Origin of the sequence: Ochrobactrum sp. BTU1, assembly GCA_018798825.1 — a bacterium.
Taxonomy (GTDB): domain Bacteria; phylum Pseudomonadota; class Alphaproteobacteria; order Rhizobiales; family Rhizobiaceae; genus Brucella.
The window spans coordinates 1,510,514-1,625,856 of the sequence record CP076355.1; the positions used below are offsets into that span (position 1 = coordinate 1,510,514).

A 115,343-nucleotide genomic window follows, 5' to 3' on the forward strand; every position below is an offset into this window, starting at 1 on the left:
AACAAACAAACTTCGAAAGATGAATTATAATTTGTAAAGAAAGAAATATTTAAATTGATTACGACGAAAGAATACATTGATGATTTAAAATTCCTCGGAAATATGGCTAACAAATTTGGTTTAGATATTGAGTTGGATTTCATTATTGATGCTTATGAAAAGGCCAATAAGGAGATCAATCGAATACCGTGGGAGAATTAATTTTCTATATTAGTATATGTTTACAGATAAGGCCATTTTTACAAAATGGGGAGAAAGAAATTAAAAATTGAGTTTTTATTATAGGCGTCATTCGAGCGTATCAATTAACGTTCGAAGTGCATTATATCTATTGCGATCTATAGATTATGCAAAACACGATGGAAGAAGTTTAAATTATTTTGTTACGATAAATTTTGATCTAAGACATACTGATTTAACTGCTCAACAAATATTTAGTAAGATTAATAGAGCTAAAAACAGATGGTTACAATCATATTATAAGAAAAATGGATTGGATCATAAACCGCCATGTGCAGCATGGGTTTTCGAAATGCCTCAATTAAATGAGCATGTGCACTGGTTGATAAATCTCGAACCAAATTTGATTGAAATATTTGAAAAAAAGCTCGTTCGATGGTTACAGCGCTATCAAAGATTTGTTGGACCAAGAACCATCAAAATTGAAGACGTAAACCCGCACACCGTCAAAAACATTGGGAATTACATGGTTAAAGGCGTCGATCCACGCTTTGCCAGTTTTCTTCACCTACAAAATCGTATTTGTCATCAGGGAATTGTACGCGGACAGCGATGTCGCTCGTCTCAAAGTATTGGTGTCACAGCAAGGAAAAGAGCGGGTTTCAATGCTTCATTACAGCGGAATGAGTCGGGAAGAAAAATTCCCTGAACTTGCTGCCAGCTACCCAAAGCCTAAAAACTGGTCAAAAGCAGAAGTGATCCCGCAAGTTCTAACAGATCGAGCGTTTCCGAAAATGTCCACATATCTTCGTTTAATGCGACAAAAGCATAAAAGACGTGCGCAAAGATCAACGAACCAACGCAGATCGTATTCATCTAGAAAGTCTTTGATTGCTCGCCAATTGGGCTACGGCTTCAATTCGGTTTCCAACCGCCTTTGACAACACAGTAAAAATGCTCCGGGATAATTTCCCGGCGCACTTTCTTTAGGCTGCAATAAAAATTACGATTATAAATCTGTTTAGCAGACTTATTTCAATAATTTTACTACATAATTAGTCAACTGGGAATTCTTCTTCAATCCATTTAAATATACATTCGAAAGATTTCTCAGTTTCCTCAAATACTTTTTTGTCATTCAATCTTAATTGCTCCATGAAGAAAATTGGATAATCTCTTTTGTCAATATTTCCCTTTTGAAGCCAAGACTTGATTGAATCATTTACGTCACTCTCATAAATGCTTTCGAAAGATTTACCTATGAAATTTTCCGATATATCTCCTAGAGTTACAATTTCTTGATCAGATAGAAAGTAATCTCGTATATATCTCTTTTTTGCGTCTACGCCCGCCTTATCACCATCTAGCAAAATACGGAAATCTACGCCCCATCCTCTGAAGAGACTAATCAAAGGCGCGATGCTATCTGCACCGTTGGCCGGAAAAATCTTTGGTATCTTTTTACTCGGGTAACGACTCCTAAAGTAGACTAGTGGATAAAAGTCATTTTTGCCCTCTACTATTAGTGCCCTAGAAGAAGCCACTAAAGGACTGAATGAAACCTCTAGCGCATCTAAAACCGGTTGAAAATATGTTGTTTGAGATGGTCGCTTTCCTACGAAAGTACGATAATGTGTGGCTTTGATGTCCGTTTTTTTTATATCAAACGCATCTAACTCAACATCACTTTCATAGTTCGTAGCCTTATTCTCAATAATATATGCCTTCTCCAACCAAAGCGGGTTAATCATGTAATGAGAGTGTGTAGAATATATTATTCCGGTGTTTTCATTAGCTATACGTGCGAAGCTTTCCAAAAGCTTTATTTGAGCTTTTGAATGCAAGTTGGCTGCTGGCTCATCGAATAGAAACAGAGTGGCGCTGGCTTCTTTTCTGTTTCTTCTGAATTCGGTAAATAATAGAAAAGAGAAGAACCATCGAAATCCAAGTGATCTTTCCGATAAACTGAATTTCGATTGCCCGTCTAAAATTGAAAGTTCCAAGTATGGTGAAAAATCCTTATTTGCGTCTAACTGAAAGTCTATCTGAACTCGCTTATTTGCAATATTATGCCCCAGAATTTGATTCCAAGAACCGAATATTACGCGTCCAATTTCATGAGATGCTTTTTGAAGCACGGCTTCTATTTGCTTTCTTTCATCGCGCTGGAAAAAAGCGGTTAAAAACCCATTAGTAATTGGGTTCTCATCGCGTATTTTGTCAATGCGATCGAGAATGTGCTTCTGTATGTCTAACCCTTCCCCTTGGCTATCCAGAACGTCTTGAATAACCTGCTTGTAGTAAGCATTAAGTTCCGCGTCATCACCTCTGAGATAGATTCGATCAGGAAAATCAAATAGAAACGTTGGGAAGTAAACAATTTTTGGCATCCTTCTTTTTAAATATTCTATGCAGGCCTGCCAGACAACTCTTTCTTCTACAGGTGTATCATCAAGAGCGTTATATGTTTTAAACTTTTTTGCTTTCGGAGTTTTCAAATTAAACTTAATAGACCAGAGAGCGGTTGAGCTAACGTAGTTTGAGTCTTCAAATTTATTGCTGCGTTCAACAGTAAAATTTCTAGATATTGTATTTTTATCCAATACTAAATTTTGTTTTTCTAGAATTTCCAATGCTAAGCGATCAATATCGTTATCATCTATTTCTACAGATGCCTTAACTACAACATTTCCAGTAAAGGCAGCTTTCCTGTCTTTCGGTATAAAATCTTTTGGATCAGACCTTTTACTAACAGTACCAACTAGGCCTGTTATTCCCTTATCTTCCGTGACAAAATTAGAAATAGCTTCCAGTATCGTAGTCTTTCCACTCTCATTTAAACCTACAAGAGTAACGATGCTTCCCGGCACGTCATCTTGAAGACGAATGGTCGTGTTAGAAATTCCCTTGAAATTTTCGATAGTGAATTTGGTAATTTTCATTTCATGCCCCATATGAATTGATTTCAAAAATGGCACATAACTACTCTCTGAAATAGAGTAACAATTACATTTCACACGTTAAAAGCGCTTTCCTTGATCCGATTTAGTTTATCTAAATGACAAAAGCCCACTAGCGGTGCTTGAGTTTTGAAAGTGTCGAACGGCTACAGCCTGTGGCCAATATAATGCTGCTCCAACTTTGGCCACTCTCGAGCATTTTCCGCAGCGCTGCATTCCGAGCAGTATTTTCCGGTCTGCCTTTATACTTTCCGTCAGCCTTCGCTTTAGCGATACCTTGTTTCTGCCGCCGTCTACGATCATCATAATCTTTTCGTGCGATAGCGGCGATCATGTCCAAAAGCATACTGTTTATCGCCTCAAACATCCGAAGCGTAAACTCATCCGTATCATCGGAAGCCATTGACCATGAAGTAGGAAGATCGAGCGCCACAACCCGGATTTGTTTTATTCTAATCTCTGCCTTCAGCTTTTCCCAATCGGCTGAGTTTAAGCGGCTCAACCGATCAACCTGTTCAATAAGTAGGATATCGCCGGGCTGACTGTCAGAAAGTAGACGGAACAGTTCCGGTCGATCAAGCGAAGCTCCACTTTCATTTTCCACATAGAAAGCCGCGATCTTCAAACCACGCTCTTTGCCAAACTCAATCAGATCGTCTTTCGCGCGACTAGCATCTTGATCCTTGGTAGAAGCTCTTAGATAGGCACGTAAAAACATAGAACCACTCAAAAGTTCGTTTTAAGTGGTTCTTTTATATTCAGTTCTTTTTGGGTTGTAAATTGAATTTATCGAACCAGCATTAGACGGGTTCGCTTGAGGTATACCTAAAGCTTGCAGCAAATTTCTTATCCCCGATCACCGCGATCTTGTGAAAAAGCTTATCTCCACAACATTTTTCCTAAAATCGCTATTCTTCGAGCCTCACGGGGCTATAGTATTAAATAAACTCCATCAATGCTCGGCGATATCGAATTGAGTTCGTACCTTGAAATAGCAGCTTACGTGTTAAGGTCTGAAAAAAGGCCTTTGTCGGCGCGTGCAATTTTGCGGGAAGCTTATGCGAGCGGCATCGTTCCTCACCATCTCTTTGGACCAACACAGCATAAAACGCTTCAGGCGCGTCTTAGCGAAGACATACTGCGCTTCAGAGAGAGCAGCTTGTTCTTTAGAACAAAGCCCGGAGTTTTTTTTCTTCGTGAGTTTATTGTTGACGATACTGTACCGAATGAATTCAAACGTTCCATCGTTGCGCGAAGGCGTACCCGCGATTTATTCAGGGGGCCAGCATTAACGATCAGTCGAAGGGATATACCTGAGACACTGTTTTCATCCAAGTATGTATCGGGAGATTTGTTAAATGATATTTTTTTGAAAGGCCAATATAGATACGTTGATCGAAAAAAGTTAGATGATGACGATATATTAATCTGGGCAGCATCGTCGCTAACAAAGCCCGGGAAAATACTCTCCTATCGTACCGGACGCTATAGGGATGATCGCGACGACTTTGCAAACAAGCGCTCAGTCACGTTCTCGACACTTGTATCCGATTCAGATCGGACTTTCTTCGATTATGATCATTTTGGGATCACAGATCGCGCCTTTTACTCAGCTGCTATAGACTTAGATTTCGTACGTACCCTAACCACCGATATAGATGAAAAGTTTGCTCGTAAAATACGATTCTTGTCGTTCGACAAGCACCAAAAACGTGCAAGTTTATTGGCTTATGTCGAAATAGAAGCACCGAATTGGTTTGAGCCGTCAGCTTCGAAACTATCATTAACCGACTTACGTTGGCTTGATCTAAATATCGCTCCCAACAATTGGGAAGATTTTGATCCTTGGTCTCAAATGATATTAGGCTATGGTCTCGGACAATCGAGTTTACATGGCTACTAAACGCCGTGGTACGATACACGAAAGGCAAGCAAGTTATCTCAGTGCCGAAATAGCGCTGGGCTCTCTTGAACGCAAAAGACGTGCATTGCAGATGATTTGCAAGTTTTATAGAAATGGCAGTGTATTTAGAACAGATGATAGAGGTTTAATAGAGAACACCATATTAGGTATTTTGAATTCATCATCGTCAGACGAAAAAGTGCGTCGTTGGGCACTCGCTGCATTAACCCATGTCGGCAATCCTCAGGTTAGCCGTACTGCGGTATTTCGGGCCTTGCTTGATTACCCCGACGAACCGCAAGTATTATCTGCTGCAATTGCGAACCTGTTTAAATTTGATGGTCATGCAGCCTATGATTTAATAACATCGAAAGCGATATGTTCACCAGAAATAATCGCGCTATCTGCATTGCAAACAATCGATCCCCGTAAAGTAGACCTGAGCAAGGTAAATATTAATTTTGAGAATTCTGAGCCAACGCTACTAAAGCTTGGGTTGGTTGCAATTGGACTTGAGCGCGCGCCTGAATTTCTCTTCCACCCAAAATACTCTAACTCTTCGGTAGTTAAGCTATTGGGCGCTCACGATGAACCGCTTGTTTCGCAATATTCCGTTTGGGCAGCGGCGGAAAATTCAAAGCTTGGCGCGAAGGACATCGGAATAGATTTTAAGGACTTAGAACGACAGCCGCCCAATATTCGATCATATGTCTATCGGCTTATGGCAGAAGAACCAGACGAGTCAACGCTCAGAACAGAGTTAATTGAATGCGGAAGCAAAGATCGCGAAGTTGAAGCCAGAATCGGTTTATCAATTGGTCTTCGCGATATTTATTTTGATTCTTTGCCTAATTTAACAGATAACTGGTTTCATGATGAGCATGACGATGACGTACAGTCTTATCTTCTTGATCATTTTGCAGTTAACTCTCACAAATCGCTCAGATACAAAGAAATTTGCATTGATCATTACAGGGAAGCACGTAATAACGAAAAGAAACGTTTTCGACTTGCAGCAGCGGCTGGCGGGACTGCGCTTTACACAGAACTCCGGCAGATTGATATAAAGGAAGAATCTGGATTCTTAGATGCAAACAGGAGTACTTATAACGTGACAAACAACAGTTTCGTAAACAATGGAAAAATGGTCGGGGCGTTCTCTCAAGCTGGAGACGTATCCAGTAGTGATAATATATCAATTACTGAATATAACTACAATAATGTATTACAAATACTCGAAGATGTATCAAGAGAAACACACGAGATGCCCGTCTCGCAATCCGCACGAGCTGAACTTGACCATGCAGTGCAGGTAGCAAAATCAAACCCTAATAAAGATAGCATTGGAAAAGTTGTTTCTACGTTACAGAAAATCGAAAATGGGTTCAATGCTGTTGACGGTATGGTGCAGCATGCAAAGAATATCACACCTCTTATTCTTAGTTTGGGTGCTTATTTTTCCTAACCATCGACGTCGTGAAAATTGATATCGAGCAAAGCGAAATCCCGCTCGGCGCCTTTCTCTAAATCTGTAGCCTTGAGAAACCATTGATCTTCAGGGTGCCATTCCGTACTTCCAAACCAAATTTGGATAGGGATAACGGCTCTAATTGAACTTTCACCTCGCCAATTCATATATCGAAAGCGTATTTCTTTCACAGGGGTATCTACCGTTTTGGTTCCGATAAACTTAAGCATATGACCACGCAATTCGGCAAGATTGATGTGACAATTGGCTTCGCGGTTTCGTTGAGCCTTTATAAAATTTTGCCAAAGTTTGGTTACCAATTGGTAAACTGATATCAGAGTGGCTTGGCCTGTGATACGCAAAATTATGATTGCTATCGCTTCGAAAAAACTCTTGATATAACTTTTTGAGTCACTCCAGATCATAAAATCTGGAGTAGTAGGTGTTCCAATTAGATTCAAGAGGAAGAGATTAGAAGGGCAATTACGTGCGTCTGGGTCAGCAGGTAAGATTGCTGTCAAGAAAACCGAATTTTTACCTCATCCAGTACCTGATGAATTTTCTTGGCCGTTGATTTACGTTCTTTTGCCATCGCCACGAAAAGCATCGCAAGCAGTAGTCCACAAAACCAGTATTCAACGGGATCAGCAATCAGGCCAAGAATGCTCCCGATGATCAGTGCAAGCACGGCATATGCCATAGGAGCCATTGTTGCCCTTCCCCAGAGTTTTACGATCTGAGCGTCATCTGTTGATGATTGAACTGTTGAAACAGCCTTGAAACCATAGGGACGCACGATTGAGCCACCACGATAAGCAACACTGTTTTCACCTTTCGATTTGGCTGTGGATTTCGAGAAAACGGCTGCAAATCTTTCCCGGATGAATTCATCGACGGCCTGTTTATCCGTATTGCGTACCTTCACCAGCGCGTTGACTGTTTCCACCATGGTACCCTCACCCTTTATAAAATTGGAAAAAATCCATCTTCGTTATGCTCTGTTAAAAGACGTCTTTTAACACCACGTTTTTTATAACGTGGTGATTAGAAATCAAAGGTGTTTTTGTGCGCCAATGGATATTCAGGAACAAATCGCAATCAATCTGAGACGTATCCGCGTGGCTCGTGGAATCTCACAGGATGAACTGGCGCTAACTTCAGGTGTTGAGCGCGCCTATGTCGGCCATCTTGAGCGTGGCGCAAAAAACCCGACAGTAAAGACCTTGGAAAAAATATCCATTGGCCTGCAATGTCGGGTTCGTGATTTTTTCGAAGATGTGGAAGGAATGAATTACGACAGAAGCACGCTCCCGCCCGGTCGAAAGGGATTCCGGGAGCGGGAGCAGTCTTAAAAGTCCTTTTCAATTCCCGAGAGGGTATTGCCACCGCTCTCAGCCAGATAGCTGTCGATTCCTCCTGCCAGAATTCCGGTTACCTGCTCGCAACCATTTGAAAACTTCATACGGCTTTCGGTATCGGAAGCGCCTTGTATGCTTGCATGAGCTGGTAGTTTGCACTCTTCTGAAAAGAATTTGTCGCCTTCTGCCAAAGCATCTCGACGTTGATTTTCTGAATCTTTGCGACATCATCTAATTGCTTCAACTTGGATTTCAGCGATGCAATCTTTCTTTCTCCCGCATTGTGATACTCGCACAAAAATTTTGAAAGCATGTATGCTTCATAAGCTTCTGTAATAGCTTTCTCAGCGTCTTTTGGGGTTTTGACTAACTTCGATTTGGGTGTGATTTCAGTTTTGTTTGCCGTTATCTCAGGATTAATGACTTGCTTCAACGAAGCTTCATTTGGTGTATGGTCACGTCTGGTAGCATTAGTCGAAGCAGCGTTACACGCCCCATTCCATATAGTTTTTGAAAGGGCTATGAGTTTTTCGTCTTTTATGTTCGAATTTAAATCGTGCTCAACAGCGTCATTTGCGCCGATCAAAAGTTTTTGACCCTTCCAATAAACGGTCCCGCTGTCTTCATCACAATGACTATAGGCTGTGTCGAAAAGCTTCTTTTTTCCGACATAAGCATCCACCTTCACCATATTCGACAGATTTTTTGAATAATCTAGCGCCTGATAATGCAAAGAATAAGGAGTTCCGTTAAACTCTGGTTCTGTCATTATATCGACCATTGCGAGATTTTCCTGAAGAGGTGGTCTCTTCGAAATTCTGGCAAATTCCTTATTGCAAACAGCGTGCCAGAGCTCCCATATTGTTTGTTCTGCGCTGCTAGGGTCGTTCTTTATATCAATCGGATGACTTTCATCATCACTATCCAAGACCTGAGGCATATAAGGATTGCAATTAACAACGTATTCTCTGATCTCTTGTTGCGCACGATTATTGTATGAGATTACCTTTGCAATATGATTGTCTTCTAATCCTGTACTCTCAATTTTTTGAAGAAAGAATTCGGACTCAAGACCCGAACGACCGCTGCTTGAAAAAAACTGAGCATGCGCCGCACCTGAGACCACGCTACCATATAACATCAATCCAAACGACCAAAGAAGCTTACTTGCAGCGTTCATATTGACCTGCCCCTGCAATGGAGATTCTATCAGCATTTAGGACAGTGACCTTCATATCACCGCGAACTGTCTCCCCCTCTGTCTCGCATAGGAATTTAAGCGAGTGGGTTTTTGCTTCTCGAGAATACTTCGTAATTACGCATTTACCTTCATGCCGTTCGAAGCCTTTTTTTCCGAAAATAATATAATCATCTGCCGTTTGATCACGTAAAGCTTGGCAACTCTCAACATGAGGCCCCTTCCAAGTTCCGCGAATAGCTTTGTCTAATTCTGCTGAAAATGCTGGGCCTGAAACTGAACTCGCAACTATTGCCCCTAAAACCGTAACGCCAAATCGCTTCATTTGCCCCTCCGAATTAAAAATGAAAGAAACTCATTTATATTAAACGTGGTTTTATATAACCATCTTTATTAATTTTGAACAGCGCGATCTCACCAAAAAACTCAATACAAATCCTGCTACAAAACACCCAATTCAATCGAAAGCAATCCATTGTTTTTATTATATTTTTTGACAAACATCCCCCTATATTGCAGCCACCCTCTCCGCCACTTGGCTTTCCAGACAAATCCACAGCTATGCAAAACCCTTGCAATACAAGGGTTAACGCGTCATTCCTTCGTCTATCGTCGGCTATATGTGTATGCGGTAAGCTGGTCACTTTGCGTATATTTTGTGTGTAGCGTACTGCAAGGATGTGTATATCGCGACTACCCGCGATAAACGACTCGCCGGTAAGTCAAATTCATGGGTAAAGCCCTCAGCTTTCATTTGCGGAAAGTCTGTTGCTGGCAGCAAGGGCAGCTGCAAATGCGACCTTCCGGCTCTGATATTTATGACAGCTTCGTCGCCTTCAAAGCCAATCTCGCAGCCGTCAGGTGCCTTATTGATGGCGCTATACAGCAATGCGGAAGAAACTGTATAATCGGGGAAATCCTCAATTCCGGCCTGTCGCGCTGTGGCTTTCAGAGCCGGATATTGTCACTGAACGAAAACCTGTGGTCGCAGATCTGGGTGAGCTTAGTAAAAGGCCATCGCGTAGCAAGACGGTTTGGACTTGGGCCGGGGTTGCCATCATGTCAGCGGTTAGCGGTATAGGTTCTTTCCTTGGCGGTTTGGATTGGCGCGTGCAGATCTTTTTCAGTGTGGCGATTGTCGGCTTTGCGATCTACGGCATCAAGCGCCGTTCGGATCTGTTCAAGGCTGTCAAAGAACTCCAGTCGGAATTCAGCTGATGGGGCTGGTATGGGCAAAATTCCCAACATGGCTGAAATATCTTCTTGCCGCCGTAGTTGCGGCGAGCTTGGCCGCTGGCGGTGGCTATCTGATTGGTAAGCGGGAAGGCAGACAGCAAGCGATTACTGAGCGACTGCGAGACGATATAAAAGCATAGCGTGAAAGGACAAAGGACGATGCAAAGCTTCGCCGCCTATCGGACTATATTTTTTGCAGGCTTGCCCTTCCTCGTCGTGGCTTGCCAGTCGAGCAATGCGACGAGCTGCGCGGGGTTTCGTCAGAATAATCTTTCTCCAGCTGGGCTAGTCGCCTTAATCAAGGCAGACCGGGCCGGGGCAGAGAGCGTTGAAGGGAATGACGAAAACTGCAAGAGGCGGGGTTGCTGGAAATGAGAGATCAGGTTGCAGATCGAGTAAAGGCGGCGGTCGCAACGGTTGCCGCCGCTAATCCATGTGGCTTCCGCACCTCGAAAAAGCTTCATCTCTCGGGTTATCCAGCCTTGGCATCATCTGGCTTCTTGTCCAGATCTACTACAAGATCAAAAATGGCAAATAAAGAAAGGCTCTGGTGTGAACCAGAGCCTTTTTTTTATGCTGCGCCGCGAATTTTGTTTCTGGCAGCATCAGCAATATACGCAGACCGACTTTGATTGTGTGCCTTTGCATCTTTGTCGATCGCTGATAGCAGGTGCTCATCTATTGTAATATTTATGCGAAGGATTTTCCCCGGCATCTCGAAACTAACCAAAGTTAGTATGCCGTCTTCTAATTCCTCGGCAAGCTCCGGATCTGCGCGAAGCTCCTTCGCATTGCGCAGCATCGGAATAGCGTCACCATCCTCAATCATGCCCTCGACGTGAAAATTAAGGGCTTCTGTTCCTCGGCGAATTGCTTCTTCTTCGTTTTTGCCACCCGAAATGCATCCGGGGAAGTCAGGAAACGAAATCCCGAACTGGCCGTTTTCTTGATGGATTAATGCGTATGTAACGGGCACGTCATGCGCTCCTTTTGTAAGGCGGGTGGGACTTACCAGCCCCACCCAGCGATTTTGTAAATGTTCTTTAAAGTCTTAGGCGGGAATTCGGTTGTGCCCATGTCGACTGTAACTTTGCCGCTTTTGCTCGGGTGGGTGTATTGAACATGATCTCCCGGCCCCTTTCTTTTGATTGTCCAGCCATCGGCATTTAGCATCTGAACAATTTCTCTCGGCTTCATTGGTCTGCGTTTTGGTGCCATCCTTTTCCCTTCTTTGTAGCACACTTATACACACCAAACGATAGTGTGTAAAGGTGTGTAGTAAAATAATGTGTAAAAATACACACGACATAGAATAGTTGTTGTAATGAACTTGGCAGATTGTGAAGCTGTGGCGCAGGGAAAGTTAGGCATAATGATACGGAACAAAGAGAAAATGGCGAATTGGCTAACCTAGAAATTAATTAATGAAATCAATAGTTGATGCAGTCCCTCCGGGACAGCCGGGACTTCGATCCCATGATGCGAACTTCACTGTCTGCGACCTCGACACGCTGTGCGAGCGCGCTCAGATGGTCGCGGCGATAGCCGCCGCTTTCCAGCCGGATACGCTCGCAGGTGGCTGCGGCGAACTTGCGCAGCATCTGCGGCGTCACCGCCTTTTGCACCTAATTTTGAAGCATGGCCTGGCCCGGTCGGCATCGGTCTTGGCCTGATCGCGGATGGCTTTGAGGCCGCCAATACGGTCTTTCAGCGCCGGATCGTCCAGATCGGCAACGCCCGCCTCGATGGCGTCATAAAGCCGTTTGAGGCGCAATTGCGATTCGGCTGAGCGCTTGTTCAACTCGGCGATATGCTCGGCGGCGCTCAGCATGTTCTTCGGCTGCGGTGGAGCGCGGAGGCAAGCACGGTTTCCAGCCGCTCGGGCGTAAGAAGCTGTTTCTTAAGGTGATTGACGACAAGATCGTCCAACGTTTCCATCGGCACGGCCATGCCTTCGCAGGCGGTCGTCCCCTGCCGTGCCTTCATTGAGCAAGCATAATAGCGATACCGCCTGCCCTTGCCGGTGCGGATGGTCATGGCCCGTCGCACTTGGCGTAATGGATTAGGCCGGTCAGCATGGTTGGGCCGCGGATGACGCGGGTGGGCATGACCTTGGGATTAGGAGTCTTGAGCAGCTTCTGAACCACCTCAAACGTATCTTTGTCGATAATGGAGGGGGGACCGGAACCGTTACGATCTCGCTGACCGGCTTCAACTCCTCGGTTTTGGAGCGCTTGTTGAACTCATGCTCGGCCTGCCGCGCCGTCGAAACACGCAAATAGAGGTCGGCGCGTAGCGGCACGGTAGAAGCGGTCATAGTCTGCTTCCTTTCAAAGCCCGTTGTGTTCCGAACGGGTTCGCTACTCTGCTGCCTCCCTGATGGTCCCGACGATCCATTCATTCAGGCTCTTGCCCGATGCTGCTGCGGCAATGACTGCGGCGGCATGATCGTCAGGCGTGAGGCGGACATTGAACTTTCCGGAGAACTTCCGGCGCGGCTCAATATCCTTCTCCCGGCACATTTCGAGATAGACGGCCAACGACTTGCGGCCTTCCTCGATCAGATCGTGGACGCTTTCGGCATAGAAGTCGGCTCCGCCATTGAGGCCGACAAACTCGCCGCGCAGCATCTGAATCTCGGGATCGAAAGCGATAACTGCCTTCTCGCCATTGATTTCAACGACATTATTCATGGCTTTACTCCGTGTCCGTCCAGCCATTTTCGGATGCTGGCAACCGCACCTTTGTCCGTATCCGGCGACGGAAGCGGACAATGAAAGACGCGCACTTCACCGAACAGGAACACGCCAACGCGCGAACCGTCCCGCTCACTGACTTCCGCCCCGAGACTTGCAAACAGCGCCTCTAGATCGGCCCAGCGGATCGAACCGTTGACGGGGCGGGCGAAGATCAGTTCCAGCGTGGCTCTGTGACGCTTTTTCATGGAGTATCCAGTATCATTATTTAGTACCGTTTTCAAGATCAATCTCAGCTCCGGCGTCAGGCAATTCACTGTCGAGGCCGAATAGTTCATCGAACAAATCGCCGAACCATCGCTCGAACACCTCTATCTCGGCTTGTGTAACCGGAACGGGTCGGGCCAGTCGTCGGTCACGGTCCATGTGGTGAGGTCATGCTTGGGCGGCCTGCCGGGGGAACGGCTGGCGATCCAGCCATTGATGTCGGATTCTTTCCAGCCAGCGCCGTTGGTGCTGATCTTGATATGGTTGGGGAAAGTGCCTTCGGCGATCTTGCTATAGATGGCGGACCAGGACAGCCCGGTGCGGGAGAGAACGGTCTTCAAACGGACGATACGGTCTGGTTGACGCATGGCTGCGTTGCCCCATGCTGGTTGTTTCTGACGATTGCAGAGACCAGACAGAACAATGATTTTTCGTTGTACAACTGATATTTAGGCAGCGTAGGGCTGTGGCGGTAAAAACGGCGGCAAATAGGAAAGTTCTTCGCTCTAAAATGCGATGCCTCGGCCTCTGCCAAGGCCATGACTGAGGGAAGTTGCCGCCCCAACCTCAGCCTGAGTCGAAATCCATGTCGATGCCGAGTTGTTTCTTGCGATCTTCGAGCAGGGATTCCATCTGGGGATCGCGCTCAAGGCTTTTTGCCATGTTGCCCATTTCTGCCCGCGCGGCCTTGTAGCCGGAATAGTTGCCTCACTTGCCTTTAGTCGGTCAAACTCCTGTCGGCTGGTAATTTGGAAAGTCATCCTATCCATGAATTGCGGATAGTGCCGCTGAAGTATGCGAAAGAGATTCACCACATCTCCAGAGCAGTCGCTTATGAACTCTGCTCATGGCGCGGAGGTACGTCTGAAGAACACACCGCCCATGCCGACCAAAGGCTCTGCAAAATTGAGTGGGTACCTTCGCTATTTGATCGAATAGCGACTCGCGCTCGCCGTCGCGCGTGGCGATCGCGGAAAGAATGGCGGCTTCGTCTGCTGCCTCCGCGAGACCAAAAATGTGGCATCACACTAAAATCGATCAATGGATGTCACCGGATTTGCAACACTTACACGCCATTCAATGCGCGGCGTGTAAGTGATCTATTAAATCCCGATTATGGGGTTACGTCGAAGCCAAACCACTTTTCGGAAAGCTTCTTGATCGTACCATCAGCCTTGGCAGCCTCAATGGCTTCATTGAACATCTTCTGCAGTTCAGGCTCATTCTTGCGGATACCAACAGCAACGCCGCGACCCAGAATGCCACCCTTGAAGTACGGGCCGGTCATGACGATGTCTTCATTGCCTGGCTTCTTGGCGGCATCGGAGAGGTAAGCCAATGAGGCAACGACCAGATCGACACGGCCCGACTTGAGGTCGAGGTCATGCTGATCAGTGGTCTTGTATTCACGGATATCGGTTGAATCCTTGAAGTACTTGTCCAGCAACGAAAGGCCGAGTGAAGCAGTCTGAACGCCAACCGTGCGACCTTTGATTTCGGCCGCGACCTCATCGATTGCCTTCTGGTTCGCTTCTTCATCCTTGGCGAGATAAAGCGTTTCGCCGGTGTGGGGCAGCTTAGCAAAAGGACTGTCCTTAAGCGTGGCGAAAGTCTGCGGCGTCAACCCGTAGGAAACGGTAAAGTCGATGGTTTCTTCGCGTTTTGGCGTAGCAGTCAGACCAGCCATGATAGCGTCAAATTTTCCAGCATTCAGTGCCGGAATGATACCGTCGAAAGGTTGCGCTACCATCGTGCATTCAACCTTCATGCGAGCACAAAGGTCTTTGTAGAGATCAACTTCATACCCGTCCAGCGTGCCGTCCGGCTTGGTGAAGTTATACGGACGGAAAGCGCCCTCCGTAGCAATAGTGATCTTGTCCCATTTTTTTCCCTCTGCATTTGCAGACGCGGTTGTGAGAACTAGCGCTGAAACGAACAGGGCTTTGAACAATCCCGTGGTCTTCATTTGACTTAAACCTTACGCAGTTAGTTGCTGACGCGCCTTTTGGCATAAATCAGCGTAGTTTGAAATAATCAGGCAGCATTTTCGTGGCTGATAAACTTGCGGAAACGTTCGGATTTGGAGTTTCCGAATACCTCTTCAGGCGCACCATCTTCTTCGACCAAGCCCTGGTGAACGAAGACCACGCGATTGGATACATCGCGGGCAAAACCCATTTCGTGCGTAACAACCAGCATGGTGCGGCCTTCTTCCGCAAGACCGCGCATAACGCGCAGCACTTCGCCAACGAGTTCTGGATCGAGCGCCGATGTTGGCTCGTCGAACAGCATGACCTTTGGCTTCATGGCGAGCGCACGGGCAATTGCTGCTCGCTGCTGCTGGCCGCCGGAAAGATGAGCCGGATAAAAATCGCGCTTATCAGCGATCCCAACCTTGGCGAGAAGTGCTTCCGCCTCTTCCACGCATTCAGCGCGCGAACGGCCCTGAACATAGATCGGCGCCTCAATGATATTCTCGAGAATGGTCTTATGAGACCAGAGATTGAAGCTCTGGAAAACCATACCAAGCTCGGAACGGATGCGCGAAACCTGTCTCTTGTCAGCCGGATAGGCTTCACCTTTGGAGTTCTTCGCCATGCGAATAGTCTCGCCGGAAACGGTGACTTTCCCCGAAGTTGGGATTTCCAGCAGATTGATACAGCGCAGGAAGGTGGATTTCCCCGAACCCGAAGAGCCGAGGATTGAAATTACTTCGCCCTCGCGCGCTTCCAAAGAAATGCCCTTGAGCACTTCATTGGCGCCGAAGCTCTTGCGCAGATTTTCAACTTTCAAGGCCAGATTTGTCGCCACCGGGGCTGTTTGAGACTCAACTTTACTCACGATGTTTTTCCTTCGGTGGTGATCTTAACGACGGGCTGACGCAGATAAGGCGTAAGCTTGTATTCCGCGAACATGAGCACGCGTGTCAGAACGAAGTTGATTGCAAGATAGATGGCGCCCGCAATAACGAACACTTCAATCGCGCGATAGGATTCAGCGATCAGCTTGGCGGCGATGCCTGTCACTTCCATCAAGGTGATGATAGAAGCCAGCGACGTCGCCTTGACCATGGAGATCATTTCATTGCCATAGCCGGGCAGTGCCTGGCGGATTGCCAGCGGCATGACGACACGGCGGAAGCAGGTGAAGCGTGACATACCACAGGCTTTTGCAGCTTCGATCTGTCCATTTGGAACCGAGAGAAGACCGCCGCGGATGATTTCACTGGCATAGGCTGCATTGTTCAGCGTCAGAGCAATAATCGCACACCAGTAAGGTTCACGCAGGACCGGCCAGAGGAATGAGTAGCGGATGACCGGAAACTGGCTGAGGCCGTAATAGATGATGAAGATCTGCACCAGGAGCGGCGTGCCGCGAAATACGAATACGTAAAGCCGAGCAATCCAGTCAAGAACAGCGATGCCCGACAGACGCATCATAGCAAAAAGCAAGGCCAGAATAGCGCCAAAGACAATCGAGCTTGCTGCAAGCTGAAGGGTCAGCGGCACGCCGCTGATCATCTGAAAGAAGGCTTCAGAATAAAATTGAAGATTCATTTTGCCCTCCGGACGCCACGCGAAAAGTGGCGTTCAGCTGCTTGCAGTATGGTGCCGGAAACCGACGAGATCAGCAGATACAGCGCACCAGCGATGAGGAAGAAGTTGAACGGCAGGCCAGTTGAGCCGGCGCCAATCTGTGCCTGACGTAGAATGTCGACAACGCCGACAACAGAGATCAGAGCGGATTCTTTAAGGGCAACCTGCCAGACATTGCCAAGGCCAGGCAACGCATGGCGAAGTGCCAGCGGCGCGATGATGCGACGAAACTTGAGCGTCTGTCCCATGCCACAGGCAGAGGCCGCTTCAAGCTCGCCCTTGGAAACCGCACGGAATGCACCGCGGAGAACTTCCGTGTGATGCGCCCCGCAGGAAATGCCGATTGCAAGCACACCAGCGAGGAATGCGGGAAAGCCGATAAAGCCCTGCGCACCAAAAAAGCGACCGATCGCCGTTACCGCAGCACTGCCGCCGAAATAGAACAGATAGATCACAAGAAGGTCGGGAATGCCGCGAATGATGGTTGTGTAACCATCCGCAATTCCGCGCAACGCAAGACCACCGGAAATCTTCGCCCAGGCAGCAAAAACGCCGATGATTGCTCCAAGAAGAAAGCCGAGGACTGCGAGCGAAACGCTCACCAAGGCGGCCATCATCAGCACATAGCCCCAGCCGTCCGGCCCGAAGCTCAGAATATCGAGAAACGCCTTCATGATGCGTCAGACCATGTGGGGGATTGCGAAATCAATGTCATATTGCTTTCCGGGTATTTCTTTAGATCGCCCAACTGGATGCACAAACGTCGATCTAAATTATTGAATATAAGCTTCTTGCTTCAGGCTTACGACTTCACTTTTCAGACGCAGGCAAAGCTGGTTGAACACTGTCCGGGATCGGATTCACAAAAATTGCCCCATTGAGCTTCTTCTCATGATCTTCTTTGGCTCTCGCGATCTGCTCCGGATTGCGGAACAGCTCTATAGCCGTACTTCCCATAATCTTCGCCGCATGAGCCATGCCTTTGTGCGCTGCAGGCAGTTTACCCTGCGCGACCATCTGCCATGAATGAAGCGGCGTGCCGATTGCACAGGTTGCACCGCGCATCTGCACAGTTGGAACAACCCAGCTTACGCTACCCACATCCGTGGAGCCAACGAGCGAGTTATCGCCCTTATAAGGCTCATAGTTGTCTGCGCAAAGCGCAATTTCAGCGTTTGGTTGGACACCGAAGCGGCGGAAGGCATCGGAGATGTCTTCTTTGGTCAGTGTTGCCTGAAAACGCTTTGCAGTTTCGCGGTCCTGTTCATCAAAAACCGGCGGACCAAGGCGATCGAGTTCGCGTTGCATCAGCTGTTCCAGCGCCGGATTGCCAATCAGATTGGCATCACCACTGACGATATTGCTCTTGACCGTTGTTTCGGTCATCAGAGCCGCACCATCGGCAATCTTCTTGACCCGTTCCAGCAGAACCTGCATTTGCGGCAAGTCCAGCGCGCGGATCAAATAGCGCACGCTCGCCTTTGCCTGCACTACATTTGGGGCAAAACCACCCGTATCGGTGACTGCATAGTGGATGCGTGCCGATGACGGCATGTGCTCGCGCATATAATTCACGCCGACATTCATCAGCTCGACGGCATCAAGCGCACTGCGCCCAAGATGCGGCGCGGATGCTGCATGAGCTGCGCGGCCGGTGAAGTTGAAATTGATTTCGTTGCAAGCCAGGGAAACCGGATCGTTTACGCCAGAAAAAGGCGCCGGATGCCAGCAGAACGCAATATCAACATCGTCAAACAAGCCTTCACGTACCATGAAGCCCTTGGCTGATCCGCCCTCTTCGGCAGGGCAGCCATAATAACGGACACGCCCTTTGATGCCATTGGCCTCAAGATATTCCTTCACAGCGGCAGCAGCCAGAAGTGAACCGGAACCGAGCAGGTTGTGGCCACAGCCATGCCCGTTGCCGCCCGCTTCAATCGGCTGCTCTTCCGCTACACCGGCGAGCTGGCTCAACCCGGGAAGCGCATCGAACTCGCCCAGAATGGCTATGATCGGACCTTCTTCACCAGCCTCGCCCATCACAGCGGTTGGCAGACCTGCAATACCACGTTGCACGCGGAAGCCTTCGGCTTCCAGCTGCGCTGCATGAGCGTCGCTCGACTTGTATTCTTCGTAATTGGTTTCTGGGTTATCCCAAACCGTATCGCTCAGTTCGAAATAGGCCGCGCTCTTTGCGTCAACAATATCCCAGATGTCGTGATGGTTCTTCAACTTGAGGTCCACGCTCTCGGCTCAATTTTCAACATTTCAGTCGGAAGAAGCAGGTCTAGGACAATCGAGAAGACCAAGGCCTCGGCTTCTTTTTTATCGGCTTTTGTGGCCGAAACAGTTCGATCTGACTGCTGCCACAGAAGAGAACGCTCCTCCCGAGCGGTACCTAGAGGTACTCTAAACTGGTGGCAACAGATATAAGTGAAATTGCTCAAAAGACATATCAGAAGTGACATTATGGCCAGCAAGAGTTTCCGGTTTGATAAGCCATTATGCGGATAGGTAACGATACGCTTTAGAACACGAAGGCCATTCAGGCCGCAGCGGAGGCTGCATCGATTAAGGCCGATGCAGCCTCCAACTGGCTTATGAGCGTTTGAGCTCATCTTCATCCATGTCTACTGCAAGACAGCTCAAACATTGAATTGAAAGCCATCGACCGTGAAAGCCTGCCCAGTGATGAAGCACGGCTCCGATGTCGCAAGGAAAGTTACCAAGCGTGCCACATCGTCGGCACAACCTAGCCGTCCCAATGCAATTCCCTTGATAACTTCATCCGCGCGTTCAGTGACATTCGTGTCGATCTCAGTGCGAATGACACCAGGACAGATGGCGTTGACCGCAATGTTTGGACCCAGTTCCTTGGCAAGGGAACGAGTCATGCCAAGGATACCGGCTTTTGCTGCCGCATAAGCGAACTTGCTGACCGCCGCCGTTACACCGCCCGAATAGGCGTTGAGCGACGACATTGAAACAATCCGGCCGCCACCCTGCTTCAGCATATGTGGTGCAGTATGCTGAATGTAATTGAAGCAGCTTTTCAGATTGATCGCGATTGCACGGTCAAACTCGTCTTCAGTTATCTCAAGAATGCCGACAGGAGCGGAACGCCCGGCATTGTTGAGCAGGAAGTCGACGCGCCCAAAGGTTTCAATTGCCTGGGCGACAATTTCACCTGCCCGCTTATGGCTAGAGACATCAGCAACACATTGAAGCGCACGCACGCCCAGAGCTTCGATCTCAGCTGCCGTATCAGCGAGCTCCGCCTCGAGTAGATCGACCAGTGTCACATGATAACCAGCTCGCGCCAGATCGAGAGCACATGCCTTGCCAATTCCTCGCGCGCCCCCCGTGACGATGGCAACTCTATCTTCAGTCTTCATTTCAAAACGTGCTCCTTTTGTGTTGCCTTGTGATCGTATGTCTGTCACATTATTCCACAATAGGAATTTGGTTCACATATATGAACATTGAAAACAACGGCGAAGTTAAATCGGCAGTCAGGGTTCTCGAAATTCTCGAATTCCTTGCTCGCGCTCACAAACCGGTCACATTGAAAGCGATTGTTACCGAACTGGGCTATCCAAAGAGCAGCACTTTCAATCTGCTCGCAACCTTGGTTGCGCGGGCTTATGTCGTCCGCGACGACACCGAGTCCTATAAGATTCATGATGCTTTCCGGAACGGCCCCGGCTGGTGCAGCGGTAGCGACGCCTATCTGATCGCAACAGCACAACCGATCATGGATGCCATGCGCGATACCGAAGGCGAGACGGTATTTCTCGGCGCGCGCCGTAAGGATGGTCGCGTCAAGCTTCTGGCCAAGAGTGCGAGCCATCAGGTGGTGCGCTTCGATTCTGATCTCACAGGCTCGGACCCCGCCTACTGCACTGCAATGGGCCGTATCCTTCTCGCGCATTGGCAACCTGAAAAGACAGCAAGCTACCTCGCCAAAGAACGCATCATACCGCTCACCGACAAAACAGTAATTGACCGCGTGCAGATCCGCCGCATCATCGATGCTGCCCGAGAAAACGGCTACGCGATTTGTGACGAAGAAGCGGTCATCGGCGGTTCAGGTGTTGCTGCACCGGTTTTTGATGCCAGCGGAGAGGTAATTGCCACGTTGAATATGGCAACGATTTCATCGCGGTTCACTGCTTGCCGGCAACGTATGATCGACGCAGTGATCAAGCATGCAGCCGAGTTGAGCGCTCGCCTTGGACATAAACCAGCACCAGCCACAACAGTTAAGCAGTAAAATGGATATACATTTCAAAGAGAAGCGAGTCCTGGTCACCGGAGCCGCGAGGGGAATTGGGCGTGCCATATGTGAGGCGTTCGCCGAAGATGGTGCATCGGTTACTGCAACGGATGTTCTTGATGAGGAACTGGCGAAACTCGTTAGTGAAGCACGTCCGGCACGCGGTGGGTCAATCCGTACCGCCCATCTTGATGTCACTGACGAAGCAGCAATTGCCGAATTGACAGCGGAAGCTGAAAAAGACGGCGGTTTCGATATTTTCGTGCATGTGGCAGGTGGGGTTCTTGGGCAGAAAAAACGCCCCCTTGAGGAAGTACCGGCTGACGACTGGGATCGTATTTACGATATTAATGTGCGTGGCGCATTTCTTGTCGGCAAAGCGGTCGTTTCCTCTATGAAAGCCCGTGGCACGGGCAAAATGGTATTCATTTCAAGTGGTGCGGGGCTTGGCGTTAGCCTGACCGGCATTCAAGCATATGCCAGTGCAAAAGCCGCCCTTATAAGCCTCGCACGCCAGCTTGGTCACGAACTCGGCCCATTCGGGATCAATGTCAATGCGGTGGCTCCCGGCTTCCTGCGCACAAGTCCCGATTATGAGCGACAGTGGGCGTCTTATGGCGACGATGGCCAGGCTGCGATGATCAATGAAATTCCGCTGCGTCGTATCGGACTACCAGAAGATATTTCCAATGCCGTGCTCTTTCTCGCTTCGCCCTATGCAAGCTGGATCACAGGCCAGACCTTATCGGTCAGTGGAGGACCGACAACATGACAACTGATACACCCGTTCCAACATGGACCTGGCCAGAAGAGCGGCTGCAGACCATCATGAACCGTGCTCGTGCTGGTCGTAGCTTCAAGCCGGCGGCTTGGGCCAATGGTGCTAAGTGTGCAGTTGGCCTGTCGTTCGATTCCGACCATGACACTTTCGAATTGCGTGATGGCGGCAAATCGATTTCTGCTCTTTCACAAGGACAATTCGGTCCAAGGCAAGGCATTCCGCGCATTCGTGCATTGCTGCGCAACAACAACATCCCCGCGACATTCTTTGTGCCAGCAGTTTCGGCGATCCATTATCCTGACGAGCAGCGCGCCTTAATTGATGAGGGCCATGAAATTGCCCTTCACGGCTGGATTCACGAACGAAATACTTTGCTTGATGGAGATACCGAGCGCGACCTGCAACATCGTTCTGCTGATGCGCTAGAAAAGATCACGGGAATTCGACCCGTGGGCATCAGAACGCCATCATGGGATTTTAGTGACAATACTCTGCACATTACCGCCGAAATGGGCCTACTTTACGATTCTTCGCTCATGGCAGACGTCGATTGTTATGAGCTTTTGCTGAATGGCGAGCCGAGCGGCGTGACTGAACTGCCGGTCGAGTGGATTCGTGATGATGCTGCCTATCTGGTTATGGATCGTTGGGGCGGTTTGCGTCCACAGATTGCGCCACATGATATTCTCCAGATTTTCATTCGCGAATTTGATGCTGCTTATGACGAGGGCGGGATTTTCCAGCTGACGATGCACCCGGATATCATTGGTCATCGGTCACGGATCTGGATTTTGAAAGAACTGATCGGCCACATAAAGCAACATCAGGATATTTGGTTTGCCACGCATGCGGACATCGCGCGCTTTGCAAAGCTAAACGGCTGAAAATATTAAACTTTTTTCGATAATTTTTCGAGCCCGACCTGAGTTTCAGGTCGGGATTTTCCGCTTTTTGATCAACGCATGTTGCCTTTCAGTATTCAGAACAAAATTCATATATATGAACCAAATTCCGCTTTTCATCCCTCGCAAGTGGGTACACACTTGATTTTGAAGAAGGGCGTGGAAACTCAATCCTAACAAGACTCCATCCCGAAACAATCATAAGAACGAGGGAACTATGTTCAAGAAAATCGCCGCTATAAGTCTATGCACCCTCTCCGTCCTCTACAGCGGAAGCGTGCTTGCGAAAGACTGGAAGACAGTCACAGTTGGCGTGGAAGGTGCCTTTCCGCCATTCAACCTCACCACTCCTGGTGGTGAGCTTCAGGGGCTTGATCTGGATGTTATCAAGGAAGTCTGCAAGCGTGCTGAACTTGATTGCAAGATCGTAGCGCAGGATTGGGACAGCCAGATTCCGTCACTTCTCGCTGGCAAGTTTGATGTGGTCCTGACGATGGGCCCCAACCCTGAGCGTCGCAAAGCAATCGACTTCTCCGCCCCATATGTAATCACACCCAATACTTTCCTGGTTCCGGCCGAAGGACCATTGGCCAATCTGCCTCACACAGGTGAAAGCCTCTCTACTGATACCGAAGAAGGTAAAAAGGCTATTGCTGATATCAAAGAAGCGCTAAAAGGCAAGACGATCGGCGCTTCACTTTCCACCAGCCAGTTGCAGTTTGTAGAAGAAAACTTCGGCGATGCGGTCCAAGTCCGAACCTATAAGGGATCGGAACAAATCAAGCTCGACCTGCAGTCGGGCCGCATCGATGGTCAGTATGACAATGTTGTTTTCGCACGTGATCGCGCGGAAAAAAGCAATGGTGTGCTGAAGATTACCGGACCACTTCTCGTCGGCGGCATTCAGGCAACGAACGTCTGCCTCGGACTAAGAAAAGACGAACCGGAATTGAAAGCCAAGCTCGATAAGGCCATTGGCGAAATGCAGGCCGATGGGACACTCTCGAAAATGTCCGAGAAGTGGTTCTCTATGGATTTGAGCCCGAAGAGTTAAGCGGGACACAAACAAAAAGCAAAAGCGCGCTGTTCTCACAGCGCGCTTTTTTTATCAGAAGTCCCAGTCTTCGTCTTCCGTCGCGACTGCTTTGCCGATCACATAAGAGGAACCGGAGCCGGAGAAGAAGTCGTGGTTCTCGTCGGCATTCGGCGAAAGCGCCGAGAGGATAGCCGGGTTTACCTTGCAGGCTTCTGCAGGGAACAGAGATTCATAGCCGAGATTCATCAATGCTTTGTTTGCATTGTAGTGGAGGAACTTTTTGACATCTTCGGTGAGACCAACGCCATCATATAGCGCTTCGGTATAACGCACCTCATTGTCGTAAAGCTCCAGCATTAGGTCGAAGGCAAAATCCTTGATCTCCTGCTTTTTGACTTCATCAAGCTTCTCAAGCGCGCGCTGATATTTGTAGCCGATATAATAGCCGTGAACAGCCTCATCGCGGATAATAAGGCGGATGAGGTCGGCCGTGTTGGTAAGCTTGGCGCGGCTCGACCAGTACATTGGCAGATAAAAGCCGGAATAGAACAGGAAGCTTTCCAGAAACACGCTGGCAATCTTCTTCTTGAGCGGATCTTCAGCATTGTAATTGTCGAGGATCAGCTGCGACTTCTTTTGCAGGAATTCGTTTTCTTCCGACCACCGATAGGCATCGTCCACGTCAGGCGTCAAGCATAGCGTCGAGAAGATCGACGAATAAGAACGCGCATGAACCGCTTCCATGAAGGAAATGTTAGACAGAACCGCTTCTTCATGTGGGGTCGAGGCGTCATCCATCAGTTTGACAGCGCCAACAGCACTCTGGATCGTATCCAGAAGCGTCAGGCCTGTGAACACGCGGATGGTGAGCTGCTTCTCTTCAGCTTTCAGCGTTTCCCACGACTGAATGTCATTGGAAAGCGGCACCTTTTCCGGCAGCCAGAAATTGCCGGTCAAACGGTTCCAGACTTCAAGGTCTTTGTCGTCTTCGACCCTATTCCAGTTGATGGCCCGCACGACAGCCGGCTTTTTCGCATTGTTGTTTTTAAACTGCATATTCATTTGTCTCTACCTTGATTTGGATCGGCGTGAGATTCTGGCTAAGACGTACAGTAAATGGTGGGGTTCGAGAGCCGGAGCGCAGCGTACATAAAAGTACCCGGAGCACCGGCTCGCAGAACAATGCCATTTGCAGTTCGCCAGAGCCTGAATATCCGCGATCCTAGAGGGCGCAGGAAACGCAGCCTTCTACCTGCGTGCCTTCAAGCGCCATCTGGCGCAGTCGGATGTAATAAATCGTCTTGATGCCCTTCTTCCAGGCGTAGATCTGCGCCTTATTGATATCGCGCGTGGTGGCGGTATCGCGGAAGAAAAGTGTAAGCGACAGCCCCTGATCGACATGCTGCGTTGCCGCTGCATAAGTGTCGATGATCTTCTCCGGGCCAATCTCGTAAGCATCCTGATAATATTCAAGATTATCATTCGTCATGAAGGCGGCCGGGTAATAGACGCGGCCAATCTTGCCCTCTTTACGGATCTCGATCTTGGAAACAATCGGATGGATCGAAGAGGTCGAATGATTGATGTAGGAGATCGAGCCTGTTGGCGGCACGGCCTGCAAGTTCTGATTATAAAGTCCGCCTTCCATGACGGCCTTTCTCAGTTCCTGCCAGTCTTGCTGCGTCGGGATCGCAATTCCGGCATTCTCGAAAATCTCGCGAACCTTCTCCGTTGCAGGCTGCCAGGCCTGATCGGTATACTTGTCGAAATATTCACCCGTCGCATATTTCGATTTCTCAAAGCCCTTGAACGAACTTTTCTGTTCAACAGCGATAAGATTGGACGCGCGAACTGCGTGATAGGCCACCGTGTAGAAATAGATATTGGTGAAATCGACGCCTTCTTCCGAACCGTAGAAAATTCGTTCGCGAGCGAGATAGCCGTGCAGGTTCATCTGACCGAGGCCGATAGCATGGCTTTCATCATTGCCACGCGCAACCGAAGGAACGGAGCCGATATGGCTCATGTCTGCAACGGCCGTCAGCGCTCGAATGGAGGTTTCGATGGTCTTTCCGAAATCCGGGCTATCCATGGCTGCTGCAATGTTGAGCGAGCCGAGATTACAGGAAATATCTTTGCCAAGATATTCATAAGACAGATCATCATTGAAGATGCTGGCTTCACTCACCTGCAGAATTTCAGAACAGAGATTGCTCATGGTGATGCGGCCATCAATCGGATTGGCGCGGTTCACCGTGTCCTCAAACATGATGTAAGGATAGCCGGATTCAAACTGAATTTCCGCCAGCACCTGGAAGAAGTCACGTGCGTTGATCTTCTTCTTACGGATACGGCCGTCATCAACCAATTCGCGGTATTTTTCGGTGACCGAAATCTCGGTCATCGGCACGCCATAGACGCGCTCGACGTCATAAGGCGAGAAGAGATACATATCCTCGTCGTTTTTAGCGAGTTCGAACGTGATGTCCGGGATCACAACGCCAAGCGACAGCGTCTTGATACGGATTTTTTCGTCCGCATTTTCGCGTTTGGTATCGAGGAAGCGCATGATATCGGGGTGATGGGCATGCAGATAAACCGCGCCCGCCCCCTGACGCGCACCAAGCTGGTTGGCATAGGAGAACGAATCCTCAAGCAGCTTCATCACCGGAATGATGCCGGAAGACTGGTTCTGGATCTGTTTGATCGGTGCACCGGATTCACGAATATTGGTCAGGCTCAGTGCCACACCACCGCCGCGCTTTGAAAGCTGCAAGGCGGAATTGATGGAGCGACCAATCGATTCCATGTTGTCTTCAACGCGCAACAGGAAACACGAGACCAGTTCGCCACGCTGCTTTTTGCCTGCATTGAGGAAGGTTGGTGTTGCCGGTTGATAACGGCCCGCAATGATTTCATCGACCATTTCGCGTGCGTGCTGTTCATTACCACGCGCAAGCGCAAGCGCCACCATGCAAACACGGTCTTCGTAGCGTTCGAGATAGCGCTTACCGTCGAAGGTTTTCAGCGTATAGCTGGTGTAATATTTGAACGCGCCGAGGAAGGTCGGAAAACGGAATTTCTTATCATAGGCATGATCGAAAAGATCGCGCACGAAATTGAAGGAATACTGATCCAGTACTTCCTGTTCGTAATAGCCTTCATCGACCAGATAATCGAGCTTCTCACGCAGATTGTGGAAGAAAACCGTGTTCTGGTTGACGTGCTGCAGGAAATATTGCTGTGCCGCCTGCCGATCGCGATGCAGCTGAATCTTTCCCTCGTCATCATACAGGTTCAGCATCGCATTGAGCGCGTGATAATCAAGCGAGGTCTCAGCAAGCTTCTGTGGCTTGCTACCCGATGCAGCACCCGTTGCCGCAGATGGCTCCTGCTTTTCCGATGAGGCGACCGTCTCGCGCTCACGGGTCAAGGTTGTGTCTGCCGTGTCCAAAATCGTTCCATCCCGTCTTTAACATTGCCAAGATCTTCGTCGGTTCCCAGCAACTCGAAACGATAGAGATAGGGAACCTGACACTTGGCAGAAATGATGTTGCCTGCGAGGCCAAAGGCCTCTCCGAAATTGCTGTTTCCAGCGGCAATGACGCCGCGAATGAGGGATCGGTTATCCGCATCATTGAGAAAGCGGATGACCGGTTTGGGAACAGCGCCTTTCGCGCCGCCGCCGCCATAGGTTGGCGTTACGAGCACAAAAGGCTCGTTGACCCGCAACAGGCCAGCATTGTCTTCGTAGCTTTCCAACGGAATACGCTTTGAACGCATTCCCAAACGCAGCACAAAGCGATGCGTGTTTTCCGATCGGCTGGAAAAATAGACGATCTGGCCCATCACAAACCCCGGCAGTAGACCGGCATTACGCCAGCGAGCTGATCATATCCGGACGGAAACCCGCCCAATGGGATTCACCCGCAACAACAACCGGCACCTGACGGTATCCGAGGCCCTGAACGAGATCATAAGCATCAGCATCGGCAGAAATGTCGATGACATCATATTCAATGCCCTGACGGTCGAGCGCGCGGGTGGTTGCGGTACACTGGACGCAGGCGGGCTTGCTATAGACGGTAACGTTCATTTTTTCCTCACTGGGGATGGAGCATTTCCAGCACTTTCGCAAAAGCATCTGGCGTTGGAGAATGCGTATAGACAGATGTTTTTATCCACTGCGCCTCAGGCAAATGAAGACGCAACAAGGCATTCGCACATGGCAAAATGTGCGTGAAAAGCAACGAAAACTGAGAGGCTCAACGCGCTTTCAGAGCGCGAATCCTTCAAACTAACCCGTAAAGGGCGGACCTGAACTGTTTGGTCTTGAATTACTCGACATGCTTGTCACCCCGAAGCTTATGAGAGGGATATACGGGGCACCAAAAAGACATGGCATTACAATGCCACAACTTATCGCGCGCCAACCGGACACCCCGCCCGTGGACGTTCTTGTTCAAGGCAGGTCTCCTGGCTCACGACTCAACGCCCGCATCCGTCTTCCCGGCCTGCGCCAGTGACATCTGGATATGAGCTCGCCGCTTACAGTTGCGGGGACAGCTACGGCTTAACAACATCCATCATGGATACCGCGCACCGTATTCCCATCTTCGCTTTTGATCCTCACGAATCGTAAGAACCTTGAACACAAGATATAGTAGCTGAAGTTAAAAAGTCGTCAATGGATAGACAGATCAAAAAAACTAAATCTAACCTTTGTTTCGTCCAGCCTGTGAATAGCAGGGATATGTAGCCGACTATTCCACAGGCGTAATCGCTTTGGGACGAAACTCGGGCTTTATGGCTTTTAAAGCCATGCGGTCCACTATATGTGGTGCCAAAAGTTTCAACCAGCGCCCCAAACGCATTTGACGCGTCAACAAAACTTCGCGTTTGCGATTGGCGATTCCATTCAGCATCAGCTCGACTGCCCGCTGAACAGACATCATATCGTCTTCGCGCACACCGCTTGTGCCAAGCACGCCACCGCTCGCGCTGTAACCCCTGGTGCGAATGTCAGTTTTGACGACACCCGGATAAACGATCGTCACCGAAATTCCGCTCGCCTCAAGCTCCGATCGTAGTGCCTCGCAGAACCCTGAAAGCGCAAATTTGGTGCCACTGTAGGCGGTGCGTCCCGGCACACCTATAAGTCCCGCAACAGATGAAACCGCTACAATGCGGCCTTTGGTTTTGGCGAGATGCGGAAGTGCTGCATGGATCGGCCAGACGCTGCCCCAGTAGTTAAGCTCCATCAGATCATGCATCCATTGCAAATCTTCCGGTTTTATCTCGGCAAAATTGGCATGGGCCGACATCCCCGCATTCACGATCAGCGTATCGATCCGCCCAAACGCAGTAGCCGTCTTTTCAATAAGCTCAATACAGGCATTGTGGTCCGTAACATCCGTTGGAACGACCAGTACTTGACTGCCTAAATGTTCAAGCTCCACAGCAAGTCCCTGCAACTTCTCGACATTGCGTGAAGCCAGAACCAGTGCTGCCCGCACCCCATCCCGCGCACTGAGCTGCCGCGCGGTTTCAGCGCCGATACCATCGGATGCACCTGTGATGATCGTTACTTCCATGAAGCCCTCCCTTGCTCCCATGAATGAACGTGTTCCTAAGCTTACGTTCCAGCGCACGTGGCCGTCCACTACAAGGATTTTGGGTATAGTCGCACCCTAGGTTCACAATGCCGTGTGGACCGAGCGTCAAAGAGTTTAAGGAAATCAATAAGCTGAAGAACGGTCTCCTCCAGGAAGCTATTGAATCGATTAAAATCCTTCGTCTTGGTCGAAGGGATAATTTGACAGCTGGGCTAAATATCCTGTATCGATCTACTAAATCCTGAACATTGTTCAATATATTGAACAATTAAGAAGAGGTCCTCCCAAGCATCTCTTCGGACAACCGGTGCAACGGCTGCATCGGAAAACTGTCGATCCGGCTTTCCTATACGTGAAAGCTGGATCGTTTGAAACCCAGCGCCTCTGTGCCGGCGAGGAATGAGAGACCTCGGCTCTGGGAAAAATTTGAATAAGGGTGGAAATAATGACTGTAGGTATCAAGCCATTTTCGTTCGACACGGTTGGCTCAATGCTTGTGGAATGGGGGGCTGCAAAGCGTCTCGGCGAAGTTCTGGGAGAACGTTTCTCAGAACGCAAAATCCTCATCGTGACCGACAAAGGCTTGCACAAGGCTGGCGCCCTGGACGAAGCGCTTGTTTCGCTTGAGAAGGCTGGCTTCGGCATCAGCATTTTTGATTCCGTCGTTGCTGATCCACCGGAATCAGTGCTGTTTGAATGTGTCGATCAAGCCAAGAAAGCGGGTTGCGATATCGTGTTGGGCCTCGGCGGAGGTTCCTCGATGGACATTGCAAAGCTTGCTGCAGTGCTAATCGTCTCCGAACAGGAACTGTCCGAGCTTTATGGTATAGGTAAAGTGCAGGGTACGCGGCTGCCGCTGATCCAGATCCCAACCACTGCTGGCACCGGATCGGAAGTGACCAACATCACGATTCTAACCACGGGTGAAACCACCAAGATGGGCGTCGTTTCCCGTCAGCTTTATGCAGATTTCGTCATTCTGGATGCCGAACTGACATGCGGTCTGCCGGCGCTTCACACGGCAGCCACCGGCATCGACGCCATGGTTCACGCCATTGAAGCCTATACCAGCCGTATCAAGAAAAATCCTCTTTCTGACGCATTCGCGCGCGAAGCGCTAAAGCTCTTGTCAGCCAATCTGGTTGCTGCCTGCGAAAGCGGCAATGATCGCCATGCACGCGAAGCCATGTTGCTTGGAGCAAACTATGCCGGTCAAGCCTTCTCCAACTCGCCGGTTGGCGCCGTTCACGCATTGGCTTACCCGCTCGGTGGTCACTATCATGTGCCCCATGGCCTTTCCAACGCCCTGATGCTGGGACCAGTCCTGCGCTTCAACATGGCGGGCGCAGCTCAACTTTATGCAGAGCTTGCAGACCTGTTGCTCGACAAGTCGGAGGGCACGACGGAGCAACGTTCGGCAGCTTTCGTTGATTATATGGAAGACCTGATGAACCGCTCTGGAGCACCACGCCGCCTGCGGGACGTTGGTGTCACCGAAGAAAGCCTCGAAACGCTTGCTCGCGATGCAATGCTTCAGACACGTCTTCTGGGGAACAACCCAGTTGAAGTAACAGAAGCTGACGCCTTGGCGCTTTATCGCGAAGCATTCTGATCCAACACTGACAATTCAAACAGCATCCCGGAAGGCGTGGCTATCATCGCCGCTCTTCGGGAGCGCTGTTTCGTTCCTTCGGAGTAAAACCTTGAGCACTGAACGCATCGACGGTCAGGAGCAGCCATATTGGCCTGCCGGACCGTTCAAAATCCGTCTGCCTTTCGTTCACTATAAATTCGAGTGGCCTGATTATTGTCAGGGCCTTTTGATGTGTGCAGTCGACCTCTCGGCCATTCCATTGATGGCCGAATTGCTCGGAATGCCATTTGAAGTGGCGCTGGCCGTCGTCGTTCTCAACGGCCTGTTCTACCTCACCCATCACCTGCTCGGCGACCCGGTCGTTCCGGGTTGGATCACCCCTGCCGTACCGCTCATTATGGCGTATTGCGCGACCTTTCCCGAAGGTCCGGAGCGGATCCATGCTCTTGTATCCTTCCAGATGACATTGGGGCTATTATCGATATTCATCGGCGCGACTGGCATCGCAAATCGCGTGATTGCCGCTATTCCGCAGGCGATCAAATCCGGTATTATCATTGGTGCTGGCTTTGCAGCGGTGATTTCGGTCTTTAAGGTCGGCGGCAACTTCGACATTTTCCCGTTCACCATCGCGATCTCGATCGGCCTGTGCTTCTATTTGATGTTCTCGCCGCAGTTCGCACGCCTTTCGCGCAATGGTGGCTTTTTCGGTTTGATCGGAAAGCTCGGCGTTCTGCCGTGCATCCTGCTCGCCGTGATTGTCGCTCCACTATTTGGCGAAGCAAAATGGCCCGAATTCCAGTGGACGATCTCATCGCCGGATTTCACGACGCTCTGGCGCGAATACACGATCTTTGGTCTCGGCCTGCCGCCCCTCTCGATGTTCCTGACGGCTCTGCCGACGGTTCTCGCTACCTATATCGTTCTTTTCGGTGACGTTCTGAAAACCAAGTCGATCCTCGGCGAAGCACAGCTTCAGCGCCCGGATGAAAAGATCGATTACAGCGCCGACCGCGCCCACCTTGTTTTCGGTATCCGTAACACCGGCATGTCGGTTCTCGGTCCCGATGTGACAATGTGCGGACCCGTATGGGCTGCGATGCAGGTCGTCATCTGCGAACGCTTCTCAAAGGGCAAGAAGTCGATGCACTCGCTCTTCGGCGGTGCGGGTTCGTTCCGCTGGGGCACCAATACAGGCTTGTTCCTGATGCCAATCGTGACGCTCGTTCAGCCGATCCTGGGTGTGGCGCTAACCCTGACACTGCTCATCCAGGGCTACGTTTCCGTTCGCATCGGCGTGATGGAAGCCCGCTCGCAACGTGATCTTGGCATCGCTGGTGTCACGGGTGCCGTTCTGGCGACGCGCGGTGCTGGATGGGCGTTTGCCACCGGCGTTGTACTCTGCTTGATTATCTATGGCCGAGACTTCTTCAAGGGCGAGACCGATCGCACCTTCGTCAAGGATCAGCAATCGCAGTAATCTGACCAACAAGTCTCCCGGAGAACCGCCGGGAGACTTCCAAGGCGAATAAGTTACCACAAGGAAGATTTGCCTCTTCAAGAATATTCCTATAGATTTCAGCCGCAGTCCGGCAATCGCATTTCTCCTCCCAACGTCTATTGCCGCGCGCTGCGTGTCAATTCGGAGTAAAAATTGCGTAGTGAACAATCTATTCTTCAAATATCCATAGCAGTTACTATTTTTGTTGCAGGCTTTGGTGTCGTTTTCGGCCTTTTGTCTGGATCATTTTCTATTGTCTTTGACGGTGTTTACATGTTTGCGGACGCTGCGATGAGCGGGCTTGCACTTGTTGTTGCCCGGCTCATCGCATTGTCTGCGCTACCAGAACCTCCAAGCGGGAAATTGCGTGATCGCTTCACCATGGGTTTCTGGCATCTTGAACCGATGGTTCTAGGCCTCAATGGCATCATGTTGACGGGGGTAGCGATATACGCACTCATCAATGCCATCGGCAGTCTGATGCATGGTGGCCGCGACCTCGAATTCAGTTACGCGATCTTCTATGCAGTTGTTGCTCTGATTGCATGCCTTGGCATGGCGTGGCTCGAAACCCGTGCCAACCGCAGATTGAAATCCGACTTCATTGCGCTTGATGCCAAGGCGTGGATCATGTCAGGTGGCATAACCGCTGCACTCCTGATCGCGTTTGTAGTCGGCTATTTCATTCAGGGTACCCGGTTCGACTGGGTGACACCTTATATCGATCCCGCTGTTCTCGCCCTAGTCTGTATCGCAATCATTCCGATGCCGATCGGGACCATCAAGCAGGCCCTTGCAGACATGCTGCTTGTGACACCTCTCGATCTCAAGCACCATGTGGATCAGGTTGCAAAAGAAGTCGTTGAGCGCAATGGCTTCAAGTCTTATCGCGCCTATGTCGCCAAGGTTGGGCGCGGAAAGCAGATCGAACTCTACTTCATCGTGCCCCCCGATCAGCCCGCAAGAAAGCTCGAAGAATGGGATGCATTACGCGATGAAATCGGCGATGCGCTTGGCGGCGAAGGTCCAGATCGCTGGCTGACGATTGCCTTCACCACGGATGTTGAATGGGCCGTTTAACGGCCCATTCAACATCCATTATTCAGTACGCTGACGACGTTTCGTCATCAGCATGGGCGCATATTCCAATACATACAGACCAAAGGCCAGCATCCAGAAAAGCGCCGAGGCCGCCAGCAATGTATGAAAGAAATTTGGCATCATTTCCGCGAATGGTCGGATTATCGCTGACAGTATCAGGCACAGATAGGCGATTTGGGTTGTGGGCGACGCGACAAGTTCACGTCCCGTGTGCCCGCGGGTGGCTCGCGTCATCACTGCCAACATCATGCAGCCAATAACGCCCACAGTCATAACGTGAAGAGCTGAAAATGGATTGAGCTGTTCGATTGCCGCCGCCGCTATGGCAACGAAACCGACAGGCACAAAGAAATAGGCAACGTGTAGGACAAGAACGAGCTTGTCTTTTGCCACGCTCCATCCACGCCAACGATAAAGCCGCACAAGATGCAGACAAGCTGCAATGATTGCGATGACCGCCGTCAGCGAATGTTCCGGTGCCACAGTCCAACTCACGCAGGCGATGGCACCAACAACAATAGCAAGACCATCATAGCGATTGAACGGCTTCGGAAAGCGATTGGCGCCCATACGATTAAGCCAATTACGGGTGAAGCTTGGGATGATACGTCCACCGATTAACATAACCAGCAGCACATAAGCACTAACTCCGGCGCGATTGGCAATGGCTATGTCTCCGTTTGTTATAGCCAGATAATGGAAGCAGATATTGGCAAGCATAACGATTGCCACGCCGATCAAAACCTTGAGGTTCTTCCATTGATGACCGGCAATGATTTCGCGCGAAGCGATAAACAAAAGCAACGGCAGAAAGAGGCTTTCAATGCCGATTGCGATATAGAGATCAACGAGATCGGGAACCAGAAAAACCAATCGTCCTAAGAGCCACACACTGAACAGCAGGGCAAGGGATTGTCCTGAAACTGGCAAGCGGCCAGTCCAGTTCGGAACGGCTGTCAAAAGAAATCCAGCAAGAATGGCCGACGAAAAGCCAAACACCATCTCATGCGCGTGCCAATTGAGCGCGCCATACGCGCCGCCAACCGTCAAACCGAATGTGAGAGAGAGTATCCAGAGCAGCATGGCCAGAACGGCCCATATTGCACCACCCAGAAAAAATGGGCGAAACCCATAGCTGAAGATCGCCGGGCCCGTCTTTTTATTGCCGCGAGCGATGGCTCCACGACGTTCGGAGGGCATTGCGAAGGGGGGTGTTTGAGCAGTTGAGGCTGCGGGGGTGGCCAGCAGGCCTTCCTTTATCGTCATGACGTCCTCATCATGGAACCGCAGCCAGAGCGCATCGTATCTGTCTCGAATTGACCTGCGCTCTAGCATCATAGAGTTATGCAGCAACGCTGCACATTTGAAACCCATTATTTCGCGCTGGCAATTGCCTTTTCGAGGCGCGCTTGAACGGGTTTGGGCTTCTTGGTAGCAACGATTTCTTCAAGATTGGCCGGATTATCACCGACAACGATCAGAGCAACCATGCCCATCGCATAGTGCGGCGTGCACTTGACAAAATATGCGCCGGGTTCGGAGACGGAAAGAACGTAATTCTCGTTAATCTTACTTTTGAATTTTTCCGCAGCGGGCGGGATCATGTCCTTGATCGACTCGACATTGTGTCCTTTGTCGACCGGAATGAATGTAATCGTGTCGCCGGGATTTGCCTTGATGTAGGCAGGCTCAAAAACCATTGCACCTTCAGCGCCCTTATTGAGCATATGAACCTCAATATTTTCGGCCAAGGCGGGAGCAGCCATCGCAAAGCAAAGTCCGAATGCTGCGAAGGGAATCGCAAACTTACGCATCTAATTTCATCTCCATGGGCCGGCCTCTGCAGCATCATGATGGTGCCCGAAGAACCGCGCTGTTGGAGATTTAGACCGACTCCGTTTCATTCTCTTTGATTGGGATCAAACACATTCAATATTGTTGATTATGACAGTCAGATATCTCGGACAATCTGCTGAAGCGCCCCTTGGTCGATCGAGAAACGATGGTGATTTGCATCACACAGCGAAAAGCTGCTTCGGCAAGAAGTCGAGACTGCACGCCAAAATAAGCGTGACTTGCATGCCACATATCCCGTTAATCACAGATTACACAAAAATTGTAGGTTGCGATTAGCGCAACGATTTCATGTCTTTGCGATGTGTTTCAAAACGTACCCACAAATGTGATCGCCGTTTGTGTTGACTATTAACACTTCGTTAACCACAGTTTGTTGCAATCTGTTACACTGCGTTACAATCGCAATAGCAGGCTATTTTGATACGAGGTGCATATTGGAAAAAATACGGCAGATAAAACAGCAGTCCTTACAGGTAAGGAATAGCTCTGCCGTGTCCCAGATGACATCCTTCTGGGGCCTTATGCGCGCTTACTGGGTATCCGATCGCTGGAAAGAAGCCTGGGCCCTTACATTTGCTATCTTCGTTTTCACCGCCTTCATCAGCAAAACCACCGTATGGGTTGCAGAAGCTTCCGGGCTTCTGATGAACTCGATCGTCAATGTGAAAAGCGCCCCTGTTCAGAACCCGCTTATGGCAATTGCTATGAATGCTGGCGTACTGATCCTCCTGATGTTGGCCAAGGATGTGCTTCTGGTCGGCTTACGACATCTTCTGTCGACGACATTGCACCGCAAATGGCGTAAATGGCTAAACGATAGCTTCTCTGATGCAATGCTGGATCGAAATCACACCCATTTTCATCTGCAGCAGGGCAAGGGTTCAAACCTTCCCGACAACGTTGACCAGCGCCTGCAGGAATCCATCAAGGGTATGACGGGCGGTGCAATCGGTCTTGTGATGGGTGTTGTCGGCGTCGTGCTTTCGGCTTTCTTCGTCGGCCAGAAACTATTGGAGATTTCGACCGAAGTAACCGGCCTCGAGTTCCTCGGCTCTTATGGTGGTGCAGTTCTGGCTTTCACCGCGATCATTATCTATGTGCCGATTGGCACACTGATTGCGATCAAGATTGGCCGCCAGCTGGAGCGTCTTAATCTCGGTATGCAGAAAGCTGAAGGTTCCTATCGTGGAGAGTGGACCACGCTTCTGCGCCGCAGTTTTCAGATATCAGCCTCAGATGGCGAATCCGTCCAGCGATCCGTGAACAAGCGTCTTTACAAAGAAGTTGATGGCACCTGGAACAAACTTAACCGCTTTGATGCTGCCTATCTGGCCTTTTCGCAAGCCTATGGATTCATGTCCAACCGCATCATTGCTTATATTCCGGGCCTTGTTCCCTATATGAGCGGCGCTGTCAGCTTCCGCAATTATGTGACGGGCGCTGAACTGGTTGCAGCCATGATTAATGATTGCTCCTGGTTCATTCAGGTCATGCCAGCCATTGCCAATCTAAGGGCAAATGCCGGGCGCGTGACGGGTCTCGCCCAGGCAATCGACAATGTTCAGGAACCAGCTGCGTTCTATGCAGCGTCGGGGATCAACCGCTTCAAATTCTCAACCCAACATTCTCGCTTCGGTCTTTCCGTTCGTGATCTCACGCTTATGCAGGGGCCAGACACTCAAGCACCGTTCCTGCGTTCGGGCGTGATAAACATCCGCAGTGGTGACTGGGTCTACATGCGAGGAGAGTCCGGTTCCGGGAAAACCTCTTTCATCAAAGCACTGAACGGACTTTGGCCCTATGGCACCGGTGACATTATCTATCCGCAAAATGCGAAGTCAATTTATGCAACACAGGAAGCAAAGTTTCCTTCGGTCTCACTGAAACAGCTCGTCTGCCTTCCTGATGATGAAGCTGAGTTCAACGACCTCTCTATTGCTGTCGTGCTGCATGAAGCTGGTCTCGGTGAATTTATCGAACGTATGAACGACGCAGATGCCGACGGCTCGCCGTGGGATATGGTGCTTTCGGGTGGACAAAAGCAGAAATTGGTGCTGGCACGCATTCTACTTCACAAGCCGGCTGTCATCTTCCTTGATGAAGCTACAGGCGCGCTTGATCCTGTATCAAAGCTTCGCTTTCATACAGCGCTCAAGACGCGCTGCCCTGATGCGATTGTCATCAGCATCATGCATGAAGAGAAACTTCCAACGCTGGAAAATGGCGAAAGCGTCTATTCGCATGTTCTTGAAATTCGCAACGGATATGTCTCGTTGCGTCCAACCCACTACACAATCGATACCGGCGTAGCCATGGTGGCAGCTGAATAGAGAAAAGAAAGCTAAAAACGGTTCGCCTTTGAGAAGTGGATTTCTTGTTCAGCTCAATCAGCAGGGGCATCATGGTCGGATGGATTACACAAGCTATGTCTATATCGTGATAGCCTTGCTGCCCTTCATTGCCTGGGCATCAATCATCATCGCCCTTTCCAATAGCTGCGAAACCATACAGCAAAAAAAATCGAGAACGAACGGAACGACAGACCACGAACCGGCGGTTGAAGTATCAATGATCCCTTATGGACTGATATTTCCACTTTATTACAGTTATCCATCTGACCGTCGTAATCTGGGCTGACGGCCGATCCGGCCAAATGCAAACATTTGACCGGACGCTTATTTTCAGGCCGCAGCTAAATCTGCAAAATCCCCCTGGCGCGTAAACGCGATGCCCTTGCTGTCGAACAAATGGCAGGACTGTGGGTTGATACCAACCTTGATTTCGGCATCACCGCTGATCGGTGCTGTACCAGGCGTGATGATGCAGAAGGTTTCACTCATGCCTTCCGGCACGCTGTAGACGATGGTCTGCTGTCCAAGGCGTTCAATCACGGAAGAACGCACGGTAATTGAGGTCGAGCCCTCGCCAATCGTGACATGCTCGGGACGAATGCCTAGTGTCAGCGGCTGGCCCACTTCTGGACGAGCGGCTTCTTCACAAAGAACCGGGAGAACCAGTTCATCGTCTGCGAGCTTCAAACGGGCATAACCATTGCTCTCAAAGCCAGCAAACGTCACCGGCAGCATATTCATGCGCGGGTTGCCGATGAAACCAGCAACGAAGCTGTTGCGTGGACGATGATAGAGTTCGAGTGGCGTACCAACCTGTGAGATGTTGCCTCCTTCAAGCACCACGATACGATCGGCCATGGTCATGGCTTCAACCTGATCATGCGTCACATAGATCATGGTTGCTCCAAGCTGCTTGTGCAGTTTTGTCAGTTCGATACGCATATCGGCGCGAAGCGCTGCATCGAGATTGGAAAGCGGCTCATCAAACAAGAAGATCTTAGGTTCACGTACAATCGCACGGCCAATGGCTACGCGCTGACGCTGCCCGCCGGACAACATGCCAGGCTTCTGTTCAAGACGCTGATCCAGATGTAGGATCGAAGCCGCATGTTCCACTTTGCGCTTAATGGTAGCGTTGTCCGCACCTTCTACGCGCAGTGGGAAGGCAATATTTTCGTAAACGCTCATATGCGGATAAAGCGCATAGCTCTGGAACACCATCGCGATGCCACGCTTGACCGGAGGCAGGTCGTTGACGCGCTTTTCATCGATGACGATATCGCCCGATGTCGTATCCTCAAGGCCCGCGATCATGCGCAGAAGTGTGGACTTGCCGCAGCCCGATGGTCCGACAAAGACCATAAACTCGCCTTCTCTCACTTCAAGGGATACGTTCTTGACGACGTCAAATTGGCCGAAGCTCTTGACAATATTCTTGAGGGATAATTTTCCCACGCTGCTCTCCTGCGGCCGCAAATTCGTGTTCGATACACCGCCCTGCCGTTAATCCCAGCAGGGCGGATCATTTATCGATTTAGTTCAGCTTCTTCAGCTCTTCATCTGCCTTCTTCAGTGCATCTTCAGGCTTTGCATCGCCTGTAATGACGGACTGAACCATGGCAATCATGACGTTCTGGAAACCGCGCCAGTCTGTGAAGAGTGGCTCTGCGCCACCATACTGAATGCCTTCGATCAGAGGGCGCCAGTAAGGAATGTCCACCATCACTTTATCAACTGCTGGCGACGGACGCATTGGCGTCAGGCCTTCGTCGGTTGCCAGTTCATACTCTTCCTGAACGGCAGGCGAAGTGATGTACTTGGCGAACTCGGCAGCCTTTTCTTCAACGCCCGAATCCTTGAAGATTGCAAGAGAGTCGGTCACGACCAGCGTACCCGGACCCTTGGCATCTGGACCAAGCGGAAGCGTTGCGATACCCCAGCCGAACTTCACGTCCTGAAGGCGAACAGCGGCACCCGATCCGCCCTGGATCATGCCAACCTTGCCGTCGAGGAAGATTGCGCGAACTTCGTTCTGTTCGTAAGCCGTCGGGCCTTCCTGCGCATATGCCTTGATGTCGTTATAGGCATTGAGTGCAGCAAGAACCTGCGGGTTGTTGATGACGACTTCACCCTTGTCGTTCATGATCTTGCCGTCATTGGTGTAAACCCAATGCAGGAACTGGTGAACAGTGTTGTCGAAGGTCTTGGCCGACAGGCCATAGCCTGGAATGCCGGTCTTTTCCTTGATGATCTTGGCAAATTCGATTTCTTCAGCCCAGGTCCGTGGTGGCTTTTCAGGGTCAAGACCGGCCTGCTTGAACAAATCCTTGTTCCAGTAAAGAACCTTGGTCGAAAGCGCGATCGGAACGCCCCACTGGGTGCCGTCATAGGTGACGGTTTCAACGACGTGTGGGAAATAGGTTGCCTTTTCCTCATCCGTCATCGGAACGGACACGATCATGTCGTTGTCTGCGAATTCCTTGAGGGTGCGTGAACCAACATAAGCGATAGCTGGCGGTGTGCCCGCAGCAGCAAGTGTGGTTGCCTTATCCTGGCACTGTGCCCAGCCGACCACTTCTACAGCGATCTTCCAATCCGGGTTCTTTTCTTCCCAGGCCTTGATGTATTTATCATGCGTCTTGTCGAGCTTGTCGCCGCAATAGATCCATGAGATTTCCTGCGCTGCAGCTGATGCACCAAGCGTGCTGAGCATCGTACTGCCTGCAAAAACAAGCGCCGCAGCCCCCATTTTGAATATCGTCGTCACCTCTGGAAACTCCCTTATGTTGGTAGATTGTGTAGACGGATTGTTATTGCTTCACCGCGCCCGCAGTCAGACCCCCGACCAGATAACGCTGTAAAAGGAAAATAATGATCATCGCCGGTGCGATGCCGATGAACGATGCCGCCATCAACTCATTCCAAACGACTTCCTGCTTGCCGAAGAAGGCAAAGAGGCCAACCGGCAGCGGCATGTATTCCGCCTTGGAATTGAACGTCAGCGCGAAGATGAACTGCTGTGCATAAGCACCAATGAAGGTGGTGATGGCCACAACGATGATACCCGGCATAGCAATTGGCAGAATGACACGGCGCAGCGTGTAGAACTGGCTCGCGCCATCCATGTAGGCGGCCTCATTCAGCTCACGTGGAATACGCATCATGTAAGTGCGCAGTAGCCAGATCGCCGCCGGAATGAGGAATGCCACACCTGGCACGATCATCGCCGCATAGGTATTTAGCAGCTGGAAGCTGCGCATTAGACGAAACAGCGGAATCAGCAGAACCGCACCAGAAAACATGTTGATCGCCAGAAAGCCACCAAGGATCAGCCCTGCGCCGCGAAACTCGAAACGCGAGAAAGCGTAAGCGGCGGGTACCACCAGAATGAGAACGATGATCGTAACCACCGAGGAAATAAAGAACGAGTTGAAGATATAGCGTCCGAACTCAGGCACGCTCTTCCACATTGAGAAATAGGCATTGAAACTGCCATTCTCGGGCCAGAACGTATAAGGCGACGAGAACAGCTGATTGAGCGGCTTCAGCGAAACTAGAAAGCCCTCGATGAACGGCGCCAGCAGAAAAAACAGGAACGCTGCAATGCCCACATAGGCAGCGATTTTTTCATACCATGTATAGCGGTCGATAAGCGGCGTATTTTGCGGTTGGCTCATTATCTTTCCCCTTACGCAAGTTTTTCCGGGCTGATGCGCCGCGTGACACGGAAATAGGCAAGGCAGAATAACGAGAGAAATATGCAGATGGTTACAGCACGTGCAGCCCCCTCACCATAACGCTTCGAGCCGATAGCCGTCTGATAGGTGTCGATAATCATCGTCGTGGTCGAGCCGTTCGGGCCGCCCTGCGTAAGGATCCAGATGATGTCGAACGAGTTGAATGTCGCAATGGTTGAAAGCATCGACATGGTGATGATGGCAGGCAGCATCAGCGGCAACGTCACACGGCGGAAACGGTACATACGGCCTGCACCATCCGTCCACGCAGCTTCATAGAGATCCTTTGGGATCGCCTGAAGGGCCGCAAGGAAATAGAGCGTCACCATCGGCACACCAATCCAGACGTCCGTGACAATCGTTGCCCAGAAAGCCGTACTGCCATAAGCGAGGAACGCAATCGGTCCATCGACCAGTCCGGCGCGCTGAAGCATACCGGAAATCATGCCAAACTGGCCATTATACATCCAGCTCCACATGAAGATGCCGATAGCCATCGGCACGATCCACGGCGGCATAATCATCAGGCGGAACAATGCACGCCCCGGCAAAGCCATGTTGAGAAGCACCGCTCCAAACATGCCGATCGATATCTTCATCATTACCGAAAAAAACGTCCAGATGAATGTCCGACCAATGACAGCCAGAAACTGCGCATTGGCGATCTTTTCATAATTGGCCCAGCCAACCCAATTGGTCGTGCGACGCAGCGATGCATCGGTAAAGGACAGGATGAAAGTGTCGATCAGCGGATAGGCCACGATGGCCAGCACATAGATCAGTGCTGGCGCAAGCATGACCCACGCAAAGATGACTTTGGAGCGTTGCATTCCCATTTATCAGATCAAACTTTCTGAAGTGCTGTGTCAAAGCGGTCCCAGACGGGACGCAGATCGATGACCGTGCGCTTTTCGCGCGCTTCATCCATTGCCATGGCAAGAATGCCTGCTTCCATTGCATCAAGCGGCGAAACAGGAAGCGGTCCGGCATGCATGACATGCGCGATCACTTCTTCCGCCATCTTTTCGTCTGCGCCATAGTGCTGTGAAAGCGTCGTGCGGGTCGCATATTCCTTGTGAATAGTGCGCTTTTCATTCAGCACTTCATGCACATCGAAATAACCGCGGATAAAGTCGCCCTCAGCCTGACCACGCGTTCCGAAAATCGCAAAGCGGCGGAACTGGTCCGGCGCATTCAGATTCGTATGGAAGTTCATGCCGACGCCGTTGGCATATTCAATGATCGCCACCTGATAATCGATGATGTCACCGTCGGAATCGAAAACCTTGTCCGAGCCTTCCCAGCCCGTCGGCTTGCGATGGAACAGCGACATATCGTTGATACCTTCACGACGCGGATCATTTTCCGGAATGAATGTCTTGCGGCCGCCAAAGCTTGCAACGCGTTCAGGGCGCGAGCCGATCACACTGTTGTAAAGATCGAGATCGTGACAGCACTTCTCTAGAAGAAAGCTACCCGACCACTTCGAATAGCGGCGCCAGTCGCGCATGAAGAATGCGCCATGGTATGGATAAATATGCTCTGCGGCTTCGACCGAAACGATATTGCCCAGCATACCGTCACTCTTGGCCTGCATCAGATCACGATACATCGGCGCATAACGCAGCACCAGGCCAACAAGCAAACGCTCCTGACCATGCTTGGCAAGGAGCTCAGCCAGCGCATAGGTCTGCTCGATAGACGACACAATCGGCTTTTCCGTGAAAACAGTAAGACCCGCTTCAAGACCCACGCGAATATGATCGAGATGCATGTGGTTTGGCGAGCCGATCATCAGCAGATCGAACTTCTCGTTGGCGATCAGCTCTTCCGGCGTTGCATATTGCTTGCCAGCCGAAATGCCATGCTCATCCAATTCTGCCATGCCCGCTGGAGCAGGATCGACATAGCCGACAATCTGGAAATCGGGATCAAGCGCATTGAAGACAAAACCCAAATAACCCAGACGATAGCCCAGTCCTACAATGCCGACTTTCACGATAAACTCCCATGCGGTTTTTAGTAAGATGAAAATCTACACCACAAAATGTCAAGAAAAAACACACAGAATTTAGCAAAACAAAAACTTTTCACACAGACTTGAAGCGGTTCAGAAACAGCATTCCTGAACGCCTGCCTGAAAAGAAACCATATTGCTCGAAATCGGATCAATCTGTTCAAATTCCAATCGACGAAGGCGCGAGTTGAAATTTTTTCGAATTAGAACAATTGCTTATACCAAATCGAGCTTCCTGTACCAGTGCCACAGCGCGCTGAACCGCGATGTTGACGCGATAAAACCTCACTCCATCGGGCGCATGAAGTCATGCTAAATTCGCAGCAAAAGAATTTAATAACCATTAAATCATGAGTGGGTGAATTTTAGGATGGACAAAATTCATTGAAGGCGATGATATAGTTACTAACAAGGCCAAACACTCAATACCGCACGATTGGAAGCCTATGCGGCCGAGACTCAGCGGAATTGCATATATCTAAAATCCGCATCTATCCGAAAGCAGTTTAGACCTTTTGGGATGCGCTTACATTTGCTGGTGGAGAATTGCATGCCTAGCCTATTCCGACTTGAAAATTCGTGGGTCGCGACGCCTGCACCAGCCGGAACAATGACAATCGAAGTGTTTAACCTGTCGGATGAAACCCTGACTGATTTCTCGCTTTGCTACACCAGCATTACCCGTATTGTTGGAGAACCGCAGATCACGAACGGACACTTCGTCCTGCATGATGGCAGCTTCAACGAAGTAGCTGCACCCAAAGGCTTCACATTGAAGCCGGGTGGAACATGGACGGTGAGCGTCGCACCACTTAATCGCTCACCGTTTCATGTTAATGACGGAGCGAAGACGGCTTATCTCAAATGTGCCGATGGCCGTTTGATCCACATTGAGACCGGCGAACTCGCACTTTCGGGACAGAATCTCCCTCTACCCGGCCCGCGTCTGCCGGAGGGTCGTCTTACGCTTCCGTTTGCCCTGCTGCCATGGCCTGTAAAGTTTAGTGCTGAGGCAGGCAGCACACCAATTGCTTTGCATCCCGCAGAAGGTACCGATCTTGCGGGCCTGCGTGCACTGTCGCTGGTTGAATCGCTTCATGCACGGCTATTCCCGCAAGCACGTCAGGTCTTTTCACTCAAGTCGGTCGAAGGCGGACGCGCCGTTTCTATAAAGACCGACGCGGGCATCAAAAAGTGCGGCTTCACCATCGATTTCACCGCTGAGCTGATCACGGTTACGAGCGCCGATGTCGACGGCACACGCCATGGTCTTGTCGCGCTCGCACACATTCTTGATGGCGCAAAGCAGGATGCAGAACGCTTCAAATTCCCGCTCTCGGGCCGCATTGAAGATGCCCCACGCCATGATTGGCGTGGCTGCCTTCTCGATGTTTCGCGTCATTTCTGGACGCATCATGAAGTCACGCGGTTCCTTGACATCATGGCCTGGTATCGCCTCAACACCTTTCATTGGCATCTGACCGACGACGAAGCCTGGCGCATTGAAATACCTGAACTACCCGAACTGACGGGGATCGGCTCAACCCGCGCTCCGAACAGTGTTATGCTGCCGCAATTGGGCGATACGCTTGAACCATCGCACGGCTTCTATACGCAAGCGCAAATACGCTTAGTTGTCGAACACGCGCAATCGCTGGGCATCGAAGTGGTTCCGGAAGTCGATATGCCTGGCCATTGCAAGGCGGTGCTGACCGCGTTGCCGTATCTTCAGGACCGAAATGAAGCAAATGAGTCCTACAAAACAGTGCAGGGCTTCACGAACAATGCGCTCAACCCGGCCATGCCAGCGACATGGGAGTTTGTGAAGACGATCCTGGACAATATCATTGCGCTTTTTCCAGGCCGCTATATCCATATCGGCGGCGACGAAGTGGCCGACAATTCCTGGATCGGCTCGCCACTTGCGCGCGAATTGATGGAGCGCGAAGGCCTTGAAGGCACGTTTGAACTGCAATCCTGGTTCATGCGCAAACTCAAGATCATGCTGGAACAGCGCGGCCGCGTTCTCGCTGGCTGGAATGAAGTAGCCCATGGCGGCGGTGTGCAGCCGGAAGGCACTCTGCTGATGGCATGGCAGGCACCCGAGATTGGAATTGCGCTTGCAAAGCAGGGTTATGACGTCGTCATGACGCCGGGTCAGGCCTATTATCTTGATATGGCGCATTCGCATAACTGGTGGGAACCAGGCGCTGGCTGGGCTGGCGCTTCTACGCCGGAAGAAAGCTATGCTTACGAGGCTGCGGGCGATTTCCCGCCGGAACTGGCGCAGCATCTTAAGGGTGTTCAGGCATGTATCTGGTGTGAACATTTCACTACGCACGCCTATTTCAACGACCTCACCTTCCCACGCCTGCTGGCGGTCGCCGAAGCAGCATGGACACCAGCATCGGAAAAGGATTGGCTGCGCTTTGCTGTGCAGGCACGCCGTCATCCGCTATTTTGATCCTTGTGTCCTGTGCGGTTTTAGCTGTGCAGGACAAAGACTATTTTGGATATAGTGGCGCACTGAATGTCGACCTCGAGCCTTGATCTTGTCCGGCAATATCCGATCGTGCGTGCCAGCACGATCGCGATCCTGTTTTTTGGTTTTGCGGGGGCGGCCACAACACCTTATCAGCCGATTGTCGGCATCCGGGTCATCGGCTTAAGCGATTTCACCTATTCGGTCGTGGCCTTCTGTGCCGTCGTCGCCAATCTCGCGGCCAGCATCGCCATCGGACTGGTATCAGACCGCATCGGGCGTTATCGCGCGCCGATGGTTATCGTTACAGCCCTAGGCGTTGCAGGCTTCGGCCTGATCTGGCTGTTTCCGTCGCCATGGGTCTTTGCACTGGCAACAATTGGTCCGATTGCACTTTTCAACGTCATCAGCACGCTGCTCTTCGCCAATATCCGCAATCACTCGGCGGGAATGACAACGATTGAACTCGGAGATTCGATCACCATCGTTCGTATGGCGATTTCGATCGCGTGGATTCTTGTCCCCGGCCTCGTCGGTGCCGTGCTTGCCGGAACTGGCTCGCCTCTCACTGCATATTCCTTTGCAACGCTGCTTTCGCTTGGTTGCTTTGTGTCGATCATGACGCTGATGCCCCATGATCATAAGCCGGAAGTAAACGTACAAAGCACAAAGCCATCAAGCGTTGCCGATCTTCAGCGCCTGATTTCACCCGGCGTTCTCATTCGGTTGATCGGAACCGCGCTCATTACCTCGGTTTTACATGTGAACGCCATCGCTTTGCCGCTAATCATTACCGGGCGTGGTGGTGGTACGGTCGAAGATGTCGGCATGGTAATGGGCTTCGTGGCAGGACTTGAAGCAATCCTCATGCTCGTCTGGGCCCGCATAGGACGCCGCAAAAGCCAGATTAGTATTTTCTGTGTCGCATCATTGCTTTACGCAATCTATCTTGTCTGGCTTGCATTCCTAACCACACGGTGGGAGATTTACGCCGCATCAGCGATTGGGGGGATCGGCGCTGCTGCGATCGTGAGCCAGCCAATAAGCTATCTGCTTGGTATCATTCACGATCGGCCCGGCTTGTCTGCTTCCCTGATCGCAATAAACATGTTTGTCGGCGGTGGCATCGGCACAGCGCTTTTTGCGATTGGCACAAGCTTTGCTGGCTATGGAACCGTCACCATCATGGGGGCTATCGCAGGATTGGCCGGTGTCGCGATACTTGCAAAGGTAGAGTACAAGAAAAACTGAGGGGGAATATTTTGAGCCGGATACTATTGGAAGTCTGCGTTGATGATGCTGAAGGGCTCGACGCCGCGATCAAAGGCGGTGCAGATCGGATTGAGCTTTGCGCGGCACTCGCAATCGGCGGGCTGACGCCCTCCATCGGCCTCATGCAACTTTCAGCCAAGGCACCAATTCCTATCATGGTGATGATACGGCCCCGCGCTGGCAGCTTCGTCTGGACCGAAGATGAATTGCAGATCATGGAAGCCGAAATTGCAGCAACACGCGCGCTTGGCCTTGCAGGTGTTGTGATCGGTGCCAATCTGCCCGATGGAAGGCTTGATAAGCATGCATTGCAGCGCTTGGTCAAAGCAGCCGATGGCCTTGAGATCGCACTGCATCGCTCAATTGATCTTACTCCGGATGCAGCGCAGTCAGTGCACATGGCTGTTGAACTTGGGATGAACCGGATTTTGAGTTCAGGCGGCGCCTTGAAAGCCATATCTGGCCTCGATCGCCTGAATGTCATGCAGCACGCAGCGAATGGCAAAATCATCATCATGCCGGGTTCAGGCGTGAATATAAGCACACTTCCGGCAATCGCAGCAGCATTGCCTCATCTCACTGAAATTCATGCATCCTGCAGTGCGCCAATCGATGCAGATGAGATTTTGCAAAATTTCGGCTTCGCCGTGCCGGGTGCCACAAGAACCACAGTAGCAAAGGTTGCCGAGCTTCGAACGGCCCTCAAAGCAATTGCCGACGGCAGACAGCCACCTTCCTGATTTGAGCAGCCATCCCGTGCTCAGGAATGGCTGATATGCAAACGGAGCAAAACAAAATTTGTGTTAAAATAAACAACTGACATAAGAAATTTGTGTTGAAGTAAAATTTTCTTTTCAATAGAAAATTACAACACAAGGAAAGGGCCGGAGTTGCAACCGACAGAAGACCTCTATCAGACTGTGCAAGCAGCGGTGCCGGAGCTTACTCCGAAGCTGCGTGGCATATGCCTGTTGATCGAAAACGATCCGGTAGGCTTCATTCGCTCGACTGCACGCGAATTGTGCAATCAGCTTGGTACTTCAGAACCAACTCTCATCCGCTTCTGCCAGCGCTTTGGCTATGCGGGCCTTGCCGATTTCCGCATCGACCTCGCTTTATCGCTTGCCCAACGCCCCGGCCTCGTGCCCGCTGGCGTGGAAGCCAACCCCGTTGATCGTCGCGCCGTCAATTTCGACGCCAAGGATGCAATCGGACGCAAGGCAGTCCAACTGCTTGAAGGCGATACAGCGGTGCTGTTTGATAACGGCTCCAGCATAGAACGCTTCGCAGCGCATCTAGGCGACCTTGCGCCGCTTATCGTCATGACACGAAGTCTTGACGTTGCACAGACCGTGCTTCGTCACAAGCAGCATCAGGTGATGCTGACTGGTGGTAGCATTCGTCGTGAGACCATGTCCGTCTCCGGGCGACTGGTGGATACGGCTCTTTCCCAGATGCGTTTCGATACTTTCGTCATGGGTGCAGACAGCATTGAGCCCGAAACAGGCGTCAGCACTTTTCTGGAAGACGAGGCCCATGAAAACCGTGCGATGATCGAGGCTTCTGGCCGTGTCATCGTACTGGCCGACAAGACCAAATTCAGCAAACCACGGCTGCATCGTATCTGCGCAATGGATCGGATTACGGCGATCATAACCGATCTTGAACCCAATCACGAAATAGCCAATCGCATCCGCGAACGCGGTGTGCGTGTCATCAGTACTCAAGAGGACGGCGTTAATGACTAAACTGGAAACGAGCCACACCTGGCAGGAAATTCATGCGCAGCCGGGCATCTGGCAGGCATGGGCAGCACCTCTTGCCACCCAGTCGGCTGAAATCCGAGAATGGATCTCCGCCAAGGGCATCAAGCGTATCGTTTTCAGTGGCGCCGGAACCTCGGCTTTCATCGGTCAGGCTCTTGCATCGGTCAAGGCAGGCGCGATTTCACTTACCGCCATTCCAACCACCGACATCGTTTCCAATCCATCCGAAACGCTGTCCGATAATGCGGAACTGCTCGTGGTCCAATTTGGCCGCAGTGGCAATAGCTCGGAAACCATCGCAACACTCGACCTGCTGGACGAGCATTTCCCGAAGGCGCACCGGCTCAACATTACCTGTAATGGTGAAAGCGCACTGGCAGTTCGTGCAGCTAAAGGCCCAGGCGAGCAGCGCGTGATCGTCCTGCCTGAAGCAACACATGACCGCGCCTTTGCCATGACCTCCAGCTATACCACGATGCTTCTGTCGGCACTCGCCTGCATTGATGGCACGGTTGACGTCGCCGACAAGCTCAACAAGCTCTCGGCTTCGGGCGCCAAGGCAATTGCACAGCTCGACGCAACGCCTGCCCCGCATCCAGACCGAGCAATATTCCTGGGCTCCGGCGCACTGACCGGCGTTTCTCGCGAAAGCGCACTCAAGGTTCTAGAGCTGACCGCAGGTCAGGTCATGACCAACTGGGACAGCACGCTCGGCTTCCGTCATGGACCAAAAGCTTCGGTTGTCGGCAACACTCGCGTGGTGGTCTTCATTCACCCGGATCAGCACACCGCGCGTTATGATCGCGACATCGCAGCTGAAATTGCTCAGCAGTTCCCGACAGCGACTGTTACGACTGTTGGCGGCGAAGGCTGTGATCTTGCGCTTGATCTTACCGGCGACAGCCGCTGGGACGCCGTACTTTACGTGCTTCTGGCGCAAATCTGGTCTGCCCGTTGGTCAGCAGAGCTCGATCTCAACATCGACAATCCATTTATTGATCAGGGCAACCTGACACGCGTTGTTTCCGGGGTTAAGATTTACCCCTTTGCAGCATGAAACACGAGGTCAGCATGATCTGCGGCGCCATTGATCTGGGCGGCACCAAAATTGAGGGCCGCCTGTTCGACGCAAATATGGAAACGGTTCTGACAAGGCGTATTCCAACGCCTGTCAGCGACTTCGAGGCCTTTATCGATGGGCTTTCGGCGCAGATTGAATGGCTGACCGAGACGGCGGGCAATCCAAATCTGCCCGTTGGCATCAGCCTGCCGGGCTGGATTGATCCAGCCACCGGCCACGGCTTTGCATCCAATATCCCCATCACCGGTCGCGATGTGGGTACAGCATTGGTCAAACGTTTCGGGCGCAGCTTTCCGCTGATGAACGACTGTATGGCTTTCGCCTATTCGGAAGCGCATGGCGGTGCAGCAGAAGGCAGCGAAGCGATGATCGGCCTGATTGTCGGCACCGGCATGGGCGCTGGTGTGGTCATCAATGGCGAAATTCCGCCGCGCTATAATGGTCTTGCACTGGAAATCGGTCACACGGGTATGCCTGCACGCGTTCTGAGCGAGCAGAACCTGCCATTGATCCCTTGCGGCTGCGGCAAGACGGGTTGCATGGAACGCTATGTTTCTGGCACGGGCCTCGCCGATATTTCCAAGATCAAGCTCAATGAGACAATCTCCAATCAGGAACTGACATTGCGGGCGTCCAATGGCGATGCGAGCGCAGAAAAAGTTCTCGATAACTGGGCTGATCTGATGGCGGAATCGCTTCTGACGATGCAGCTTGTTGTCGATCCGGATTGTTTCGTTCTTGGCGGCGGCCTTTCCAATATGGATGGAGTTGCCGAACGCGTCTCGAAAGCATTCGAAATGCGCAAGCTCGGCCCCACACGCATACCCGCCATCAGAACTGCACGTTTCGGTGATAGTTCAGGTGCCCGTGGCGTTGCGCTATATGCACTTAATCATTCTGGAGAAAGCCAATGACCCGTCTTGTCGCCCCCGATTATGTATTTCTGAATGGGCGACTTCAGACTGGCCTCGTGGCCGAGATCGGCCAGCATGGCGTCGATCGTCTTCGCCCGCGCAAATCGGATGAAACGCCGGACCTCACGCCGCATGTGTTGATGCCAGCCTGCATCGACCTGCAGGTCAATGGTGCTGGTGGCGTCATGCTAAACTCGGAAACCAGTGCAAAAGGTATCGCGCACATCGTCGCGACACTGCGCAAACTCGGCACTGCTTGGGTTCTACCGACGCTCATTACCTGCGAGCCGGAGCGCATCATTCAGGCAGCCCATGCAGCCGTAGAATGCAAGGGCATGGATGGTTTCTTCGGCCTGCACATCGAAGGCCCACATCTCAACCCTGCCCGCAAAGGCACACATCGCGTTGAATTCATCCGCCCGATGGATGTTTCCACGCTTGAAGCGCTCAGAGTTTTGCGCAGGGCGGATGTGCCTGTCATGCTGACGCTGGCACCGGAAATGGTGCCAGGCGACACGATCCGCGAGATCGCCGATATGGGTGTCGTGGTTTCCGCTGGTCACACTAATGGCACAACGGAACAGGCGCGCGCCGGACTTGAAGCCGGTGTCAGCTGCTTCACCCATCTTTACAACGCCATGCCGCCAATGACATCGCGTGAGCCGGGAGTGGTCGGCACTGCAATTGGCAGCGATGCTTTCGTCGGCATCATTGTTGATGGGCATCATGTCACCTGGGAAATGGTCGGCGTCGCATGGCGTGCGCGACCAAAGCGCGAGCGCATGTTCCTTGTATCCGACGCCATGTCGACCATTGGTGGCCCGGATCATTTTGAGCTTTACGGCGAGCGGATCGAAGTGCGCGATGGTGCACTCGTCAATGCTGCCGGTTCGCTTGCTGGCGCCCATATCGATATGGTCGGCTGCCTTGCCAATCTCGTTCAGCATGTCGGCGTGCCGCTTGAAGAAGCCATTCGCGCGGCCTGTGTCGTGCCTGCCGATGTAATGGGCGTAGCTAGCCCAAACCTTGGTGCCGGTACGCCACTGCCAGAGGTTCTTGCTCTGGATAGTCATCTTCAGCGCATTTCTCTCTGAAATTTACCTTATAAATGGAGTCCCGTTATGAGCAGCACTCAGACCTTGAGCAAACTTCCCGCCCGTTATGCGAGCGGTGTGCGGGGCGGCATCACCTCGATCTGCTCGGCACATCCTCTGGTTATCGAAGCAGCCCTTCTTGAAGGCATTGCAACCAACACCGACGTTCTGATCGAAGCCACCTGCAATCAGGTCAATCAGGATGGCGGCTATACCGGCATGACAGCTGCAGATTTCCGCCGTTTTGTCGAAGACATTGCTGCACGTCTCGGTTTTGATACAAGCCGCCTTATTCTGGGTGGTGACCACCTCGGCCCCAATCCGTGGAAGCACCTTAGCGCTGAAGAAGCCATGGCCAAGTCCGAAGTGATGATGGACAGCTTTGTGCGCGCAGGCTTTACCAAAATCCATCTCGATACCTCCATGGGCTGCAAAGGGGAACCGGTTGCACTGCCTGATGCGGTAACCGCTGAACGTGCGGCCCGTCTTGCCAAGGTTGCGGAAAAAGCGGCAGCTGAATCTGGCTTTGATCTGCCTGTCTATATTGTCGGCACGGAAGTTCCGATCCCTGGCGGCGCGATGGAGGAAATCGAAGATCTGGAACTAACCAAGCCAGAGGCAGCACTCGAAACCATCGCCATTCATCGCAAGGCTTTCGCAGCCCTTGGATTAGAGGATGCATTTTCTCGCGCCATCGGCGTTGTTGTGCAGCCGGGTGTGGAGTTCGGCAATGAAAACGTTGTCTATTACGACAGCGACAAAGCGACCGCTTTAAGCGGCGTTCTCAACGAAACTCCGCAATTCGTCTTTGAAGCACATTCGACCGACTACCAGCCGGTTGAGGCGCTGTCGGCTCTGGTTCATGATGGCTTTGCCATTCTGAAAGTCGGACCGGGCCTGACGTTTGCGCTGCGTGAAGCACTCTACGGCCTTGATCAGATAGCAGCATTCTTAGACAAACTGCCCGAAGAAGAGACCGTTCGTGGCAAGCTTGAGAAGTTGCTTCTAAACGAGCCCAAGAACTGGGAGAAATATTATCATGGCGACGCAGAAGAGCTGCGTCTCCAACGCCATTTCTCCTATAGCGACCGCATTCGCTATTACTGGCCGCATCCAGAAGCCACAGCTGCCGTCAATTCGCTGCTTGAGCGCCTTAAGGGCCGCAAAATTCCAGAAACGCTGATCAGCCAGTATCTGGGCACGCTCTACCCGGCCGTCGCAGCTGGCAAGGTTGAAGCCACGCCACATGCACTGATGGTCGAAGCCGTCAGAAATGTCATCCGTGTCTATGGCAAAGCCGTCGGAACACATTGAGTATGGGATGTGAGAGGCGCGGGAAACTCCGCGCCTCTCACCGAATAACTCAAACTTTGAGGCTGTCCTTAGCCAGATTATGGAAAAAGGACACACCGCGTTCCAATATTTCATCGTTGAAATTATAGGTCGAGGTGTGAAGACCAGAGCTTTCGCCATTTCCGATCAGGAGATACGCACCAGCCGACTTCTCCAACATGAAGGAAAAGTCTTCGCTTCCCATAAATGGCAGGTCAAGCTCTTCAAAAGCATCTTCGCCATAATGCTGCGTCACTGTCGCTTTCGCCTGCTCGAATGCAGCCGCATCGTTAATGGTTGCCGGATAACCGGTCATCCAGTCAAAGCTCACATCCGCGCCGTAGCTCGCTGCCTGCATCTTTGCAACCTGTTCGACCTTGTCACGCAATGTCTTGCGGATGACCGGATCGGTGGCACGCATCGAGATTTCAAGCTTGGCCGTATCAGGAATGACATTACAAACCGCACCCGAATTAAACGCACCTACAGTAATCACGCTGGCCTGATGTGGCGAGACAGTGCGAGAGACGATTGTCTGCAGGGCCATCACAATGCTTGACGCTACCACGATCGGATCAATGGTCTTTTCAGGCTCGGCGCCATGTCCGCCACTGCCCTTAACCGTCAGTGTCAGTGCATCTATGGAAGCGGCAATAGGGCCTGCCTTGGATGCAAACTTGCCGGCTTCCAAACCTGGCCAATTATGGAGCGCAAAGACCTGATCGCAAGGGAAGCGTTCAAAAAGCCCTTCCTCGATCATGATCTGTGCACCGCCATAATTTTCCTCGGCGGGCTGGAAAATGAAATGAACAGTTCCCGAAAAGTCCTCATCCTGTGCGAGCGACCATGCCGCGCCAAGCAGCATTGCTGTATGACCGTCATGGCCACAAGCATGCATCTTGCCTGCATTCTTGCTTGCATAAGGCAAACCAGTTTCTTCCAGGATTGGTAGGGCATCAAAATCAGCGCGGAAGCCTATGGAGCGGTTTGAATTACCCCGGCGCAGAGAGGCGACAATGCCAGTCCTGGCAAGCCCACGGCTTAGTTCATAGCCCCATTCCTGCAAGCGGGATGCAATATAGTCGGACGTCTCAACCTCCTCTAATCCCAGCTCAGGAATACTATGCAGATGCCTGCGGATAGATTTAAGCTCATCCTCAAATGCACCCAATTTTTTGTTGGCCATGATCTCCCCCTTAATTTATGTGCAAGAATTGACGCAGGCGCTGCGAATGCGGATTACGCATCACGACATCAGGCGAACCGCGCTCTTCAACCACGCCTTTGTGCAGGAAGATGACTTCGCTTGAAATTTCGCGTGCAAGCGCCATTTCATGTGTCACCATCACCATTGTGCGGCCTTCTTCGGCGAGTTTTTTGATAACCTGCAGCACTTCCGTCACCAGTTCAGGATCCAGTGCAGACGTCGGCTCATCAAACAGCATGACTTCAGGTTTCATAGCAAGCGCACGAGCAATTGCAGCGCGTTGCTGCTGTCCACCGGAAAGCTGAGTAGGATACTGATCGCGTTTGGGCGTAATCCCCACCTTTTCCATCAACACTTCTGCTTCGGCCAATGCTTCCGCCTTTGACATGCCCAGAACATGGATCGGTCCTTCGATGATGTTCTCAAGGATCGTGCGATGCGACCAAAGATTAAAGCTCTGAAACACCATGCCCAGGCGTGTGCGCACATGTTCAAGTTGACGAGGATCGGCAGCATGGGATTTTCCATCGCGTCCGACCTTGGTGCGGATCACTTCACCCGCAACTGCAATCTCGCCTTCATCTGGAGTCTCCAGATAGTTGATGCAGCGCAGCAAAGTGCTTTTGCCCGAACCACTGCTGCCAATCAGCGATATAACGTCGCCTTTCTTGGCTTCAAAAGAGATGCCCTTTAGAACCTCGACACCAGCGAAGCTCTTGTGAATATTTTTGACAGTGAGTGCCATGGACGTCATTTAAATTGCTCCTGAAACAGATCAGACCATCGACGCGCGTGAGCTGCTCATGCGCCGTTCGATCCAGTTCATGATCCGGGTAAGGATGAACACGACGGTGAAATAGAGAATGCCTGCCGCAATCAACGGCTCGAATATCGATAAGGAACTGCGTTGCAACGCGCGTGCGGTTCCCATCACTTCCATGATTGTAATTGTGGATGCAAGCGAAGTGGATTTAAGCAGGATGATGAGATCACTTGTCAGAACCGGCATACAATGACGGAAGGCCAGAGGAAGGGTCACGCGGCGCAAAATCTTGAACCGGCTCATACCGATGGAAAGTGCTGCTTCGATCTGCCCGCGTGGGATCGACTTGATAGCACCGCGAATTACCTCGGCATTGTAAGCACCCTGATTGAGGCTCAGCGCAAAGACCGCATACCACAGGCCATCACGCATATATGGCCACAGGAAACTATGTCTGACCCATGTGCCTGGCAGGATTTGCCCGAGCCCGTAATAGATCAGATAAAGCTGCACTAGGAGTGGCGTGCCCCGGAAAATGAAGGTGTAGACAAAGGCCGGCCATTTCAGAATGCGGCTCTTTGAAAGCAGCGCCAACGCACTCAGTGTACCAAAGGTGAGGCCAATAATGCCTGCTGTTGCCGTCAACAGCAGTGTCAGCGGCATCGCCTTAATCAGCGGCGGAAGGAACTCAACGATTTTAGTGATCGATTCCATTATCCGTGCCCCCGGCTCAGGCGTTTTTCAAGCCGTGCGATTATCAGAACTGAAACCAGTGTGATGCCCAGGAACAGAAGTGCCGTGAGGCCGTAAAAGAACACATATTGCTTGGTGGAGGCCGCCGCGCGATAGCCCGTATAAAGCAATTCATGGAAGGAACCGAGAACCGAAATGATTGCGCTTTCCTTGGTTATCGAAAGCCAGAGATTGCCGATGCCCGGTACGGCATGACGCATCATTTGCGGAAAGATGACGCGGGTAAATATCTGGCGGCGACGCATCCCGATGGATAGTGCCGCTTCGATCTGCCCCCGCGGAATTGCCAGATAAGACGCGCGCAAAACTTCTGTCATGAAAGCGCCGTTGACAAAAGCCAGCGCAATGATTGCAGCCCAAAAAGCGCTAAACTGGAAATCATTGCCGACAAGGCCCGTCGCCTTGAGAAGCCGTTCCGCACCTGTTGCGACAGAGAAATAGAGCAGCAGAATAACAAGCAGCTCCGGTAGAGCGCGAACCACCGTTGTGTAGAAATCTGCAATCGCTTTCGTGAAACGGTTTCGCGAAAGCTTGCCCGATGCGGCGGTGAGCCCAAAGAGGAATGAGACTGCAAACGCCACGGCCGAGACCTGCAAGGTCATTAAAAGTCCGTGTGCGAATTCGTCTCCCCAGCCCTCGCTTCCCCAGGCTAACAGTTGCCAATAAGAATCCATGCAGATTAATCCGATCAAAAAGCCAGACGCTTCGCATGGAGCGCCACGCGTCGCTATCAACGCAAGAGGGGCGCTCCAGCTTACTGAATTTCCGCATCCTGCATTTCAAAGTCGATCTGGACTTTGGGCGGATGCTATAAGCGAAGGCCGAACGCCTTACCGGCGTTCGTTTCCAAAATGGATTACTTCTTTTCGAAAATCCACTTGTCTACCAGCGCCTTCAAAGCGCCTTCCTTGTCGAGTTCTGCAAGTGCTGCATCGACCTTTTCAAGCGTTGCTGTGTCGCCCTTGCGGACGGCATAGGCGACGCCTTCACCCAGCACTACGCTCTTTGGCGCGACAAGCTTGACTTCGTAATCTTCGCCCTGCGGGGTCTTCAGGAAATTCTGCACGAACAGATCCGGTGCAAGCACATAGTCAACGCGTCCCGCAACAAGATCAGCAACTGAGTTGTCAGCCGTGTCGTAGCTCTTGATCGAGACATCCGGCAGATACTTGGTCATGTAAGCCGACTGAACGCTCGAAGTCTGAACGCCGACGATCTTACCCGACAGAGCAGCCTGATCGACGACTTCACCCGAGCCGTCGCTCGCCGCAACAGTGCCGACCTTGTCCGTATCGGACTTTGAACCGACAACGACAGTGCCTTCGGTATAGTAAGGCGTACTGAAATCAACAACCTTGCGGCGTTCCTCAGTCACCGAAAAAGCGCCGATTATGAAATCGACCTTGTTTTCGGTCAGCGATGGAATAAGGCCATCCCATGCCATCGACTTGAATTCACACTTGTCTGCAAGCTTCTCGCAGAGTGCGCGCGAAAGGTCCGCTTCCAGCCCTTCCCATTCACCTGCAGAATTGACCTGCGTGAACGGCATATATGGCTCAGGCGTCATGCCTAGACGAAGTTTACCTTCTGCCTGTGCTGCGCCGCTAGCCAATAAGGCAAGCGCGATCGCCCCTGCAATTTTCCCTTTAAAACTCACCATGTTCCCGTTCTCCTTATATTTTTGTAGCGGCTCACCTTTTTAATGACGGCAAGCGCGGGGAATGTAGATAAAAAATGGCTCAGAAGCGGACGCTCCTGAGCCGTCAGACTTACTTGCGATACCAACGCAGCGACATGCAGGAAAGGCCCGCATCGATCTTGCCGATCTGCGTGGTTTTCAGGGGAACCACGTTGTAACCGCTCTTTTCCAGCAGCTCGATGGTGCGTGGGAAGTCGGAGCCGACCATCACAACATCATTGACACGCAATGCGTTGGCAGCAGCTTCCTCCCCTTCCGGAACGATCAGTTGGCGAAGACCGGAGAACACGCCGGACCTTGCGAGGCGGCTCGTGGATAGGACAGTTTCTTCATCGACCAGTGAGCAGTCGGTTTTGAAATGCAAAACGCCTTCCGGTGTCGAAACTACTTCGCCCTTGCGACCAATCTTATCAAGGCTTGCGATAAGCGCTGCTGCGCCTGCCTTATCGGTACGGGCGGAAAGACCGATCATCACGCTCTTCTGTGTCGTCAGAACGTCGCCACCGTCAGCAAAGCCTGGCTCTGGAAGTTCAACAACGGTGTCGAACATCTGGCGGAGCGTCGGTTCAATAACAGCCGTTTCACCAACGCGCGTTACTGCGCCCGGACGGAGCAGAATAGCGCCTTCCGTGAAAACGAGTGCTGGATCTTCAACGAAGATGGAATCAGGGAAATCTTCGAGCGGAGGAAGGATCGTAACCTCAACGCCTGCAGCCTGCATGGCAGCGATATAGGCGTCATGTTCGGCCTTAACGCCTTCATAGGTTGGGTTGCCGGTATCCAGCGCACGAAGACCATTCACCACAGAGCGCGATGGCTCACGGACGATGATCGAGTTGAACTCATAAACGGGTCTGTTAGAAGACATGGAAGGGTACCCTCAATTTAGCTGGAGCCTATCTACCCGGCTCTTGTTGTTGCGTAAAGCAAATGTGTGCCGTTTGTTGTGCGGCGCGAAAGATGAATGCCGGCCAACATGCAGCGGACCGAACCGCCAGCCAGCTCAATTGTCGGAACGGCGAAAGGCAGCAGCTTTGCGGTCTGTTCGATTGTCTTGATCTGATCACTGCTCAAAGCAGCAAGAGCACGGGCTGAAAGCGCCAAAACGCGCCCATCCTGGCCTTCCAGTTCAATTGCATTGCCGGCAAACTCACCGATCTGTTCTGCCGAAAGATGAATGACCGTGCGTCCGGTTTCCTGCAGACGATCCACGATTTCCTGGCGGCGAGCCGGATCAGTAATCATATCGGTTCCGATCAATGCATAATCCGCACCAATGCACATCAGCACATTGGTGTGATAAATTGGCCTGCCTGACGAATCGACCGCGTCAAACACCATCGGCTCGAAGTTGAAATGGGTACAGAAACGCTCGAGCGCCACTTCATTGGTGCGGTTTGAACGAGCTGCATAGGCCACGCGGCCAATATGGTCGAGAACCATGGCGCCCGTGCCTTCAAGATAGAAGTGATCGCGCTCCAGACCCGAATAATCGATGACGTCCTGAACGCGATAGTCACGCTTCAGCATTTCGATTACGTCAGGGCGGCGTTCTTTTTGGCGGCTTTCCGAAAACATTGGATAGATGGCAACATGGCCGCCCGAATGGGTCGAGAACCAGTTATTCGGGAAAACTGAATCGGGCAAAGCGTGGGTTTCGTCTTCGAAAAGATGAACCGTTACGCCCGCATCAGCCAATCCCTCAGCCATGAGCGTTACCTCATCGAAAGCAGCTTTCGCGAGCACTTCAGCCGTGCGACGCTCGTCGACGGACTGAAATGCATTATCCTTTGCGGTTTGCGCATTGGGGGTAAAATGATGCGGTCGGATCATAACAACCGATTTCGGACTCTGGACAGACGGTCTGCTCATTCTCAGACTATTCTCACTGATAAAGCATGTCGCAAAAGGCATGCATAAAAACAAAGACTTAAAGCGCTTATCGCTGCGCCAACGGAAGCGAGTTTGGCATGGGCTAAGCCATGAACTTTGGTAGCCCAATCAGGTGGCTTTTCCTGCTCTCAAACATACTCCCACGCTCCTCCATCAACACTCCGACAAGCAAAGTAGGATGGCATAAAGTCAGTTAAAATTGTAAAAGTGTCGCGTCATTTGCAAAAAATCTAGCAATTTGCACAGTCGAACTATAAAAAGTGTCATGCATATTTTTGATGATCTAGATCATAAACTCATTGCCATTTTGCGGGAGGACGGACGTGCGCCGCTCTCGAAGCTGGCGACTATTCTCGGTGTTTCCCGCGGTACGGTTCAAGCACGCCTCGATCGGCTGTTGGAAACAGGTGCAGCATTAGGTTTCACGATCCGCGTTCGGCAAGATTACGATGATGGGGTTGTGCACGCGATCATGCTGATCGAGGTGCAAGGCCGATCAACGACCAAAGTGATCAAGCTTTTACGGGGATTGCCGCAAATACGCACGTTGCATACGACAAACGGCTCATGGGATCTTGTCGCGGAGATCCATGCAGAAAGCCTGCACGAGTTCGATCGCGTCTTGCGTGAAGTGCGAACGATCGAAGGTGTCCTGAACAGCGAGACCAGCATTCTGCTAAGTAGCGTATAATGCAAAAGGCCGGCGGTTTTCACCGCCGGCCCTGTTTTTGCTATCAAGCTGCCTGCTTCAGCGCCATTTCACATCGGATGAGCATTCCATAAAGGTCGCGTGGCTCGTCGGGATCAGCAAGCATATCCAGCTCGACAAAGAGGCCAGTTTGCTCCAACTTGCTGCGGACATATCGCAGCGCCGAGAAATCTTCGATTGCGAAGCCAACACTGTCAAACAGGGTGATGGCTCGGTCGGAAGCACGACCGGAGATCGCACCCGTGATGACTTCCCAGAGCTCCTTGACCGGATAGTCGGCATCAAGCTGCTGAATTTCACCTTCGATACGGGTCTGCGGTGGGTATTCGACAAAAATGTCGGAACGCAGCAGAATGTCTTTGTTTAACTCGGTTTTGCCAGGGCAATCGCCGCCGACTGCATTGATATGCACGCCAGGGCCGACCATGTTGTCACTGAGAATAGTGGCATATTGTTTGTCAGCCGTAACAGTCGTGATGATGTCGGCACCTTCAACGGCTTCCTGCGACGTGTTGTGAATCGAAACAGAAAAGCCCTTGTCGCTCAGATTACGCGCACAGCGCTCGCTGGCAGAGCGATCAATGTCAAACAGGCGCAGATTTTCGATCCCCACGATGGCTTTGAACGCCAAAGCCTGAAACTCGCTTTGCGCACCATTACCGATGATCGTCATGGTCTTTGAATCAGACCGCGCAAGATGTTTGGCTGCAACGGCCGACATTGCGGCTGTACGAAGCGCTGTGAGAATGGTCATCTCGGTTAGCAGCATCGGATAACCATTGCCGACATCGGACAGCACGCCAAATGCGGTTACGGTCTGGCGACCTTCCTTTGTGTTCTTCGGGTGGCCATTTACGTACTTAAATCCATAGAGCGTGCCGTCACTTGTCGGCATCAGCTCGATCACACCTTCGTCGGAGTGCGACGCGATACGCGGCGTCTTGTCGAACTGTTCCCAACGGCGGAAATCTTCCTCGATCACCTCCGCCAGCTCCTTGAGGAAGGTTTCAACCCCCACCGTGAGCACAAGCTTCATCATGTGATCGACACTGACAAATGGAACAATATTCAGCTTTTCATTGGTCATTGATTTGAACCTTTATCCAACATGTTTGGGCAAAGCACTGCTGGCTCAGGCCTTGGTTGCGAGAAAATTTTCCGCGATCATCGAAACGATCTGCGGCAGGATTTCAAAGGCATAAGGTGCGTGTACGCGCTCAAGCTTCTGGTGAAACTCACGCCCCCATGGGCCGATATTGACCACCGGAAACTCTAGAGCGTCACCCGCCGGATGATCGACTAGACGCGCGACCGGCGTGTTGTTTGAAACAATATCCTGCCCAAGCGTCGCCTGCCCCAGAAAGCTCATATCGGAAATGCCCTGGAAATACGGCTTCCAGACGAGTGACTGATCCGGGAAAGCTGCAAATGTCTGCATCGTTGTGTCGATAGCCTGTTTGAACGCACGATCATTGGCCTGCGTATGATCAAGATGGCCCGCTGGGTAATGAAGACCGGCAAAACCCACAACAACTGCCGGACCTGACAGATGAGCAACGCCGACGAGCCATTCGGTCAGTTGACGGCTGACTGATAACGGATTGTCAATATTGGCAAGGCGCTTTTCCTGCTCGCTGTAAAGAGCTTCAAACTGCTCGCCGGCAACCTCTGCAGCCATCACACGCAACTGCTCGAACGTGATGAGCTTCGGTGCTGCAGGAATTGCGCCCGCACGTTTTCCAATCAACTCCCCGAACGCTTCTGATTGACCGGCGAAGCGCTCAACCGCCTCTGTCGCACCGGCCAGAACCTCGCTCTTGAAGCGATTGAACAGCTCTTCCGCCGTCATGGCATGATAAAGCCAGTTAAGCGCGATCCAGAAACGCTCAGGTGTCGTCACTTCATATCCGTCACGCAGGTCTTTTGCCTCAAGGCAGATTGGTGGCGGCGAAATATCATTCTCATCGCGGTCAGCAAGCGCTGCATTACCTTCAAAACGTGCGAGAATGCTGGCGGCCATTGCCTGCGCGCTCACACCTTCATAAGGATAGCTCGCATGTGAACTCAGTCCTATAACCAGTGCGAAGGGCAGCAGCTTTCCAATGGTTCCCGCATAGACCGCACGGCCTTCTTTTCCGTCGCCCTGATCAGATGTCACATCGAGATTGATTGCAGCCGAAATTTCAATATCGAAGTCGCGCGCGATCGCCGGCAGCGCATTACGCATCGAACGCATACCACGGCTTTCGCGTTCTTCATCCGGGGTGAAAACCAGCAAGAGATTACCGCTGCGATCCGGATCAGCCGCAAATTTTTCAGCACAGGCTATACCCACGGCAAGGCCGCTCTTCATATCGAGCAGGCCACGTCCGGGAAGAAATTCGCCGCTCAGCAAATCGTCTAGCGCGCGCTCTTCCTGCGCAGAGCGTGAACGATGAGACAAGTCCTTGATGAGAGCATCCTTGAGTTTGAGACTCTCACAAGCGAGCGACTTAAGCTCGTGGTAGTTGTCCGTTGCAACCGTGTCGAAATGACCTGCAAGCGCAAGTGTGCGCTTGCCCTTTCCGCGCACCAGCGCGACCACATTATGGGTCAGCGGATCGCCATGACTGGCTACGGTGCGAATATTATCCGGGTTCTGCTTGAAGTAAGGAATTTCCTTTAGTACGGCTACGAGATGATCGGAAAACTCCGCCTCTCCACGTGTGCCTGTTTCACTGCCCCAACCCACAAGGCGCAATGCCAGATCTTCGACATACTGGCCATTAATATGGTTGTGCGCGGTCGTTACGGCGTTGGACACGCCATTTGAAACATTCGCAGTCATTGAATCTAATCTCCGTCGATTAGAGCGTATTTCGAGATATCAGAAACACGCTTGAGAATATAAACTTCAGGCTTCGGCCGTTTCCGACCGGCTTATTGCGAAAGATGCTTTCGTAGGAACGCTCTTGTCCGTTCCTCGGCAGGATCGGACAAGACTTGGCTCGGCGCGCCTTGTTCAACCACCACACCACCATCCATGAACATCACATGGTCGGACACTTCGGCGGCAAAGCGCATTTCGTGAGTGACGATCAGCATGGTCATGTGCTCGTTTGCGAGCTGCTTCATGACCTGATTGACTTCTTCCACCAGCTCCGGATCAAGCGCAGATGTCGCTTCATCAAAGAGCATAACTTTGGGCTGCATTGCCAAAGCGCGGGCAATTGCCACACGCTGCTTCTGACCGCCAGACAGACGCGCCGGATATGCATGTCCCTTATCAACAAGGCCAACCTTGGCCAGGAGGTTGTTGGCACGGTCCAACGCATCCGCCCGGGAGAGGCCCTTGAGCTTGATTGGTCCAACCATGATGTTCTGCAGAACCGTCAGATGCGGAAAGAGGTTAAACTGCTGAAACACCATGCCCATTTCCTGGCGGATGTGGTTGATGTGCTTTTCAAAAGCGCGCCCCTTGAGCGGACGATTTACCTGTTGTCCATCAAGCCAGATTTCACCGCTTGAGGTTTCCTCCAACATATTGATGGAGCGGAGCAACGTGCTTTTTCCTGAGCCGCTGGGGCCGATGATGGAAACAATCTTCCCGCGTGCAACAGTCAGGTCGATGCCTTTCAGCACCTCAATCTCGCCGTAAGATTTCCGAATTTGGCGCAATTCGATCATAGGGTTCTGTGTGTTCATCGGATAGCTTCCGCTTTCTTGGCCGCTTTGCTCAAACCCCATTCCATCAGAAGATTGACGAGGTAATAGAGCACGGCTGCAACGAAGTAGAACTCAAAAGGACGATAGGTTTCGCTGATGCCGCGCTGGGCATTCAGCACCAGTTCTGTGATGCCGAGCACCGAAAGAACGGCCGTGTCCTTGAGTAGGATAATGCTGTTATTGCCGACCTGTGGCAGTGCAGTAAGGATTGCCTGCGGGATAATGAAATAGCGCAAAGAGGCACCATTGCCGAAGCCAAGGGAACGCGCGGCTTCCATTTGTCCTTTGTCGACAGTCTCCAGCGACGCACGGAAAATATCGGCATTGTAGGCGGCATAATGCATACCAAGCCCAAACACACCGGTCCAGAATGCAGGCACCATGATCCCGATCTGCGACAGGCCATAATAGAGCAGATAAAGCTGTAGCAGCAGCGGTGTGCCCATGAACAGAAATACGATGCCGCGGAGGGGAAAGCTTATCAGTTTGGGCGCATGAAGAGTGACAATTGCGATCACAATGCCAAGCACAACACTGATAACGCCGGCCAGAACAGTGATCAGAACGGTCCAGAGAAGACCGATGAGCAACAGTTCCGCATAAGGCGGAACAACGGTGAAATCCAGACTCATGCTCCCGCCCTCTTTTCAGCGCTGAAGTATGTTTCAAGACCGCGAACGATCAGCGAAATGACAGCTATGATGACAATGTAAGCCGCAGCGGCCACCGCAAAAACTTCAAATGGTTTGTAGGTAGAAGTAACAAAGCGCTGCGCGGTATAAGTCAATTCAACCACGCCGATGGTGGAGACAAGGGCCGTACTCTTGGTCAGAATAACCGTATTGACGCCCAGCGACCGTATCATCAAAGGAGCAGCCTGCGGCAGGATGAAGAGCCGCATCGTCCCAACCCGGCCAAAGCCAAGCGACCGGGAAGCTTCATTCTGACCCTTATCAACCGCAAGGATCGCACCACGCATACCCTCAGACATATAGGCGCCGATGTTGAAGCCCATTGTTATGACACCCGCCACAAAGGGGGTGAACTCAAAGCCGAATTGTGGCCCACCAAAGAACACGAGGAAAAGCTGAACCAGAAGCGGCGTACCACGCATGATGCTGATATAGGCAACAGCAATCCAGCGCACCGGTGCATATCGTGAAAAGCGCGCCATAACGAGTATGCTTGCGACCACCAGTCCGATCAGCAGCGAAACAATGGTCAGTGCGACAGTGACCCAGGCAGCTTCGACAATGAAGGGAAAAATCCGCTCGATAAGTGCGATATCCATCCTTCAACCTTTCTGCTCCATGAGGAGGAACACCCGCCACGACATATTGATTTCAGCCAACCGGCTGAAACAAAGCAATGACAGAGTTTAGGAATGAAAGCATTGTCAACAAAGCTGCTTAAAGCGCTCAACTTAAAGACAATGCGTCAAACAGAAAATGCGGCTATCCATTCACATTCAAGCCGCTCGTGTGTTTGCGGCAGGGCAGCAAGTTATGCTGCCCTAACCACAGACAACCGGGTTAACGGATATCCGTGCCAATCCACTTTTCGGAAATGGTCTTGTAGGTACCATCAGCCATCATATCGTCGAGCGCCTTCTGCATAGCGTCACGAAGTTCGGGATTGTTCTTGCGAACAGCAATACCAATGTCATAGCGCGGGAGCTTGTCATCCTTGATTTGCTCGATCGGTGCGCTGCTCTTGGAAATTGCGACCAGAACAGGCACGTCGTCGGCAATCACTGCATCAATGCGACCCGAACCAAGGTCGAGAAGCATTTCTGGCAGGCCTTTATAGGTGCGGACTTCATACTTGTTCTGCTCGCGAACCCACTTTTCAGAGGTTTCACCAAGCGTCACACCAATTGTCTTGCCATCAAGTTCGTCAAGGGACTTCACGCTATCGCCCTTGCGCAAGAACAGGCCAAGACCGGAGCGGTAGTAAGGGCCGACGAAGTCGATTGCCTTTTTGCGTTCTTCAGTGATGCCCATCGAGCCGACGATTGTATCAAACCGACCGGTGACGAGACCAGCGATGATGCCATCCCAGGCGGTGGTGACGATTTCAGGCTCAGCCTTCAAACGGCGTGCGATTTCAGAACCGATATCAACGTCGAAGCCAACCACCTTGTTGGATTCATCGACAAAACTGAACGGAGGAAAAACGCCCGAAAGCGCAATAGTCATCTTGCCGTTCTTCTGAATTTTTTCCAGATCATCAGCCTTCGCGGCATGCGCGGATAATGAGATGCCAAGCGCTATAAGCGCTGTGGAAAAAAGTCTCGCCATTTTCATACTCAGAGTTCCCTACGAAAGCCCCAGGCGGAGCTGTTGACGCTATTTTGATAGCCTTGTAACCGGCCTCAACAGGGATTTGCGCGGGCGCTCCTATTGCTTGCAGCATTTTAAGAACCGCTTGTGCACTCCCCTTGGCCAAAATCATTATCTGCAATTAGATTGACAAAAAAGAATATAAAGTGATTATTTTTATAAAATAGTGACGATATCGTCAGTAAAACTTACTTTTATGGAAGCCATACCAATGGACGAGCTGGACAAGAGACTGATCACAGAGCTTCGCATCAATGGCCGAGCTTCCGTTCCACAGCTTGCTGAGCTTCTAGGCGTTGCCCGCGCCACCGCGCAAAAACGGCTCGACCGCATGATTGCCAATGGCGACATTAAAGGCTTCACCGTCCGGGTCCGTGATGATATCGGCAAAGATCAGATCCGCGCCTTCATGCTGATCGAAATGTCAGGCTCATCACTCAAAGCTACAATCAGCGCAATCAAACGTGTTCCGGGTCTAACAGGCGTTTTTAACACGAACGGAATCTGGGATGTAATTGCCGAGCTGGAAGTCTCGACCATCTCCGAGCTTAACGAAGTGATTTCGACGATACGATCCCTTCAGGGCGTGAGCAAAAGCGAAACTTTCATCATGCTAGGGCCAGCATAGGCCTTCTTTGCCGACTATTTATAAGCTTCATAGGAACCAAACCCCACACCCTTCGTTACTTGTTGAAATTCACTTAACAGTAGAGTGGTCAATGCATGTTCTAAATGCGGGGCCGCTATTCTGTTGCGTGGGACATGAAAACAAAACGCAAAAAGGCGGTGGCGAATGGCGCAAAGCGATGCTGCAGGCAGCTCATCTCAGGCTACACCATTACAAATTCATGACATCAAGGTCATCGATAACACCAAACTCAAGAAGGCCATTACTGCTGCAGCCTTGGGCAACGCGATGGAGTGGTTCGATTTCGGTGTTTATGGCTTCGTAGCCTATGCATTGGGCCAGGTTTTCTTCCCCAATGCAGCGCCCGGCATTCAGACGATTGCAGCACTCGCAACCTTTTCTGTGCCGTTTCTGGTACGCCCTTTGGGCGGGCTTTTTTTCGGCGTGATGGGAGACCGCTTCGGCCGTCAGAAAGTTCTCTCACTCACGATCATCATCATGGCCGCCAGTACATTTTGTATCGGTTTGATCCCATCTTACGCAACGATCGGAATTTGGGCACCAATTCTGCTTCTGCTCTGTAAGCTAGCGCAAGGCTTTTCGGTGGGCGGCGAATATACTGGCGCTGCGATTTTCGTCGCTGAGTACGCTCCAGACAAACGTCGCGGTTTCCTCGGTAGCTGGCTCGACTTCGGTTCGATCGCAGGATTCGTTTTAGGTGCGGGTCTTGTCGTTTTCCTCAGCACCATGGTTGGTGAGGAAGCGTTCCTGGATTGGGGTTGGCGTATCCCATTCTATCTTGCTGCACCCCTTGGGCTGATCGGACTTTATCTTCGCCATGCGGCTGAAGAAACGCCCGCCTTCACCCAACAACTTGAAGCATTGGAAAAAGAGGACCGTGATTCAATTGAAGACCGCCCAATGGTGTCCTTCAAGGAAATCGTCCGAAAATACTGGCGTGCATTAAGCGTATGTATCGGCATGGTTTTGGTGACAAACGTCACCTATTACATGCTGTTGACCTATATGCCGACATACCTTTCTCAGAGTCTTGGTTATTCTGAGGATCATGGAGTACTAATCATCATCGTGGTGATGATCGGGATGCTGTTCGTGCAGCCAGTCGTCGGCTTCCTCAGCGATCGATTTGGCCGCAGGCCTTTCCTGATTATCGGCAGTGTGGGCCTATTATTGTTTGCCGTGCCAGCCTTCCACCTTGTTGCCAGTGGGAACATTGCGACCATTTTTGCCGGCTTGCTGATATTGGCGATATTGCTCAACTGCCTCACAGGCATCATGGCATCGACACTGCCAGCACTGTTTCCGGCGCGCATTCGCTATAGCGCTCTTGCTGCTGCATTTAATATTTCGATTATCGTGGCGGGACTAACTCCTACTGTTGCTGCGTGGCTTGTTGAGGCAACAGATAATCTTTATCTGCCTGCCTATTATCTCATGTGCGCAGCGATCGTGGGTCTCATCACTGCTTTCTTCCTTCCTGAGACAGCCAACAAACCGCTGCGTGGCGACACGCCAAGTGCGTCAAACAAAACGGAAGCCAAACTGCTCCTCAAGGAAGCCTACTCGCATATCGAAGAACGAGTCGATAAGCTCGATGATGAAATTCTCTCGCTGGAACAGCAGATCGAGGAATTACAGCAACGCCGCCAGGCGCTCGTTGACCGGCATCCGAAACTAAACTGAGCCACTCCAGCTTTTGGCCTGTTGTTCACCAATCCCCATCAGATCAATGGCTCGCGCTGCGATCTGATGGGCAATATCATCCACCGTTTGCGGATGTAGATAAAAAGCAGGCACTGGCGGCATCACGATTGCCCCCATTTCGGTGACTGTACACATATTGCGCAGATGGACGAGATGCAGAGGTGTTTCGCGCGTGATCAGCAGCAGCTTGCGCCGCTCTTTAAGATGCACATCAGCAGCACGCGTTAGCAGACTATCGCTCAAGCCATGGGCTATCGATGCTAAGGTGCGCATGGAACAAGGCGCAACAATCATCCCGGCAGTCGGCACGGATCCGCTGGCAACGGCTGCTCCCACGTCCTCAACTGAATAGGTCTTCTCTGCCAACCGATGCAGCATTGAATAGCCGTTCGCGCCCAGCTCATAGAGCAATGTGCGCTCAGCAGCTTGTGATATGACAAGATGCGTTTCAACAGACTGAATCTTGTTCAGACACTCAAGTACTTTAAGCGAAATCAACGACCCCGACGCGCCTGAAACTCCCACGACAATACGCTTCACTATCTGCTCTCCCGGTCTATTCCCAGTTCGCCCCATATCGCGTCTATCCCCGCAATTGTTTCTGCATTCATGGAAAGGACTGCGCCCCATTCGCGATCGGTTTCCGCACTGATCTTGTTGGTTGCATCAAGTCCAAGCTTTCCACCAAGCCCCGAGCGCGGTGATGCGAAATCGAGATAATCCACTGGCGTGCGATCGAGCATGATCAAGTCACGGCTCGCGTCGAAGCGTGTCGACAAAGCCCAGAGGACATCATCCCAATTGCGCACATTGATATCAGGATCGACAGCAATGATAAGCTTGGTGTAGCTGAACTGCGGCAGCATTGACCAAAGTCCCATCATCACCCTGCGGGCCTGCCCCGGATACCGCTTGTCGATGGCGACCACCATTGCCCGATAAGAACATGCCGCGGCTGGCATCCAAAGGTCCGTGATCTCTGGAAATTGTTTTCGCACGACCGGTACAAACAGCTGGTTCATCACCTCGCCGAGCTTGGAAGGTTCATCAGGCGGACGCCCGGTGTAAGTGGAAAGATAAATCGGGTTCTTGCGCGTCGTGATCGCGCTAAGCTGCATAACTGGAAAGTCTTCCACACTATTATAATAACCAGTGTGATCCCCATAGGGGCCTTCCGGCGCGGTTTCGGTTGCCGATACGAAGCCTTCAAGCACAATTTCTGCATTGGCTGGGACTGTGATGGGCACCGTGCGCGCATCTGCGACTGCAGGCCTTCGCCCCGACAAAAGACCCGAAAATGCAAGCTCACTCATCCCTTCAGGCAAAGGCATGACGGCGGCAAGAATTGTCGCTGGATCCGCACCGATGGCAACAGCGACGGGCATATCCTTGCCGACCTTCTGCCACATGCGATGATGCCGTGCGCCACCCCGATGAGCCAGCCAACGCATCACTAGCCTGTCTCGTCCGAGCTTCTGCATCCGGTAAATGCCAACATTGATGTCGGATGGATCGTCGGGCGCACAAGTAATGACCAACGGCCATGTCACCAGTGGAGCAGGCTCCCCCGGCCAGCACCATTGTATCGGCAACGCGTCCAGATCAATGGCGTCTCCCTCGCGTAGGATTTCATGCACCGACGCTCGACTGACACGCCGCGGTCGCATTGCCAGGGCTGCTTTTGCCAGAGGCAGCTTATTCCAGATTTCACCTGCTGAACGCGGCGGTGTCGGCGCTCTCAACTCTGCCAGTAGATTGGCTAAAGTAGGCAGCTCTTCCGGCCTGCGACCTAGCCCCCATGCAATCCGTCGTTCAGCACCGAAAAGATTGGCAAGCAAAGGGATGGATTGCATTTTGCCTTCAGCATCAACCGGATTTTCAAACAGCAGAGCCGGTCCATCAGCTTCCAGAACGCGTTTATGAATTTCGGTGATTTCATGAAGCAGCGAAACTCGACGCTGGATGCGGACAAGATCACCGCGTCGTTCAAGCTCCGATACGAAGCTCTGTAGATCGCGATAGAAAGGAGGCAGAGAGCAAGCATTTTTCATAGATCACTTTGAATACGCAATTCTTCTGCCGTCTTTGATCCAGATCAAACTCTTGCAGGCTTGAATCGCCTAGTCCTTGAGAAGACGTCGTAAGCTGGTGCGCATGGAAGTGTCTGGAGCCAAGTCATGATGAAAATTCCGCCTGCCGTGGTCGCTCCGGTTCGGTTTGTTCCGCCTTTTCTGATTAGCCCATTTATTTCTCGCGTTTTCTTTCAGGTAATCGAGGCACATCCCGGCCTGTTTGAACGGCTGGGCGAGCACGTCAACAAACGATTTGGCTTCCTGCCCTCCGATCTACCCTTCGTCTTTCTGGTAGAACCTGGCGCCCCCCGTATTTCAGTGCTTCGCAACAAAGACGACTTTAAAACCGATGCCGCAATCGAAGGCCCGCTCGTCCTGCTACTGGCTCTTCTGGAAGGCAAGCTTGATGGCGATGCTCTGTTTTTCTCGCGCGACATCACTGTGACCGGCGACATGGAGGCCATGCTTGCCCTGCGCAATGCGCTGGATGATTGCAATATTGATCTGCCAGCCGATCTTGGACGCGGTGCAGGACCTTTCGCCCCGTTGGTGCGAACCATTGCAGGCTTTGTGCGCGACAAAGCGCTTACTGCTGACACAAGCGAGGATGCCCGTTCATGGAATTGATCTGTCCCGCCGGAACACCTTCCGCACTTCGCGAAGCCGTGCAGGCCGGAGCTAATGCAGTTTATTGCGGCTTTCGTGATGAAACCAACGCTCGCAATTTTCCGGGCCTCAACTTCAGCCGCGAAGAGCTACGCGAAGCGATCAATTTCGCCCATGCGCGTCACACTGAGGTCTTCGTCGCGATCAACACCTTCATGCGTGCTGGCGACGAGCATATCTGGTACCAAGCAGTGGATGATGCCTCGGCATTGGGTGCCGATGCCGTGATCCTCGCAGATTTCGGGCTGATGGCCTACACGGCAGAACGACATCCGCATCAGCGACTACATGTTTCGGTGCAGGCATCTGCTTCCAATGCCGATGCAATCAGCTTTCTGATCGATGCTTTCAAGGCAAAACGTGTGGTGCTGCCACGCGTACTGACAATCCCTGATATTGCAAAGCTTGGACGCAAGATCGCCTGCGAAATGGAAGTGTTCGTCTTTGGCGGTTTGTGCGTCATGGCCGAAGGCCGCTGCTCGCTATCGTCTTACGCCACCGGAAAGTCACCCAATATGAATGGAGTCTGCTCACCAGCAAGTCATGTGCGTTATCGCCACGATGGCTCAGAGCTGGTTTCAGAACTTGGGGATTACACCATCAATCGTTATCCGGCAGGCGAAGCAGCAGGTTATCCCACCCTTTGCAAAGGGCGCTTCAACATCGGTGATGAGGAAGGCTATGCATTTGAAGATCCTGTATCTCTCGATGTGATGAACCACATTGACGAACTCCGTGCGGCCGGTGTTTCAGCCCTGAAAATCGAAGGGCGGCAACGTGGAAAAGCCTATGTTGCAGAGGTTGTTTCGACGCTCCGTCAAACTCTTGCAGTCGGACCTGAAAAGCGGACCGCACTGCTTTTACGGCTACGCACATTGAGTGAAGGTCAGCAGACCACATCGGGTGCCTATGAAAAACGCTGGAGATAGCCATGTCCGATCCACGCTTTAATCCCAGCCTCAGCATTGGGCCTGTTCTTTATCTATGGGAGGGCCCGAAATGGCGCGATTTCTACTTTCGAATAGCCGATGAAGCACCGGTCGATCATGTCACGCTCGGTGAAATTGTCTGCTCAAAGCGTTTTCATTTCATTGATCCATACCTGGCAGATGTGATCGAGCGTTTGCAAAAGGCAGGCAAGACGATCAGCCTTGGCTCACTCGCGCTTGTCATGCTTGAACGCGAGGCAAAGCATGTTCGGCAAACCGCCGAACAATCCCTTTTTCCAGTCGAAGCCAATGATCTTTCTGCATTGAGCCTGCTGGCTGGCAAACCGCATATGGTTGGCCCGTTGATCAATGTTTACAACGCCGCCACTGCCAAAGTTCTGGCCGCGCGCGGAGCACAATCCATTTGTCTGCCACCGGAACTTCCGTTGGCTTCAATCTGTGAAATCATCAAGGGAGCGCCTGATGTTGCCTTCGAAATCTTCACTTTTGGCCGCATACCACTCGCCATATCAGCGCGCTGCGCCCACGCACGCTCAAAAGGACACATCAAGGACAATTGTCAGTTTGTTTGTGCCGAGGAGCCGGACGGTCTGCCAGTCAAAACACTCGATAGCCAGTCGTTCCTTGCCTTGAACGGTGTGCAGACACTGTCGCATACCTGTCAGGCACTCATTGAAGATATACCCGACCTGAAGGCCGCGGGGGTTGCAGGTTTCAGGCTTTCACCGCAGGATTGCGACATGGTTGCTGTCGCAAAGGTTCACGACGACGTGCTGCGGGAACGTATCGACACGCAAGAAGGGCTTGCCCGATTGCAGGTGATTTACCCGACCGTTCCGCTTTCCAACGGCTTTCTACATGGCGGCATCGGTGCCGCCTGGATCAGCCGACACAAAACTGCATCAGTTATGCATAGCTGATAAAATCAACTTGCAGCAGATAGCTGTCTAAGCGGGATGAGACCCTCAAGCCAGTCTGCGAGAATCGTCTGGTCCGGTGCAAGCAAGATACCGAAATCTCCTGCGAACTCGTTCCAGCCCTCAACATAGGTTTCGCGCACGACTGTCAGCACTGGTATCTGCTTTGCATAGGCCAGCTCGATAACGGTCCGAAACCCCTGACCTTCGGTTTCGCCTTTGCCAAACCGGTTGAGGATCAGCAAATCTGTTCCGGCTTCGATTTCGGCACGCAACGATCCGGCCACATCTGCAAGTGCTGCCGGATCAAGCCTGCAACCGCGTGAGCCGGTACCGAGCGGTTGCGAGATAATTTGCCGATTGCCGCTGCCAATCCGTTCAATAACAATTTCCCGGCAGCATTCGTCGGTATCGGGGCCACGGTGTTGCAAAAAACCCGCGACCTTCAAGCCATATTCTCCGGCCCTCGCAGCAACCGACGCCAACAGCGGATCGACCGCCACGTCTTTTTCGGCCAGAATTGCTGCAAGAAGCGGCTGTGTGGTCATTTGCTTTCTTCCTCACCGGACAAAAGGTCGATACCGGTAATCTCTGCCTCGGCGGCCAAAATAGCAATATATTGCGAAACAGCTTTCGACCAGGTGGAAGCTTCAAGCCAGCCCGCGATGCGCTCGGCCACAAAATCGAATGGCAACACCTCGCCATCGACACGATGATCGAGCTTGATAATGTGAAAGCCAAAGCGGCTTTCAATCGGCGCCGCTGTGATTTCACCGGGTGCAAGACGATCAAGCGCACGCTCAAACTCCGGCACGGTACTGCCTCGCGACAATTGCCCAAGGCTGCCACCCTGTGCGGCCGAAGGGCAGGCGGAATATTCGTGCGCCATCGCCGCAAATATTGCTGGTTCAGCCACAATAGAAGTAGCCAGGAACGATGCCGTGCCGCGTGCCTTTTCGCGCGCCTGTTGATCGGCTGGGTCGGCCGCAATCAGAATGTGGCTTGCTTGAAGCAAAGGCGAGCTGGTGAAACGCTGCCGGTTTTTCTCATAAAAGCGCAGACATTCATCACTTGATGCAGAAGGCACCTCAACTTCCTGATCGATCACCATGCGCACCAGCGCATCGTCATCGGTTTCAGGACGCCCTTCGGCATCTTTCTCACGTTCTGGGGTTATGCCGACTTCTCTTGCGCGCTGCAAAAGCAACTCTCGGACTGCAAGGGCGCGAGCGGCTGCAAGCAATGCTGCTCCCGGGTTTTCAGCCGGGTGGTTTTGTGCCTCCGTCAGAATGTCGCTTTCGGCAATCGCAACGCCGTTAACCGAAACCGCATCAAAGATCGGGCGCGGCTTTGGCGGTATGCGTGTATCCGGCTCCTGATAGGTGGAATAGCTACCATGCCCGGCTGAATGCTTATGGTCATGTGCTTTCGGCTGCTTGCTTTCAAAGAGTGTTGCCATCAGTTCTGCTCCGTCCGAAAGTTGTTCTGAATGCGAGCATGGGATGGTGCCCGGCTATTATTGCGCTTGCGCACAACCTGATAACCGGGACGCCAGATATAACGCACAGGTGCGCTCAGCATATGAACGAGACGTGTAAACGGGAACAACAGAAGGATCGTCAGACCCAAGCCAATATGCAGCTTGAAGATAAGCGATGCATCTGCAACGTAGCTTGAAGCCTGCGAGTTGAAGGTGAAGATACCCTGTGCCCAGCTCATGAATTTCACCATTTCATGGCCATCCAGATGCTGTAGCGATACCGGAATGGTCGCAAGTCCCAAAAGCAGCTGAATCCAGAGCAGAATGATGATGAGCGTATCAGTCGGGCGTGATGACGCGCGAATGCGCGGGTCAAACAGGCGACGATGCACAAGAAGCGTGGCGCCGATAATTGCCATGACACCTGCAACGCCACCTGCCACAATGGCAAGTATCTGCTTGGCTTCATGGCTGATGCCGAGCGTATCAAATACCCAGATTGGCGTGAGCAACCCGACAAAATGTCCGGCGAAAATCACAAGCACACCGAGATGGAACAGTACCGAACCCCACATCAGCTGCTTGCGGCGCAAAAGCTGGCTGGAACCGGAGCGCCATGTATAGGGCTCGCGGTCATAGCGGAAGATTGAACCGAGTGCCAAAACGCTCAGCGCAATATAGGGATAAATCCCGAACAGGAACGTATTGATATGACTAGCCATCATCCGTCTCCTAGATTTGGCTGGCGTTTGAGGATGCCGCCGGATTACGGCGTGCAGCACGCACCTGCATACGCAACCGGTCCGGACCGCAGGCGTTGTCGCCCGCATTAGAACTGCCAAATGTTACCGCTTCTTCTTCCCAGATACGGTCGAGAGCAGCCAGATCGTCGGGATCATCCTCTTCCTGGCGCAGCAATTCACCCAGCAACTTTTCATCAGGCTTCACGCGGCCAAGATGCGAAATTGCAGCAAACGCATTGGCATAGATTGAGCGCCGCTTGCGCAGGCGTTCGCCGATGGCTGTGGTGATGTGCGCAGTCTGCGCCAGCAGATCGTGGATTTCTTCCGGCGAACGCGTCGACAAGAATTCAAGAAACAGCGGCAGATAATCCGGCAGTTCCTTGGCATCAATGTCGAAGCCGTTTTCCTCATACATCTTCAAAAGATCAACCATTGCCTGACCACGATCGCGGCTTTCGCCATGCACATGTTCAAACAGGTGCAGAGACAGCGCGCGGGTGCGATCAAACAGATGCACGTAACGCTCCTGTGCCTCGTAGAGATCGCCTTTGCAAAGGTCATCGATCAAATTGTCGAGTAACTTATGGATTCCGGGCGAAAGACTGGGGTCGCTGGCGACAGCGGCTTTCAGTTCCTCACGTCCAGACTGGACGTCCTTCGAAGGATAGGACAGCAGAAGCGATATGATTTTCAGAGCCCTGTTCATTATACCTGCTCCCTGAAAATATCGGTCGGTGTCTGCACGACCTTCTGACGCTTTGAACCGAACAGATCTTCCGTGGAAGAACCACCCGAGCAACCATTGCCAAAGGTGAAGCCACAGGAACCATGCAGATCATAGGCATCTTCCGTGACTTCACGATGCGTTGTTGGGATGACGAAGCGATCCTCATAATTGGCAATTGCCATCAGCTGGTACATCTCTTCGATCATGCCGCTGCTCATGCCGACACGATCAGCAATTGCTTCATCAATGACACCATCGATGGTCTTGGTGCGCATGTAGGAGCGCATTGCCAACATGCGTTCAAGCGCCGAGATAACCGGCTCTTCCTTACCAGCGGTCAGAAGATTGGCGAGATAGCGGACCGGAATACGCATCGAGCGAACATCCGGCAACGGACCATCCATGCCAAGCTTGCCCGCAGCAGCAGCCGACTGAAGCGGCGAAAGCGGCGGCACATACCAGACCATTGGAAGCGTTCGATATTCAGGATGCAGCGGGAATGCGATCTTCCATTCCATTGCCATCTTGTAGACCGGGGACTGCTTGGCAGCTTCCAGCCATGCATCCGGAACACCATCCTTGCGCGCCTGTTCAATCACTTTGGGATCGTTCGGATCGAGAAAGATGCTAAGCTGCTCTTCGTAAAGATCCTGCTCGTTGGCGGTTGATGCTGCTTCCGAAATCCGGTCGGCATCATAAAGAATAACACCGAGATAGCGGATGCGACCGACGCAGGTTTCCGAGCAGACTGTTGGCTGGCCTGCTTCAATACGCGGATAACAGAAAATGCACTTCTCGGACTTGCCGGAACTCCAGTTGTAATAGATCTTCTTATAAGGGCAGCCGGAGACGCACATGCGCCAACCGCGGCACTTTTCCTGATCGATCAGAACAATGCCGTCATCCTCGCGCTTGTAGATCGCACCCGAAGGACAGGCTGCAACACAGGTCGGGTTGAGGCAGTGCTCGCAGAGGCGAGGCAGATACATCATGAAGGTGTTTTCGAACTGGCCGTAGATTTCCTTTTCCACGCCCTCGAAATTGTAGTCTTTCGACCGTTTGGCGAATTCGCCACCGAGAATTTCTTCCCAGTTTGGCCCCCATTCGATCTTCTCCATTCGTTCGCCGGAAATCAGCGAGCGTGGGCGGGCGGTCGGCATGGTCCTGCTTTCGCCTGCCGTCTGCAAATGCCCATAATCGTAGTCGAACGGCTCATAATAGTCGTCGATTTCCGGCAGATCTGGATTAGCAAAGATTTTAGCAAGAATGCGCCATTTCGCACCCATCTTGGGTTCGATCTTGCCGTTCTTCTTGCGGACCCAGCCGCCATTCCACTTCTTCTGATTTTCCCACTCCTTCGGGAAACCAATACCGGGCTTTGTTTCAACATTGTTGAACCAGGCATATTCAACGCCTTCGCGGCTGGTCCAGACGTTTTTGCACGTCACAGAGCAGGTGTGACAGCCGATGCACTTATCAAGATTGAGCACCATGCCAATTTGCGCGCGGATTTTCATTCTGCTGCCTCCTTTGCCATTGGTGTCTGTGGCAATGTCGCTTTGCTTTCGTCGAGTGGACCTTCCATCCAGTCGACTTTGTCGAGCTTGCGCACCACGACAAATTCGTCGCGGTTCGCACCGACGGTGCCGTAATAGTTGAAGCCATAGGACTGATGGGCGTAACCGCCGATCATGTGGGTCGGTTTGGTGATGATGCGCGTTACCGAGTTATGAATGCCGCCGCGCTGCCCCGTCAGCGGCGATCCCGGCGTATTCACTATCTTTTCCTGTGCGTGATACATGAAGATCGTGCCGTCCTTCATACGCTGAGACACAACCGCACGCGCCACGATAGCACCGTTGGCGTTGTAAACTTCCACCCAGTCATTATCGACCAGACCTGCCTTCTTCGCATCCGGCTCCGAAATCCAGACAACCGGACCGCCACGATTGAGCGTGAGCATCAAAAGGTTGTCCGAGTAGGTCGAGTGGATGCCCCATTTCTGGTGCGGAGTAATGAAGTTCAGCACCAGATGCGGTTGACCGTCAGCCTTGTCACGAATGGCAGGATTGACCGTTTTGGTGTCGATTGGCGGACGATAGACGCAGAAACCTTCACCAAAAGCGCGCATCCACAAATGATCCTGATAAAGCTGCTGACGGCCTGTCAGCGTGCGCCATGGGATCAGTTCATGCACATTGGTGTAACCGGCATTGTAGCACACACTTTCGGATTCAAGTCCCGACCATGTCGGCGACGAGATGATCTTGCGCGGCTGTGCCACGATATCGCGGAACCGGATTTTCTCGTCTTCCTTCGGTATCGCCAGATGGCTGTGATCGCGTCCAGTGAACTTCGACAAGGCTTCCCAGGCCTTCACCGCCACTTCGCCATTGGTCTCAGGGGCAAGCGACAGAATGACTTCCGTTGCATCAATGTCAGTCATGATACGCGGGCGACCTTCAGTAGCACCAGGCTCATGAACCTTGCCGTTGAGCCTACCGAGGAGTTCCACCTCATGATCGGTGTTCCAACCGATGCCCTTGCCGCCATTGCCGAGCTTTTCAAGCAATGGACCGACCGATGTATAACGCTTGTAGAGGTTGGGATAATCACGCTCGACCACAACAATATTTGGCATGGTCTTGCCGGGGATCGGTTCGACTTCGCCCTTCTTCCAGTCCTTCACGTCAAACGGCTGCGACAGCTCACCTGCCGTGTCGTGAAGGGTCGGGACGAGAACCACGTCCTTCTCAACACCCAGCACTTCTGGTGCCACATCCGAGAATTTCTTGGCGATGCCCTTGAATATTTCCCAGTCGCTGCGTGCTTCCCATGCAGGATCAGCAGCACTTGAAAGCGGATGAATGAAGGGATGCATGTCGGAGGTGTTGAGATCGTTCTTCTCGTACCAAGTGGCAGTCGGCAGAACGATATCCGAATAAACACAAGTCGTGGACATGCGGAAATCCAGTGTCACCAGCAGATCGAGTTTTCCTTCCGGTGCCTGATCGTGCCAGACGGCTTCCTGAGATTCCTGCGCGCCTTCTGGACCGAGATCCTTACCAAGCAGGCCGTTCGATGTCCCGAGCAGATGCTTGAGGAAATATTCGTGGCCTTTACCCGACGAACCCAACAGATTTGAACGCCAGACAAACATGTTGCGCGGCCAATTTGCCTCATTGTCGGGGTCCTCACAGGCCATGTTGAGACTGCCGGATTTGAGCGCTTCAGCAACAAAATCCTTTGCCTCTTTGCCCGATACGGCCGCCTGTTTGGAGACTTCAAGCGGATTGGTTTGCAATTGCGGTGCCGATGGCAGCCAGCCCATACGTTCAGCGCGGATGTTATAATCGTGGAATGTACCGTCCCATGAACCTTCCGGTGCGGTTGGCGACAGGATGTCGTTGACCTTGACCGTCTCGTAGCGCCACTGATCGGTATGCGCATAAAAGAACGATGTCGAGTTCATATGGCGGGGTGGTCGGTTCCAGTCGAGCGCGAAGGCAAGCGCTGTCCAGCCGGTCTGCGGACGCAGTTTTTCCTGCCCAACATAATGGCTCCAACCGCCGCCTGATTGACCGATGCAACCGCACATCACCAGCATGTTGATGATGCCGCGATAGCTCATATCCATGTGGTACCAGTGATTGAGACCAGCACCAAGAATGACCATGGAACGTCCCTTGGTCTTCTCTGCATTATGAGCAAATTCTCGCGCAACAGCGATGATCTGATCCTGGGGAACGCCAGTGATCTTTTCAGCCCAGGCAGGTGTGTAAGGCAGGCCTTCTTCGAAAGTTTTCGCCGAATTCTTGTCGCCAAGGCCACGATCAAGACCATAATTAGCCGCGAAGAGATCGAAAACGGTGGCGACCATCGTGTCGCCGTCTGCAAGCTTTACCTTGCGGGCTGGCACCTTGCGCACCAGAACGCTGTCGTGATCGGTACCTTCAAAGAAATCATGTTCTCGATTGCCGAAATAAGGAAACGCCACATCGGCAACCGCATCGTGATTGCTTTTGTCGATAAAGCTCTTTGCCAGCTCAACATCGTGGCCCCCGCCGTCTTTTTCTTCCAGATTCCACTTGCCGTCTTCGCCCCAGCGATAGCCGATAGAGCCACCGGGTGCGACGTAAGATGCGGTTTTCTTGTCGAAGGCCACCGTCTTCCAGTCCGGATTGTTGCTTTCACCAAGTGTATCGACAAAGTCGGAAGCGCGGATGAAGCGGTCAGGCACATAATGACCGTCCTTGTTGCTGAGGCGAACTAGCATTGGGAAGTCAGTATATTTGCGGCAATAGTCCTCGAAATACTCCACCTGTCGATCAAGATGGAACTCACGCAAGATGACATGGCCAATCGCCATGGCAAGCGCAGCATCTGTGCCCTGTTTCGGGTGCAACCACAGATCGGAGAATTTGGCGGCTTCCGAATAATCTGGTGAAACCACAACTGATTTTGCGCCCTTATAACGGGCTTCGGTATAAAAATGCGCGTCAGGTGTGCGGGTCTGCGGTACGTTCGAACCCCAGAGCACCAGGAAGCCAGCATTATACCAGTCAGCGGATTCAGGAACGTCGGTCTGTTCACCCCATGTCATCGGTGAGGCAGGTGGCAAATCGCAATACCAGTCATAAAACGACATGCAGACGCCACCAAGCAGCGATAGATAACGTGAGCCGGCTGCATAAGACACCATCGACATGGCAGGGATTGGCGAAAAGCCGATCACGCGGTCAGGACCGTAGGTCTTGGCTGTATAGGCATTGGCGGCTGCGATGATTTCATTTACTTCATCCCAGGTCGCGCGGACGAAACCGCCAAGGCCACGCACCTTCATATAATCCGAGCGTTTGGCTGGGTCCTGCTGGATCGCAGCCCAAGCACCGATCGGGGTCTTCACCGCACGTTCCTTGCGCCAAAGTTTGAGCAGACGGGAACGGATAAGTGGGTATTTCACGCGATTGGCCGAATAAATATACCAGCTGTAACTTGCACCACGCGGGCAGCCGCGTGGCTCATGATTGGGAAGATCTGCCCGGGTCCGCGGATAATCGGTCTGCTGGGTCTCCCAGGTGATGATGCCGCCCTTGACATAGATCTTCCATGAGCATGACCCAGTGCAGTTCACACCATGGGTTGAGCGGACAATTTTGTCATGCTGCCAGCGCTTGCGATAGGCATCTTCCCAGTCACGGTTTTCAACTGTGGTAACACCATGCCCTTCGGAAAAGGTGTCCACATTCTTTCTGGCAAGAAAGTTTAGCCGGTCGAGGAGTAGGCTCATAATATTGTCCTCTCAATCCAATTATTAAGTGGCAGGCACGAATGGAAGGAAGCTTTCCGCCTTCTCCGCGCTGCCTTTGTGGTCAGGCAGCAGCGGTCGCAGGTTTGCGTTTGTGCTCGACGTTATAGAGGAGGCCACCTTTTCGGGTGTAGACGGCCCAGGTGATGATGAGGCAGCTCACATAGAAGATCAGGAATGCCCACAGAGCTGCTTCCGGTCCGCCCGTCATGCTGATCGACGTGCCGTAGCCTTTCGGAATGAAGAAGGCGCCAAAAGCAGCAATTGCCGATGTGAAGCCAGTAATGGCAGCGGATTCCTTGCTGGCTTCCAGACGACGTTCTTCCGCACTTGCTTTGGGCATCAGGCGGTCCATTTCCTTCGACATGATCGCAGGGATCATCTGGAAGGTGGAGGCATTGCCGATACCTGTGGCGAAGAACAGCAGAACGAAGGAAGCGAAGAAGCCACTGAATGCATAGGGCTGATCCTTGATGCCGACGAACCAAAGTACACCGCTCACGCCGATCATCATAAGGACGAAAGCCCAGATGGTTACGCGTCCGCCGCCATATTTATCGGCAAGCCAGCCCGAACCCGAACGCGAAAGCGCGCCAACCAATGGTCCAAGGAATGCGTAATGCAGCGCATTGACTTCCGGAAACAGGATGTTGGTCAGAAGTGGGAAGCCAGCCGAATAGCCGATGAAGGAGCCGAATGTGCCGGTATAGAGCCAGCACATCAGCCAGTTGTGCTTGCGGCGGAAAATGACGGCCTGATCCGCAAAGGATGCCTTTGCCGATGCAATATCATTCATGCCGAACCAGTTGGCAAAGGCAGTGATCACAATGAAAGGCACAAAGAAGAAGCCAGCATTCTGTAACCAGAGCGGCGAGCTACCAGCCTCGGTGGCTACAAAAGCCGGATCGCCACCAAGCTTGCCGAAGATGCCAGCAGTAATAACCAGCGGGACGACAAACTGTACGACGCTGACACCGAGATTTCCGAGGCCGGCATTGAGGGCTGCCGCATTGCCTTTTTCCGCCTTGGGGAAGAAGAAGGAAATGTTTGACATGGAGGAGGCGAAGTTGCCGCCGCCAAAACCGCAGAACAGAGCAAGCAGCAGGAAGACAAAGTAAGGTGTATTCGGATTTTGCACCGCATAGCCAATGCCGATCGCCGGAATAACCAGCGACCAGGTGGTCAGCGTAGTCCAGAGACGACCGCCGAAAATCGGCACCATGAAAGAATAGAAGATGCGCAGCGTTGCGCCCGAAATGCCGGGAAGTGCTGCAAGCCAGAACAATTCGTCCGTGGAGAACTTGAATCCAACCAGCGGCAGCTTTGCAACGACCACCGACCAGACCTGCCAGATCGCAAATGACAGCAAGAGCGCTGGAATGGAAAGCCACAGATTGCGCTTGGCAATACGCTTGCCTTTCTGTTCCCAGAAGGTCTTGTCTTCCGGTTCCCATTCAGTCAGCACCGCATCACTCTTGCGGGCTGGCTTGATTTCAGCCTTCTTCAAGCCCTGCAGTTCTGCAAAAGCTGGAAGTTCCTCCGTTGCCTTGCCCTGTGCTGCGCGTTCCATCTGACGGATCGAAACATGCATCCAGGCAAACGAGACTGCAACGATGACGAACAGCAGCATGAAGCAGCTTGTCCATAGACCTGTGAGATCAAGCAGGACACCAAACAGAATTGGCAGGATGAAGCCGCCAAGACCACCAATCATGCCGACGAGACCGCCGACCGCACCAACATTGTCGGGATAATAAACCGGGATGTGCTTGAAGACCGCAGCCTTGCCCAGCGCCATGAAGAAGCCGAGGATAAACACGGAAACCGTGAAGCCAACCACGCCCATTTCTGCCGTGAAACGCAGTGGACCATTATCGCTCTGGATGATGTATTCCGTTGGTGGGTAAGAGAGAATGAAGGTGGCGACGAGAGCGACAAGGAAAGTCCAGTACATGACCTTCCGCGCACCATAAACGTCAGACAGATGACCGCCATAAGCACGGAACAGACTTGCCGGGATCGAGAAAAAAGCTGCGATCATACCGGCATAGCGAATATCGACTCCATAAACATGGATCAGATATTGCGGCAGCCACAGTGCCATCGCCACGAATGCACCGAAAACAAAGAAGTAATAAAGCGAAAAGCGCCAGACCTGAATATTCTTGAGCGGTTCGAGTTCCAGAAGCGTGCTGACGGGCTTTTCACCCGTGCGCCTGCGCTCAAGCAAAACTGGATCATCGCTGGTGGTAAAATAGAAGACCAGCGCCATGACCACCATCGCCGCTGCCCAGATTTCAGCAACTGCATGCCATCCAAACGCAACCATGACCATCGGTGCGAAAAATTTCGTCACGGCCGAGCCGACATTACCGGCGCCAAAAATACCAAGTGCTGTGCCTTGCTTTTCCGGCGGATACCAGCGCGAGACATAAGCAACCCCAACCGAGAATGAACCGCCTGCAACCCCAACACCAAGTGCAGCAATCAACATCTGCGGATAGGTCGTTGCATAAGTCAGGAAATAGGTGGCGACGGCTGAGATCAGCATGGTGAGCGTGAAAATCGCGCGTCCGCCATAGCGGTCCGCCCATATGCCAAGAATGACGCGGATAAGCGATCCGGTAAGGATCGGCGTACCAACCAGCAAGCCGAACTGCGTTTCACTCAGATTGAGATCAGCGCGGATTTGTATGCCAATGATTGCGAAAATGGTCCAAACGGCGAAGCAGACTGTAAAAGCAAACGTGCTCATCGTCAGAGCAGTAGTCTGCTTACGGTGGGAATCTCCCGGGACGTGTGGCATAGGCGTACTCCGAATTGAATACCATAGAAGGTTTCGTTTGCACTTATGCGGCGTCTGTATGTTGAATACATTGATTAGGATCAATAATTGATAATCAATCAAGAGTTTTTGCAGGTTTGTGACATGATATGACATAATTAGATTAATTTTTATATGGTAATTGATAAATTTATACTTGTTAATTGATATTTATCAACTTTTTTGCTAGAATATAACTAGAGATGAAAGGTAAGGTTTTAATGCGCGATGAGGATATCCTGAGCTTGAAGACAGTCCCTCTCTTCCTAGGCATGAGAGATAAGACTTTTGAATTCCTCATAGCTCCGAGCTTTGCGCAATCCTTTCCGCCGCGAACCACATTGATCGAAGAAAATCAGCCGTCTGATTTTCTCTTTGTCGTGCTCGATGGACTTGTCCTTATGTCCGCTCGTTCGGAAGAGGGTGAAACGGCATTGGAAATTCTGCGCTCAGGTGATGTTTTCATTCTGGCTGCGTCGCTAAACAACGATGTGTGTTTGCAAAGCGCACAGACATTGACCGCCGCGCGCGTATTGATGATCCCGTCATCGCTCATTCGCTCCATGATGAGCGAAGATTCAGATTTCATGCAGGCCATCGTATTCGAGCTGGCGCGGTCTTACCGCCGGCTTGTAAAAGAGCTGAAGACGCAGAAATTACGCAACAGCGTACAGCGTTTAGCCAATTGGATCGTTAAGGAATCACTCGCCAATCACGGAACGGATGTTGTTACCATCCCCTACGAAAAACGTGTATTGGCGGCATATCTCGGCATGACGCCGGAGAACCTTTCGCGCAGCTTTGCAAATCTGGGCACACATGGTGTGAGCGTGCAGGCATCAGCCGTTAAAATAATCGATTACGAAAAACTTCTGGCATTTGCTTCACCCTCGCCCCTTATCGATAAGGAAGAGCCGGTGCGAGGGATTGGCCAAAGCCTCTAACTGTCTGATCGAAAGCTATCCCGCCAGCATTCGATAGATTGCGGGCAAAGCAATCGGCAATTTCGTGAGCTTTTCGACCATTGCAAAGCCCCCGTGACCGAAGAGCGCAGGCAGATAAGCATTTGCCTGGCGGTCAACCGTCACGGCAAAAACGCTGACGCCTTTCGCACGCGCTTCATTTGATGCCCGTCGGGTATCTTCCAATGCAAAGCGCCCCTCGTAGTGATCGACATCATTCGGCTTGCCATCGGTTAGAAGCAGCAGGAGTTTCTTGCGATTGTGCTGCTCGGTTAACTTTGCCGTGGCGTGACGCATGGCGGTACCCATACGCGTGTAGAAGCCCGGCTTGAGCGCTGCGATGCGATGCTCAACAATCGGGCTGAACGCCTCGTCGAAATCTTTCACCGTTTCAACACGTACCCATGAGCGTCGCCGTGAAGTGAAAGTCAGGATCGAACAGCGATCACCGCAGGCAGCGATGCCATTGGCGAGAACCAGCAACGCTTCCTTTTCCACATCAAGCACCCGACGGTTATCCACCCAGGCATCAGTGGAAAGCGAGACATCGACAAGGATCGTCACTGCCAGATCATTGGCCTGAGGACGGCTCATCAGATGCACACGTTCGCTGCCCTGCCCACCGGCTGCAAAATCACAACGCGAGCGTACCACAGCATCAAGATCGAGATCATTGCCGTCGAGTTGCGCGCGCATCATTTCGCGTCCAGGTCGCAAAACTTCAAACTGACGCCGGACCTTTCGTACAAGGCTGAGCGCCTCGTCATCCAGTTTAAGCGCATCGTCATGATCCTTCACAGGCGCTAGCAGCACACTACAGTGATCCTGCAAATAGGTCGCTCTACGGTAATCCCATTCAGGATAGGTCAGTTTGGCGGTAAGCATACTGTGGTCCACCGCCTCTGGTGGGAGATCAAGATCAAAGCGAAAGCGTGAGGCGGGTCTGCCCTTGCGCTCGCCCAGCGTTAGATCATCGAGTTCGTCAGCCGACTTGGCATTCTGCTCGTCGCTATCATCCGAAGGTCGATCAACACTGACCATTTCAGCCATGGCGAGAATTTTCTCAAAGCGATTGAGAATGAACGGGCTTCTGTCAGCAAATCGCGGATCTTGCTTCTCGCGCTGCGCTATCTGTCGGCCTGTTTCCGAACCTTCGGCATGAGAGTCGTGCACAGGTTCATCTTCTGCGTTCCGCGATGTGGTTTCATCGCGCCGGATCAATCCCGGCCAAAGCGGCACCGGAAGAAGCGGCAAATAGCCCGCAGGTGCGCGATGAGGGAAAATCGTTGCAAGGCTGAAATCAGGCAACCCGGCCCCTTCTTTCAACGAGGAAATAACCCGCTCCTCGACAAGCTGTTCGAGTTGATTAAGCCGTCTTTTTGGCCGCGCCTCCAGCACCGCATCGCAGAGCCGCGCATAGCGATCTTCAAGCCCCGGAAACAATTGGCAGGCTTTTGCCGCCGTTACTGCACCCATATCGAGCGACGTAAGATCGCGGCGTAACGGATCATCAGGCACAGCACTCATATCAGTGGGCATGATCGCCATATAGCCCGCGAGCCAGACATAGAGATCATAATTCAGTGTGCGATCAGGAAAGAGCGCAATCTCGGGCGGTAACATCAGCGTTGCTTCATCGCGCAAAGGGTGGCTGAGTTTTTCTTCACCCAGAGCCATACGCTGCCGCAAGCCAAGCCGATGCCCGGAAGTTCTTGCCCGCGCTGGCGCAATCTGCACCGCAACATCGCCGCCAAAACCACGGAAGCAGATGGCAAGCCTCTGGCGAATATCGGCAAGCCTTACCGTTTGGCCGGGATATTGCGGCCAAGATCCCGTCTTACCAATAAGCCGATGCCAGGCCCGGCCAACGGTTTCCTCAAGCTCCAGAAAATCCAGCATGACATATCTGCCTATTTCAACATCGCATCGGCGATTTCAAGCAATGCTGCCTTCACGTCCGGCTCGTCGGTGAGCGGTTCGATCATGGCGGCACGAGCAGCCTCACGCTGTGACATGCCAGCGTCTATCAATGACGCGCAGTAAACCAGCAGACGTGTGGAAACGCCTTCTTCAAGATCATGTCCTTTCAGGCCGCGCAGACGATGAGCAAGCGCCACAAGCGGCGCAACCTGATGGGCATCAAGTCCGCTTTCCGCACTCACCACCGCAATTTCCTGATCCTTGGGCAGAAAATCAAATTCGATAGCCACAAAACGCTGGCGTGTGCTGGGCTTCAGTGACTTGAGCAAGTTCTGGTAGCCGGGATTATACGACACAACCAGCATGAAATGTTCTGGCGCTTCGAGCAGTTCGCCGGTGCGTTCAAGCGGCAGAACGCGACGATCATCAGTCAGTGGATGCAGGACCACGGCCACATCCTTGCGTGCCTCTACAATCTCGTCGAGATAGCAAATGCCACCTTCCCGCACCGCACGGGTTAATGGCCCATCGACCCAATGCGTATCCCCGCCTTTAAGTAGAAAGCGGCCAGTCAGATCAGCTGCTGCGAGATCGTCATGGCAGGAAACGGTTGAGAGCGGCAGACCGAGCTTCGCTGCCATATGGCTCACGAAGCGCGTCTTTCCGCAGCCGGTCGGGCCTTTAAGAAGCAGCGGTAGCTTTCGTTCCCATGCCATTTCAAACAAGGCGCATTCACTGCCGGATGGGCTGTAAGCGGGAATCGATGAATCGATTACTTCAACGTTCTTGAGGATGCTGTTCATGGCCGTCTTCCTTTGGTCAAAGCATTTACAGCAAAAGTGCGAAGAGCCTTTGCGTGAGGAAATGCGAGAAAACAAATGATTAGAGGGGCTATAGCTATTCAGATATAATTGGAGCCGCTCTCAGTGAAGAAGCCTCGCCCGCAGGCGAGGCTTTCGTGTCAATCATTCAGCGGGCTGTACAAGGCCAGATGCGTTTTCCCGGCGTTCCTTGCCTGGAACGAGCATCGCCCAAATGAACATGAAGGCAGAGATTACGACGACGACGCCCGAACCTAGACGTATCCAGTAAAACAGTGCCAGCTGGTCCTGCACGACCATGAAACTTTCGCCCAATACACGTTGCAAATGGGTCTGCACCACGCCTGCGAAAGTAAGTGCGAAGGTCATGACAGACATCGCCGTACACATCGCCCAGAAGCTCACCATGGAGAGCATCTGATTATAGGGCGCACGGCCGCGCAACTCGGGGATGGCATAGGCCATGACTGCAAGGTTGAGCATGACATAGGCCCCGAAGAAGGCGAGGTGGCCATGGGCTGCAGTCAGCTGTGTACCATGGGTGTAATAGTTGACGGAGGATAGCGTGTGCAGAAAGCCCCATACGCCTGCACCGAAGAATGCCATCACCGAGCAACCGATCGACCAGAGCAATGCGGCACGGTTTGGATGTTTGCGACCAGCCTTCCATGTCATCACGAAGGTAAAGATGACCATGGTGAAGAACGGGGCGACTTCCAGCGTCGAGAACAGCGAGCCGATCCACTGCCAATAACCAGGAGCACCAATCCAGTAATAGTGATGCCCTGTGCCCAAAATGCCTGAGAACAGGGCCAGACCAACGATCACATAGAGCCACTTTTCGACGACTTCGCGATCGATACCATTGAGCTTAATCATCAGGAAGGCCAGGATCGAAGCCATAATCAGCTCCCACACACCTTCAACCCAGAGATGGATCACATACCACCAATAAAGCTTGTCGATGGCGAGATTGACCGGGTTATAGAAGGCAAAGAGGAAGAACAGAGACAATCCCCACAGACCGAACAGCAGAATGTTTGTGACTGTGGTCTTGCGGCCCTTCAAGGCTGTCATTGTGATGTTGAACATGAATATCAGACAGACAACGAGGATGCCCACCTTGATGATGAAGGGCTGTTCAAGAAACTCACGGCCTTCGTGGATTTTGAAGAGATACCCCACAACGGCAACACCTGCGGCAACAAAAAACATCCAGAACTGGATGACAGCAAGCTTGGTGCTATAAAGTTCGGTTTCTGTCTCTTCGGGCAGGAGATAATAGGTTGAACCCATAAAGCCCATCAGCAACCAGACGATCAGCGCATTGGTGTGGATCATGCGGACGATGTTGAAGGGCAAAAGCTCAGAGAGCGTGTTGGGCAGGACATAGATCGTACCGGCAAGAACACCGAATGCGACCTGTGCTACGAACAGGACGAGCGCTCCATAAAAATAGAGCATCGCAACCTTTTGGCTTTCATATTTCATATCATAAAACTCCGTTCATCCCGCGCCTCAGCCCGCCTCATTGGGTGGCCAGTCCTGCGTCTTGATGCGGCTTGTCCATTCAAGGAAATCAGCCAGATCGTTGAGTTCCTGTTCGCTCAGGTTGAACTGCGGCATCTGACGACGCCCCTCGATTCCGGTAGGCTGCGCCTGCATCCAGGCTTTCATCGTTTCGCGAGCCCCTTCAGGGTCTTCTTCGCCGCCCCAACGCTTCCAGACATTGCCCAGTTCGGGCGCGAAATAGGCGCCCTCCCCCAGCAACGTATGGCAGTTGATGCAGGAGTTTTTCTCCCAGATGTGTTTGCCGCGCGCGACCGCATCAGTGAGCGTCGTTTCATCCGTGGATGTGGTTTTCATGTAGTAATGGCTGTGCGCCGTCAGTCCCACGAAGATCGCGAAAAAGAAAATAGAACCGCCGTAGAAGACATTTCGGGCGCCGGTCTTGGTTAGGCGTTCTGCCATCCCCTTCGTCCTTTCATTGGCCGAAGGCAGAGCCTCGGCATTCGAGCGCATCTCGATCCGAATGGACCAGATCGGCGCTCTAAGTATTTGTCTTAAAGCGCATCTTTGCCCAAAAGCTGTTTTATACTTATCGGGATGCGCTCTGATCCCCCGTCGATTATGCGGCTCGTCAAACCCCTCACCAGCATCACGGGACTTCACCCTTCTATCGGGCAGGCGAAAGACGTCTTTGCGTTTTGGCAAAGACCAGAGCTGTTCTTCAAAGCAGGAAGCGCACTGCGACAGTACGCACCAGCGCAAGTGTGAGCAAAGCAGCGGGCCACGCAAGCAAGGCAGGCTTGAGCGCCCCTTTCATGCCGCGCATTTCCATAAAGTCCAGGATGACGAACCAGCCTTTTGCGAAGGCGAGAATCAGCACGACCACAATCGCCATCAACCTTCCATGGCTGAGACTGGTAATCAGTGCGCCAGTGAGCGCAAGAACAAGCAGGATGAGCAGCGTGCGATTTAAGGACATGTGGTCTTGGTTTCTCATTCGTTGCCTCATGCAAGATAGAGGACTGGAAACATCACCAGCCATACGAGATCAATGGCGTGCCAAAGAGTGGTGATGAGCAGAACATTGGAAGCGGTTGGCCGCCAAGCGACCAGCGCCAGAATGATCGATCCAAACTGCACATGCATGAGGTGAAAGCCGGTGAGGAGGAAATAGAGCTCAAAAAATGAGCCTGTCGCTTCATCCCCGACAAACTGGATTTCATGCGAGTATTCGATGAATTTGACGACGACAAAAGTCAGACCAAAAAACGCTGCCCACAAAAGCGGATATCGTGCCTCCTTCCCATTGTGTCGTCGCCGCACGGCAATTGCTGCCTGCCAGCCACTCATTATCAAGACAATCGTATTGGTAGCCGCCAGACCCGGACTGAGATGCGCCCGCATGTGGGCAACACCTGAAATATTGGTGATCGACATCACCAGAAAGGCAATCAGCAAAACTGCAAAGGTGATGAGTTCACTCCAGACGAGAATCCAAAGCAGGAGGCTTTCCTCCGGCTCATCATCCGAAATCGTTGCCGCAAAGGCTGTATTTTTCGTTCCAAGCATGAGTGATGCCTAGACTGAGCAGCCACGCTGTTCTTTGCGTTTTGGCAAAGAAAAATCGCGACCGCAGGTGCATTATGCGTTTTCAGAGCAAAGGAATATTTCAATGACAGATGCACAGATCGGGCTCATGGTGGCTACCCCCGCCATTATCGGTTTCTCGCTCGTTCTTTACCGCATGGGCGCCTTGCAGGGTGCAGGTACGTTGTCGGCCGTTGCAGCATCAATTGTGATCGCCATCGTGCTGTTCTTCGGTCAATAGGTGCGACCGGACATGACCGCTGGCTCCTCTCTTCAAGCAGCCGATATCAGTCGGTTGGAAACACACCATAATGCCTTGCTTAGATTGTGCCTACAGCTCGAAGAAGCTGGGGAAGATGTGGCGACCGGTGCCGCGGCAGCATTCGATTATCAGGCACTCGCCAAAGAAATTCCTGCGCTTCTTTCAGAAGCCCACTTGCTGGAGGAGACAATTCTATTTCCGGCTTTCGACCACCATGGCGGATCAGGCTTTGCAACGGTGGTTATTGAGCGACTGAAGGCTGAACACCGGTGCGACCGGCTTGCAGTCGAAGAACTTGCAGAAACTCTGCAAGCCGTGACTGAAGGCCGATGCCTGCTCGCAGCCGATACGGTGGCCTATATGATCTGCGGCTTTCTGGAGAGCCTTCGCCGCCACATCCTCTCTGAAGACCTAATGCTGGAAGCCTTGCTTGCCGCCGAATCTGAACAACGGAAAGTTTTTGGATAAGCCCCCGCTTAGATTGTCTTAACTGTCTGCATCCGTACAGGGCAATTGACCATCGGGGCCGGTACAATTGCAGCCAAGATCACGCAGCAATCCGTCTTTAAGGCCGTAAATCCAACCATGAATAGCAACACTCTTTCCCTCCTTCCATGCCGATTGCAAAACGGGGGTTCGGGAAAGGCTTTGCACTTGAGAAACGACCGTCAGCTCACAAAGTCTGTTTAACCGCTCTTCCTGCTCCGTTATGGACTCCAGTTCAGTTTTTGATGCCTGCGCAATATCGCGAACAGGCTGCAGCCAATGATCGATTATCCCGTGACGATACCCATCCATTGCTGCACGGACGCCACCGCACCCATAATGGCCGCAAACTATAATGTGTTTGATCTCCAGCGCTTCCACCGCAAATTCAAGCACGGAAAGCAGATTGAGATCAGCACGATGGACTAGGTTGGCGACGTTGCGATGGACGAAAACTTCGCCCGGCTGCAAGCCCGTTACTACGTTGGCGGGTACACGGCTATCGGAGCAGCCGATCCAGAGATATTCCGGTCGCTGCATGGCAGACAGTCGCCTGAAATAGCCAGGGTCTTCCCGCTCTCTTTCCGCAGCCCATTGCCGGTTATGATCGAAGAGATCTGATATCATCCGCAAGTTTCACCTCAGAAATCGTTTTTCAGTCAACATTTCCAGGATCTGCATCATAGTGGAGCACGAACATATCATAATTGATCCAGAACAAGGCTGTTCTGCCTGAGAGCCATTATTTGTCATCTTGTTTGAGATGCAACAAAGCAGCTTCTCATTAATCAGATTAGAAAAGCTCTCATGATGGCGCTGGCTGTCGTCATCATCTTTCGACAATGACGGCCTGGGAAAATTATAATGCCAATCGAACCAGTTTCGGCAATTCCAGTCATCGACGTGCGCACCATTCCGCCCAACACGCGACATGCGACGATCTTTTCCATGATCGATACGCTGGAGCCGGGTGATGCGCTGGAGATCGTCAACGATCACGATCCGGTACCCTTGCGCCGCCAGCTGGAAACGCGGAATCCCGATGAATTTTTATGGGTTTATAAAGAGAACGGTCCTATCTGGCGTGTCGAAATTGCACGGCGCAAGATCCATGGTTCAGACCATGAATGCACTTGCGGCCATCACTAAGCTGTTCTTCATCAAGGTTTGAGATGATCGGTGCCGCGCTTTCCCGCTGGACTTTGTCCTATTTTGCAGCTTCCCTCTCCTTCCTCATAATCGGGGTCGGAATGATGGCAGGCGGCTTTGGTTTTCCGTTCCACGGAATTCGGGCACCAGAAACTCTCATTCTCGTCCATATCATCGCTATCGGCTGGCTGGCACTGCTGATGAGCGGCGCGCTGCTACAGTTTGTGCCGGTTCTGGTTGCAAAGCCGCTTTGGGGCAGTTCCGCTCAACTGCCAGCCCTGCTGCTGCTGCTTGCTGGTTTGATCGGACTGCTTTTGGGCTTCGCCGGAATGGCCGGATTGCTTGAAGATACAATTGCGCTGCTTCCCATATCCGGGCTACTTTTGATGGCAGGCTTTTCGCTGATCGTTCTAATGCTTGGTGTGACCATCTGGAAAGCACGGCCGATTTCGATACCAACGCGCTTTGTGGCCGTCGGCATTAGCTGCCTGCTGATCGTTGCCAGTCTTGGTGGGCTTTATACTTTTGTCCTGTCCGGTGCGGCGGAGCAGATCATGGCTCTTGAAATCGCCGGATCAACTGTCTCTATCCATGCAGCGCTTGCACTTGGCGGCTGGATGACTTTCACCGCGATGGGTGTAAGCTATCGATTGCTCACCATGTTCATGCTTTCGCCAGACAGCAACACGAAACGAACCAGGTTTCTATGGTGGCTCGGTGTTACCGCACTGACGACCCTCGGCCTTAGCGTCACAGTTTTTGCATTCGGCATCGGTCAGCCAGCGATTGTCCTATCTATCGCACTTGTTCCGGCTATTGCCTGCATTGCTCTTTATGCTCTTGACGTGCGTGCGATCTATCTGCAGCGCAAACGCAAAGCGATCGAACTAAACAGCATGGCCAGTATTTCAGCCTTTGCTGCATTGCTGATTTCCATGGTGCTTGCCCTGACGATGCTCTCGACCGGTGTGACCGACCAGATGGTCGCAGCACTCGTTTATCTCTTCGTCTTCGGCTGGCTTTCAGGCCTCAGCCTGGCACAGCTTTATAAAATCGTTCCGTTTCTCACCTGGCTCGAATGCTATGGCCCTGTCATGGGCCGCGTGCAGACGCCGCGTGTTCAGGACTTGGTGCGCGAGGAGAATGCACGGCACTGGTTCATCCTTTATTATGGGAGCGTTTGGTTCTGCACATTGGCCCTGATCTTCAACCATCTGACTATTTTCAGACTGTCATCCGGACTCAGCCTTATCGCCATTCTGGCTTTGAGCGTTCACTTCTTCCGCGCCCGGCGGCTTCTTGACGTACCAACCAATCTGCGCCTGCCCAATGGCGTGATCCTGCCCAACCTTATTCATGCCGGTGCGCCCGTGCTTAAAGCGCGCCGCGTTTTATCACAGCCTGGCGACACGCTTTAGGAGGTTAAAATGACATCATCCATTCAGGAAATCACCCATCGTGAGCTGGACGTGCGTCCCTTGCTCAAGAGTGGCGTAGAGCCGTTTCAGGCAATCATGGATGCCGCGGAAAATCTGCTGCCCGGCCAGAGTCTTCTGCTTGTAACACCCTTCAAACCGGTTCCGCTTTTTGCCGTCATGGAACGCAAAGGGTTTCGTGCAGAGCCGCAATCGATCGGTGACGGCGACTGGCAAACGCTGTTTTCTCCAACGCAAGACGCGGTGCCGGAAATCCAGCTTTCCAACAATGTGAGTTCGCCCGATATCTGGCCTGACCCTTCGCATTATCTCGATTGCTCAGACATGCAACCACCTGAGCCAATGGTTCATATACTGGCAGAACTCGAAGGTATGACACGCGGCGACGTTTTGTTTGCTTTGCTGCACCGCGAACCACTCTTCCTATTTCCAGAGCTTGAACGGCGAGGCCACGAATGGGTCGGCAACTTCGATGAAACAGGCAGCGCCTATCGCATCATGATCCGTGTTGGTGAAGCGTGAGGAAAAAACCATGCACAGCGAAAAAGATGCTCAACTCGAATATGCGATCCTTAATGCACTGCGGCTGATCCTCGATCCGGAGCTGGGCTTTAATCTGGTTGATCTGGGGATGATCTATCACATCGAAATCGTATCCGGCGGCCTGGTCAACGTTCAGATGACTACGACCACACCCGGCTGTCCTGCTGCAGGATTTCTCCTTGAGGCCGTGCAAACTTGCGTGGAAGCGGTCGAGGGCGTCTCACGCGCCAATGTCGAGCTGACATATGAACCCATATGGATGCCGGAGATGGCACTGCCGGAAATACAAGCTCGTTTCACCGGCCTGTCTTTATAGAAAGCATGGCTACGACCGTTTCGCGAAGGCCAGCGATTGAAATTTATCAATCGCTGGTTTTACTTTTAACAACACGCTCAGGCTGTAATCGTCCTTTGTGCTATCGCAAATAAGCCTTTAAAAACTTGGTTGATTTCACGTAAATCATTGTAAATACAAGATAATTATTTCCTCGATTTATGACCCATGTTGATTGCGGTCAAGGAAGGAACCTCCCGGATCTCCTATACATAAAACGACAGAGCAAAGAGCGCTCGGTCCTATCGTATAGGAGAGAATCGATGGCAGACCAGATGCAGATCAACCGCCGCACGATACTGGCAGGAGCAGCACTCGCTGGTGCGCTAGCCCCGGTGCTTGCGACAACATCCGCCTGGGGTAATGGCGCAATTCGGAAGGCCAGTGCAGCGGAAATTGCAGCACTACCCCGGCAGAAAGTGGAACTGGTGAACCCGCCATTCGTCCACGCTCACAGCCAGGCCGCAGAGGGTGGGCCGAAGGTTGTCGAATTTACGATGGTGATCGAAGAAAAGAAAATCGTCATTGATGATGCGGGGACTGAAGTTCATGCCATGGCTTTCAATGGCACCGTTCCCGGTCCGCTGATGGTCGTGCATCAGGACGATTATGTTGAACTGACACTCATTAATCCTGAAACCAACACGCTGATGCACAATATCGATTTCCATGCGGCAACCGGTGCATTGGGTGGCGGTGGACTGACGGAAATCAACCCCGGTGAGAAGACGGTCCTTCGTTTCAAGGCCACCAAGCCCGGCGTTTTCGTCTACCACTGCGCACCTCCCGGAATGGTTCCTTGGCACGTTGTCTCGGGCATGAATGGGGCGATCATGGTGTTGCCACGCGATGGACTGCACGATGGCAAGGGTAACAAGCTTTCTTATGACAAGATCTATTATGTCGGCGAGCAGGACTTCTATGTGCCTCGCGATGAAGCTGGTCAGTATAAGAAATACGACGCTCCAGGTGATGCATATGAAGACACTGTGAAGGTGATGCGTACACTGACACCGACGCATGTTGTCTTTAACGGTGCAGTCGGTGCATTGACCGGCGACAAGGCAATGACCGCCAAGGTCGGCGAGAAGGTGTTGATCGTTCACTCGCAAGCCAATCGCGATACGAGACCTCACCTCATCGGCGGACATGGTGACTATGTCTGGGCAACTGGCAAGTTCAACACACCGCCAGATCTCGATCAGGAAACCTGGTTCATTCCGGGCGGAGCTGCGGCAGCAGCCTTCTACACATTCCAGCAACCCGGCATCTATGCCTATGTGAACCACAATCTGATCGAAGCCTTTGAACTGGGTGCAGCCGCGCATTTCAAAGTCACCGGCGAATGGAATGACGATCTGATGACGTCGGTTCTGGCGCCGTCTGGGATGTAACGAAAGACGGACACTTCTTTGGTGATTGTCGAATAAGGAAAGGCTCGGAGCCGTATCTATTGAAGGACGCGGCTCCGTGACACCAAATGACCAAAGGTAATAAGAAGAAGCGCCTTCGGGAGTTGGCCGTGGCTGTACCGGCTGTCTTGCTGGCGGTGGTTGCGGGTCTGTTTGTGGTCGATGCAGCAGGACGCGCAGAACGCAGCTCTCGGGATACCCAATTTGAGCGCCCGCAGACCATTGTCGTTGCACCGCGCAGCATGACCTATCGCGCTGATGGCGACTTTCAAAAGAACAATTATCCGGTGGATGCACCGCTGACGACGCGCAAACTCGCGCAATCCTTTGAGATTATGAAATATCAGGTCAGCGCATCCGACTATGAGCGTTGCATCGCCGATGGTTTCTGCCAACCGGCGGAAACGTTACCGCATAATCGAAACGGATTGGGCGCCAATGCACCCATTGTCGGCGTGAGCTACGATGATGCGGAAAACTATGCCAAATGGTTATCGCAAAAGACTGGTGAAATCTGGCATTTGCCGACCGACGAGCAATGGGCTTTTGCTGCCGGTTCACGCTTTACCGATACAGCTCTGGGCATTGAGGACGATGCCGCAGCCAACCCCGCTTTAAGGTGGCTCAAGGACTATGAGCAGCAGAGCGCGCGCAAGCTCGAGCGCAGTCCTGAAGTCCGTTCCGCAGGTGCATTTGGTGAAAACGAACTTGGCATCGCAGACGTTGCCGGCAATGTATGGGAATGGACACAGACCTGTCATCGCCGCGTGAATATCGATGCGTATGGCAAAATCGTTGCCGAAACACCTGTTTGCGGTGTCTATGTGGTCAATGGTAAGCACCGTGCCGCCATGAGCTCTTTCATCCGCAACCCCAAGACAGGCGGCTGTAGCGTTGGTGTGCCACCCGACAATCTGGGCTTTCGTCTGGTTCGCGACGGTCGCTGGTATGCGGTCGTGCTGAAACGGCTGAAAGAATTCTCAATATGATGGTTTATGCTTGAATGCCCCATTTTATGCCCCCGAGACTATCCCTTATTCCTCTTGCTGTGCTAAAGCGACAACGGGGATTTTTAGTAGGGGATGCGTGATGGCCACGATAGATCGCGGGCTTGTCAGAAAACTATCGTTGTTCGCAAAGATGAGCGATGACGAGCTGGACAAGCTTGTGTCTTACGCCTCAACGCGGCGTGTCGTTCCGGGCGAAACCATTTTTGAACAGGGCGATGATGCCGTCCTGTTCTTTTTGCTGCTTCACGGCCGCCTCAAGGTTAATCAGGTAACTCCAGACGGACAGCAAATCATCGTTCGCATGGTCCATCCCGGTGACCTATTCGGCTTCGCCAAGGCTTTGCAAAGGAGCGACTATCCCGGCACGGCAATGGCTGTTGCCGAAAGCATTGTTCTGGCATGGCCAACAGAACTTTGGGACTATTTCGTCGAACAGAATCCTGGCCTGGCAATGAATGCAATCCAAACCATCGGCAAGCGGCTTGAAGAAGCCCATACCCGAATCCGCGAGATGTCGACCGAGGAAGTTGAGCGTCGCGTTGCACACGCCGTACTGCGTCTTGCCCGGCAAGCCGGTAAAAAGGAAGAGGATGGTATCCGTATTGACTTCCCCATCACCCGCCAGGATATCGCCGAAATGACGGGCACAACGCTGCATACTGTATCGCGTATCCTCAGCAACTGGGAAGGTCAGGGTTTCGTTCGCGGCGGCCGTCAGAAACTAACCGTCATCAGTATGGCTGGCATAAAGCGTCTTGCCGACGGCAACCCATAAGCTGCAGACTGCTCGATTTTTCATGCGAATGCTCGTTGCGAGCGGTCATTCGTATCTTTTGCTTTGACGATCCCGCAATTGTCCAAACACCCGGCAAATCATCAAGACCCTCGGCGCGCACGCCTGTAGATCGGATGGCAGATCAGAGCTTCAAAGCGAATGCATTTGAAGCCGGGTCCAGTCCTCTCCTCCCAAGCAAAAGGATCTACGGCCATGACGACGAATTTCATCGAAACCAAAGACGGCACCAAGATTTTCTACAAGGACTGGGGCACAGGTCAACCAATCCTGTTCTCGCATGGCTGGCCGCTTTCGGGCGACGCCTGGAGCGTGCAGATGCTATTTTTCGCTGAGAAAGGCTATCGCGTTATCGCGCATGACCGTCGCGGTCATGGTCGTTCCGATCAGCCATGGAATGGCAACAACATGGATCAATATGCCGATGATCTGTCAGAGCTGATCGAAAAGCTCGACTTAAAGGATGTGATCCTTGTCGGACATTCGACCGGCGGCGGCGAAGTCGCTCACTATATTGGCCGCCACGGCAATAGCCGCGTCGCCAAAGCCGTGCTGGTTGGTGCCGTTCCGCCACTGATGCTCAAGACTGCAAACAATCCCGAAGGCACGCCGATTGAAGTCTTCGACGGCATTCGCAAGGGCACCCGCTCCGACAGATCGCAGTTCTTCAAGGATTTGACGCTGCCATTTTACGGCTTCAACCGCGAAGGCGCCAAGGTCAATGAAGGCCTGCGCGAGAACTTCTGGCTGCAGGGCATGGTCGGTTCGATCAAGGGGCTCTACGACTGCGTTCGCGAGTTCTCGGAAGTCGATTACACGGATGATCTGAAAAAGATCGAAGTGCCGACGCTGGTGATCCACGGCGATGACGATCAGATCGTGCCAATTGCAGCCGCGGGCGAAAAGACCGCCAAGATCGTGAAAAATGCAACGCTCAAGGTTTATCCTGGCGCGCCGCATGGTTTGGCGGAGACCGAAGCCGACAAGTTCAACGCCGACGTTCTGGAATTCATCCAGTCGTAAATTCGGCTCGATATCGAAGCGGGACGGCGAGCGGACCTTCTCTTGCCGTTTTCGCTTTTGTGATCGCGATGACATATCCAAATGGCATCGAAATATGCAAGATTACGGCTCGTGGCCCATACAGTATGCATTTGTGCAACGCTATAAAGGCAATCCGTCATGACTGAGAAACCTCGCTTGTTTGAAGAGCGCGTGCGTGACGGTCTTGATATGCTGCCTGAACCCGTCGACCTGCCGGTTGACTGGCTGAGCTGCCATGATTTTCCACGCCCTTCATTGAAGTCTGCCTCAGGGCGCGCGCCAGAATCCTCCTGCTCTCAAACCGACAACACGCATTTACGAACGAAAGGACCATCATCATGACTGATAATGTAAAATCCCGTCGCTCTGCCTCTCTCAAGACACCAAGCGGTTTTTCGGAAGAAGCCGTGAAGGAAATTTCCGGCGGTATCACTGCTCTGCTCGCAGATGTGTTTGCCATTTATCTTAAGACCAAGAATTTCCATTGGCACATGTCTGGCGCGCATTTCCGCGATTATCATCTACTGCTGGACGAACAGGGCGATCAGATTTTTGCGATCACCGACGATCTGGCAGAACGCGCACGCAAGCTTGGTGGAAACACGCTGCGCTCCATCGGCGATATTTCGCGCCACCAGCGCATTCTCGATAATGATGCGGAGTTTGTGCATCCGCATGAAATGCTCGCCGAGCTGCGCGACGACAACAAGGCGCTTGTTGAAAGTATGCGCGTGCTGCACGAGCTTTGCGACGAATATGGCGATGTGGCAACCGCAAGCCTGCTCGAAAACTGGATCGACGAAGGCGAACGCCGCGTTTGGTTCCTGTTTGAAACGCTGCGCGGTACAAACGGCTGATCGCAAGATCAGTCACACAAAAGAAGGGGCCGTCGGCCCCTTTTTTCGTTTGTGCGCGAGGTGATGCACAATCCCGCTCACCCTATACACAAGTATAGAGTAGCAAAAACTCAGGTGTATGGTTTTGCGCTCATAGTACGATTTCGTACAGCGCCGCATCATCCCAAAATCCTCCCATATCCAACGCAGTTCAACGATTTTACGGGAGATCGATGATGTCACATTTCGCAACACCAGTTGACCACAAGCAGCCACGCCTTCCCCTCGACAAGTTCGCAACCGAGACATCAATCAAGGTCTCTACCCTGTTGTTGAATGCCGTACAGCTTCTCGAAGAAGATGAAACAATCGCTATCGATCTGGTCAATCAGGCTTCAAGCCTGCTCGGCACACGCATGGTTGACGGCAATGATGTAGCGGATCGGATCGTTGTCGGCGGACTGGCGCCCTGGCAGATCAAGCGTGTGTGCCGCTTTATCGATGAGCGCATTTCCTACACGATTTCGCTTGATGAAATGGCGCGTCAGGTCAAGCTCAGCACCAGCTATTTCTCGGCAGCCTTCAAGAACAGCATTGGCGTTTCACCACATAATTATGTGATCCAACGCCGTGTCAAATTTGCCAAGGACAAGATGCTCAACTCCAATGCGCCTCTTTGTGAAATCGCACTTGATTGTGGCCTTTCCGATCAGGCTCACCTGTCGCGCGTGTTCCGCCGTATCACCGGTACCACACCAAGCGCCTGGCGCCGTTATCAGACACGTCCCAATGTCAAAGCAAATCTCGCAGTCGCGGAAATCTACTGACGTTTCACGCGTGAAAGTTTTCAGCCGATGCCGTAATGGCCTCCCTCAAGGCAGCAATGAAAACCCGGACCTTCGGCAAGACCAGTCTGGTGGTCGGATAGACCGCCCAGATATTGAGTGTTTCAGGTCTTGCCTCACCGAAATTGAGCCGGACCAGACGCCCGGTCTTCACATCGTCACTCACATACCAGGTCGATAGAAGCGCAAGCCCACCGCCCGCAAGGCAGGTGGCATAACAGCCCTCCATCGTGTTGGCGGAAAAGCGGGCGTTAAGACGAATGTGCTTTTCGCCTTCGGGCGTCGAGAAAGTCCAGTGTGTTGCAGAGCCGAGCGGCAGGCAGTCATGCTCTGCAATCTCATCAGTCGCGTGCGGTATGCCGCGTCTTGCCAGATAGTCCGGGCTTGCAACGATGCAACGAAGATTGTCGCTGAGCTTCTGCGCAATCAGGCTGCTGTCGCGCAGTCGGGCAATGCGGATCGCGAGATCCGTCCCGCTCGCAACCAGATCGGGCAAGTGATCCGTGAGATCAAGCGCGATACGCAATTCTGGATTCTGCTCAAGTAGCTGGGGCACAAACGGCGTGACATAGCGAAGGCCAAAGGCAACGGGAACCGAAACACGCAAAAGACCTGCAGCACCTCTGGATTCCGCCCGCAGCAGCGCTTTGGCTTCGGTTTCATTTTCAATCATGGCGCGCGCAAAAGGCAGGAAGGTTTCACCTTCAGGCGTCAGCGAAAGCGAACGTGTCGTGCGATGCAGCAGCCGGACACCAAGCATTGTTTCAAGAGCAGCTAGACGGCGTGTGGCAACCATCGGCTGAAGACCAAGCCTCCGGGCCGCTTCAGCCAGGCTTCCCGCATTCACTGCCGCCAGAAATACAACAACGTCATCCGTATTCATTATATCATTTTTCGTTATGCAGGCAGATCGTTCAAGATCACTAAAACGAAAATCGATAAAAAGCTAGATAGTCATGCGCCGATTGCGATAGAGCGGCTCTTGCTTCAAGGTGCCTTTGATAGCCGCCCTATCCAAAAGTTTTTCACGCATCGTTCCGCCGGAAAGCGCCTCCCACTTTCCTCGGGACCAACCACAAGAGGGCAGCAAAATGGACGATAAAAGCCAATCTTCAACGCAAGCCGGGCAAGCCAACGCTGGTATCGGCAAAGGGGCTCTGTTCGCAATGGCCGTAGCCAGCGGCGTGGCAGTTGCAAATATCTATTACAATCAGCCAATGCTTGGAATCATGGAAGCCGATTTTCCAAACGATCCGGTGACGGGCCTAATCCCGACCGCCACGCAGCTTGGCTATGCCGCTGGTTTGTTCTTCCTGCTTCCGTTGGGGGATATCGTTCACCGGCGCAAGCTGATTATCGGCCAGTTCATCATTCTGGCAGTAGCACTTGCCATTGCGGCTGTAGCACCCTCGGCGCTTGCTCTCGTGATTGCATCGCTTATCGTGGGTGCAAGCTCGACCGTCGCACAGCAGATCGTACCTTTTGCGGCTTCGCTTGCTGTGCCTGAAAAGCGCGGCGCGACCATCGGCACGGTGATGGCGGGCGTCCTTTCGGGCATTCTGTTCAGCCGTACGCTTTCCGGCTTTGTCGGTGAACATGCTGGCTGGCGCGAAATGTTCTGGATCGGTGTGCCGCTGGCGCTCTTTGCGGGTTTGTTGATGTTTTTCGCGCTGCCTAACCATCGTTCAACATCGCATATGCGCTATCACACAGCGATCCGTTCGCTGGCTAGAATCTGGAAAACGCACAGCGCCCTTCGCATTGCAGCACTGACGCAGGCAGCACTTTTTGCAGCCTTCACGGCTTTCTGGACCATTCTCGCGCTTTACCTGCAAACACCTGAATTTGGCTTGGGCGCAGATGTTGCCGGTCTCTTCGGTATTGTGGGCGCAGTTGGTGTTTTTGCAGCGCCATTTGCAGGCCGGATTGCCGACCGCAAAGGTCCGCACTTTGTCGTGCTTATGGGGGCCATCCTCACGCTGATTTCATGGATGATCTTCGGCCTCTGGTCTTCGCTTATCGCGTTGGTCGTTGGCGTGATCGTGCTTGATTTCGGCATCCAAGGCGCTCTCGTTTCCAATCAGCACATTATCTATGCACTTGACCCTGAAGCTCGGAGCCGCCTTAATACCATCTTCATGACAGCTATGTTCCTCGGTGGTGCGGCAGGTGCTGCACTCTCAACACTTGCGTGGAAGCATGGCGGTTGGCTTGATGTAAGCCTGCTCGGCGGTTCGCTCGCCATCATAGCGCTGGTCATCCAATTCGTGGCTTTTCGTGTTCGCAGCTCTATCGCTGCCCTACATTAAAGAGAATCGAAAGCTTTGCTTTCGATTACAAAAAAGGCGGCCCACTGGCCGCCTTTTTTGCTGGTTGGTTTCATCAACGAGGCACCATGCCCGGCTGGTCGGAAGGCAACTTCCGCAAATCGACAACATCAATATTGAGGTGCTGTGCAACAAGATCCGCTGGCGTATGCGTCAGCCATGAAGAAAGCGACACTTCCTGATATTCCGCCGTCCTGAACACGGCGACGAATTGAAGATCGGTGGTGCCGGTGTTTTCGATAACGTGGCCCTGACTGCGCTTCACATAGCCGACATCACCAGCCCTGAAATCAGCAGTCTGGGCGCGTGGGCCTGCATCGAAAACGGTCATGCGGCCTTCGCCCTTGATCCAGTATTGCCATTCGTCGGCATTTGGATGCCAGTGCAGCTCGCGGACACCACCGGGCTTAATCGTCTCGATTGCGGAAGCAATTGTAGTCGAAGCCTTGAAGATCGAACTGTCAGCCATGCGGATGGTGCCGGAACGGTTTTCTTTCAATGGCTTTGCAGAGCTGAGCTTGTAGGTGAAGGGAAACGGAGGCAGGCCAGCCGATGAAACCTCTTCCTGGTCGTTAGAAAGTTCCCCCGGCTCGCGACCCTGAAAAATCCAGAGATTGTTAAGCGGGATCGACTTCATCGCGTCTTCATCGATACCGAAATTCTTGGCAAGAATGCTGGGCGGTGTATGCGCCAGCCAATCTGTTACCAGCAGCGTATTGTATTCGGACTGATCACCTTCATCAAATGCCAGAACAAATTCGCAGCCATCAGGACCGAGCCCCTGCAAGGAATGCGGAAAGCCTGCTGGAAAGTACCAAAGATCGCCGGCTTCAACGTCCTGCACATAAGCGCGGCCTGCAGTGTCCAGAACAGTAATGCGGCAGCGACCATTGGTCATGATTGCCCATTCGGCCGCCCGATGCCAGTGCATCTCGCGAACACCCCCTGCATTCAGGCGCATGTTGACGCCGGATATTTCCGCGGAAATTGCAAAGTCGGATTGTGTCAACTGACGCGCCCAGCCACCATTCTGAATGCGCTTTGGCGCATTGTTGAATGAACCCCAGAAGAGCTGCATATCGCCAATATCGGTTGCCGGCGGATTCTGGAAAGATGGGAATTGTGCGTTGAGCGCCGGGTTCTTTGGGCCGGGATCGGTCAGACTTCCGGCATTGGCGTTGATTGCGCCTTCCGGCGGCAGATCAGGATTGCCGAATGTCGGCTTGCTGGAATGATCGTCGGCGCTCTTTGTCTCTATGCGATGGGTGGTCATGGCGGCTTCTCCTCTCGTTGCCAGCGGCAACAATTTCTGATGCAGGAGAAGTTTACGAGAGAAGGGAAAGGGCCACATCTATACCGAGGTCTATCTATCCCCGGCGATTGGTATGTTGTTCCCCAAGCCTATGATCGGAGTGCGTGCTCAAGATGGTCGAGCAGCTTAGTCACGTCGACCGGCTTGCCCAGAAAAGCGAAAGCGCCGCCTTCCATGGCCGCATTACGGGTACGGTCGTCTTCAAAGGATGTCATAAAGATCATCGGCGGATGAGCCGTCTGTTTGTTCAGTTCGGCCTGAAGTTCAATCCCGCTTAATCCAGGCATCTTCACATCAACCAGCATACAATCGATATCCGATTGCGCCTCATAGGCGAGATATTCTTCGGCTGAGGCGAAAAGTCGGCTTTCATAACCGCAAGATTTGACGAGATCGTCGAGAGCTTCCCGGATGCCCTGATCATCATCAACGATGGCTATGGTATGAATTTGCGCTGCGGACAAGATATTGGACCTTGAATTGCTAGAATCTGATCGCGCATCCTGAAAACGATTCCTGTTTTTAGAGATGAGCTTAAGGCCCTTTATGCGCTCTGGCAGAGCACAAATATACCATACTTAGATACAGGTCACTTTGACGTTTCGCTGAGAAACTCTGCCTTGCGAACCAGATCGGCAAGAGAACGCACATCCATCTTGCGCATGACATTGCCACGATGAAGCTTAACCGTCACTTCACTGATGCCAAGATCAAAGGCGATCTGCTTGTTCATTTTGCCGGTGACAACAGCGTCCATCACCTCCCGCTCGCGCGGGGTCAATGTTTGCACCAGTTCGACGACAGCCTGATTTTGCGCTGCCTCCTGTCTGCGCACGCTATCGCGCTGCACAGCCGAACTCACCGCATCCAGCACATCCTGTTCCTTGAAGGGCTTGGTGAGAAAATCGACGGCGCCTGCCTTCATCGCACGCACCGTCATCGGAATATCGCCAAAGCCCGTCATGAAAACCACCGGCAGGCGAATTCCCGATTTTTCAAGCTGGCTCTGGAAATCAAGGCCACTGATGCCCGGCAAACGAACGTCGAGGAGAATGCAGCCCGGTCTTTCCATTCGCGATTGATCCTGGAATTTGGCCATGAAGGCTGCCGCTGTTTCAAATGCTTCCGCATCAAACTGCATGGATAAAAACAGATCCGCCAGCGATTCCCGCATCGACGGATCATCATCGATGATGAAGACCACAGGCTTGTCGTTTAGTTGTTTTTGAGGCTTGCGTATCTCAGGCATCCTGCACTTCCCAATTGATCGGCAGGCGCATTTCAAATTCCGCGCCACCTGTTTCGTGATTGGTCCCGGTCAGAGTTCCACCGCTTGCTTCAACCGTGCTGCGGCAGATCGAAAGCCCCATGCCCATACCGGAAGCCTTGGTTGTATGAAAGGGCATGAACAGCCGCTTGAGCGTATCCTGATCTATTCCCGGTCCGCTGTCACGAATGCTGATCACCGCATGATCATTGTCGATGCGGCCAATGGTGATCACAATGGAACGCGAGCGGGTTCTGGATGCTTCCATCGCTTGAATGGCGTTGGTTACAAGATTGATAATCACCTGCTGAAGCTCAATCCGCACGCCCTCAATTACCGGCGAACGCCAAGTCTGTGCCATGCGAACCTGGGTACTGCTGCGTTGCAGCTCATGTTCCATGAGCGCAATGGTTTCGCGAACCAACATGGTAAGGTCGATGGGTTCCACCCGCCGTTTGGCCTGGCTCAGCATATTGCGCGTGTTCTGGATAATCTCGCTTGCGCGGTCACTATCGCGAATGATCCGTTCGGCAGAGCGCCGCACAGCGGTCAGGTCCGGGGGCTCGCGGTCGAGCCATCGCAGCACCGTCTGCGCATTGAGCATGATGGCGCCAAGCGGCTGGTTAAGTTCATGGGCAAGCGAGGCTGACAAGGCACCGACGGTTGCGGCCCTCGAAGCTTTGGTCAATTCAGCCTGTGCTTCCACCAGCGCCTTCTGCGCCAGTTCACGCTGCGTAATATCGACCATGCTCAGCACAACGCGGTTGAAAGCGGCAGGATCGCTGGGGAAACTGATGCTGAGCAGCGCCAGCCGCTCTTCACCACTTTGGGTGTGAAATTCGACCTTGCTCTCAAAATAGCGCTGTTCATCGAGCAGCGCCTGCAACACATGCGCAAATTGGTCATCACGTGGTACGAAGAGACTGCCGAGTTGATGCGCCTGCCCCAGATCAACCCCTAGAAGTTCATAGGCTGCTTCATTGGCAGCAACCGTATCGGTCATGCCAATACATTGCCGGACGAAATCCGGATGCGTGCGGGCATAGTCTTCAATATCAGTGACGCCTTGCGCCTTAAGCTGGATCAGATGCTGGCGAAGCCGCGAGTAATCACGCTCGCAAAGGGCAACGCGTGTGCGATCAAAAATTGAACGATAGCGTGCTTCGCTATCTTTGAGCGCTGCGTGGGAGGCGAGCAATTCCTGCTGTCCCATTTTGTTTCTCAAAATGAGAACGGCTGTAACTACAACCGCAGCAACAGCGACCGCTAGACGGATCGTTGTCTGGAAATCCGGCTCCGGGCCATGGGTTGCATAATAGGATGTGATGGTGAGGATGAAACAGCCAATGCCGCTCAGGATAATGCCTGTGCGCCCTGTTACTTCGGCTGCCAGCAGCAGCACAATGGCATAGAGAACGGCAATAGCGCCTTCAATATCGGTGAAGGTATCAACGTAAAAGACACCAAGCGCCAGCGCCAGGGCGACAAAGCCCACCGCCAGTTCACTGCCTCGTTTGTGCACGCCCTCTGCATATTTAGACATCTTTTGTCGTTCCCCAGATTCGACTGCGCGAAACCATAGAGCAATTTATGTGGTTGCGAACCTATACCTAGGTTTGGGTGCTAACCAGATCATCTAACGAACCTTATCCGCGATCCGAAATCGACGATTGGTGAGACGAAACCGCATCAAGTACCTGCTTCTTTGAGGTTTTCTTTACGCAGAGGTAAAGGCGCGCGCCCGTAACTCCTTTCGGATTGCAAGCCTGGATGCGTGCTTCAATACCTCAAACCTTTGCCAGCACTTTGAAGTAACAACAACTCGCGGCGTTCCGTAAGCAGGAATTGTAGCCTCTTTCAGAACAAGCAAAGAGTGGAGCAAGCGAAACATCAGCGGCACCGTCACCGTAATAGCGCCTTTCATACGAACCGCTCGTGCCGCAGACTGCTTGAAAAACATCTGATGCTTAAGATTGACTGTACCCGTTAGCTCATCCACCACCGCACTTCAGAATGTGCACAATTGTTTCCTAGAGTGTTGCTGTATCTCAATGTTCGCCGGACCGTTCGTTAAGGTGGTCCATAGCGCCGTTCACAACACACAAGTCTTTTAATACTCAACGCCATGGCGAGCGCCTCATCCGCTCTTCGTACCCACCATAACGTTCTGGTTATTTAGCCTCTATCTTTTGCTGTGGATGATTTGTTCAAACCTGACAAAGTGCGATGGTCGTTTTGATGACGCAGTTTTATCTTCGATAGCGTGAGGTTATTTTCGCACCAACATGTAATTTCGTGTGGACATCCATAATAATTGCAAGCAAAATTCCTCAATAAAAGCATGTTTTCCGCCTTTTCCTGATCATGTAATATTTCTTCTTAGTGTGAGTTTCTTGAGCATTTGCAGGGGGGATTTGAAGTGAAAGATGATCTTGCCTGGACACTACACGAAGTTGCCAAAGCAACCAGTGGTCGCTGGTTGATTGAACCGCAGTTCGGGTGGCGTGCGACGGGTCTGGCAATCGCGGCTCAGACCTTCAAGGCCGGAGATATGATTGCGGTCGCAAGGCACAATGAGGAACGAGGCCTCAGTCTTCAAAGCCTGCAAAGGCTTGCGACTAGGCCATCAGCGATAATCACATCTGCAGACGTTGCCGAACTCCGAAAATTCGAAACTCCTTTGTTGCTGGTAGAAGATACCGGAAAAGCAATTCTCAATCTCGGACACAACGCTCGAGACAGATTTCGTGGTCGTGTCTTTGGCGTAACCGGCAGTGCCGGCAAAACGACATGCGTTGCAATGCTTTCGCATGCATTATCACCTTACGGCAAAACACAACATTCCGCACATAATGCCAATCTACCACATGGCATCGCATGGAATCTGGCTTCTTTGGATTTGACAGCCTCAAACATTGTTTTGGAGATGGCCATCGGACGCATGGGTGTAAGTTCCCGAATGGCGCGGCCACATGTTGCGATATTCACAAACATTCAGCCTGTGCATCTCACCGAAACCAATACAACAAAAGATATTGCCAATACAAAAAGCGCGATCTTCTGGGGTATGAAGCCGGGCGATATTGCGATTATTAACCGCGACATGCTCGAATGGGATACAGTTTTTGCGGCAGCCACGAAGGCGAAGCTGCGGGTTGTCCATTTTGGACAGAGTGATGCATGCGACTATCAGATACTGAAATATGATGCGCAGGAAAACCTCGTCCGGGTAAAAACCCCTTACGGAATTAGAGAATATAAACTCGGCGCAGCTGGGCACCATATGGCGCTAAACAGCATCGCCGTACTGGCCGCTTTGGAGAGCGCAGGACTAGATCCGGGTGCCGCGCTCGCCTCCTTTTCGACATTTGGGGCATTGGCAGGCAGAGGCGAAAGCCTGCAGATCTGCATCGGAGGCAAAAATATAACTGTTATCGACGACGCATATAACGCCAATCCCGGGTCGATGGCTGCTGCGTTGAACCGCCTAAGTGAAGAAAAGACAAAGGGACGTCGGATCGCTGTACTCGGACAAATGGCGGAACTGGGCAAAGATGCCGAACGGTACCACACCGAACTTGCGACACTGATTAACAAGCTTCCGATCGATAAAGTTTATATCTACGGAAAGCTTTATACAAAATTCTGGGAAGCGCTGGCAGATCATCGCCGCGGGCATTTTGCGCAGAGTTTAACTGATCTTCGTGAGTATCTTCTAGACGAGACCCGGTCTGATGATACGATCTTGCTGAAAGGGTCTAACAGCACGCGCGTGCACGAAATCGTCGAAAGTCTCAAGGCAAAAGCGACGATCCGAAGTGCACTTAATGTTTCGAACGAGACAAGTGCTCTTCTGCTGCGGTGGAGCGACGGACAGATATTATTCAATCAGGGCGCAGATTTAAAACACCCACCTGCATCAATCGCAAAGATCGTTACATTATGTCTCGTGCAGCGGCGCATGGAAGAGCTTCAGATCAACGGTGAGACGACAGTTCCCGTATCAGAAGCTGCCACTGATATTCAAAGCCTGTGGGGTTTTAGGGCAGGAACTCCTCAAACACTCGCCACACTAATCAAAGCCAACGCCATCATCAGTGCGAACGAGGCCAGCAATGCGCTTGCAGAATGGCACAGTGGTTCAATCGCCGCTTTTGTAGAGGAAATGAACTCTTATGCGCGATCTGTTGGAATGCGGGAAACGCTTTTTTGTTCTCCCAGTGGCCTCGGCATCAGACAGAAAACAACGACGGGGGATCTGGCGATACTTGCGGGTCATGTCCACGCCAATTTTCCGGCACTGCTTCAGATTTTTGCTCAAAAGGATTTTCACTTTGAGGGAAAGACATATCTGAACATCAACCCATTTCTCGGACACAGTGGCATAACCGGACTTAAAACAGGCTCTCTGGGTCCCTCACGACACCACGTCGTGCTTACACGGACGGTAAAGGGTGAGTTGTTCATCTGCGTCATCCTGAGTGCTCAGAGCAAGCAGGAACGCCAACGTATCGGGTATGAGCTTCTGAAAGCATGTTTGCCTCTGTGACAGGCTCAGTTCAAATCAATAGGCTCTGAATGCTGAGCAGGGTTTTCTTCTCTGCATTTCGACCTCGGACTGCATTGAGGCGAAGGGTTCCCTCTCTGCAACGTCGCCATTCAGAAACAAGTAAAGGACCCCATGACCATGAGCGCAATATATTCCGCTGTCCTTACAACTCTGAAACGCTCGTGGTCGTTGTTAAAATGGCGCTTTCTAAAGAGCGCATTCGTGCTCGCTGGTATTCCACTACTGATCGGGGCGAGAGCGGACGAGCGGGAAAAACTCGGCCCATTTACTGCAACAAATCCGCAGGTATTGCAGGAGCCAAAGGATGCAGAGCATTTCGATATACGTGAGGCCCTGCATGGCTCCACCGCAAGCTCTGAGCAATGTTCCGCAATAGCGAATTCGCTTTGGGTAAATGCCGCGGGGCCTGGCGAATGCATTCGCTATTATGGCTCGGGCCTTCAGCACCGCGCTAACCCCTTGGTAATGGTTTATTTCAGTGGCGATGTGCTGTTACGCAACGCCGACGGGCAAAGAAGCGTGGTTCCGTCTTACGGAAAACAATCACCTTCTTCGATTACTGAAGAAATGACGGAATGGTCGGAGGCCGCCGGTGTCCCGGCGATATTTCTAGCCCGTCCCGGTCTTTTTGGATCCTCAGGAGATCACAATAAACGTCGACAAAATCGGGAAATCGAGCTTATGCAACACGCGATTTCTCTCCTCAAGGATCGCTACCAGATCCAATCTTTCATCTTCGCAGGTCATTCGGGCGGCGGACAAATAGTTGCAGGTCTTCTCAACAAACGCGACGATATAAGGGCAGCGGTCATATCTTCCGGCCTTGTTTCCGTAAAGCAGGTCACAGATTACTGGGAGTTTCGCCGCAACATCCCAGGACGTCTTCTTTACGATTCCCGCGAGTTTTACGATCCCATTGACCATTTAAAGAATGTTGCGAAATCTGACCGTCCGGACGTATACGTTATCTCGGATCCGGAAGACCAGACAATCCCTTTCTTTACGCAGTTGCGCTATGTACGCCGGCTCAAAACAACTGGCTTCGATCCGCACCATATATTTGCGCATGCACCAGATCCGTCACACCATTTACTTTCCAATTACGCGAAAATTGCTGCTGCTATGATTGCACAGGGTAACAGTTCTGCCGAAATACGACGAACGCTTGCGCTACATGATGCCAGTCAGATCGCATCGAGGGAAGAGCGAAACAAATCACCAGAAGTTCTGACAATACCCCCGCCCTATGTTAGTGCCGAGAGCGCTTTATCCGTGTTGATACCGGATGCTACCGATAACACGCAGAAAATCCTGTTCTCTAAAGCGGGCGAAAAGCAGCTCCCGCCTGCATCCGTGACCAAACTGATGACTGCAATCGTCGCAATTGACATCAGCAGAAAGTTACGACTGGGCCTATCGCATAAAATAGTGGTTCATGCGGACGATCTGGTGGGTGGATCAGGAAACAATCTGAAGGTCGGCGATGTATTATCGCTTGAGGCTGCAATCGCCAACTTGATGCTGTCTTCGTCGAATGTGACGGCGAATGCTGTCGCCCGAAGCATGGGCGCTGTAATGAGAAGAGAGGAGCATCACAAAGAAAGCGACCCAGACGTTTTCGTACGCCAGATGAACAATAGAGCCCAGACGCTTGGCATGACGCGAACTGTCTTCATGAACCCATCAGGGCTTTCAGCTTCGGGACAGGTAACAACAGCCAAGGATCTCGCGAAGCTCGCGGTCGAAGCACTGAAATATTCTGAAGTATCAAGAGTGTGGGGAGACAAACAATATACTATAGTAGTCGAGGGGCCTCACGCGCGCAAATTAGCACTATCGAACCCAAATCCCCTCTATAAGGACTATGATATCATTGGCGGTAAAACGGGGGCACTCGTTCCAGGTCTTTTCAATATCGTGGTCGTTTCCCAGGCGCCAGGAGATAGATTGCTTGTCACTGTCAGTTTGAAGTCTCCCTCGGAAAACGAGCGGACGAGAGACGTGCGCACGTTGATTGACTGGGCGAAGCGCAATCAAGCAAAGTGAAAACATAAAATCTTCACCCTACAGTTGTGCCATTTGAGGTTCTGACCCTCATTCAGATCAGGCAGCCATTTGCGCCAGGCGACTGGTTGAGTTCTTGGGCAAGCGAGGCAGACAAGGCACCGCCAGTTGCGAACCTATACCTAAGGTTTAGGCCCCAACTCTGTGGCCCAATAGACCTAAGTATCTGAACACTATCCGTTCATCTGATTGAGCTGCCCTGCTTCGCTGCCTAAGCTGGGAGCATATCGACGTTGCAAAGGAGTTCGATCATGCCGGGCGATAATCCTCTTTCACACGCACTCGCTGCAGGCACCGTTGCGCCTGCGTTCACTTTACCTGCTACGGCGGATCAGACGGTATCGCTCAGCGATCTGCGTGGCGCTCCGGTGATACTCGCATTTTACCCGGCTGACTGGAGCCCGGTCTGCAGCGATCAGATGGGACTTTATAACGAAATACTGCCGGAATTTCATCATTCGAAGGCACAGCTGCTCGGCATATCAGTGGATGGTGTGTGGTGCCATGCCGCCTTTGAAGCAGAGCGTAAATTGCATTTCCCGCTTCTCGCAGATTTTGAGCCCAAAGGTGAAGTCGCCCGGAACTATGGCGTTTATCGCCAGAAAGATGGCGTTGCAGAGCGTGCGCTCTTCGTCATCGATGCCGATGGCATTATCCGATGGAGCTATGTTTCGCCCCTCGGCATCAACCCGGGAGCCGATGGCATTCTTGAAGCACTCGACATGCTTGAGGCCAAACCAACCGCTACGGAGCTGCAACCATGAGCAAGTTGAGCATTCCTGTCAGTAAACAGGATCACATCCAGGGTTATGAGAGAGCCGCTGTAACCCTTGTCGAATATGGCGACTATGAATGCCCTTATTGCGGCGAAGCTTATTACGTTCTGAAAGCAGTGCAGAAGGCAATGGGTGAGGATCTACGCTTCGTGTTCCGTAATTTCCCGCTCGCAGAAATACATCCCCATGCGCTTCACGCTGCGGAATTTGCTGAAATGGCAGCTACACAAGGCCTGTTCTGGCAAGCCCATGATCTTCTCTACAAAAACCAAAACGCGCTGACCGATCATGATCTCCTCGCATATGCGACAGCTCTCGGCATAGCGCCAGCGACCGTCGCAACCGCCTTCGACGGCCGTTTTCAGGAGCGCATTGAAACAGATTTCCGCGGTGGATTGCGAAGTGGCGTCAATGGCACACCAACGCTTTTCATCAACGGCACGCGATATGATGGTGCTCGCGACGCGGCTAGTCTGGTTACTGTTCTGCGAGAAGTGAAGAATTTGCTTGTCTCAAATCAAAGCAGATAGATGCACAATCGCCTCGGGGACCAGCGCCCCGAAGCGCCACCTTTTTAAGGTATGATATCGGTCTTTGCCGTTCTGATATCTGGCTCTTCTGCCTTCATGTAAAAGGCCCTGTCGCCACCCACGTCAAACATCAAACTCCGCTCAATTGCGGCCAAGTAATCCGTAGATGATGCGACCTGCAAATGTCTGCCCGATCCTTGATTGTGCAGGCAATCCTTCTGCACTGTAATGATGTTGGTTGCATCGGCGTTTGTGTGGGCAACCCCCACAGGCTTGTCGTCAAAAATCGAAAGATTTACAATGAGCCTGTTTGCGCTCCAGGTCGCCATTTTCACTTCATCCAAGGCCGCATTGATTGCCATCAGCATGGAGCCTGCCTCGCCTTTGTGATCATCAGGGCGATAAAGTGCTATTGCTGTAGCCGCTGCTTCAGCATCGCCTTCATCGCAGATGCGCGTCCATGGCAGAACGGTTTCGGATTGGCTGTCGTCCAACCACTCGATATAGGCAATTGCCACACACTGGTTCGGGCCGCTGGTCATAACGTGGTACAAAGAACGCAGGGCCGCTATATGCCCCTCGCGAACCATCTGAACATCGTCGATATCTGGCAACGATGACCGATCGACAGCAAAAACAACCGCTGCATCAACTCTATCTGAGCGTAAAGCCTCCCCCGCTCGTGCTTTCTCGTTCGCAAGCAAAAGCGACCCCAGCAATAGCGCCAGAATTGAGATCAGAACCGACCGCCTTTCCTCACCAAAATTTGCGTATTTGCGAAACATGGTCGCCGCCCCATTATACCGCCGACGATCTATCAGCGGATTAGTCGGGAGCATATTCTCCTGATGTACCTGCTAAAATAC

At 52.1% G+C, this 115,343-nt stretch carries 113 protein-coding genes, 1 pseudogene and 1 riboswitch; of the genes and pseudogenes, 48 read left to right on the forward strand and 66 right to left on the reverse strand.

Translation table 11 applies throughout. The features are described from left to right. The first annotated feature begins 268 nt into the window (after window positions 1-268). Window positions 269-889 carry a hypothetical protein gene (locus KMS41_18310; GenBank protein ID QWK79419.1) on the forward strand — a complete coding sequence of 207 codons (621 nt, stop codon included), beginning with the start codon at window positions 269-271 and terminating at the stop codon, window positions 887-889. Window positions 890-1,235: 346 nt separating this feature from the next. On the opposite strand, the gene KMS41_18315 is transcribed toward KMS41_18310, so the two are convergent. Further along, window positions 1,236-3,122: an AAA family ATPase gene (locus KMS41_18315; GenBank protein ID QWK79420.1), complete on the reverse strand. Its 1,887-nt coding sequence runs from the start codon at window positions 3,120-3,122 to the stop codon at window positions 1,236-1,238. 130 nt (window positions 3,123-3,252) lie between these two features. Next, window positions 3,253-3,858 (reverse strand): recombinase family protein, encoded by a 606-nt coding sequence (locus KMS41_18320; GenBank protein ID QWK79421.1) that lies wholly within the window; start codon window positions 3,856-3,858, stop codon window positions 3,253-3,255. A 237-nt stretch (window positions 3,859-4,095) separates the two neighbouring features. Between KMS41_18320 and KMS41_18325 the strand changes: the two genes are divergently transcribed. Next, window positions 4,096-5,043 (forward strand): winged helix-turn-helix domain-containing protein, encoded by a 948-nt coding sequence (locus KMS41_18325; GenBank protein ID QWK79422.1) that lies wholly within the window; start codon window positions 4,096-4,098, stop codon window positions 5,041-5,043. Further along, window positions 5,033-6,508 carry a hypothetical protein gene (locus KMS41_18330; GenBank protein QWK79423.1) on the forward strand — a complete coding sequence of 492 codons (1,476 nt, stop codon included), beginning with the start codon at window positions 5,033-5,035 and terminating at the stop codon, window positions 6,506-6,508. The genes KMS41_18325 and KMS41_18330 overlap by 11 nt, the downstream gene beginning before the upstream one ends. On the opposite strand, the gene KMS41_18335 is transcribed toward KMS41_18330, so the two are convergent. Beyond that, window positions 6,505-7,032, reverse strand: coding sequence for a WYL domain-containing protein (locus tag KMS41_18335; protein ID QWK79424.1), 528 nt, complete (start codon window positions 7,030-7,032; stop codon window positions 6,505-6,507). The genes KMS41_18330 and KMS41_18335 overlap by 4 nt on opposite strands. Next, entirely contained in the window at window positions 7,029-7,460 is a 432-nt protein-coding gene (locus KMS41_18340) for a hypothetical protein (protein QWK79425.1), read from the reverse strand. The genes KMS41_18335 and KMS41_18340 overlap by 4 nt, the downstream gene beginning before the upstream one ends. Window positions 7,461-7,584: 124 nt before the next feature. On the opposite strand from KMS41_18340, the gene KMS41_18345 reads away from it, so the two are divergent. Beyond that, on the forward strand, window positions 7,585-7,863 hold the full coding sequence (locus KMS41_18345; protein ID QWK79426.1) for a helix-turn-helix domain-containing protein: 279 nt from the start codon (window positions 7,585-7,587) through the stop codon (window positions 7,861-7,863). Window positions 7,864-7,969: 106 nt separating this feature from the next. On the opposite strand, the gene KMS41_18350 is transcribed toward KMS41_18345, so the two are convergent. Continuing rightward, the gene (locus tag KMS41_18350; GenBank protein ID QWK79427.1) at window positions 7,970-9,049 is read right to left on the reverse strand and encodes a hypothetical protein; all 1,080 of its coding nucleotides are present in this window, start codon (window positions 9,047-9,049) and stop codon (window positions 7,970-7,972) included. Next, the gene (locus tag KMS41_18355) at window positions 9,033-9,392 is read right to left on the reverse strand and encodes a DUF3617 family protein (protein QWK79428.1); all 360 of its coding nucleotides are present in this window, start codon (window positions 9,390-9,392) and stop codon (window positions 9,033-9,035) included. Before KMS41_18355 ends, KMS41_18350 begins: the two co-directional genes overlap by 17 nt. A 563-nt stretch (window positions 9,393-9,955) precedes the next feature. Between KMS41_18355 and KMS41_18360 the strand changes: the two genes are divergently transcribed. Both KMS41_18360 and KMS41_18365 read left to right on the forward strand, forming a co-directional pair. Continuing rightward, window positions 9,956-10,285, forward strand: coding sequence for a hypothetical protein (locus KMS41_18360; GenBank protein ID QWK79429.1), 330 nt, complete (start codon window positions 9,956-9,958; stop codon window positions 10,283-10,285). Next, window positions 10,285-10,443: a hypothetical protein gene (locus tag KMS41_18365; protein QWK80327.1), complete on the forward strand. Its 159-nt coding sequence runs from the start codon at window positions 10,285-10,287 to the stop codon at window positions 10,441-10,443. Before KMS41_18360 ends, KMS41_18365 begins: the two co-directional genes overlap by 1 nt. A gap of 431 nt (window positions 10,444-10,874) precedes the next feature. On the opposite strand, the gene KMS41_18370 is transcribed toward KMS41_18365, so the two are convergent. The 13 genes and pseudogenes from KMS41_18370 to KMS41_18430 all read right to left on the reverse strand — a co-directional run bounded on the left by KMS41_18370 (window position 10,875) and on the right by KMS41_18430 (window position 20,257). Then, the gene (locus KMS41_18370) at window positions 10,875-11,279 is read right to left on the reverse strand and encodes a type II toxin-antitoxin system HicB family antitoxin (GenBank protein QWK80313.1); all 405 of its coding nucleotides are present in this window, start codon (window positions 11,277-11,279) and stop codon (window positions 10,875-10,877) included. 32 nt (window positions 11,280-11,311) lie between these two features. After that, entirely contained in the window at window positions 11,312-11,521 is a 210-nt protein-coding gene (locus KMS41_18375) for a type II toxin-antitoxin system HicA family toxin (protein QWK79430.1), read from the reverse strand. A 212-nt stretch (window positions 11,522-11,733) separates the two neighbouring features. After that, window positions 11,734-12,704 (reverse strand): annotated as a pseudogene (locus KMS41_18380) (recombinase family protein). After that, window positions 12,664-12,825, reverse strand: a complete 162-nt coding sequence (locus KMS41_18385; protein ID QWK80314.1) for a toxin-antitoxin system HicB family antitoxin — start codon at window positions 12,823-12,825, stop codon at window positions 12,664-12,666. The pseudogene KMS41_18380 and the gene KMS41_18385 overlap by 41 nt, the downstream one beginning before the upstream one ends. A gap of 167 nt (window positions 12,826-12,992) precedes the next feature. Continuing rightward, on the reverse strand, window positions 12,993-13,247 hold the full coding sequence (locus KMS41_18390; protein ID QWK79431.1) for a type II toxin-antitoxin system HicA family toxin: 255 nt from the start codon (window positions 13,245-13,247) through the stop codon (window positions 12,993-12,995). A 16-nt stretch (window positions 13,248-13,263) separates the two neighbouring features. Continuing rightward, on the reverse strand, window positions 13,264-13,425 hold the full coding sequence (locus KMS41_18395) for a hypothetical protein (protein QWK80328.1): 162 nt from the start codon (window positions 13,423-13,425) through the stop codon (window positions 13,264-13,266). Continuing rightward, window positions 13,371-13,634: an AlpA family phage regulatory protein gene (locus KMS41_18400; protein ID QWK79432.1), complete on the reverse strand. Its 264-nt coding sequence runs from the start codon at window positions 13,632-13,634 to the stop codon at window positions 13,371-13,373. The genes KMS41_18395 and KMS41_18400 overlap by 55 nt, the downstream gene beginning before the upstream one ends. 746 nt (window positions 13,635-14,380) lie before the next feature. Further along, window positions 14,381-15,232 carry a transporter substrate-binding domain-containing protein gene (locus KMS41_18405; protein ID QWK79433.1) on the reverse strand — a complete coding sequence of 284 codons (852 nt, stop codon included), beginning with the start codon at window positions 15,230-15,232 and terminating at the stop codon, window positions 14,381-14,383. Between the two features lie 68 nt (window positions 15,233-15,300). Further along, on the reverse strand, window positions 15,301-16,107 hold the full coding sequence (locus KMS41_18410) for an ATP-binding cassette domain-containing protein (protein QWK79434.1): 807 nt from the start codon (window positions 16,105-16,107) through the stop codon (window positions 15,301-15,303). Continuing rightward, window positions 16,104-16,823, reverse strand: coding sequence for an ABC transporter permease (locus KMS41_18415; protein ID QWK79435.1), 720 nt, complete (start codon window positions 16,821-16,823; stop codon window positions 16,104-16,106). Before KMS41_18415 ends, KMS41_18410 begins: the two co-directional genes overlap by 4 nt. After that, window positions 16,820-17,536 carry an ABC transporter permease subunit gene (locus KMS41_18420; protein ID QWK79436.1) on the reverse strand — a complete coding sequence of 239 codons (717 nt, stop codon included), beginning with the start codon at window positions 17,534-17,536 and terminating at the stop codon, window positions 16,820-16,822. The genes KMS41_18415 and KMS41_18420 overlap by 4 nt, the downstream gene beginning before the upstream one ends. A 136-nt stretch (window positions 17,537-17,672) precedes the next feature. Further along, entirely contained in the window at window positions 17,673-19,094 is a 1,422-nt protein-coding gene (locus KMS41_18425) for an amidohydrolase (GenBank protein QWK80315.1), read from the reverse strand. A 413-nt stretch (window positions 19,095-19,507) separates the two neighbouring features. After that, window positions 19,508-20,257 (reverse strand): SDR family oxidoreductase, encoded by a 750-nt coding sequence (locus KMS41_18430; GenBank protein QWK79437.1) that lies wholly within the window; start codon window positions 20,255-20,257, stop codon window positions 19,508-19,510. 80 nt (window positions 20,258-20,337) lie between these two features. On the opposite strand from KMS41_18430, the gene KMS41_18435 reads away from it, so the two are divergent. The 4 genes from KMS41_18435 (at window position 20,338) to KMS41_18450 (ending at window position 23,875) form a co-directional block, all read left to right on the forward strand. After that, complete coding sequence (locus KMS41_18435; protein QWK79438.1) at window positions 20,338-21,135, forward strand: IclR family transcriptional regulator; 798 nt, start codon at window positions 20,338-20,340, stop codon at window positions 21,133-21,135. A gap of 1 nt (window position 21,136) precedes the next feature. Next, window positions 21,137-21,910 carry an SDR family oxidoreductase gene (locus tag KMS41_18440; GenBank protein ID QWK79439.1) on the forward strand — a complete coding sequence of 258 codons (774 nt, stop codon included), beginning with the start codon at window positions 21,137-21,139 and terminating at the stop codon, window positions 21,908-21,910. Continuing rightward, the gene (locus tag KMS41_18445) at window positions 21,907-22,803 is read left to right on the forward strand and encodes a polysaccharide deacetylase (protein ID QWK79440.1); all 897 of its coding nucleotides are present in this window, start codon (window positions 21,907-21,909) and stop codon (window positions 22,801-22,803) included. Before KMS41_18440 ends, KMS41_18445 begins: the two co-directional genes overlap by 4 nt. 235 nt (window positions 22,804-23,038) lie before the next feature. Further along, window positions 23,039-23,875, forward strand: coding sequence for a transporter substrate-binding domain-containing protein (locus KMS41_18450; protein ID QWK79441.1), 837 nt, complete (start codon window positions 23,039-23,041; stop codon window positions 23,873-23,875). A gap of 54 nt (window positions 23,876-23,929) precedes the next feature. Here the strand turns inward: KMS41_18450 and nrdF are convergent, their stop codons facing one another. The 5 genes from nrdF to KMS41_18475 form a co-directional block, all read right to left on the reverse strand. After that, a complete protein-coding gene (gene nrdF, locus KMS41_18455) occupies window positions 23,930-24,919 on the reverse strand; it encodes a class 1b ribonucleoside-diphosphate reductase subunit beta (GenBank protein QWK79442.1) in 990 nt (329 codons plus the stop codon). A gap of 160 nt (window positions 24,920-25,079) precedes the next feature. Then, window positions 25,080-27,311 carry a class 1b ribonucleoside-diphosphate reductase subunit alpha gene (nrdE, locus tag KMS41_18460; protein ID QWK79443.1) on the reverse strand — a complete coding sequence of 744 codons (2,232 nt, stop codon included), beginning with the start codon at window positions 27,309-27,311 and terminating at the stop codon, window positions 25,080-25,082. Then, entirely contained in the window at window positions 27,287-27,706 is a 420-nt protein-coding gene (gene nrdI / locus KMS41_18465) for a class Ib ribonucleoside-diphosphate reductase assembly flavoprotein NrdI (protein QWK79444.1), read from the reverse strand. The genes nrdE and nrdI overlap by 25 nt, the downstream gene beginning before the upstream one ends. 25 nt (window positions 27,707-27,731) lie before the next feature. Next, window positions 27,732-27,953 (reverse strand): glutaredoxin-like protein NrdH, encoded by a 222-nt coding sequence (gene nrdH / locus KMS41_18470; protein ID QWK79445.1) that lies wholly within the window; start codon window positions 27,951-27,953, stop codon window positions 27,732-27,734. Window positions 27,954-28,305: 352 nt separating this feature from the next. Beyond that, window positions 28,306-28,522: riboswitch (cobalamin riboswitch) on the reverse strand. Between the two features lie 98 nt (window positions 28,523-28,620). After that, window positions 28,621-29,451, reverse strand: a complete 831-nt coding sequence (locus KMS41_18475; protein ID QWK79446.1) for an SDR family oxidoreductase — start codon at window positions 29,449-29,451, stop codon at window positions 28,621-28,623. Window positions 29,452-29,917: 466 nt separating this feature from the next. Between KMS41_18475 and KMS41_18480 the strand changes: the two genes are divergently transcribed. The 3 genes from KMS41_18480 to KMS41_18490 all read left to right on the forward strand — a co-directional run bounded on the left by KMS41_18480 (window position 29,918) and on the right by KMS41_18490 (window position 33,647). Then, a complete protein-coding gene (locus KMS41_18480; GenBank protein QWK79447.1) occupies window positions 29,918-31,084 on the forward strand; it encodes an iron-containing alcohol dehydrogenase in 1,167 nt (388 codons plus the stop codon). Between the two features lie 91 nt (window positions 31,085-31,175). Further along, window positions 31,176-32,546 carry a hypothetical protein gene (locus tag KMS41_18485; protein ID QWK79448.1) on the forward strand — a complete coding sequence of 457 codons (1,371 nt, stop codon included), beginning with the start codon at window positions 31,176-31,178 and terminating at the stop codon, window positions 32,544-32,546. A 174-nt stretch (window positions 32,547-32,720) separates the two neighbouring features. Then, window positions 32,721-33,647, forward strand: coding sequence for a cation transporter (locus tag KMS41_18490; protein QWK79449.1), 927 nt, complete (start codon window positions 32,721-32,723; stop codon window positions 33,645-33,647). Window positions 33,648-33,665: 18 nt separating this feature from the next. On the opposite strand, the gene KMS41_18495 is transcribed toward KMS41_18490, so the two are convergent. Both KMS41_18495 and KMS41_18500 read right to left on the reverse strand, forming a co-directional pair. After that, complete coding sequence (locus KMS41_18495) at window positions 33,666-34,934, reverse strand: NnrS family protein (protein QWK79450.1); 1,269 nt, start codon at window positions 34,932-34,934, stop codon at window positions 33,666-33,668. A gap of 107 nt (window positions 34,935-35,041) precedes the next feature. Next, window positions 35,042-35,482: a pseudoazurin gene (locus KMS41_18500; GenBank protein QWK79451.1), complete on the reverse strand. Its 441-nt coding sequence runs from the start codon at window positions 35,480-35,482 to the stop codon at window positions 35,042-35,044. A 534-nt stretch (window positions 35,483-36,016) separates the two neighbouring features. Between KMS41_18500 and KMS41_18505 the strand changes: the two genes are divergently transcribed. Next, entirely contained in the window at window positions 36,017-37,855 is a 1,839-nt protein-coding gene (locus KMS41_18505; protein ID QWK79452.1) for an ABC transporter ATP-binding protein/permease, read from the forward strand. Window positions 37,856-37,934: 79 nt separating this feature from the next. Next, window positions 37,935-38,162 carry a hypothetical protein gene (locus KMS41_18510; protein QWK79453.1) on the forward strand — a complete coding sequence of 76 codons (228 nt, stop codon included), beginning with the start codon at window positions 37,935-37,937 and terminating at the stop codon, window positions 38,160-38,162. Between the two features lie 44 nt (window positions 38,163-38,206). On the opposite strand, the gene ugpC is transcribed toward KMS41_18510, so the two are convergent. The 5 genes from ugpC to KMS41_18535 form a co-directional block, all read right to left on the reverse strand. Continuing rightward, window positions 38,207-39,331 carry a sn-glycerol-3-phosphate ABC transporter ATP-binding protein UgpC gene (gene ugpC, locus KMS41_18515; GenBank protein QWK79454.1) on the reverse strand — a complete coding sequence of 375 codons (1,125 nt, stop codon included), beginning with the start codon at window positions 39,329-39,331 and terminating at the stop codon, window positions 38,207-38,209. A 79-nt stretch (window positions 39,332-39,410) separates the two neighbouring features. After that, window positions 39,411-40,625, reverse strand: coding sequence for an extracellular solute-binding protein (locus tag KMS41_18520; GenBank protein QWK80316.1), 1,215 nt, complete (start codon window positions 40,623-40,625; stop codon window positions 39,411-39,413). A 61-nt stretch (window positions 40,626-40,686) separates the two neighbouring features. Next, on the reverse strand, window positions 40,687-41,553 hold the full coding sequence (locus KMS41_18525) for a carbohydrate ABC transporter permease (GenBank protein QWK79455.1): 867 nt from the start codon (window positions 41,551-41,553) through the stop codon (window positions 40,687-40,689). 11 nt (window positions 41,554-41,564) lie between these two features. After that, a complete protein-coding gene (locus KMS41_18530; protein QWK79456.1) occupies window positions 41,565-42,449 on the reverse strand; it encodes a sugar ABC transporter permease in 885 nt (294 codons plus the stop codon). 8 nt (window positions 42,450-42,457) lie between these two features. Continuing rightward, a complete protein-coding gene (locus KMS41_18535; GenBank protein ID QWK79457.1) occupies window positions 42,458-43,612 on the reverse strand; it encodes a Gfo/Idh/MocA family oxidoreductase in 1,155 nt (384 codons plus the stop codon). 568 nt (window positions 43,613-44,180) lie between these two features. Between KMS41_18535 and KMS41_18540 the strand changes: the two genes are divergently transcribed. The 8 genes from KMS41_18540 (at window position 44,181) to KMS41_18575 (ending at window position 53,553) form a co-directional block, all read left to right on the forward strand. Next, a complete protein-coding gene (locus KMS41_18540; GenBank protein QWK79458.1) occupies window positions 44,181-46,094 on the forward strand; it encodes a family 20 glycosylhydrolase in 1,914 nt (637 codons plus the stop codon). A 66-nt stretch (window positions 46,095-46,160) separates the two neighbouring features. After that, window positions 46,161-47,363 (forward strand): MFS transporter, encoded by a 1,203-nt coding sequence (locus KMS41_18545; protein ID QWK79459.1) that lies wholly within the window; start codon window positions 46,161-46,163, stop codon window positions 47,361-47,363. An 11-nt stretch (window positions 47,364-47,374) separates the two neighbouring features. Beyond that, entirely contained in the window at window positions 47,375-48,124 is a 750-nt protein-coding gene (locus KMS41_18550; GenBank protein QWK79460.1) for a copper homeostasis protein CutC, read from the forward strand. Between the two features lie 150 nt (window positions 48,125-48,274). Next, window positions 48,275-49,132 carry a transcriptional regulator gene (locus KMS41_18555; GenBank protein QWK79461.1) on the forward strand — a complete coding sequence of 286 codons (858 nt, stop codon included), beginning with the start codon at window positions 48,275-48,277 and terminating at the stop codon, window positions 49,130-49,132. Beyond that, window positions 49,125-50,207, forward strand: coding sequence for an SIS domain-containing protein (locus tag KMS41_18560; protein ID QWK79462.1), 1,083 nt, complete (start codon window positions 49,125-49,127; stop codon window positions 50,205-50,207). Before KMS41_18555 ends, KMS41_18560 begins: the two co-directional genes overlap by 8 nt. Further along, window positions 50,204-51,145 carry an ROK family protein gene (locus KMS41_18565; protein ID QWK79463.1) on the forward strand — a complete coding sequence of 314 codons (942 nt, stop codon included), beginning with the start codon at window positions 50,204-50,206 and terminating at the stop codon, window positions 51,143-51,145. Before KMS41_18560 ends, KMS41_18565 begins: the two co-directional genes overlap by 4 nt. Beyond that, window positions 51,142-52,239, forward strand: coding sequence for an N-acetylglucosamine-6-phosphate deacetylase (gene nagA / locus KMS41_18570; GenBank protein QWK79464.1), 1,098 nt, complete (start codon window positions 51,142-51,144; stop codon window positions 52,237-52,239). Before KMS41_18565 ends, nagA begins: the two co-directional genes overlap by 4 nt. Window positions 52,240-52,266: 27 nt before the next feature. After that, a complete protein-coding gene (locus KMS41_18575; GenBank protein QWK79465.1) occupies window positions 52,267-53,553 on the forward strand; it encodes a D-tagatose-bisphosphate aldolase, class II, non-catalytic subunit in 1,287 nt (428 codons plus the stop codon). Window positions 53,554-53,602: 49 nt separating this feature from the next. On the opposite strand, the gene KMS41_18580 is transcribed toward KMS41_18575, so the two are convergent. The 7 genes from KMS41_18580 to KMS41_18610 form a co-directional block, all read right to left on the reverse strand. Continuing rightward, window positions 53,603-54,757 carry an amidohydrolase gene (locus tag KMS41_18580; protein QWK79466.1) on the reverse strand — a complete coding sequence of 385 codons (1,155 nt, stop codon included), beginning with the start codon at window positions 54,755-54,757 and terminating at the stop codon, window positions 53,603-53,605. 10 nt (window positions 54,758-54,767) lie between these two features. Beyond that, complete coding sequence (locus tag KMS41_18585; protein QWK79467.1) at window positions 54,768-55,532, reverse strand: ATP-binding cassette domain-containing protein; 765 nt, start codon at window positions 55,530-55,532, stop codon at window positions 54,768-54,770. Window positions 55,533-55,553: 21 nt separating this feature from the next. Next, complete coding sequence (locus tag KMS41_18590) at window positions 55,554-56,255, reverse strand: ABC transporter permease subunit (protein QWK79468.1); 702 nt, start codon at window positions 56,253-56,255, stop codon at window positions 55,554-55,556. Beyond that, complete coding sequence (locus tag KMS41_18595; protein ID QWK79469.1) at window positions 56,255-56,968, reverse strand: ABC transporter permease subunit; 714 nt, start codon at window positions 56,966-56,968, stop codon at window positions 56,255-56,257. The genes KMS41_18590 and KMS41_18595 overlap by 1 nt, the downstream gene beginning before the upstream one ends. A 182-nt stretch (window positions 56,969-57,150) precedes the next feature. Beyond that, window positions 57,151-57,954 carry a transporter substrate-binding domain-containing protein gene (locus KMS41_18600; protein ID QWK79470.1) on the reverse strand — a complete coding sequence of 268 codons (804 nt, stop codon included), beginning with the start codon at window positions 57,952-57,954 and terminating at the stop codon, window positions 57,151-57,153. Between the two features lie 109 nt (window positions 57,955-58,063). Beyond that, entirely contained in the window at window positions 58,064-58,861 is a 798-nt protein-coding gene (locus tag KMS41_18605) for a dimethylarginine dimethylaminohydrolase (protein QWK79471.1), read from the reverse strand. Window positions 58,862-58,893: 32 nt separating this feature from the next. Continuing rightward, a complete protein-coding gene (locus tag KMS41_18610; GenBank protein QWK79472.1) occupies window positions 58,894-59,865 on the reverse strand; it encodes an amidinotransferase in 972 nt (323 codons plus the stop codon). Between the two features lie 286 nt (window positions 59,866-60,151). On the opposite strand from KMS41_18610, the gene KMS41_18615 reads away from it, so the two are divergent. Then, window positions 60,152-60,577, forward strand: a complete 426-nt coding sequence (locus tag KMS41_18615) for an Lrp/AsnC family transcriptional regulator (protein QWK79473.1) — start codon at window positions 60,152-60,154, stop codon at window positions 60,575-60,577. A 43-nt stretch (window positions 60,578-60,620) separates the two neighbouring features. Here the strand turns inward: KMS41_18615 and KMS41_18620 are convergent, their stop codons facing one another. From KMS41_18620 to KMS41_18645, 6 genes are all read right to left on the reverse strand, one after another. Further along, a complete protein-coding gene (locus tag KMS41_18620; GenBank protein ID QWK79474.1) occupies window positions 60,621-61,682 on the reverse strand; it encodes an ornithine cyclodeaminase in 1,062 nt (353 codons plus the stop codon). 45 nt (window positions 61,683-61,727) lie between these two features. Beyond that, a complete protein-coding gene (locus tag KMS41_18625; protein ID QWK79475.1) occupies window positions 61,728-63,422 on the reverse strand; it encodes a M20/M25/M40 family metallo-hydrolase in 1,695 nt (564 codons plus the stop codon). A gap of 92 nt (window positions 63,423-63,514) precedes the next feature. After that, window positions 63,515-64,261: an amino acid ABC transporter ATP-binding protein gene (locus KMS41_18630; GenBank protein ID QWK80317.1), complete on the reverse strand. Its 747-nt coding sequence runs from the start codon at window positions 64,259-64,261 to the stop codon at window positions 63,515-63,517. A 14-nt stretch (window positions 64,262-64,275) separates the two neighbouring features. Continuing rightward, a complete protein-coding gene (locus tag KMS41_18635; GenBank protein QWK79476.1) occupies window positions 64,276-64,932 on the reverse strand; it encodes an amino acid ABC transporter permease in 657 nt (218 codons plus the stop codon). Continuing rightward, window positions 64,929-65,591: an amino acid ABC transporter permease gene (locus KMS41_18640; protein ID QWK79477.1), complete on the reverse strand. Its 663-nt coding sequence runs from the start codon at window positions 65,589-65,591 to the stop codon at window positions 64,929-64,931. The genes KMS41_18635 and KMS41_18640 overlap by 4 nt, the downstream gene beginning before the upstream one ends. Before the next feature lie 241 nt (window positions 65,592-65,832). Continuing rightward, window positions 65,833-66,600 carry a transporter substrate-binding domain-containing protein gene (locus KMS41_18645; protein ID QWK79478.1) on the reverse strand — a complete coding sequence of 256 codons (768 nt, stop codon included), beginning with the start codon at window positions 66,598-66,600 and terminating at the stop codon, window positions 65,833-65,835. 253 nt (window positions 66,601-66,853) lie between these two features. Between KMS41_18645 and KMS41_18650 the strand changes: the two genes are divergently transcribed. Together KMS41_18650 and proP are read left to right on the forward strand one after the other, a co-directional pair. Continuing rightward, window positions 66,854-67,270, forward strand: a complete 417-nt coding sequence (locus KMS41_18650) for an Lrp/AsnC family transcriptional regulator (GenBank protein ID QWK79479.1) — start codon at window positions 66,854-66,856, stop codon at window positions 67,268-67,270. Window positions 67,271-67,435: 165 nt separating this feature from the next. Continuing rightward, window positions 67,436-68,974: a glycine betaine/L-proline transporter ProP gene (gene proP / locus KMS41_18655; protein ID QWK79480.1), complete on the forward strand. Its 1,539-nt coding sequence runs from the start codon at window positions 67,436-67,438 to the stop codon at window positions 68,972-68,974. Here the strand turns inward: proP and KMS41_18660 are convergent. Further along, complete coding sequence (locus KMS41_18660; GenBank protein QWK79481.1) at window positions 68,966-69,535, reverse strand: UbiX family flavin prenyltransferase; 570 nt, start codon at window positions 69,533-69,535, stop codon at window positions 68,966-68,968. The genes proP and KMS41_18660 overlap by 9 nt on opposite strands. Next, a complete protein-coding gene (locus KMS41_18665; GenBank protein QWK79482.1) occupies window positions 69,535-71,046 on the reverse strand; it encodes a UbiD family decarboxylase in 1,512 nt (503 codons plus the stop codon). Before KMS41_18665 ends, KMS41_18660 begins: the two co-directional genes overlap by 1 nt. A gap of 126 nt (window positions 71,047-71,172) precedes the next feature. On the opposite strand from KMS41_18665, the gene KMS41_18670 reads away from it, so the two are divergent. Genes KMS41_18670 through KMS41_18680 form a run of 3 tightly spaced genes read left to right on the forward strand, consistent with a single transcriptional unit; the run spans window position 71,173 to window position 73,603 of the window. Next, the gene (locus tag KMS41_18670) at window positions 71,173-71,694 is read left to right on the forward strand and encodes an SCP2 domain-containing protein (GenBank protein ID QWK79483.1); all 522 of its coding nucleotides are present in this window, start codon (window positions 71,173-71,175) and stop codon (window positions 71,692-71,694) included. Next, window positions 71,685-72,662 carry a U32 family peptidase gene (locus tag KMS41_18675; GenBank protein ID QWK79484.1) on the forward strand — a complete coding sequence of 326 codons (978 nt, stop codon included), beginning with the start codon at window positions 71,685-71,687 and terminating at the stop codon, window positions 72,660-72,662. Before KMS41_18670 ends, KMS41_18675 begins: the two co-directional genes overlap by 10 nt. Window positions 72,663-72,664: 2 nt before the next feature. Next, window positions 72,665-73,603, forward strand: coding sequence for a U32 family peptidase (locus KMS41_18680; GenBank protein QWK79485.1), 939 nt, complete (start codon window positions 72,665-72,667; stop codon window positions 73,601-73,603). Window positions 73,604-73,608: 5 nt separating this feature from the next. On the opposite strand, the gene KMS41_18685 is transcribed toward KMS41_18680, so the two are convergent. From KMS41_18685 to KMS41_18715, 7 genes are all read right to left on the reverse strand, one after another. Further along, window positions 73,609-74,148, reverse strand: coding sequence for a DUF2478 domain-containing protein (locus tag KMS41_18685; GenBank protein QWK79486.1), 540 nt, complete (start codon window positions 74,146-74,148; stop codon window positions 73,609-73,611). After that, the gene (locus KMS41_18690) at window positions 74,145-74,960 is read right to left on the reverse strand and encodes a peptidylprolyl isomerase (protein ID QWK80318.1); all 816 of its coding nucleotides are present in this window, start codon (window positions 74,958-74,960) and stop codon (window positions 74,145-74,147) included. The genes KMS41_18685 and KMS41_18690 overlap by 4 nt, the downstream gene beginning before the upstream one ends. A gap of 98 nt (window positions 74,961-75,058) precedes the next feature. After that, a complete protein-coding gene (gene narI, locus KMS41_18695; protein QWK80319.1) occupies window positions 75,059-75,802 on the reverse strand; it encodes a respiratory nitrate reductase subunit gamma in 744 nt (247 codons plus the stop codon). A 10-nt stretch (window positions 75,803-75,812) separates the two neighbouring features. Beyond that, window positions 75,813-76,529, reverse strand: a complete 717-nt coding sequence (gene narJ / locus KMS41_18700; GenBank protein ID QWK79487.1) for a nitrate reductase molybdenum cofactor assembly chaperone — start codon at window positions 76,527-76,529, stop codon at window positions 75,813-75,815. Continuing rightward, on the reverse strand, window positions 76,529-78,067 hold the full coding sequence (narH, locus tag KMS41_18705) for a nitrate reductase subunit beta (protein QWK79488.1): 1,539 nt from the start codon (window positions 78,065-78,067) through the stop codon (window positions 76,529-76,531). Before narH ends, narJ begins: the two co-directional genes overlap by 1 nt. Next, window positions 78,064-81,840 (reverse strand): nitrate reductase subunit alpha, encoded by a 3,777-nt coding sequence (locus KMS41_18710; protein ID QWK79489.1) that lies wholly within the window; start codon window positions 81,838-81,840, stop codon window positions 78,064-78,066. The genes narH and KMS41_18710 overlap by 4 nt, the downstream gene beginning before the upstream one ends. Before the next feature lie 82 nt (window positions 81,841-81,922). Beyond that, on the reverse strand, window positions 81,923-84,664 hold the full coding sequence (locus KMS41_18715) for an MFS transporter (GenBank protein QWK79490.1): 2,742 nt from the start codon (window positions 84,662-84,664) through the stop codon (window positions 81,923-81,925). A gap of 239 nt (window positions 84,665-84,903) precedes the next feature. On the opposite strand from KMS41_18715, the gene KMS41_18720 reads away from it, so the two are divergent. After that, on the forward strand, window positions 84,904-85,626 hold the full coding sequence (locus tag KMS41_18720; protein ID QWK79491.1) for a cyclic nucleotide-binding domain-containing protein: 723 nt from the start codon (window positions 84,904-84,906) through the stop codon (window positions 85,624-85,626). A gap of 15 nt (window positions 85,627-85,641) precedes the next feature. Here the strand turns inward: KMS41_18720 and KMS41_18725 are convergent, their stop codons facing one another. The 6 genes from KMS41_18725 to KMS41_18750 all read right to left on the reverse strand — a co-directional run bounded on the left by KMS41_18725 (window position 85,642) and on the right by KMS41_18750 (window position 91,463). Then, complete coding sequence (locus KMS41_18725; GenBank protein QWK79492.1) at window positions 85,642-87,543, reverse strand: nitric oxide reductase activation protein NorD; 1,902 nt, start codon at window positions 87,541-87,543, stop codon at window positions 85,642-85,644. 11 nt (window positions 87,544-87,554) lie between these two features. Continuing rightward, on the reverse strand, window positions 87,555-88,367 hold the full coding sequence (locus tag KMS41_18730) for a CbbQ/NirQ/NorQ/GpvN family protein (GenBank protein ID QWK79493.1): 813 nt from the start codon (window positions 88,365-88,367) through the stop codon (window positions 87,555-87,557). Between the two features lie 162 nt (window positions 88,368-88,529). Next, window positions 88,530-89,876: a nitric-oxide reductase large subunit gene (locus tag KMS41_18735; protein QWK79494.1), complete on the reverse strand. Its 1,347-nt coding sequence runs from the start codon at window positions 89,874-89,876 to the stop codon at window positions 88,530-88,532. Window positions 89,877-89,903: 27 nt separating this feature from the next. After that, window positions 89,904-90,356 (reverse strand): cytochrome c, encoded by a 453-nt coding sequence (locus KMS41_18740; GenBank protein QWK79495.1) that lies wholly within the window; start codon window positions 90,354-90,356, stop codon window positions 89,904-89,906. 259 nt (window positions 90,357-90,615) lie between these two features. After that, window positions 90,616-90,891, reverse strand: coding sequence for a cytochrome C oxidase subunit IV family protein (locus KMS41_18745; protein QWK79496.1), 276 nt, complete (start codon window positions 90,889-90,891; stop codon window positions 90,616-90,618). A gap of 8 nt (window positions 90,892-90,899) precedes the next feature. Further along, complete coding sequence (locus KMS41_18750) at window positions 90,900-91,463, reverse strand: cytochrome c oxidase subunit 3 (protein ID QWK79497.1); 564 nt, start codon at window positions 91,461-91,463, stop codon at window positions 90,900-90,902. Between the two features lie 103 nt (window positions 91,464-91,566). Here KMS41_18750 and KMS41_18755 point away from each other — a divergent pair, with 103 nt between their 5' ends. Beyond that, window positions 91,567-91,722, forward strand: coding sequence for a hypothetical protein (locus KMS41_18755; GenBank protein QWK79498.1), 156 nt, complete (start codon window positions 91,567-91,569; stop codon window positions 91,720-91,722). A gap of 12 nt (window positions 91,723-91,734) precedes the next feature. Continuing rightward, entirely contained in the window at window positions 91,735-92,211 is a 477-nt protein-coding gene (locus KMS41_18760) for a hemerythrin domain-containing protein (protein ID QWK79499.1), read from the forward strand. Window positions 92,212-92,229: 18 nt separating this feature from the next. On the opposite strand, the gene can is transcribed toward KMS41_18760, so the two are convergent. Further along, entirely contained in the window at window positions 92,230-92,856 is a 627-nt protein-coding gene (can, locus tag KMS41_18765) for a carbonate dehydratase (protein QWK79500.1), read from the reverse strand. Window positions 92,857-93,093: 237 nt separating this feature from the next. Between can and KMS41_18770 the strand changes: the two genes are divergently transcribed. The 11 genes from KMS41_18770 to KMS41_18820 all read left to right on the forward strand — a co-directional run bounded on the left by KMS41_18770 (window position 93,094) and on the right by KMS41_18820 (window position 101,613). After that, window positions 93,094-93,378: a DUF2249 domain-containing protein gene (locus KMS41_18770; GenBank protein ID QWK79501.1), complete on the forward strand. Its 285-nt coding sequence runs from the start codon at window positions 93,094-93,096 to the stop codon at window positions 93,376-93,378. 23 nt (window positions 93,379-93,401) lie between these two features. Beyond that, window positions 93,402-94,796, forward strand: coding sequence for a hypothetical protein (locus KMS41_18775; protein ID QWK79502.1), 1,395 nt, complete (start codon window positions 93,402-93,404; stop codon window positions 94,794-94,796). A gap of 9 nt (window positions 94,797-94,805) precedes the next feature. After that, window positions 94,806-95,336: a DUF2249 domain-containing protein gene (locus tag KMS41_18780; GenBank protein ID QWK79503.1), complete on the forward strand. Its 531-nt coding sequence runs from the start codon at window positions 94,806-94,808 to the stop codon at window positions 95,334-95,336. A 10-nt stretch (window positions 95,337-95,346) separates the two neighbouring features. Further along, window positions 95,347-95,673 carry a metal-sulfur cluster assembly factor gene (locus tag KMS41_18785; GenBank protein QWK79504.1) on the forward strand — a complete coding sequence of 109 codons (327 nt, stop codon included), beginning with the start codon at window positions 95,347-95,349 and terminating at the stop codon, window positions 95,671-95,673. A gap of 281 nt (window positions 95,674-95,954) precedes the next feature. Beyond that, a complete protein-coding gene (nirK, locus tag KMS41_18790) occupies window positions 95,955-97,085 on the forward strand; it encodes a nitrite reductase, copper-containing (protein ID QWK79505.1) in 1,131 nt (376 codons plus the stop codon). An 86-nt stretch (window positions 97,086-97,171) separates the two neighbouring features. Continuing rightward, the gene (locus KMS41_18795; GenBank protein ID QWK79506.1) at window positions 97,172-98,092 is read left to right on the forward strand and encodes a formylglycine-generating enzyme family protein; all 921 of its coding nucleotides are present in this window, start codon (window positions 97,172-97,174) and stop codon (window positions 98,090-98,092) included. Between the two features lie 100 nt (window positions 98,093-98,192). Next, window positions 98,193-98,888 (forward strand): Crp/Fnr family transcriptional regulator, encoded by a 696-nt coding sequence (locus tag KMS41_18800; GenBank protein QWK79507.1) that lies wholly within the window; start codon window positions 98,193-98,195, stop codon window positions 98,886-98,888. A 213-nt stretch (window positions 98,889-99,101) separates the two neighbouring features. After that, complete coding sequence (locus KMS41_18805) at window positions 99,102-99,929, forward strand: alpha/beta hydrolase (GenBank protein ID QWK79508.1); 828 nt, start codon at window positions 99,102-99,104, stop codon at window positions 99,927-99,929. A gap of 159 nt (window positions 99,930-100,088) precedes the next feature. Continuing rightward, window positions 100,089-100,292: a hypothetical protein gene (locus tag KMS41_18810; GenBank protein QWK79509.1), complete on the forward strand. Its 204-nt coding sequence runs from the start codon at window positions 100,089-100,091 to the stop codon at window positions 100,290-100,292. Then, window positions 100,289-100,807 (forward strand): DNA starvation/stationary phase protection protein, encoded by a 519-nt coding sequence (locus tag KMS41_18815; GenBank protein ID QWK79510.1) that lies wholly within the window; start codon window positions 100,289-100,291, stop codon window positions 100,805-100,807. The genes KMS41_18810 and KMS41_18815 overlap by 4 nt, the downstream gene beginning before the upstream one ends. Window positions 100,808-101,022: 215 nt before the next feature. Further along, window positions 101,023-101,613 carry an AraC family transcriptional regulator gene (locus KMS41_18820; GenBank protein ID QWK80320.1) on the forward strand — a complete coding sequence of 197 codons (591 nt, stop codon included), beginning with the start codon at window positions 101,023-101,025 and terminating at the stop codon, window positions 101,611-101,613. Window positions 101,614-101,617: 4 nt separating this feature from the next. On the opposite strand, the gene KMS41_18825 is transcribed toward KMS41_18820, so the two are convergent. After that, window positions 101,618-102,514, reverse strand: a complete 897-nt coding sequence (locus KMS41_18825) for a LysR family transcriptional regulator (protein ID QWK79511.1) — start codon at window positions 102,512-102,514, stop codon at window positions 101,618-101,620. Between the two features lie 208 nt (window positions 102,515-102,722). Between KMS41_18825 and KMS41_18830 the strand changes: the two genes are divergently transcribed. Beyond that, window positions 102,723-103,940, forward strand: coding sequence for an MFS transporter (locus tag KMS41_18830; GenBank protein ID QWK79512.1), 1,218 nt, complete (start codon window positions 102,723-102,725; stop codon window positions 103,938-103,940). Window positions 103,941-104,013: 73 nt separating this feature from the next. Here KMS41_18830 and KMS41_18835 read toward each other — a convergent pair whose 3' ends face one another. The 4 genes from KMS41_18835 to KMS41_18850 form a co-directional block, all read right to left on the reverse strand. After that, complete coding sequence (locus tag KMS41_18835; protein ID QWK79513.1) at window positions 104,014-105,231, reverse strand: cupin domain-containing protein; 1,218 nt, start codon at window positions 105,229-105,231, stop codon at window positions 104,014-104,016. Window positions 105,232-105,359: 128 nt separating this feature from the next. Next, a complete protein-coding gene (locus KMS41_18840) occupies window positions 105,360-105,719 on the reverse strand; it encodes a response regulator (protein QWK80321.1) in 360 nt (119 codons plus the stop codon). A 140-nt stretch (window positions 105,720-105,859) separates the two neighbouring features. Then, on the reverse strand, window positions 105,860-106,519 hold the full coding sequence (locus KMS41_18845; protein ID QWK79514.1) for a response regulator transcription factor: 660 nt from the start codon (window positions 106,517-106,519) through the stop codon (window positions 105,860-105,862). Beyond that, entirely contained in the window at window positions 106,512-108,080 is a 1,569-nt protein-coding gene (locus tag KMS41_18850; protein QWK79515.1) for a GHKL domain-containing protein, read from the reverse strand. Before KMS41_18850 ends, KMS41_18845 begins: the two co-directional genes overlap by 8 nt. 876 nt (window positions 108,081-108,956) lie before the next feature. Between KMS41_18850 and KMS41_18855 the strand changes: the two genes are divergently transcribed. The 4 genes from KMS41_18855 to KMS41_18870 all read left to right on the forward strand — a co-directional run bounded on the left by KMS41_18855 (window position 108,957) and on the right by KMS41_18870 (window position 114,477). After that, complete coding sequence (locus KMS41_18855) at window positions 108,957-111,086, forward strand: serine hydrolase (GenBank protein ID QWK79516.1); 2,130 nt, start codon at window positions 108,957-108,959, stop codon at window positions 111,084-111,086. 138 nt (window positions 111,087-111,224) lie between these two features. Beyond that, the gene (locus tag KMS41_18860) at window positions 111,225-113,153 is read left to right on the forward strand and encodes a serine hydrolase (GenBank protein ID QWK79517.1); all 1,929 of its coding nucleotides are present in this window, start codon (window positions 111,225-111,227) and stop codon (window positions 113,151-113,153) included. 269 nt (window positions 113,154-113,422) lie between these two features. Beyond that, a complete protein-coding gene (locus tag KMS41_18865) occupies window positions 113,423-113,935 on the forward strand; it encodes a peroxiredoxin (GenBank protein QWK79518.1) in 513 nt (170 codons plus the stop codon). Beyond that, on the forward strand, window positions 113,932-114,477 hold the full coding sequence (locus KMS41_18870) for a DsbA family protein (protein QWK79519.1): 546 nt from the start codon (window positions 113,932-113,934) through the stop codon (window positions 114,475-114,477). The genes KMS41_18865 and KMS41_18870 overlap by 4 nt, the downstream gene beginning before the upstream one ends. 44 nt (window positions 114,478-114,521) lie before the next feature. Here KMS41_18870 and KMS41_18875 read toward each other — a convergent pair whose 3' ends face one another. After that, window positions 114,522-115,262 carry a DUF1194 domain-containing protein gene (locus tag KMS41_18875; protein ID QWK79520.1) on the reverse strand — a complete coding sequence of 247 codons (741 nt, stop codon included), beginning with the start codon at window positions 115,260-115,262 and terminating at the stop codon, window positions 114,522-114,524. Window positions 115,263-115,343 lie beyond the last annotated feature (81 nt).

Bases quoted from the DNA above. Each gene is read 5' to 3' on its own strand.
- KMS41_18540 (QWK79458.1), top strand. From the start codon at position 44,181: ATGCCTAGCCTATTCCGACTTGAAAATTCGTGGGTCGCGACGCCTGCA.
- nirK (QWK79505.1), top strand. From the start codon at position 95,955: ATGGCAGACCAGATGCAGATCAACCGCCGCACGATACTGGCAGGAGCA.
- KMS41_18480 (QWK79447.1), top strand. From the start codon at position 29,918: ATGACTGTAGGTATCAAGCCATTTTCGTTCGACACGGTTGGCTCAATG.
- KMS41_18575 (QWK79465.1), top strand. From the start codon at position 52,267: ATGAGCAGCACTCAGACCTTGAGCAAACTTCCCGCCCGTTATGCGAGC.
- KMS41_18525 (QWK79455.1), bottom strand. From the start codon at position 41,553: ATGAGCCAACCGCAAAATACGCCGCTTATCGACCGCTATACATGGTAT.
- KMS41_18815 (QWK79510.1), top strand. From the start codon at position 100,289: ATGACTGATAATGTAAAATCCCGTCGCTCTGCCTCTCTCAAGACACCA.
- KMS41_18595 (QWK79469.1), bottom strand. From the start codon at position 56,968: ATGGATTCTTATTGGCAACTGTTAGCCTGGGGAAGCGAGGGCTGGGGA.
- KMS41_18745 (QWK79496.1), bottom strand. From the start codon at position 90,891: ATGAGAAACCAAGACCACATGTCCTTAAATCGCACGCTGCTCATCCTG.
- KMS41_18715 (QWK79490.1), bottom strand. From the start codon at position 84,664: ATGCCACACGTCCCGGGAGATTCCCACCGTAAGCAGACTACTGCTCTG.
- KMS41_18820 (QWK80320.1), top strand. From the start codon at position 101,023: ATGTCACATTTCGCAACACCAGTTGACCACAAGCAGCCACGCCTTCCC.
- proP (QWK79480.1), top strand. From the start codon at position 67,436: ATGGCGCAAAGCGATGCTGCAGGCAGCTCATCTCAGGCTACACCATTA.
- KMS41_18520 (QWK80316.1), bottom strand. From the start codon at position 40,625: ATGGGGGCTGCGGCGCTTGTTTTTGCAGGCAGTACGATGCTCAGCACG.
- KMS41_18810 (QWK79509.1), top strand. From the start codon at position 100,089: ATGACTGAGAAACCTCGCTTGTTTGAAGAGCGCGTGCGTGACGGTCTT.
- KMS41_18665 (QWK79482.1), bottom strand. From the start codon at position 71,046: ATGAAAAATGCTTGCTCTCTGCCTCCTTTCTATCGCGATCTACAGAGC.
- nrdH (QWK79445.1), bottom strand. From the start codon at position 27,953: ATGAACGTTACCGTCTATAGCAAGCCCGCCTGCGTCCAGTGTACCGCA.
- KMS41_18435 (QWK79438.1), top strand. From the start codon at position 20,338: ATGAACATTGAAAACAACGGCGAAGTTAAATCGGCAGTCAGGGTTCTC.
- KMS41_18795 (QWK79506.1), top strand. From the start codon at position 97,172: ATGACCAAAGGTAATAAGAAGAAGCGCCTTCGGGAGTTGGCCGTGGCT.
- KMS41_18385 (QWK80314.1), bottom strand. From the start codon at position 12,825: ATGTGCCGGGAGAAGGATATTGAGCCGCGCCGGAAGTTCTCCGGAAAG.
- KMS41_18850 (QWK79515.1), bottom strand. From the start codon at position 108,080: ATGTCTAAATATGCAGAGGGCGTGCACAAACGAGGCAGTGAACTGGCG.
- KMS41_18530 (QWK79456.1), bottom strand. From the start codon at position 42,449: ATGGGAATGCAACGCTCCAAAGTCATCTTTGCGTGGGTCATGCTTGCG.
- KMS41_18805 (QWK79508.1), top strand. From the start codon at position 99,102: ATGACGACGAATTTCATCGAAACCAAAGACGGCACCAAGATTTTCTAC.
- KMS41_18860 (QWK79517.1), top strand. From the start codon at position 111,225: ATGAGCGCAATATATTCCGCTGTCCTTACAACTCTGAAACGCTCGTGG.
- nrdI (QWK79444.1), bottom strand. From the start codon at position 27,706: ATGGGCCAGATCGTCTATTTTTCCAGCCGATCGGAAAACACGCATCGC.
- KMS41_18725 (QWK79492.1), bottom strand. From the start codon at position 87,543: ATGCTGGATTTTCTGGAGCTTGAGGAAACCGTTGGCCGGGCCTGGCAT.
- nagA (QWK79464.1), top strand. From the start codon at position 51,142: ATGACCCGTCTTGTCGCCCCCGATTATGTATTTCTGAATGGGCGACTT.
- KMS41_18630 (QWK80317.1), bottom strand. From the start codon at position 64,261: ATGATCGAATTGCGCCAAATTCGGAAATCTTACGGCGAGATTGAGGTG.
- KMS41_18675 (QWK79484.1), top strand. From the start codon at position 71,685: ATGGAATTGATCTGTCCCGCCGGAACACCTTCCGCACTTCGCGAAGCC.
- KMS41_18430 (QWK79437.1), bottom strand. From the start codon at position 20,257: ATGAAGACTGAAGATAGAGTTGCCATCGTCACGGGGGGCGCGCGAGGA.
- KMS41_18415 (QWK79435.1), bottom strand. From the start codon at position 16,823: ATGAATCTTCAATTTTATTCTGAAGCCTTCTTTCAGATGATCAGCGGC.
- can (QWK79500.1), bottom strand. From the start codon at position 92,856: ATGATATCAGATCTCTTCGATCATAACCGGCAATGGGCTGCGGAAAGA.
- KMS41_18830 (QWK79512.1), top strand. From the start codon at position 102,723: ATGGACGATAAAAGCCAATCTTCAACGCAAGCCGGGCAAGCCAACGCT.
- KMS41_18390 (QWK79431.1), bottom strand. From the start codon at position 13,247: ATGAAAAAGCGTCACAGAGCCACGCTGGAACTGATCTTCGCCCGCCCC.
- KMS41_18685 (QWK79486.1), bottom strand. From the start codon at position 74,148: ATGACCACACAGCCGCTTCTTGCAGCAATTCTGGCCGAAAAAGACGTG.
- KMS41_18320 (QWK79421.1), bottom strand. From the start codon at position 3,858: ATGTTTTTACGTGCCTATCTAAGAGCTTCTACCAAGGATCAAGATGCT.
- KMS41_18315 (QWK79420.1), bottom strand. From the start codon at position 3,122: ATGAAAATTACCAAATTCACTATCGAAAATTTCAAGGGAATTTCTAAC.
- KMS41_18625 (QWK79475.1), bottom strand. From the start codon at position 63,422: ATGACTGCGAATGTTTCAAATGGCGTGTCCAACGCCGTAACGACCGCG.
- KMS41_18560 (QWK79462.1), top strand. From the start codon at position 49,125: ATGACTAAACTGGAAACGAGCCACACCTGGCAGGAAATTCATGCGCAG.
- KMS41_18670 (QWK79483.1), top strand. From the start codon at position 71,173: ATGATGAAAATTCCGCCTGCCGTGGTCGCTCCGGTTCGGTTTGTTCCG.
- KMS41_18615 (QWK79473.1), top strand. From the start codon at position 60,152: ATGCATATTTTTGATGATCTAGATCATAAACTCATTGCCATTTTGCGG.
- KMS41_18605 (QWK79471.1), bottom strand. From the start codon at position 58,861: ATGTCTTCTAACAGACCCGTTTATGAGTTCAACTCGATCATCGTCCGT.
- KMS41_18510 (QWK79453.1), top strand. From the start codon at position 37,935: ATGGATTACACAAGCTATGTCTATATCGTGATAGCCTTGCTGCCCTTC.
- KMS41_18870 (QWK79519.1), top strand. From the start codon at position 113,932: ATGAGCAAGTTGAGCATTCCTGTCAGTAAACAGGATCACATCCAGGGT.
- KMS41_18720 (QWK79491.1), top strand. From the start codon at position 84,904: ATGCGCGATGAGGATATCCTGAGCTTGAAGACAGTCCCTCTCTTCCTA.
- KMS41_18635 (QWK79476.1), bottom strand. From the start codon at position 64,932: ATGAGTCTGGATTTCACCGTTGTTCCGCCTTATGCGGAACTGTTGCTC.
- KMS41_18580 (QWK79466.1), bottom strand. From the start codon at position 54,757: ATGGCCAACAAAAAATTGGGTGCATTTGAGGATGAGCTTAAATCTATC.
- KMS41_18780 (QWK79503.1), top strand. From the start codon at position 94,806: ATGACATCATCCATTCAGGAAATCACCCATCGTGAGCTGGACGTGCGT.
- KMS41_18875 (QWK79520.1), bottom strand. From the start codon at position 115,262: ATGTTTCGCAAATACGCAAATTTTGGTGAGGAAAGGCGGTCGGTTCTG.
- KMS41_18645 (QWK79478.1), bottom strand. From the start codon at position 66,600: ATGGCGAGACTTTTTTCCACAGCGCTTATAGCGCTTGGCATCTCATTA.
- KMS41_18770 (QWK79501.1), top strand. From the start codon at position 93,094: ATGCCAATCGAACCAGTTTCGGCAATTCCAGTCATCGACGTGCGCACC.
- KMS41_18450 (QWK79441.1), top strand. From the start codon at position 23,039: ATGTTCAAGAAAATCGCCGCTATAAGTCTATGCACCCTCTCCGTCCTC.
- KMS41_18545 (QWK79459.1), top strand. From the start codon at position 46,161: ATGTCGACCTCGAGCCTTGATCTTGTCCGGCAATATCCGATCGTGCGT.
- KMS41_18360 (QWK79429.1), top strand. From the start codon at position 9,956: ATGCGGAAGAAACTGTATAATCGGGGAAATCCTCAATTCCGGCCTGTC.
- KMS41_18710 (QWK79489.1), bottom strand. From the start codon at position 81,840: ATGAGCCTACTCCTCGACCGGCTAAACTTTCTTGCCAGAAAGAATGTG.
- KMS41_18375 (QWK79430.1), bottom strand. From the start codon at position 11,521: ATGGCACCAAAACGCAGACCAATGAAGCCGAGAGAAATTGTTCAGATG.
- KMS41_18640 (QWK79477.1), bottom strand. From the start codon at position 65,591: ATGGATATCGCACTTATCGAGCGGATTTTTCCCTTCATTGTCGAAGCT.
- KMS41_18755 (QWK79498.1), top strand. From the start codon at position 91,567: ATGACAGATGCACAGATCGGGCTCATGGTGGCTACCCCCGCCATTATC.
- KMS41_18740 (QWK79495.1), bottom strand. From the start codon at position 90,356: ATGGCAGAACGCCTAACCAAGACCGGCGCCCGAAATGTCTTCTACGGC.
- KMS41_18785 (QWK79504.1), top strand. From the start codon at position 95,347: ATGCACAGCGAAAAAGATGCTCAACTCGAATATGCGATCCTTAATGCA.
- KMS41_18345 (QWK79426.1), top strand. From the start codon at position 7,585: ATGGATATTCAGGAACAAATCGCAATCAATCTGAGACGTATCCGCGTG.
- KMS41_18620 (QWK79474.1), bottom strand. From the start codon at position 61,682: ATGACCAATGAAAAGCTGAATATTGTTCCATTTGTCAGTGTCGATCAC.
- KMS41_18610 (QWK79472.1), bottom strand. From the start codon at position 59,865: ATGAGCAGACCGTCTGTCCAGAGTCCGAAATCGGTTGTTATGATCCGA.
- KMS41_18590 (QWK79468.1), bottom strand. From the start codon at position 56,255: ATGGAATCGATCACTAAAATCGTTGAGTTCCTTCCGCCGCTGATTAAG.
- KMS41_18420 (QWK79436.1), bottom strand. From the start codon at position 17,536: ATGAAGGCGTTTCTCGATATTCTGAGCTTCGGGCCGGACGGCTGGGGC.
- narH (QWK79488.1), bottom strand. From the start codon at position 78,067: ATGAAAATCCGCGCGCAAATTGGCATGGTGCTCAATCTTGATAAGTGC.
- KMS41_18825 (QWK79511.1), bottom strand. From the start codon at position 102,514: ATGAATACGGATGACGTTGTTGTATTTCTGGCGGCAGTGAATGCGGGA.
- KMS41_18405 (QWK79433.1), bottom strand. From the start codon at position 15,232: ATGAAGACCACGGGATTGTTCAAAGCCCTGTTCGTTTCAGCGCTAGTT.
- KMS41_18775 (QWK79502.1), top strand. From the start codon at position 93,402: ATGATCGGTGCCGCGCTTTCCCGCTGGACTTTGTCCTATTTTGCAGCT.
- KMS41_18835 (QWK79513.1), bottom strand. From the start codon at position 105,231: ATGACCACCCATCGCATAGAGACAAAGAGCGCCGACGATCATTCCAGC.
- KMS41_18365 (QWK80327.1), top strand. From the start codon at position 10,285: ATGGGGCTGGTATGGGCAAAATTCCCAACATGGCTGAAATATCTTCTT.
- KMS41_18325 (QWK79422.1), top strand. From the start codon at position 4,096: ATGCTCGGCGATATCGAATTGAGTTCGTACCTTGAAATAGCAGCTTAC.
- KMS41_18475 (QWK79446.1), bottom strand. From the start codon at position 29,451: ATGGAAGTAACGATCATCACAGGTGCATCCGATGGTATCGGCGCTGAA.
- KMS41_18760 (QWK79499.1), top strand. From the start codon at position 91,735: ATGACCGCTGGCTCCTCTCTTCAAGCAGCCGATATCAGTCGGTTGGAA.
- KMS41_18340 (QWK79425.1), bottom strand. From the start codon at position 7,460: ATGGTGGAAACAGTCAACGCGCTGGTGAAGGTACGCAATACGGATAAA.
- KMS41_18600 (QWK79470.1), bottom strand. From the start codon at position 57,954: ATGGTGAGTTTTAAAGGGAAAATTGCAGGGGCGATCGCGCTTGCCTTA.
- KMS41_18495 (QWK79450.1), bottom strand. From the start codon at position 34,934: ATGACGATAAAGGAAGGCCTGCTGGCCACCCCCGCAGCCTCAACTGCT.
- KMS41_18845 (QWK79514.1), bottom strand. From the start codon at position 106,519: ATGCCTGAGATACGCAAGCCTCAAAAACAACTAAACGACAAGCCTGTG.
- narJ (QWK79487.1), bottom strand. From the start codon at position 76,529: ATGAACAGGGCTCTGAAAATCATATCGCTTCTGCTGTCCTATCCTTCG.
- KMS41_18445 (QWK79440.1), top strand. From the start codon at position 21,907: ATGACAACTGATACACCCGTTCCAACATGGACCTGGCCAGAAGAGCGG.
- KMS41_18585 (QWK79467.1), bottom strand. From the start codon at position 55,532: ATGACGTCCATGGCACTCACTGTCAAAAATATTCACAAGAGCTTCGCT.
- KMS41_18500 (QWK79451.1), bottom strand. From the start codon at position 35,482: ATGCGTAAGTTTGCGATTCCCTTCGCAGCATTCGGACTTTGCTTTGCG.
- nrdF (QWK79442.1), bottom strand. From the start codon at position 24,919: ATGAATATGCAGTTTAAAAACAACAATGCGAAAAAGCCGGCTGTCGTG.
- KMS41_18865 (QWK79518.1), top strand. From the start codon at position 113,423: ATGCCGGGCGATAATCCTCTTTCACACGCACTCGCTGCAGGCACCGTT.
- KMS41_18735 (QWK79494.1), bottom strand. From the start codon at position 89,876: ATGAAATATGAAAGCCAAAAGGTTGCGATGCTCTATTTTTATGGAGCG.
- KMS41_18350 (QWK79427.1), bottom strand. From the start codon at position 9,049: ATGAACGCTGCAAGTAAGCTTCTTTGGTCGTTTGGATTGATGTTATAT.
- KMS41_18400 (QWK79432.1), bottom strand. From the start codon at position 13,634: ATGCGTCAACCAGACCGTATCGTCCGTTTGAAGACCGTTCTCTCCCGC.
- KMS41_18355 (QWK79428.1), bottom strand. From the start codon at position 9,392: ATGAAGCGATTTGGCGTTACGGTTTTAGGGGCAATAGTTGCGAGTTCA.
- KMS41_18440 (QWK79439.1), top strand. From the start codon at position 21,137: ATGGATATACATTTCAAAGAGAAGCGAGTCCTGGTCACCGGAGCCGCG.
- KMS41_18395 (QWK80328.1), bottom strand. From the start codon at position 13,425: ATGGACCGTGACCGACGACTGGCCCGACCCGTTCCGGTTACACAAGCC.
- KMS41_18330 (QWK79423.1), top strand. From the start codon at position 5,033: ATGGCTACTAAACGCCGTGGTACGATACACGAAAGGCAAGCAAGTTAT.
- KMS41_18750 (QWK79497.1), bottom strand. From the start codon at position 91,463: ATGCTTGGAACGAAAAATACAGCCTTTGCGGCAACGATTTCGGATGAT.
- narI (QWK80319.1), bottom strand. From the start codon at position 75,802: ATGGCTAGTCATATCAATACGTTCCTGTTCGGGATTTATCCCTATATT.
- KMS41_18565 (QWK79463.1), top strand. From the start codon at position 50,204: ATGAAACACGAGGTCAGCATGATCTGCGGCGCCATTGATCTGGGCGGC.
- KMS41_18800 (QWK79507.1), top strand. From the start codon at position 98,193: ATGGCCACGATAGATCGCGGGCTTGTCAGAAAACTATCGTTGTTCGCA.
- KMS41_18680 (QWK79485.1), top strand. From the start codon at position 72,665: ATGTCCGATCCACGCTTTAATCCCAGCCTCAGCATTGGGCCTGTTCTT.
- KMS41_18730 (QWK79493.1), bottom strand. From the start codon at position 88,367: ATGAACAGCATCCTCAAGAACGTTGAAGTAATCGATTCATCGATTCCC.
- KMS41_18650 (QWK79479.1), top strand. From the start codon at position 66,854: ATGGACGAGCTGGACAAGAGACTGATCACAGAGCTTCGCATCAATGGC.